Origin of the sequence: uncultured Parabacteroides sp. (genome assembly GCF_902493135.1) — a bacterium.
GTDB lineage: Bacteria > Bacteroidota > Bacteroidia > Bacteroidales > Tannerellaceae > Parabacteroides.
Map to the genome: position 1 here is coordinate 1 of NZ_CABUOD010000001.1, position 115,343 is coordinate 115,343.

91 protein-coding genes and 1 riboswitch (1 of these 92 running past the window's edge) are annotated in these 115,343 nt (G+C 49.3%); of the genes, 54 read left to right on the forward strand and 37 right to left on the reverse strand.

Annotated elements, in window-relative coordinates:
• Positions 1–190: 190 nt before the first annotated feature.
• The 12 genes from RDN79_RS00005 to RDN79_RS00060 all read left to right on the forward strand — a co-directional run bounded on the left by RDN79_RS00005 (position 191) and on the right by RDN79_RS00060 (position 11,990).
• Positions 191–655 (forward strand): hypothetical protein, encoded by a 465-nt coding sequence (locus tag RDN79_RS00005; protein ID WP_298548081.1) that lies wholly within the window; start codon positions 191–193, stop codon positions 653–655.
• Between the two features lie 151 nt (positions 656–806).
• Positions 807–1,253 (forward strand): HU family DNA-binding protein, encoded by a 447-nt coding sequence (locus RDN79_RS00010; protein ID WP_298548079.1) that lies wholly within the window; start codon positions 807–809, stop codon positions 1,251–1,253.
• A gap of 54 nt (positions 1,254–1,307) precedes the next feature.
• The gene (locus tag RDN79_RS00015; RefSeq protein ID WP_298548077.1) at positions 1,308–1,505 is read left to right on the forward strand and encodes a hypothetical protein; all 198 of its coding nucleotides are present in this window, start codon (positions 1,308–1,310) and stop codon (positions 1,503–1,505) included.
• 24 nt (positions 1,506–1,529) lie between these two features.
• The gene (locus RDN79_RS00020; RefSeq protein WP_298548074.1) at positions 1,530–2,366 is read left to right on the forward strand and encodes a D-Ala-D-Ala carboxypeptidase family metallohydrolase; all 837 of its coding nucleotides are present in this window, start codon (positions 1,530–1,532) and stop codon (positions 2,364–2,366) included.
• 68 nt (positions 2,367–2,434) lie between these two features.
• Complete coding sequence (locus tag RDN79_RS00025; RefSeq protein WP_308572712.1) at positions 2,435–3,790, forward strand: gliding motility-associated C-terminal domain-containing protein; 1,356 nt, start codon at positions 2,435–2,437, stop codon at positions 3,788–3,790.
• The gene (locus tag RDN79_RS00030; protein WP_298548069.1) at positions 3,768–4,745 is read left to right on the forward strand and encodes a lytic transglycosylase domain-containing protein; all 978 of its coding nucleotides are present in this window, start codon (positions 3,768–3,770) and stop codon (positions 4,743–4,745) included. Before RDN79_RS00025 ends, RDN79_RS00030 begins: the two co-directional genes overlap by 23 nt.
• Positions 4,746–4,756: 11 nt before the next feature.
• A complete protein-coding gene (gene uvrA / locus RDN79_RS00035) occupies positions 4,757–7,609 on the forward strand; it encodes an excinuclease ABC subunit UvrA (protein WP_298548067.1) in 2,853 nt (950 codons plus the stop codon).
• Positions 7,606–7,824, forward strand: a complete 219-nt coding sequence (locus tag RDN79_RS00040) for a hypothetical protein (protein ID WP_008148475.1) — start codon at positions 7,606–7,608, stop codon at positions 7,822–7,824. Before uvrA ends, RDN79_RS00040 begins: the two co-directional genes overlap by 4 nt.
• 3 nt (positions 7,825–7,827) lie before the next feature.
• Positions 7,828–8,436 carry a YigZ family protein gene (locus RDN79_RS00045; RefSeq protein ID WP_298548058.1) on the forward strand — a complete coding sequence of 203 codons (609 nt, stop codon included), beginning with the start codon at positions 7,828–7,830 and terminating at the stop codon, positions 8,434–8,436.
• Positions 8,437–8,484: 48 nt separating this feature from the next.
• A complete protein-coding gene (locus tag RDN79_RS00050; protein WP_298548056.1) occupies positions 8,485–9,678 on the forward strand; it encodes a sodium:proton antiporter in 1,194 nt (397 codons plus the stop codon).
• Between the two features lie 72 nt (positions 9,679–9,750).
• Positions 9,751–11,100, forward strand: coding sequence for a Na+/H+ antiporter NhaA (nhaA, locus tag RDN79_RS00055; RefSeq protein ID WP_298548055.1), 1,350 nt, complete (start codon positions 9,751–9,753; stop codon positions 11,098–11,100).
• Positions 11,101–11,102: 2 nt separating this feature from the next.
• Positions 11,103–11,990, forward strand: a complete 888-nt coding sequence (locus RDN79_RS00060) for an aldo/keto reductase (protein WP_298548053.1) — start codon at positions 11,103–11,105, stop codon at positions 11,988–11,990.
• A gap of 5 nt (positions 11,991–11,995) precedes the next feature.
• Here the strand turns inward: RDN79_RS00060 and RDN79_RS00065 are convergent, their stop codons facing one another.
• Positions 11,996–13,357: an MATE family efflux transporter gene (locus RDN79_RS00065; RefSeq protein WP_298548051.1), complete on the reverse strand. Its 1,362-nt coding sequence runs from the start codon at positions 13,355–13,357 to the stop codon at positions 11,996–11,998.
• Between the two features lie 158 nt (positions 13,358–13,515).
• Between RDN79_RS00065 and RDN79_RS00070 the strand changes: the two genes are divergently transcribed.
• Complete coding sequence (locus tag RDN79_RS00070; protein ID WP_298548050.1) at positions 13,516–19,050, forward strand: alpha-2-macroglobulin; 5,535 nt, start codon at positions 13,516–13,518, stop codon at positions 19,048–19,050.
• A gap of 11 nt (positions 19,051–19,061) precedes the next feature.
• Here RDN79_RS00070 and RDN79_RS00075 read toward each other — a convergent pair whose 3' ends face one another.
• Both RDN79_RS00075 and RDN79_RS00080 read right to left on the reverse strand, forming a co-directional pair.
• Positions 19,062–19,466: a HEPN domain-containing protein gene (locus tag RDN79_RS00075; RefSeq protein ID WP_298548049.1), complete on the reverse strand. Its 405-nt coding sequence runs from the start codon at positions 19,464–19,466 to the stop codon at positions 19,062–19,064.
• Complete coding sequence (locus RDN79_RS00080; protein WP_298548047.1) at positions 19,463–19,777, reverse strand: nucleotidyltransferase domain-containing protein; 315 nt, start codon at positions 19,775–19,777, stop codon at positions 19,463–19,465. Before RDN79_RS00080 ends, RDN79_RS00075 begins: the two co-directional genes overlap by 4 nt.
• Before the next feature lie 547 nt (positions 19,778–20,324).
• Here RDN79_RS00080 and RDN79_RS00085 point away from each other — a divergent pair.
• Complete coding sequence (locus RDN79_RS00085; RefSeq protein WP_298548045.1) at positions 20,325–21,134, forward strand: DUF6261 family protein; 810 nt, start codon at positions 20,325–20,327, stop codon at positions 21,132–21,134.
• 63 nt (positions 21,135–21,197) lie between these two features.
• Here RDN79_RS00085 and RDN79_RS00090 read toward each other — a convergent pair whose 3' ends face one another.
• Positions 21,198–21,671 (reverse strand): GAF domain-containing protein, encoded by a 474-nt coding sequence (locus RDN79_RS00090; protein ID WP_298548043.1) that lies wholly within the window; start codon positions 21,669–21,671, stop codon positions 21,198–21,200.
• 62 nt (positions 21,672–21,733) lie between these two features.
• On the opposite strand from RDN79_RS00090, the gene RDN79_RS00095 reads away from it, so the two are divergent.
• The 14 genes from RDN79_RS00095 to RDN79_RS00160 all read left to right on the forward strand — a co-directional run bounded on the left by RDN79_RS00095 (position 21,734) and on the right by RDN79_RS00160 (position 39,108).
• A complete protein-coding gene (locus tag RDN79_RS00095) occupies positions 21,734–23,080 on the forward strand; it encodes an MATE family efflux transporter (RefSeq protein WP_298548040.1) in 1,347 nt (448 codons plus the stop codon).
• 41 nt (positions 23,081–23,121) lie between these two features.
• The gene (locus RDN79_RS00100; protein WP_298548038.1) at positions 23,122–23,415 is read left to right on the forward strand and encodes a nucleotidyltransferase family protein; all 294 of its coding nucleotides are present in this window, start codon (positions 23,122–23,124) and stop codon (positions 23,413–23,415) included.
• Positions 23,408–23,797, forward strand: coding sequence for a DUF86 domain-containing protein (locus RDN79_RS00105; RefSeq protein WP_298548036.1), 390 nt, complete (start codon positions 23,408–23,410; stop codon positions 23,795–23,797). The genes RDN79_RS00100 and RDN79_RS00105 overlap by 8 nt, the downstream gene beginning before the upstream one ends.
• An 18-nt stretch (positions 23,798–23,815) precedes the next feature.
• Positions 23,816–24,457: an AAA family ATPase gene (locus tag RDN79_RS00110; RefSeq protein WP_298548034.1), complete on the forward strand. Its 642-nt coding sequence runs from the start codon at positions 23,816–23,818 to the stop codon at positions 24,455–24,457.
• An 18-nt stretch (positions 24,458–24,475) separates the two neighbouring features.
• Positions 24,476–24,569: riboswitch (TPP riboswitch) on the forward strand.
• Positions 24,570–24,628: 59 nt separating this feature from the next.
• Positions 24,629–25,399: a sulfide-dependent adenosine diphosphate thiazole synthase gene (locus RDN79_RS00115; protein WP_075964399.1), complete on the forward strand. Its 771-nt coding sequence runs from the start codon at positions 24,629–24,631 to the stop codon at positions 25,397–25,399.
• A gap of 282 nt (positions 25,400–25,681) precedes the next feature.
• Positions 25,682–26,086 carry a DUF6769 family protein gene (locus RDN79_RS00120; RefSeq protein ID WP_298548031.1) on the forward strand — a complete coding sequence of 135 codons (405 nt, stop codon included), beginning with the start codon at positions 25,682–25,684 and terminating at the stop codon, positions 26,084–26,086.
• Between the two features lie 105 nt (positions 26,087–26,191).
• Complete coding sequence (locus tag RDN79_RS00125) at positions 26,192–27,415, forward strand: efflux RND transporter periplasmic adaptor subunit (protein WP_298548029.1); 1,224 nt, start codon at positions 26,192–26,194, stop codon at positions 27,413–27,415.
• Between the two features lie 76 nt (positions 27,416–27,491).
• Positions 27,492–30,617 (forward strand): efflux RND transporter permease subunit, encoded by a 3,126-nt coding sequence (locus RDN79_RS00130; protein ID WP_298548027.1) that lies wholly within the window; start codon positions 27,492–27,494, stop codon positions 30,615–30,617.
• Complete coding sequence (locus tag RDN79_RS00135; RefSeq protein WP_298548025.1) at positions 30,614–31,795, forward strand: TolC family protein; 1,182 nt, start codon at positions 30,614–30,616, stop codon at positions 31,793–31,795. The genes RDN79_RS00130 and RDN79_RS00135 overlap by 4 nt, the downstream gene beginning before the upstream one ends.
• Before the next feature lie 225 nt (positions 31,796–32,020).
• The gene (locus RDN79_RS00140) at positions 32,021–32,566 is read left to right on the forward strand and encodes an RNA polymerase sigma factor (protein ID WP_298548086.1); all 546 of its coding nucleotides are present in this window, start codon (positions 32,021–32,023) and stop codon (positions 32,564–32,566) included.
• Positions 32,567–32,572: 6 nt separating this feature from the next.
• The gene (locus RDN79_RS00145) at positions 32,573–33,802 is read left to right on the forward strand and encodes an outer membrane beta-barrel protein (protein ID WP_298548023.1); all 1,230 of its coding nucleotides are present in this window, start codon (positions 32,573–32,575) and stop codon (positions 33,800–33,802) included.
• 134 nt (positions 33,803–33,936) lie between these two features.
• A complete protein-coding gene (locus RDN79_RS00150) occupies positions 33,937–36,246 on the forward strand; it encodes a GH92 family glycosyl hydrolase (RefSeq protein ID WP_298548020.1) in 2,310 nt (769 codons plus the stop codon).
• Positions 36,247–36,312: 66 nt separating this feature from the next.
• Positions 36,313–38,568: a GH92 family glycosyl hydrolase gene (locus RDN79_RS00155; protein WP_298548083.1), complete on the forward strand. Its 2,256-nt coding sequence runs from the start codon at positions 36,313–36,315 to the stop codon at positions 38,566–38,568.
• A 27-nt stretch (positions 38,569–38,595) separates the two neighbouring features.
• A complete protein-coding gene (locus tag RDN79_RS00160; protein ID WP_298548018.1) occupies positions 38,596–39,108 on the forward strand; it encodes a UpxY family transcription antiterminator in 513 nt (170 codons plus the stop codon).
• 20 nt (positions 39,109–39,128) lie between these two features.
• Here the strand turns inward: RDN79_RS00160 and RDN79_RS00165 are convergent, their stop codons facing one another.
• Both RDN79_RS00165 and RDN79_RS00170 read right to left on the reverse strand, forming a co-directional pair.
• Entirely contained in the window at positions 39,129–40,661 is a 1,533-nt protein-coding gene (locus RDN79_RS00165) for a cobyric acid synthase (RefSeq protein WP_298548016.1), read from the reverse strand.
• Complete coding sequence (locus RDN79_RS00170) at positions 40,658–41,161, reverse strand: GNAT family N-acetyltransferase (protein ID WP_298548013.1); 504 nt, start codon at positions 41,159–41,161, stop codon at positions 40,658–40,660. Before RDN79_RS00170 ends, RDN79_RS00165 begins: the two co-directional genes overlap by 4 nt.
• A 411-nt stretch (positions 41,162–41,572) precedes the next feature.
• On the opposite strand from RDN79_RS00170, the gene RDN79_RS00175 reads away from it, so the two are divergent.
• From RDN79_RS00175 to RDN79_RS00215, 9 genes are all read left to right on the forward strand, one after another.
• On the forward strand, positions 41,573–42,163 hold the full coding sequence (locus RDN79_RS00175; protein WP_298548011.1) for a hypothetical protein: 591 nt from the start codon (positions 41,573–41,575) through the stop codon (positions 42,161–42,163).
• Between the two features lies 1 nt (position 42,164).
• A complete protein-coding gene (locus RDN79_RS00180; RefSeq protein ID WP_298548009.1) occupies positions 42,165–43,046 on the forward strand; it encodes a DUF2764 domain-containing protein in 882 nt (293 codons plus the stop codon).
• A gap of 113 nt (positions 43,047–43,159) precedes the next feature.
• Positions 43,160–44,917 (forward strand): V-type ATP synthase subunit A, encoded by a 1,758-nt coding sequence (locus tag RDN79_RS00185; protein WP_298548007.1) that lies wholly within the window; start codon positions 43,160–43,162, stop codon positions 44,915–44,917.
• Positions 44,918–44,967: 50 nt separating this feature from the next.
• A complete protein-coding gene (locus RDN79_RS00190; protein WP_298548005.1) occupies positions 44,968–46,293 on the forward strand; it encodes a V-type ATP synthase subunit B in 1,326 nt (441 codons plus the stop codon).
• Between the two features lie 26 nt (positions 46,294–46,319).
• Positions 46,320–46,673 (forward strand): four helix bundle protein, encoded by a 354-nt coding sequence (locus RDN79_RS00195; protein WP_298548003.1) that lies wholly within the window; start codon positions 46,320–46,322, stop codon positions 46,671–46,673.
• Positions 46,674–46,701: 28 nt separating this feature from the next.
• Positions 46,702–47,322, forward strand: coding sequence for a V-type ATP synthase subunit D (locus RDN79_RS00200; protein WP_298548001.1), 621 nt, complete (start codon positions 46,702–46,704; stop codon positions 47,320–47,322).
• Positions 47,319–49,142 carry a V-type ATP synthase subunit I gene (locus RDN79_RS00205; protein WP_298547999.1) on the forward strand — a complete coding sequence of 608 codons (1,824 nt, stop codon included), beginning with the start codon at positions 47,319–47,321 and terminating at the stop codon, positions 49,140–49,142. The genes RDN79_RS00200 and RDN79_RS00205 overlap by 4 nt, the downstream gene beginning before the upstream one ends.
• Positions 49,143–49,218: 76 nt before the next feature.
• Entirely contained in the window at positions 49,219–49,671 is a 453-nt protein-coding gene (locus RDN79_RS00210; protein ID WP_005638767.1) for a hypothetical protein, read from the forward strand.
• Positions 49,672–49,867: 196 nt separating this feature from the next.
• Positions 49,868–52,306 carry a DPP IV N-terminal domain-containing protein gene (locus RDN79_RS00215; protein ID WP_298547991.1) on the forward strand — a complete coding sequence of 813 codons (2,439 nt, stop codon included), beginning with the start codon at positions 49,868–49,870 and terminating at the stop codon, positions 52,304–52,306.
• Positions 52,307–52,364: 58 nt separating this feature from the next.
• Here the strand turns inward: RDN79_RS00215 and RDN79_RS00220 are convergent, their stop codons facing one another.
• Positions 52,365–52,649, reverse strand: a complete 285-nt coding sequence (locus RDN79_RS00220; RefSeq protein WP_298547989.1) for an HU family DNA-binding protein — start codon at positions 52,647–52,649, stop codon at positions 52,365–52,367.
• 1,408 nt (positions 52,650–54,057) lie between these two features.
• Here RDN79_RS00220 and RDN79_RS00225 point away from each other — a divergent pair.
• From RDN79_RS00225 to RDN79_RS00240, 4 genes are all read left to right on the forward strand, one after another.
• Positions 54,058–54,471, forward strand: coding sequence for a BlaI/MecI/CopY family transcriptional regulator (locus tag RDN79_RS00225; protein ID WP_298547986.1), 414 nt, complete (start codon positions 54,058–54,060; stop codon positions 54,469–54,471).
• Between the two features lie 50 nt (positions 54,472–54,521).
• Entirely contained in the window at positions 54,522–55,895 is a 1,374-nt protein-coding gene (locus tag RDN79_RS00230) for a M56 family metallopeptidase (RefSeq protein ID WP_298547984.1), read from the forward strand.
• Between the two features lie 8 nt (positions 55,896–55,903).
• The gene (locus RDN79_RS00235; RefSeq protein WP_298547982.1) at positions 55,904–57,142 is read left to right on the forward strand and encodes a DUF4934 domain-containing protein; all 1,239 of its coding nucleotides are present in this window, start codon (positions 55,904–55,906) and stop codon (positions 57,140–57,142) included.
• A gap of 102 nt (positions 57,143–57,244) precedes the next feature.
• A complete protein-coding gene (locus RDN79_RS00240; protein WP_298547979.1) occupies positions 57,245–58,231 on the forward strand; it encodes a Gfo/Idh/MocA family protein in 987 nt (328 codons plus the stop codon).
• A gap of 74 nt (positions 58,232–58,305) precedes the next feature.
• On the opposite strand, the gene RDN79_RS00245 is transcribed toward RDN79_RS00240, so the two are convergent.
• From RDN79_RS00245 to RDN79_RS00285, 9 genes are all read right to left on the reverse strand, one after another.
• Positions 58,306–60,804, reverse strand: coding sequence for a beta-N-acetylglucosaminidase domain-containing protein (locus RDN79_RS00245; protein WP_298547976.1), 2,499 nt, complete (start codon positions 60,802–60,804; stop codon positions 58,306–58,308).
• Positions 60,805–60,949: 145 nt separating this feature from the next.
• Positions 60,950–62,647 (reverse strand): DUF3857 domain-containing protein, encoded by a 1,698-nt coding sequence (locus RDN79_RS00250; protein ID WP_298547973.1) that lies wholly within the window; start codon positions 62,645–62,647, stop codon positions 60,950–60,952.
• A gap of 159 nt (positions 62,648–62,806) precedes the next feature.
• A complete protein-coding gene (locus RDN79_RS00255; RefSeq protein ID WP_298547970.1) occupies positions 62,807–64,774 on the reverse strand; it encodes a DUF3857 and transglutaminase domain-containing protein in 1,968 nt (655 codons plus the stop codon).
• 47 nt (positions 64,775–64,821) lie between these two features.
• Positions 64,822–65,895: an AMP-binding protein gene (locus RDN79_RS00260; RefSeq protein WP_298547967.1), complete on the reverse strand. Its 1,074-nt coding sequence runs from the start codon at positions 65,893–65,895 to the stop codon at positions 64,822–64,824.
• Positions 65,896–65,914: 19 nt separating this feature from the next.
• On the reverse strand, positions 65,915–66,940 hold the full coding sequence (locus tag RDN79_RS00265; protein ID WP_298547964.1) for an o-succinylbenzoate synthase: 1,026 nt from the start codon (positions 66,938–66,940) through the stop codon (positions 65,915–65,917).
• Positions 66,941–66,956: 16 nt separating this feature from the next.
• Positions 66,957–67,781: a 1,4-dihydroxy-2-naphthoyl-CoA synthase gene (menB, locus tag RDN79_RS00270; RefSeq protein WP_298547961.1), complete on the reverse strand. Its 825-nt coding sequence runs from the start codon at positions 67,779–67,781 to the stop codon at positions 66,957–66,959.
• A gap of 37 nt (positions 67,782–67,818) precedes the next feature.
• Positions 67,819–69,483: a 2-succinyl-5-enolpyruvyl-6-hydroxy-3-cyclohexene-1-carboxylic-acid synthase gene (menD, locus tag RDN79_RS00275; RefSeq protein WP_298547958.1), complete on the reverse strand. Its 1,665-nt coding sequence runs from the start codon at positions 69,481–69,483 to the stop codon at positions 67,819–67,821.
• 33 nt (positions 69,484–69,516) lie between these two features.
• The gene (locus tag RDN79_RS00280) at positions 69,517–70,674 is read right to left on the reverse strand and encodes a 6-bladed beta-propeller (RefSeq protein WP_298547955.1); all 1,158 of its coding nucleotides are present in this window, start codon (positions 70,672–70,674) and stop codon (positions 69,517–69,519) included.
• Positions 70,675–70,853: 179 nt separating this feature from the next.
• Positions 70,854–74,720 carry a TIM-barrel domain-containing protein gene (locus RDN79_RS00285; protein ID WP_298547953.1) on the reverse strand — a complete coding sequence of 1,289 codons (3,867 nt, stop codon included), beginning with the start codon at positions 74,718–74,720 and terminating at the stop codon, positions 70,854–70,856.
• Positions 74,721–75,435: 715 nt separating this feature from the next.
• On the opposite strand from RDN79_RS00285, the gene RDN79_RS00290 reads away from it, so the two are divergent.
• From RDN79_RS00290 to RDN79_RS00310, 5 genes are all read left to right on the forward strand, one after another.
• Positions 75,436–76,980, forward strand: coding sequence for an acyl-CoA carboxylase subunit beta (locus tag RDN79_RS00290; protein ID WP_298547951.1), 1,545 nt, complete (start codon positions 75,436–75,438; stop codon positions 76,978–76,980).
• Positions 76,981–76,992: 12 nt separating this feature from the next.
• On the forward strand, positions 76,993–78,504 hold the full coding sequence (accC, locus tag RDN79_RS00295) for an acetyl-CoA carboxylase biotin carboxylase subunit (protein ID WP_298547948.1): 1,512 nt from the start codon (positions 76,993–76,995) through the stop codon (positions 78,502–78,504).
• Between the two features lie 12 nt (positions 78,505–78,516).
• The gene (locus tag RDN79_RS00300) at positions 78,517–79,044 is read left to right on the forward strand and encodes a biotin/lipoyl-containing protein (protein ID WP_298547945.1); all 528 of its coding nucleotides are present in this window, start codon (positions 78,517–78,519) and stop codon (positions 79,042–79,044) included.
• A 146-nt stretch (positions 79,045–79,190) separates the two neighbouring features.
• Entirely contained in the window at positions 79,191–80,249 is a 1,059-nt protein-coding gene (locus tag RDN79_RS00305) for a DUF4925 domain-containing protein (protein ID WP_298547943.1), read from the forward strand.
• A 160-nt stretch (positions 80,250–80,409) separates the two neighbouring features.
• Entirely contained in the window at positions 80,410–81,447 is a 1,038-nt protein-coding gene (locus tag RDN79_RS00310; RefSeq protein ID WP_298547942.1) for a DUF4925 domain-containing protein, read from the forward strand.
• Positions 81,448–82,124: 677 nt separating this feature from the next.
• On the opposite strand, the gene RDN79_RS00315 is transcribed toward RDN79_RS00310, so the two are convergent.
• The 4 genes from RDN79_RS00315 to RDN79_RS00330 all read right to left on the reverse strand — a co-directional run bounded on the left by RDN79_RS00315 (position 82,125) and on the right by RDN79_RS00330 (position 86,908).
• Positions 82,125–83,210: an LptF/LptG family permease gene (locus tag RDN79_RS00315; RefSeq protein WP_298547940.1), complete on the reverse strand. Its 1,086-nt coding sequence runs from the start codon at positions 83,208–83,210 to the stop codon at positions 82,125–82,127.
• Positions 83,211–83,222: 12 nt separating this feature from the next.
• Entirely contained in the window at positions 83,223–84,353 is a 1,131-nt protein-coding gene (gene tgt, locus RDN79_RS00320; protein WP_298547938.1) for a tRNA guanosine(34) transglycosylase Tgt, read from the reverse strand.
• A 72-nt stretch (positions 84,354–84,425) separates the two neighbouring features.
• The gene (locus tag RDN79_RS00325) at positions 84,426–85,976 is read right to left on the reverse strand and encodes a 4Fe-4S dicluster domain-containing protein (protein WP_298547936.1); all 1,551 of its coding nucleotides are present in this window, start codon (positions 85,974–85,976) and stop codon (positions 84,426–84,428) included.
• Positions 85,976–86,908, reverse strand: a complete 933-nt coding sequence (locus RDN79_RS00330) for a DUF362 domain-containing protein (RefSeq protein ID WP_298547934.1) — start codon at positions 86,906–86,908, stop codon at positions 85,976–85,978. The genes RDN79_RS00325 and RDN79_RS00330 overlap by 1 nt, the downstream gene beginning before the upstream one ends.
• A gap of 101 nt (positions 86,909–87,009) precedes the next feature.
• Between RDN79_RS00330 and RDN79_RS00335 the strand changes: the two genes are divergently transcribed.
• From RDN79_RS00335 to RDN79_RS00345, 3 genes are all read left to right on the forward strand, one after another.
• Positions 87,010–87,804, forward strand: a complete 795-nt coding sequence (locus tag RDN79_RS00335) for a hypothetical protein (RefSeq protein WP_298547932.1) — start codon at positions 87,010–87,012, stop codon at positions 87,802–87,804.
• 130 nt (positions 87,805–87,934) lie between these two features.
• Complete coding sequence (locus RDN79_RS00340) at positions 87,935–88,159, forward strand: winged helix-turn-helix domain-containing protein (protein ID WP_298547929.1); 225 nt, start codon at positions 87,935–87,937, stop codon at positions 88,157–88,159.
• A gap of 582 nt (positions 88,160–88,741) precedes the next feature.
• Complete coding sequence (locus tag RDN79_RS00345; protein WP_298547926.1) at positions 88,742–89,341, forward strand: recombinase family protein; 600 nt, start codon at positions 88,742–88,744, stop codon at positions 89,339–89,341.
• 98 nt (positions 89,342–89,439) lie between these two features.
• Here RDN79_RS00345 and RDN79_RS00350 read toward each other — a convergent pair whose 3' ends face one another.
• Both RDN79_RS00350 and RDN79_RS00355 read right to left on the reverse strand, forming a co-directional pair.
• On the reverse strand, positions 89,440–91,917 hold the full coding sequence (locus RDN79_RS00350) for an endonuclease MutS2 (RefSeq protein ID WP_298547924.1): 2,478 nt from the start codon (positions 91,915–91,917) through the stop codon (positions 89,440–89,442).
• Positions 91,918–91,932: 15 nt separating this feature from the next.
• Complete coding sequence (locus tag RDN79_RS00355) at positions 91,933–93,351, reverse strand: PDZ domain-containing protein (RefSeq protein ID WP_298547922.1); 1,419 nt, start codon at positions 93,349–93,351, stop codon at positions 91,933–91,935.
• A gap of 232 nt (positions 93,352–93,583) precedes the next feature.
• Here RDN79_RS00355 and RDN79_RS00360 point away from each other — a divergent pair, with 232 nt between their 5' ends.
• Together RDN79_RS00360 and dnaJ are read left to right on the forward strand one after the other, a co-directional pair.
• Positions 93,584–94,186: a nucleotide exchange factor GrpE gene (locus RDN79_RS00360; RefSeq protein WP_298547918.1), complete on the forward strand. Its 603-nt coding sequence runs from the start codon at positions 93,584–93,586 to the stop codon at positions 94,184–94,186.
• Positions 94,187–94,228: 42 nt separating this feature from the next.
• Positions 94,229–95,386 (forward strand): molecular chaperone DnaJ, encoded by a 1,158-nt coding sequence (dnaJ, locus tag RDN79_RS00365; RefSeq protein WP_298547916.1) that lies wholly within the window; start codon positions 94,229–94,231, stop codon positions 95,384–95,386.
• A 174-nt stretch (positions 95,387–95,560) separates the two neighbouring features.
• Here the strand turns inward: dnaJ and RDN79_RS00370 are convergent, their stop codons facing one another.
• From RDN79_RS00370 to RDN79_RS00440, 15 genes are all read right to left on the reverse strand, one after another.
• A complete protein-coding gene (locus tag RDN79_RS00370; RefSeq protein ID WP_298547913.1) occupies positions 95,561–96,100 on the reverse strand; it encodes a flavodoxin family protein in 540 nt (179 codons plus the stop codon).
• 142 nt (positions 96,101–96,242) lie between these two features.
• Positions 96,243–96,587 (reverse strand): TIGR04076 family protein, encoded by a 345-nt coding sequence (locus tag RDN79_RS00375; RefSeq protein WP_298547911.1) that lies wholly within the window; start codon positions 96,585–96,587, stop codon positions 96,243–96,245.
• A gap of 39 nt (positions 96,588–96,626) precedes the next feature.
• Positions 96,627–97,352 (reverse strand): porin family protein, encoded by a 726-nt coding sequence (locus RDN79_RS00380; RefSeq protein WP_298547909.1) that lies wholly within the window; start codon positions 97,350–97,352, stop codon positions 96,627–96,629.
• Between the two features lie 2 nt (positions 97,353–97,354).
• On the reverse strand, positions 97,355–97,921 hold the full coding sequence (locus RDN79_RS00385) for a flavin reductase family protein (RefSeq protein ID WP_298547907.1): 567 nt from the start codon (positions 97,919–97,921) through the stop codon (positions 97,355–97,357).
• Between the two features lie 6 nt (positions 97,922–97,927).
• Positions 97,928–98,392 carry an aspartate carbamoyltransferase regulatory subunit gene (gene pyrI, locus RDN79_RS00390; protein ID WP_217802875.1) on the reverse strand — a complete coding sequence of 155 codons (465 nt, stop codon included), beginning with the start codon at positions 98,390–98,392 and terminating at the stop codon, positions 97,928–97,930.
• A 56-nt stretch (positions 98,393–98,448) separates the two neighbouring features.
• On the reverse strand, positions 98,449–99,369 hold the full coding sequence (gene pyrB, locus RDN79_RS00395) for an aspartate carbamoyltransferase (RefSeq protein WP_298547899.1): 921 nt from the start codon (positions 99,367–99,369) through the stop codon (positions 98,449–98,451).
• A 197-nt stretch (positions 99,370–99,566) separates the two neighbouring features.
• Positions 99,567–100,928, reverse strand: a complete 1,362-nt coding sequence (locus tag RDN79_RS00400; protein WP_298547897.1) for an efflux transporter outer membrane subunit — start codon at positions 100,926–100,928, stop codon at positions 99,567–99,569.
• Positions 100,929–100,931: 3 nt separating this feature from the next.
• On the reverse strand, positions 100,932–104,126 hold the full coding sequence (locus RDN79_RS00405) for an efflux RND transporter permease subunit (RefSeq protein ID WP_298547894.1): 3,195 nt from the start codon (positions 104,124–104,126) through the stop codon (positions 100,932–100,934).
• Positions 104,127–104,137: 11 nt separating this feature from the next.
• Entirely contained in the window at positions 104,138–105,244 is a 1,107-nt protein-coding gene (locus RDN79_RS00410) for an efflux RND transporter periplasmic adaptor subunit (RefSeq protein ID WP_298547891.1), read from the reverse strand.
• Between the two features lie 273 nt (positions 105,245–105,517).
• A complete protein-coding gene (locus tag RDN79_RS00415; protein ID WP_298547889.1) occupies positions 105,518–107,212 on the reverse strand; it encodes an alkaline phosphatase in 1,695 nt (564 codons plus the stop codon).
• Between the two features lie 62 nt (positions 107,213–107,274).
• Positions 107,275–108,459, reverse strand: coding sequence for a Xaa-Pro peptidase family protein (locus RDN79_RS00420; protein WP_298554623.1), 1,185 nt, complete (start codon positions 108,457–108,459; stop codon positions 107,275–107,277).
• 86 nt (positions 108,460–108,545) lie between these two features.
• Positions 108,546–109,370 carry a M48 family metallopeptidase gene (locus tag RDN79_RS00425; RefSeq protein ID WP_374044456.1) on the reverse strand — a complete coding sequence of 275 codons (825 nt, stop codon included), beginning with the start codon at positions 109,368–109,370 and terminating at the stop codon, positions 108,546–108,548.
• A gap of 146 nt (positions 109,371–109,516) precedes the next feature.
• The gene (locus RDN79_RS00430) at positions 109,517–110,074 is read right to left on the reverse strand and encodes a LemA family protein (RefSeq protein ID WP_298554617.1); all 558 of its coding nucleotides are present in this window, start codon (positions 110,072–110,074) and stop codon (positions 109,517–109,519) included.
• Positions 110,075–110,143: 69 nt separating this feature from the next.
• Positions 110,144–110,419: a type II toxin-antitoxin system YafQ family toxin gene (locus tag RDN79_RS00435; RefSeq protein ID WP_298554614.1), complete on the reverse strand. Its 276-nt coding sequence runs from the start codon at positions 110,417–110,419 to the stop codon at positions 110,144–110,146.
• Positions 110,416–110,625: a hypothetical protein gene (locus RDN79_RS00440; RefSeq protein WP_298554611.1), complete on the reverse strand. Its 210-nt coding sequence runs from the start codon at positions 110,623–110,625 to the stop codon at positions 110,416–110,418. The genes RDN79_RS00435 and RDN79_RS00440 overlap by 4 nt, the downstream gene beginning before the upstream one ends.
• 164 nt (positions 110,626–110,789) lie before the next feature.
• On the opposite strand from RDN79_RS00440, the gene RDN79_RS00445 reads away from it, so the two are divergent.
• From RDN79_RS00445 to RDN79_RS00455, 3 genes are all read left to right on the forward strand, one after another.
• Positions 110,790–111,224, forward strand: a complete 435-nt coding sequence (locus RDN79_RS00445) for a DUF6078 family protein (protein ID WP_298554608.1) — start codon at positions 110,790–110,792, stop codon at positions 111,222–111,224.
• 404 nt (positions 111,225–111,628) lie between these two features.
• On the forward strand, positions 111,629–114,091 hold the full coding sequence (locus RDN79_RS00450; protein ID WP_298554605.1) for an outer membrane beta-barrel family protein: 2,463 nt from the start codon (positions 111,629–111,631) through the stop codon (positions 114,089–114,091).
• A 189-nt stretch (positions 114,092–114,280) separates the two neighbouring features.
• Positions 114,281–115,343 carry the 5' portion of an acyltransferase family protein gene (locus RDN79_RS00455; RefSeq protein ID WP_298554602.1) on the forward strand. 53 nt of this gene lie beyond the right edge of the window, so 1,063 of the gene's 1,116 nt are visible here — the first part of the coding sequence; its start codon is at positions 114,281–114,283; the stop codon falls past the right edge of the window.

The window sequence follows — 115,343 nt, forward strand, 5'->3', positions numbered from 1 at the left end:
GTCTTCCTGTGATGCAGGAAATGAAAGCCACGGCCGGAATCGTAACAGAAGAGCTTCGTCTGATAGAGCGTCTCTTCCAGCCACTGAGAAAGATCATGAAGGAAGGGCTTTGAGGCGTTTTGGGGTATAGCCGGTCTGTTCCGGTGGCTTTCCGGGTGCGAGGGATCAACTTTCCCCCTCCGGAAATGATATGAAAGAAGAATTGGTTGCGCTGTTTGGGGGCGCAAAACCTACCGTCCGCTTGTTTCACGAGTTGTTGAAGTGTATGCCTCTTGAAGAAAGGGGCATTTTTTTTGACCGTACGTTCGGGCTTGCCCTGTCGGGTTGGACGGATCTGTCAGTGCCTTACCGTTTGTTTTTGGTGCGTCTGATCAAGGCCAACCGCCAGCGTTTTGTGGATTATGTCCGGCAAAAGACGGTGTTCGGTGAGTTTTTGTATAGGATGGACGAGTTAAATTTGTTCTTGAAGGGCCTTAATTTGTTGGTAGATCCGTATAAAAATCCTAAATCTTCATATACGGAAATTTCTTTTTCTCTTTTGCTCGCTTTCGATATGGATGTGTCCGTCAAGTATTTGGCTGACAAAATCCGGTATGCGAGGATGGATTCGTATGATTTTGCCGACCTGATGGAGAAAAGCAGTGAGATGGAGTGATAAATCAATGCTTAACCGTCCGGCCTACTCTGGGCAAAGGTACCGCTGTCGCTTGCGAAGCGAGTTTCAGACCTTTTTTAACGGTTTGCCGCTACTCTATCTTTGCAATGTGATCAAAAACAAATTATTAATCATTTAAAAATTAAAGATTATGGCTCTGAAGTACAAATTAGTTCAGAAAAGGAACTTAGGCAAGGACCAGGAAGAAAATCCTGAAAAGGTGTATGCACAGATGGTCAGTGGTGACTTGGTGACATTTGAAGAACTGGTCGAAGAAGTCGGTGACAGCACCGTTGCCGGTAGTGCCGGGGTAAAGGCTGTATTGGATCGTCTGAATGTGGTTTTGGGACGTCATTTGCGTAACGGGCGTCGTGTGAATGTGGGCGAATTGGGTACTTTTCGTCTGAATTTCGGTTCGCAGGGTGTAGTGGGTTCCGATGATTTCAATACGGGGCTGATCCGTGAACCCCGTGTTCGTTTCCTTCCGGGTAAGGCGTTGCGCACCATGAAAAGCCGTACAAGTTTCGAACGAATCGTTCCGGCAACGGACGGATCGGCTCCCGGCGGGGGAGAGGAAGAGAGACCGGGAGAACTTTGAGAATTGAAAATGGAAAATTGAGAATTGAAAAATCATAATCTCAGACCATAAATCATGAAGAGGTTGACGGTTCAGTTGACAATGGCAGTCCTGCTCACAATGAGCGGGATTGTTCTTCTCTTCTGCGGATTCTGGATCGATCCGCAAGGGAAGGTGGATAACAGCGTGTTGGTGGCTTTCGGGGAGATCAGCACGTTTGCGGGGGCGCTTTTCGGGGTGGACTACTCTTATAAATTGAGAATTAAGAATTGAGAATTTAAAAATGAAGATTAAAAAATGAGAGATGGGAGGTTGAGTGAACATTTCGGGTTGGAAGAGATGTGTTATAGCAGGACCGGGATGGAAAATGGGATTGACAATATGCCGGGAAAGGAGGCTCTTGCTGCGTTGAAGTACTTGGTTACGGGGCTATTGGAGCCGTTGCGGAAGTTGTATGGCAAGCCGGTCGGGGTGACAAGCGGGTATCGTAGCGAAGAAGTCAACCGGCTGGTGGGAGGCGTGCCCGGCAGCCAGCATACAAAAGGGGAGGCTGCCGATTGTTATGTGCCTGACGCGGCTGGACTGTTGGCTGTCTTACGGCAGTCGGGGCTTGAGTTCGACCAAGCGATCCTTTACCGGAAGCGGAATTTCCTTCATTTGTCGCTAAAGGAAACCGGTAAAAACAGGATGCAGGTGCTTTTACGTCTTTTGGCACTGGTTTTCTTGTTGTCGGGATGCGGAGTGGGCAGGCGGAGCCATCGGCTGGAATCGGCAGTCTGTTTGGACAGTGTCCGTTTGTCTGTCGGGGAGATGGGGATGCAGAAAAAGGATATCCGCCTGATCGATACGGTTGCCTGGAATTTGCAGCAGGTCGTTTATTTCGCCCCTGACAGTACGGGTAAGCAATACCCGGAATCCGTTACAACGTTGCAAATGGATCGCAGCCGACAGTTTACCGATACAGGAAGGATTGTGACATGCCGGCAAACGGACTATACCGGCCGGCATACGGAGGAAAAACTGGGCCGGACGGAGACACGCCGGACCCCCCGTTCACCGGGTTGTTTTTTCTTTGGGATTGTCTTTTTATTTGTCTTGAGTTTCTTCCTTTATAAAAGATTGAAGCCTGGATAATGCAATAAAAAGGCCTTTCTCTCCGTATAAATCCGTATAAAATAGTAATTTTGTAAGCTAATTAGGTTATGTATATGCTAAGAACGGAAATTAGGAAACTGGGAGGATTGATCTCTTTCTTGTTTGTGGTGTTGGCCATTCAGGCACAGCAGTATACGGTGACAGGAGGAAACGGAACTCCTTATTTGTTGGAAAATCGAGGGAATCGCATATGGGTTTATCTGGTATATGGAATGGATAATGTGGAGATCCGCTATACCTCTTCGTCCGCCAACCATCAATGGTACCGGTATAAGCAAAAGGCATTGGACCGGGAGCCCGTTTCGTGTGAACAGAACGGGGCGACATCTGTTATTCGGAATATAGAGGATGGAACCGGGTACTATGTGGAGGATCCGGCTTCCGGCATGAATGGTTGGTATGTATGGATCATCGATTATAGCAAATATGTCTTTAATGTCGAGAGTATCACAGTCAAAGGAAATTGTGACGGCTTTCGGTTGGAAGGTTCTCCGGCTGTCCCGGTCATGTATTATTATACCCCGTCGGGAAGCCGGATGACGGTGAAGCGGGAGTTCGATGTCGCTTATCAGACATTGGAGTGGTCTGAAGACAACAAGTATTTTTCGCCGAAGAATGTGCAAAGGACACTGTCTGAAGGACCTTATTCGGTAAGGATAAACGATAACGAAACAATTCCGTTGTGCGATACGGAGGTCACGCTTTCCGGCGATCAGTTTGCGAAACATTTCGGAGTGGAGAAATCGATTACTTCGGATACCTATCAGGCGGTGGCTGTCGAAGTGCATGTCGATACGACATTCATGATGGATAATGCGGAGAATATGACAGCGGGAGACGGGGAATATCTTTCCGCTCCGGCAACGGTCACTTTCCGTGCGTATGCCAATGATCCGGTAGCGACGCTGTATACCTGGAAGATATATAGGAGCGATGTGGAGAACGGGGCTGAGAATCCGTTGGTGGAATACAGGGATGAGGAGATCGATTATACGTTTACGGAGAAAGGCGATTATACGGCGGTTGCGACTGTCAGTAACGCGACGGGAGAGTGTGAGGCGGTTTCCAATTCGATTGAAATCAAGATTGCCGAATCGGAGCTGCAAATCCCGAATGCTTTTTCGCCCGGTACGACGCCCGGCATCAATGATGAGTTTCGTGTCGCCTACAAATCGCTTGTGACCTATAAGTGCTGGATATTCAACCGGTGGGGGGTACAGATGTACCATTCCACTAATCCGGCGGAAGGGTGGGATGGCAAAAAAGGAGGAAAATATGTCGCTCCCGGCGTCTACTTTTATGTGATAGATGCAGTGGGATCGGATGGTATTAAGTATAATAAAAAAGGTTCTATAAATATTCTTAGACCCAAGAAAATTGATGATGAAATTATTGAGCAGTAACAGTATAGCCGGTTTTGTGGTGGGAAGTGCAGTGTGTCTGACCGCCTGCCTCTCCATCGGTTCGAGCGATTCGGAGAAAGTGAAAGAACAGCGTCCGGTCGTTTCATCGGTGACCATGTCGCCGGACATTCCCGTTTCCGCCTCTTTTTGCGGAAAGGAGATCGATTTGACACGTTACAATATGCATGAAGGTTTTGACCGGGAATTGAGTAGTTTTACCTATTTCCATTCTACCACCATGCTGCTGATCAAGCGGGCAAACCGCTATTTCCCGATAATCGAACCGATCCTGAAAGCCAACGGCATTCCGGACGACTTCAAGTATCTGGCGGTGATCGAGAGCCATCTCGACCCACGTGTCTCATCGCCTGCACGGGCGGTGGGAACCTGGCAGTTGTTGGAGGGGACGGCCCGTCAGTACGGGTTGACGATAACGCCTACGGTCGACGAGCGTTGCGACGTGGCGAAGGCGACCGAAGCGGCTTGCCGTTATCTGAAAGCGGCCTATGAAAAATATGGAGACTGGGCGCTGGTCGCGTCTTCCTATAATGCCGGTATGGGACGTATTTCGGGAGAGCTTGTCAAGCAGGAGGCAGACAGTTCGTTCGATCTCTGGCTGGTGGAAGAAACTACCCGCTATGTCTATCGTATCATGGCCATCAAGCAGATATTTGAAGCTCCCTATAAATATGGGTTCGTGTTGAGGGCGCAGGATTTGTATAAACCGATCGCATGCGAGAGCGTTGCCGTCTCGACGGATATTCTGGATTTGTCCGGTTTCGCCAGGAAGAAGGGCGTCACGTATGCCGATTTGAAACGTTTCAATCCCTGGTTGCGCGATCGTAAATTGCTGACGGCGGGAAAAACATATACGATCCGGATCCCGAAAGAATCTGACATGTATTATAAAACGCCCAACACCTATGTGCATAATCCGGCCTGGGTGGTGAAATAAGAAAACTGAAAATGATGAAGGATAAGAATGCATTGGAAGGCGGCCGCATTTCCGTTTTAGGCGCCCGCGTCCATAATTTGAAGAATATAGATGTCGATATACCTCGTAACAAGCTCTCCGTGATTACCGGTATGAGCGGTAGTGGTAAGTCGTCTTTGGCTTTCGATACGATTTTTGCGGAAGGACAACGCCGTTATGTGGAGACTTTCTCCGCTTATGCGCGTAACTTCTTAGGGAATATGGAACGGCCGGATGTGGATAAGATCACCGGCCTGAGTCCTGTTATCTCGATCGAGCAGAAGACAACGAACAAGAATCCGAGATCCACGGTGGGAACGACTACCGAGATTTATGACTTTTTCCGTCTGCTTTATGCAAGGGCGGGAGAGGCTTATTCGTACCTGAGCGGCGAGAAGATGGTGAAATACACCGAAGAACAGACGTTGGAACTGATTCTGAACCGGTATAAGGGAAAAAAGACCTATCTGCTTGCCCCGCTCGTACGTAACCGTAAAGGACATTATAAGGAACTTTTCGAACAGATGCGAAAGAAAGGGTATCTGAATGTCCGGGTGGACGGTGAGATGAAGGAGATATTTCATGGTATGAAGCTCGACCGGTATAAGATGCACAGCATCGAGGTCGTGATCGATAAGCTGGTCGTTTCGGAATCGGATGAACGCCGTTTGAAAGAAAGCCTGCGCGTCGCCATGAAGCAGGGCGACGGACTGGTACTCGTGCTGGATGCCGAGACTGACGAAGTGCGCCATTTCAGTCGCCGGTTGATGGATCCCGTGACGGGATTGTCTTACAGCGAACCGGCTCCCCATAATTTTTCGTTCAACTCTCCACAGGGCGCTTGTCCGAAATGTAAAGGATTGGGACAGGTCAACTTGTTGGACATGAATAAGATCGTACCCGATGCGTCGCTCAGCATCTACAGCGGCGGTATCGTGGCGTTGGGAAAATATAAGAATTCCTTGATATTCTGGCAGATCGAAGCTATTTGCGAGAAATATGGCGTAACGCTGAAAACTCCGATCAAAGATATTCCCGAAGAAGCGATCGATGAGATCATGAACGGGACGGACGAACGCCTGCAGATTAAAAACGATTCGCTGGGCGCTTCCAATTATTTCCTGTCGTATGAAGGGGTTGCCAAATATATCCTGATGCAGCAGGAGAGCGAGGCTTCCGCTTCCGCACAGAAATGGGCGGGACAGTTCATACGGATGGCTGCCTGTCCGGAATGTAACGGGCAGCGGTTGAACAAGGAGGCGCTGCACTATAAGATAGCCGGAAAGAATATCGCCGAGCTTTCGGCAATGGATATTTCCGAATTGTATGAGTGGCTGGACGGTGTCGAAGATCGGTTGAACCCCAAGCAGCGGCAGATCGCTGTCGAAATCTTGAAGGAGATCCGTTCACGCCTGAAATTCCTGTTGGATGTAGGGCTGGATTACCTCGCGTTGAACCGTGCTTCGGCGACGTTGTCGGGTGGCGAGAGCCAGCGCATCCGTTTGGCGACTCAGATCGGCAGCCAGCTGGTCAATGTGCTTTATATCCTGGATGAACCGAGCATCGGGTTGCACCAGCGGGATAATGTCCGTTTGATCAACTCGTTGAAGGAATTGCGCGATACGGGCAACTCTGTTGTCGTGGTCGAGCATGACAAGGACATGATGTTGAATGCGGACTATGTGGTCGATATGGGACCGAAGGCCGGCCGTCTGGGAGGAGAGGTGGTCTTTGCCGGAACTCCCGGTGAGATGTTGAAGGTCGACACGCTTACTTCGGCCTACCTGAACGGGAAGACGGAGATTGCCGTCCCGGAAGAGCGGCGGAAAGGAAACGGACAGTTCATCACGATAAAAGGGGCGAGCGGGAATAATCTGCGGAATGTGGATGTCACGTTCCCGTTGGGTACGCTGATCTGTGTCACGGGCGTGTCCGGCAGCGGAAAGTCTTCTTTGATCAACCGGACCTTGCAGCCGATTCTCAGCCAGCATTTCTATCGTTCCCTGGAAGATCCGTTGCCTTACAAATCAATCGAAGGGATAGACAATGTGGATAAGATAGTCAATGTGGACCAGTCACCGATCGGACGTTCGCCGAGAAGTAATCCGGCTACTTATACCGGCGTCTTTTCGGATATCCGCAATCTGTTTGTGGATCTGCCTGAATCGAAAGTGCGTGGCTACAAACCCGGACGTTTCTCGTTCAATGTCTCCGGCGGACGTTGCGAGACGTGCAAGGGGAACGGTTACAAGACGATCGAGATGAATTTCCTGCCGGATGTGCTGGTTCCCTGTGAAGAATGTCATGGCAAGCGATACAACCGGGAAACGTTGGAAGTCCGCTTTCGCGGGAAATCCATTGCGGACATTCTGGATATGACGATCAATATGGCGGTGGAGTTTTTCGAGAATATTCCCTCGATCTTGTCGAAAGTGAAGGTATTGCAGGATGTAGGCCTGGGCTATATCAAGTTGGGGCAACCTTCCACGACTCTTTCCGGCGGTGAGAGCCAGCGTGTCAAACTGGCGACCGAACTGGCCAAGAAAGATACGGGCAAGACGCTTTACGTATTGGACGAGCCGACGACCGGTCTTCATTTCGAAGATATACGGGTCTTGCTGGGCGTCCTGAACAAATTGGTGGATAAGGGTAATACGATCATCGTCATCGAGCATAACCTCGATGTCATCAAATGTGCCGACTATCTGATCGATATGGGTCCCGAAGGCGGACGTAACGGCGGGCAGGTCCTTTTCACCGGAACTCCCGAAGAAATGGTAAAAGCGAAAACGAAGAGCTATACGGCTCCATTTTTGAAAGACGAATTAAAAAGCGGTAAGAAATGAAGAATCCTATTCAGATGATTAAACAATGCGTGGAGAAGGAAGAACCTTACTTCCTGCTGCGCGGACAGGATTTATGTGCGTTGAAGGCCATCGAAACCTATTATGAGGAGGTGAAGAAGCACGTGAAAGATCCTTATTTTATTGAAGAGATAGAAGAGATAATGAAAGATTTCCGGGCATTCCGGGAAGAACAGGAAACCCATATACCGGATTAAAAGATGGCGGACGACAGTTACAAGACCATTAAGCAGGTAGCCGAAGGGTACTATACGGAGAAGCGCAGCCGCTTTATCTCGTATGCGATCCCGGTGCGTACGGTGGAGGAGGTGAAAGAGCAACTGGACAAATACCGTAAACAGTATTACGACGCCCGCCATGTCTGCTGGGCTTATATGTTAGGGCCCGAACGCCTTACTTTCCGTGCGAACGATGACGGCGAACCGTCTTCCACAGCGGGAAAACCGATCCTGGGACAAATCAACTCGAACGGGTTGACGGATATCCTGATCGTCGTGGTCCGCTATTTCGGCGGCATCGAATTGGGGACGAGCGGCTTGATTGTCGCTTACCGGACAGCGGCCGCCGAAGCGATAGCCGCTGCCGAGATAGAAGAGCGCACTGTTGATGAAGATATCACCATTGCATTCGAATACCCTTATCTGAACGGAATCATGCGCATTGTCAAGGAAGAGAATCCGGCGATCATCTCCCAAAAGTTTGAAATGGATTGCGAAATGACCCTTCGCATCCGCAAGGGAGAGGCCGGACGTTTGAAAGCGCGGTTGTTAAAGGTGGAAAGCGCCTATATTCCCAGAACCGAATTTTAAGCAGGTTGTTATATTACTATAATTCTAAACAAAAACAATTCGTAAATAATGAAGAAGATTCTATTGTTTTCTTTTTTTCTGATGTTGGGATTGGTGGTATCTCAATTTCTGCCGGCGATGGTAGGTGAGAGCTACTTGTCGGTGAAGACGGTCTCCAATACCCTGTTATATGTCTGCCTGGCCTTTATCATGATAAATGTGGGGCGGGAGTTTGAAATGGATAAAAGCCGTTGGCGGTCCTATACCGAAGATTATTTTATTGCAATGGCGACGGCCGCTTTCCCCTGGATCTTCGTGGCGTTATATTATATGTTCGTGTTGCTTCCCGATATCTACTGGAACAGTGGAGAGGCCTGGAAAGAAAACCTTTTGCTGAGCCGGTTTGCAGCCCCGACTTCGGCGGGCATCCTGTTTACGATGTTGGCGGCGGCAGGGTTGAAATCTTCCTGGGTGTACAAGAAGGTGCAGGTATTGGCAATCTTCGACGACCTTGATACGATTCTGTTGATGATTCCTTTGCAGATCATGATGGTAGGCTTGCGTTGGCAGTTGGGCGTCATCATTCTGATCGTGATGGTCCTGCTGGTCATCGGATGGAGGAAGATGGGCAGTTACAATATGCGGCAGGATTGGAAGGCGATTCTTTTCTATGCCATCCTTACCTGCGGGATCACGCAGGCGGTTTATCTGGTGTCCAAATACCTTTATGGCGAAGATGCCAGCATCCATATCGAGGTTCTGTTGCCTGCGTTTGTATTGGGGATGGTGATGAGGCATAAGCATATCGATACGAAGGTCGAGCACAATGTGGCAACGGCTGTCTCGTTCCTCTTCATGTTCCTGGTGGGGGTCAGCATGCCGGTCTTTTTCGGAGTGGACTTCGCCGCGCAGTCTGCAGAGGCGACAACGATAACCGGAGCGCAGCCGATGATGTCCTGGCCGATGATCATCCTGCATGTCGTGATTGTTTCGTTCCTGTCCAATATCGGGAAACTGTTCCCGCTGTTTTTTTATCGGGAAAGGCGGAAGCGCGAACGTCTGGCGCTGTCGATCGGCATGTTTACACGCGGTGAAGTAGGGGCCGGGATTATCTTTATCGCGCTTGGCTACAATTTAGGAGGCCCTGCGCTTATGATTTCTGTGCTCACCATAGTGTTTAATTTAATTTTAACTGGTATATTTGTCGTGTGGGTTGAAAAACTGACCCGCAGCGCTTACAAGCTGGAGCAAGCCGGCAAGTAGGCGGACAGTTGTTAGGAAAAACTCAAAGGGAAGCGGTTTGCAGGCCGCTTCCTGTAAATACTTAAATACCCTATGGATAGAACCATCAACGTTATCCTTAAACCGTTGCGTCGTTTCGCTATGCAGAAACCGAACGCGAGTATCTTATTGTTCATGGCTACGATCCTTGCCATGCTATTCGCCAATTCCCCCTGGGCAGAGTCTTACCACAACATCCTGTTGTATCCGATCGATTTGAAGATAGGCAATTTCACACCGTTTATGCATCATGGAGAAGCGATGTCGATGCTGGCCTTTGTGAATGACGCCTTGATGGCGGTCTTCTTTTTTGTGATCGGACTGGAGATCAAGCAGGAGATTCTGATCGGGGAACTGAGTTCGGTACGGAAAGCGTTGCTTCCGATTATTGCGGCCTGCGGCGGGATGATCGTTCCGGTATTGTTTTATTTCCTGGTATGTCATTCGGCTCCCGAAGTGCGGGGAGTGGCTATTCCGATGGCGACCGACATCGCCTTTGCGCTTGCTGTATTGGGACTGTTAGGGAAGCGGGTTCCGCTCAGCATGCGTATCTTCCTGACGGCATTGGCGGTGGTGGACGATATCGGCGGTATCATCATTATCGCCTTGTTTTATAGTGGCGAGATTGCGTTCGAGCCGCTTCTGGTCTCACTTGCCCTCCTGGCTTTGCTATATGTGGGAGGAAGGATGAGGGTGAATAACATCATCTTCTATTATATAATCGGTTTCTTCGTGTGGATGCTGTTTCTTGAGTCGGGTATTCATCCGACCATAGCGGGCGTGCTGGTCGCATTCACCGTTCCGGCCCGTCCGGTTGTCAAGCTGGATGATTTCACCTGCGAAATGACCGGCTATCTGAATATGTTGGATTACACCGAAGTGCGTCATTCGCGGCAGGCGGCGGTTCTTTCGCCGACACAGATACAGGTACTCAACAATATCCATTCGCTGGCTGATAAAACGATCAGTCCGTTGCAGAGCATTGCCGACAAACTCCATCCGTTAGTCAATTATCTGATCCTGCCGCTCTTCGCCTTTGTCAATGCAGGCGTTACTTTCGGGGATATCGGGATCGGTTCGTTACCGGGAATCCCGTTGGCGGTATTCTTCGGCCTGTTTGCCGGAAAGTCGCTGGGTATTTTCCTGTTCACCTATATTTTTGTCCGTTTGCGTCTTGCTACGATGCCGGAAGGGGTGAGCAAACGGAACCTATTCGGGGTGTCGATGTTGGGCGGTATCGGTTTTACGGTAGCTCTCTTTATCGCGAACCTCTCTTTCGCCGGTATGCCCGGTATCGGAGCGGATTTGTTGAACCAGGCGAAGTTGGGCGTATTTGCCGGTTCGTTCATTTCCGGCTTGTGCGGCTATTTGATATTGAAGAAAGTATTACCTAAAAAAGTATAGAGATGGACAGACGCAAATTTATTCAGACAGGGGTTGCCGGAGTAGCCGGTTTATCATTCGCCCGTACGGGGCTTGCCAACATACAGATGACCGTTCCTTCGGATGTATCGGTCGACAGGGTGAAACTGGGAAAGACCGGATTGAAAGTCTCCCGCATTGCCATGGGAACCGGGACGAAAGGCTGGAACTACCAGTCCAACCAGACCCGGCTCGGATTGGATAACTTTGTGAAGATGGCCCGTCACGGGTATGAACGCGGCATCCGCTTCTTCGACATGGCCGATATGTACGGTTCGCAGCCATTCGTCGGAAAAGCCCTGAAAGAGTTGCCCCGCGAGAAACTCACGCTGATGACGAAGATGTGGACCTACGACGAAGGATCGGAAAAACGCGAGCCGGTCAGCAAAACCCTCGACCGCTTCCGCCAGGAAGCCGGCACGGACTATTTCGATATCCTCCTGCTGCACTGCATGACGAAAGGCGACTGGGCGGAAACCCGTAAATTCTATATGGACGGCCTGGCGAAGGCCAAGCAGGACGGCATCGTGAAAGCGGTCGGCGTCTCCTGCCACAACTGGGATGCGATGGTCGAGGCTGTCGACAATCCGTGGTGCGACGTCATCCTCGCCCGCCTGAACCCGTTCCAGAGCCACATGGACGGTACGACCGAAGCGGTAAACGAACTCTTAGGCAAGGCCCGCAAGAAAGGAAAAGGACTTATCGGAATGAAGATTTTCGGTGAAGGCAAACACGTTTCCGATGCCGAACGCGAACGTTCCATCCGTTTTGCCGTCACCGAAAGCAATCTGCACTGCATGACGCTCGGCCTGGAGTCCATCGCCCAGATGGATGATGCGATAGAGCGGGTGATGCGGAATGCCAAAGGATAGCTGCCTTATTCCGCCGCCTTGCCTACCTTGTGCCGGTACTGATAATCTACCGTCAACGCGATGAAGATGATCAGTTCGGCACACGGAACAGCCAGCCATAACCCCTTCTCTCCCAGCAAGTGAGGAAGAACGAGGAAACACAGGCTCATCAGGATGATCCCTCTCAGCAGCATGAAAAGCATCGCTTTCCGTGCCCATTCGATACTCTGGTAGTACCCGATCCATGTAATATTCAAGGCAAAACAGATAAACCCGGAAGCGAAGTAGGGGATGCCCTCCGTCGCAATCCCGTAAGCCGGACAGCCGGGTTCCAGAAACATCGCTACGATATAAGGACAAAACGCATACATCACGGCAAAAGCCGTCAGTCCGCTGATAAAAGCCGTTTTCAAGGACAGCCGGAACGTCGTATGAACCCGTGCGGCATCTCCCGTACCATAATTATAGCTGATGATCGGTTGTGCCGACTGGGCGATCGCGTTTGCGATCATGAACACGATCGGCAGGCAGTAGCACGCCACGCTGTATGCCGCCACGCCATCCTCTTTCAGCATCCGGATGAAAGCATAGTTACCGACCAGCATCATGCAGGCGATCGCCAGTTCGCCCAGCATCGCCGAGGCTCCCAACCGGACCATATACCCCGTGTTCCGGCAGGTCAGGCGCAGGCTTTTCATACTCATCTTCAACTTGTATAAATGCAATGTCCTGGAGAAGCCGAAGAGATAGACCAACACCATCAATCCGCCTGCCACCTGTGCCAGCGCGGTTGCCAGCGCCGCTCCGGTCAGCCCCATCTGCATCGGGAAGACGAAAACGTAGTCGAGCACGACATTTATCAAAGCCGGTACGACGTTGCACAGCATCGCGAATTTCGGCGAGCCGTCCAACCGGATCATGAACATTCCGATATTGGCCAGCATACTGAAGAGGGAGAACGGCACGATCCAGTTCATATACTCCAGCACAAGCGGCAGCAACTGGTCGGAACTCCCCAGCATATAGGCCGTCTGTTTGCTGAATAGCATCACCAGGAATATCCCTATTGCCATCAGCAGGAGGGACACCAGCAGTGCCTGTGTGATATTGATGTTAGCCGCCTTGATCTTCCTCTGTGACAGGTGGACGGAGGCCACGACCGACGAACCTACCCCGAAGAGCAGCCCGATCCCTGTCGTTATCATAAAAATCGGGGCGACGATATTGACGGCGGCCAACGCATCGCTCCCCACGCCGCGCCCCACGAAGACACCGTCGGCGATCGTGATACACGCCATACAAACCATTCCCAGTAACGTCGGAAAAAAGATTTTGCGGAATAGAACCGGAATGTTCATACTGCCAAAATCAATACGATCTCTCTGCATACCTCAACTGATTTTTTATTTTGGGTTACAAAAATAGTCTTTTAAGCCCGATCGAAAAATTATCATTTGGTAAAAAATAAGAAGAACAATATACATAAAAATTCCTATATTCGCAGACAGTCTGTTTGTCGAAAGTATAACCGTTAAATTCAGGAAATATGGCGAAATATCTATATTATGTCTGCATCTGCTGTCTTTTGTTCTTATTCAGCGGATGTGAAGGAAAAAATAAAAGCGAGATTGAAGACCTCCTTTTCAGTCCCTATGTAGAGGCGTTCACCTCCGGTACGATTTCAAGATATACGCCGGTATATCTTATTCTCAATCAGGAAATAGCGGCCGACAGGATGAAGCCTGACCGGCTCCGCGACGTAATCAGGATCAAGCCCGAAACAGCCGGGGAGTTCGCATTCGAGAACAACCGGACGATCGTTTTCAAACCGGCCGAGAGCTTCGGGTGCAATACCCGTTACGAGGTAAAGGCAGACCTCTCGGAGTGGTTCGATACGGAACGGAAAGACCAATATTTCACCTTCAGATTCTCGACGCAACCCTTGCTGTTGCGTGCCAACTTGCAATCCGTCGATATCAACCGGAAGAACGAAAACGGCTACGACATCGTCTGCTCGGTGTTCACGCCGGATAAGGAAATGCCCGAAACCGTAGAGTCGCTTGTCCGTTTCTCCGAAAAGGCAGACGCCACCTGGCAGCATAGCCCCGACGGGAAGAGGCACGAAGTCTCCGTCGCGAACATACAGGCCGGGACGGATGCAACACGCGCCTTTACCCTGTCCGTCGCCCCGAACAAGTTGGAAGTACCGGAAGAAGAATTGCTATCCGTCGACATCCCTGAGTTGAACGATTTCGCCGTCTATAAAGTCGAATATGTTGCAAAACCGGAACGCTACGTCGAAGTCACCTTCACGAAACGGCTCGACGCGGCACAGAACATGCAAGGACTCGCCTGGATCGACGGCAATACATCGGAGACCGTGAACGTCGAGGGCAATAAGCTCCGCCTTTACCCCGATGCCGGCAGCAAAGGAGCCCTTAATGTCCATCTGAGCCGGAACATCAGGAGCAAAAACGGGCTGAACCTGAAAGAGAGCATCGTCCGCCAGATCATTGTCAGCGATGAAAAGCCCGAAGTCCGCTTTATCGGCAACGGCGTGATCATCCCGCAGTCCACACAACTGACCGTCCCCTTCCAAGCCGTCTACCTGCGCGGCGTGGTGGTACGTGTCATCAAGATATTCGAACAGAACATCGGGCAATTCCTCCAGACGAACGACCTCGAAGGGACGAGCGACCTGATGCGAGTCGGCCGTCTGATCGCACGCAAAACGATCTTCTTCGATGAAGACGCTTCCCAGGACCTCAGCCGTTGGAATACCTACGCGATCGACCTGAAAGAGCTGATCGACCCCGAACCCGGCGCCATCTACCGGGTGGAACTGTCGTTCAACCGCGATTTGTCGGCCTATCCCTGCGGAGACCTCGTGAAGAAAAGCAAGGAGCAACTGCTTGCCGATGATGCGATCAAGTTCAAGGAAGAGAGCAGCCGTTTCGACGATGGCGGCTACTACTACTATAACGGCGACCTCGACTGGTCCGACTACAACTACGAAAAACGCAACGATCCCTGTTCGAACAGCTATTATTTCAACCGGTCGACCGGCAAGAACGTCCTCGCCACCAATCTCGGCCTGTTGGCGATGGCCGGCGAAGACAACGAAATGACCGTCCTCGTGCATAACCTCCTCGATACCCATCCGGAGAAAGGCGTCAAAGTCACCGCCTGCAACTACCAGCGCCAGGAATTGGCCTCCGGTGTGACGGACGACAAAGGGCAGGTGCGCTTCTCCCTGAAAAACGGCCGCCCCTTCTACCTCACCGCCTCCCTCGGACAGCAACGCTCGTTCCTCCGCGTGGACGACGGTTCCGCCCTGTCGCTAAGCTCGTTCGATGTCTCCGGCGAAGTCGTGCAGAAAGGTATCAAAGGCTTCATCTACGGCGACCGCGGCGTGTGGCGTCCGGGCGACACGCTGCACCTCGGCTTCATGCTGAACGACCGCAGCCGGATGCTCCCGCCGAACCACCCGGTCATCATGGAACTCTGCAATCCGCTTGGCCAGCTCTACCTGCGCAAGACACAGACGAAAGGCGAGTCAGGACTCTACGCTTTCGACATGCCGACCGAACCCGACGCCCCGACAGGCGCCTGGAACGTCAATGTCAATGTCGGCGGCGTCACCTTCACCAAACGCCTCCGCATCGAAACGATCAAACCGAACCGCTTGAAGATCTCCCTTGCGATACCCGAAAAAAATTTGCTCCGGGGCGAACCGCTCGATGCCGCTATGCACGTCGAATGGTTGCAGGGAGCGACCGCCCGCAACCTGAAATATGACATCCAGGGAACCTTTATCCCGACCCCGACCACCTTTGCCGGCTATCAGAAATTCTATTTCGACGATCCCTCGAAAATCTTCAATAGCGAAGAAAGCAAAGTGATCTCGGGTACGACCGATGCCGCAGGCGACGCCACCATCAAGGCCCGTTTCGAGATCGGCGCCTCGGCCCCCGGCATGTTGTTGGCGAACTTCGTCACCCGCGTGTATGAAGAATCCGGCGATTTCAGCATCGACGCCAACCGGGCGTTCTATTCACCCTACCGCCGCTATGCCGGCATCAAGTCGCCCCGGCAAGACGAGAAACCGTTGGAGACCGGGACCGAATACAAATACGAGGTAGCCTCCGTCGACTACTTGGGAAAGGCGCAGGCCGACACCGAACTGGAAGTGAAGGTCTATAAAGTCCATTGGTACTGGTGGTGGAGTTCGGACAACGGCAGCCTGGCGAACTACGTCTCCGACTCGTACAACAAGCCGGTGAAAACCTTCACCGTCCGTACGGGTGCAGACGGCACGGCCTCCTTCAACCTGAAATACGCCGACGCCGATTGGGGAACCTATTTCATCTCGGTGAAAGACAAGGAAAGCAAACACTCCACCGGTGTGATGAGCTACTTCGACTGGCCTTACGGCGAGGGAAGACGCGACGCCGACGGTTCTTCGTCCGCCAATATGCTCACTTTCAAGACCGACAAGGAGACCTACGCCCCCGGCGAACAGATCGTCGCCACCTTCCCCTCCGTCAAGGGAAGCCGCGCGATCGTCAGCATCGAGAACGGCACGCATGTCCTCTCGACCACCGAGCACATGTGCGACGATGGGCAGACCACGGTCAAGCTCGCCGTCACCCCCGACATGCAGCCCAACGCGTACCTATATATAACGCTGCTCCAGCCGCACGGCGTCACGAAGAACGACCTTCCGATCCGCATGTACGGTGTCGTCCCCTTCACGGTTACCTCTCCCGAAAGCCATTTGGCCCCGGTCATCCGTATGGCGGACGAGATCAAGCCCGAAGCCCCTTACCACGTGACGGTCTCCGAGAAGAACGGCCGCGAGATGGCCTACACGCTGGCGATTGTCGATGAAGGCCTGCTCGACCTCACCCGCTTCCGCACGCCCGATCCCTGGCAGGCGTTTAACGCCCGCGAGGCATTGGGGGTCAATACCTGGGACTTATACAACCATGTGGTCGGCGCGTATGGCGGCCGCATCGAGCAACTGTTCAGCATCGGCGGCGACGACGCCCTGAACAAAGGCCCGAAAGCAATCGTGAACCGTTTCAAGCCGGTCGTGCAGTTTGCCGGCCCGTTCCTGCTGAAGAAAGGGGAAAAACGACAGCATACCTATCAGATGCCGAACTATAACGGCCGTGTCCGCGTCATGGTCGTCGCCGGAAACGGGGAGGCCTACGGCAACACGGAGAAGAGCGTGCTCGTGCGCAAGCCCGTCATGCTGCTCGGCACACTTCCGCGCGTCATCGGTATAGGAGAGGAGATGGCGGTTCCCGCTACCGTCTTTGCTACCGAAAAAGGAGTAGGAGACGTGCAGGTCACGATCGCTTGCTCCGGCAACATGGAAGTCGTCGGCGAGAAGAGCCGTATGCTGCACTTCGAAACGGTCGGCGACAAACTGGCGCAGTTCCGCATCCGCGTGAAAGACACCCCGGGAGCCGGGCACGTGAAGATCACGGCTACCGGCGGCGGTGAAAAGTCGGTATATGAAACCGATATCGAGATCCGCTCCGTGCGCCGTCCGCAAGTCAAGGTGACGCCCGTGACGCTCGAAGCCGGAAAGAGCTGGAAAGAGACGATCGGCCTTCCCGGCGTGGACGGCACGAACTCCCTTGTGCTCGAAATGTCGGATGTCCAGCCAGTCAACCTCTCCACGCGGTTGTCCTACCTCATCGGCTATCCGCATGGATGTGTCGAACAGATCACCTCGAAAGGGTTCCCGCAACTATACCTGAGCAGATTCGCCTCGTTGACCCGCGAGCAGGAGCAATCGACCGAAGCAGCCGTGAAAGAAGTGATCCGCCGCCTGCGTTCCTACCAGACGGTAAACGGCTCTTTCTCCTACTGGCCCGGCGAAACCTCCTCCAACGCCTGGGGCACTGTCTATGCTACCCACTTCCTGCTCGAAGCCGAGAAGAAAGGTTACCTTGTGCCCGAAGGCATGAAACGGAATGTGTTGAACGACTTGATCCGCATCGCCCGTAACTGGAAACCGCAAGCCTCCTATTCTGCCGAATCAGAAGAAATGACACAGGCATACCGCCTGTTTGTCCTCGCTTTGGGACAGACCGCCGAGGTAGGCGCCATGAACCGCTTGAAAGAGAGTAAGAAGCTCGCGCCTATGAGCCGCTATCTGTTGGCGGCCGGATATGCCTTGATCGGACGTCCGGATGTTTCGAAGGAGCTGATCGCAAAGACCACGGCCCTGACCACCGCCTATTCCGAATACGACCAGACGTTCGGCAGCGACCTGCGCGACACCTCCATCCGCCTGATGACGCTCTGCCTGCTCGACAACGGCAAGGAAGCGGCCCTCCTGGCGAATGGAATCTCCAAGACGCTTGCGTCCGACGAGTGGCTGAGCACGCAATCGACGGCATTCAGCCTGGTGGCCCTTTCCGACTATATGGAGAAATACAAAGTGTCCGGCTCGATGGACTTCTCCTATGCCGTAGGCGGCAAGACGGAGAAGGTTTCCACCACCCGGAACATCTGGACGGAGACGTTGCTCGACAAGGCCGCCTCGTCCGCCTCTCTGGAGTTGAGGAATACCGGGAAATCCACCTTGTTCGCCCGCCTCGTGACCGAGGGGGTCCCGGCCGAGGGCAAAGAGGAAGCCTATGCGAACGGCCTGACGCTCGCCGTCAGCTATATGGACGGGAACGGCCGTCCGGTGAATGCCTCCGCTTTGCAGCAAGGCACGAACTTCACGGCTGTGGTGACCATCGCGAACCCGTCTCCGCGTGGCTATAGCCGCTTGGTGCTGACCGAGATTTTCCCGGCCGGATGGGAGATCCTGAACACGCGCTTCCTTACGGGCGGCACGGCCGACAACCGCGTGGCAGGCGTCAACTACCAGGATATCCGCGACGATCGCGCCTACAGCTACATCGACTATCTGCCTGCCGGAAAACAAGTGACGGTCCGCATCCACCTCTGCGCCGTCTATCCCGGTCGTTTCTATTTGCCTCCGGTCTACTGTGAGGCGATGTACGACCCTACGGTTCGGGCGAATACGGAAGGGATGACGGTGAAGGTGGAGTGATCGGAGATGGCTTATTCTTTCAGCAAAGAACCTATCGCTTCTATGAAAGCCATAGCTTTAGGCAGCAATTCATCTATTTCCTCTTCACTCGAATAAGCGAAATCGTCATAGTCACTACTATGTCGGCGTTCAAAGAGCAAGGAAAAACAGCGTCCCGACTCACGGGATAAGCGATTGGTTGCTACAAAGTGCATTCCGATCATTTGCTTGACTCCGGCATGGGTACTTGGATTTATCCCATGTTTGATGAGCAAAGCTATTGCTGCATAATAGCAAGCATAGTATAAGCGGTTGACTGCCGTATTATAATATCCCTGTTGTTTTAGATAGGGTACTTCTTTTATTGTTTCATTGGCACGTTGATAACGATAAGTTACCAATGCATTCAGGTTTTCATGGCTTAATTGTTCTTTCATAATACAATTCCTTCATTCGTTACGTTTATATGAAAAGGAGTGCGGAATGGCCGCTTTTCCCAAATATCCTTTAACAGGACTCGTACGTTTATTTGCACACCTGTTTCTATTTCAATATCATATAGAGGGGCAATGATGCGCTCTTCCTCCTTTACGGTCAGTTTAGTGCCTTCAACCAATATCAACAAATCGATGTCACTGTCCGGACGAGCATCTCCGCGTGCTTCGCTACCATAAAGTATAGCTTTTGCATTGGGAGCTACCTGTAACAGGACTTTCTGTATTTGCTTTATGATTTGCGGACGTTTCATATTCTATTTCTTGTTTTTGGGCAAAGTTAGACAGAATATTTGGAAAATCATAATGAATATTTTTTATGTTAGGGTTACTGCATCAAAATATGGATTCACTTCTGCCTGTATTCGAAACACACAAATAAAGATTTATCTGTGAGCAAACAGCCACATTTGGAAAAATCGACCTAAGAGATTGAATTTCAAAATATTTTATTTTTCAAAAACGCTTGGTTTTCACAACTTATATTATACCTTTGCAAAAGACTGAAAAAAGATGCTTTAATCAGTCATTTTAGTCCGGTCGTACGGCTATTTTGCCGGTGCGGTTCGGACAAAAATAATCTCATAGGCATACGGAACAGCTTAAAAGCGGTTTAAAACGGCCTCGGACATATACGGGACGGAAAAGAAATGAAATGCAATCATCCCGAACATGTCCGAGACGGCAAAAAAACGGTTTCAAATGGACTCGTAGCTGTCGGAGACGGTATTAAAACAAAATGGAGCGCATCGAACTGCCTCCGTGTAATAATAATTAATAATTTACCTTAAAAACAAAATCATGGCAAGAGTCCAAACATTTCCTAAATCTAAGCTGAAGTTAGCAGAACTTCAAGCAGTCGGTCACGCTATCGAAAACCAAATCCTATCAGCCGATACCGATGTGACTGTGACAGATTTCCAATCACAATTTGACGAGTATCAATCCGCTCTTTCCGTCTTTGACAGCAGCCTCTTGAAGCTCAAAAAAAGCAACTGGACCAGCATAATGAAAGAACTCAAGGCGAAACGTACGAAATTGCGCAGCAATGCTTTCTCCAACATACGTTCTTTGGCCAACTGTACGGATGAAGAAATCAAAAAACCGGCTGTCATGCTGCTCCCTTTGATCGACCGTTATAAATACGTATATCAAAAGACCTTCGATGATCAGACAGGGCATACTTCGAAGTTGATATCGGAAGTCGAATCGGACACCTTCAAGTCGCATGTTGAAAAATTAAAACTGACGAAATGGTTTGCCGACATCAAGGCAGTCAACAACGAATGCGCCGAAGCCTCTTCCAAGCGCAAGGAAGAACAGAGCCTGCGCAACCAGCCGGTAAAGACGCCGGTAAGCCGTGCCGCTTTCAACAGATCCTATGAAGCCCTGGTCATACGCCTCAATTCCCTGGCCGAGATAAACGGGGATGATAGTTACATCGGATTATTCTCATGGTGGAATGAACTGATCGACAGCTACCGCGTCAGCATCAGCCTGCGCAGCGGCAAGGGCAAAGGCGGCAAGACCGACAATGGCAGCAGCAGCAAGCATGATCCCAACTCCGGCGGGAACATAAATGAAGAGCGTCCAGGAGAATTACAGAATTAACGTACTGACTACCTAAGAAACGATCCTATCGGACGGGACGGATAGCACGATGCAAAAAAGGAATCACATCGGCAAAAAAGCACAGAGCCGTTCCAGATACTTCGCATCTGTCCCGTCGAATGCATTCAAGTTGTCGCTATCGATATCCAAGACAGCGACAACTTTTCCTTTCCTGACCACCGGCACGACGATCTCCGATCGCGAATCCGAACTACAGGCGATATGCCCCGGAAACAGTTCCACGTCCGGGACAACGATTGTCCGCGCTTCCTTCCATGCCGTCCCGCATACGCCTTTCCCATACCGGATACGTGTGCAGGCGAGCGGACCCTGGAACGGGGCGAGCACGAGCATCTCTTCTTTCACCACATAAAAGCCTACCCAGAAGAAATCGAATATTTGTTTCAGGGCAGCGGCGACATTCGCCATATTGGCGACGACGTCCGTCTCTCCCGCTGTCAGCGATTGCAATTGAGGAAGCAGCGTCTCATACATTTCCTGCTTGTTCCTACCGTTAATGATTAAGTTTTCCGCCATTTTTTATAATTTATAAGATAACAAAAGTAACCTTTTTTTTGGATTCTCCGTACCTTTGTGATATGAGTAAACAGAATTCTCCTTTGGTGCTTGGAACTGAGCACATCAGCAAGTTATTGACACAATATGCCATACCGGCCATTATCGCCATGACTGCCTCTTCGCTCTACAATATGGCGGACAGTATATTTATCGGACACGGAGTAGGGCCGTTGGCTATCTCCGGCCTGGCGCTGACATTCCCGTTGATGAACCTCGCGGCCGCTTTCGGCTCGTTGGTCGGGGTAGGGGCTTCGACGTTGGTGTCCGTGAAGTTGGGACAGAAGGAATATGAAGGGGCGAACAAGGTGTTGGGAAACGTGCTGGTACTGAACGTGGTCTTGGGACTGGCCTTTACACTGGTCTTTATGACGCTGCTCGACCCGATCCTCTATTTCTTCGGGGCGAGCGAGAACACGATTTCGTATGCCCGCGATTATATGAATGTGATCCTGATGGGAAATGTGATCACTCACATGTATTTAGGGCTGAATGCCGTCCTGCGCTCTTCCGGCTTCCCGAGGTTGGCGATGTATGCGACGTTGGCCTCGGTCGTGATCAACTGTGTGCTGAATCCGCTCTTTATCTTCGGATTCGGCTGGGGGATCAAAGGATCGGCATGGGCTACCGTCATCTCGCAGGTCATTTCGCTGACCGGGCAGTTGATCCATTTCTCCCGGCCGAAGGAATTGTTGCATTTCAAGAAAGGCATTTACCGGCTGAAAAGCGAGATCGTGAAGGGGATTCTTTATATCGGGATGTCGCCCTTCCTGATGAACCTTTGCGCCTGCCTGATCGTGATCCTGATCAACCGGGGACTGAAAGAGCACGGTGGCGATATGGCGATCGGGGCATACGGGATCGTGAATCGGATTGTATTCCTCTTCATCATGATCATCATGGGGTTCAATCAGGGGATGCAACCGATTGCCGGCTATAACTTCGGCGCCCGCCAGTATTCGCGGGTGACGGAGGTGACGAAGCTGACGATGAAGTGGGCGATAGGTGTGGCGACGACGGGATTCCTGCTTTGCCAACTGTTCCCGTCGATGATCGTCCGCATGTTTACGACCGACCCGGAGCTGATCGAGGCGGCAGTGTATGGTTTGCATATCGTTTTCGCCGTCTTTCCGATTGTCGGTTTCCAGATGGTGGCGACCAACTTTTTCCTCTCCATCGGGATGTCTAAGAAGGCCATCTTCCTCTCGCTCACCCGCCAGATGCTGTTCCTCGTCCCCTGCCTGCTGATCCTTCCCCGGTGGCTCGGGACGCTTGGCGTATGGATCAGTATCCCGATTGCCGATACGACCGCCACAATTGTCACGGCCCTTGTCTTGATAAACCAGTTCAGAAAGTTTCATTCTAAATAAATTTTGTTTACCTTTGTCTTATAACATAATACGAATGAATAATGAGGACAAAAGCAGAATATCTCGAATTACTTCGTTGCTACAAACAACAAATGGCGGAACAATATGGCATTATCCGTTTAGGGATCTTCGGTTCCGTTTCCCGCAATGAGCATGAAACGGATAGTGATCTGGATGTTTGTGTGGAAATGAAGGAACCGGATGGTTTCATTCTTTTAAATATTAAGTATGAATTAGAAGAATTGCTGAATTGCAAAATAGATATTATTCGTCTGCGAGATAATATGAATGCTTTATTAAAAAGAAATATAGAAAGGGACGGGATTTATGTGTAAGGAAGAAGTCTTATTATTATTCGAGCAGATCCAAGATTCATTGGAAACGATTATTACTCGTGCTATTCCAGTAAATACGGCAGAAGATTTTACTCATTCTGCTGATGGTATGATGCGATTAGATAGTATTTGTATGCTATTAGTTACTATCGGTGAAGCCATAAAGAATATCGATAAATATACACATAAATCACTTCTTCCAAAATATCCGGAAATCAATTGGCGGAATGTTATGGGATTACGTGATATAATCGCTCATCAATATTTTAATGTAGACGCAGAAATAATCCTTCGTATTGTAAAGATTAATATTCCTCAGTTGCAAAATGTAATAAAGCAAATTATTATTGAATTAAGGAAAGAAGTATTAGAAGATATCTAAAACATAGAATTGATAGATATGGATAACAAGATCATATTGACCATCGGCCGGCAGTTCGGCAGCGGTGGTCGCGAGATAGGACAGAAGCTGGCAAAAGAGCTGGGCATCAGCTATTATGACAAGGAGCTGATGGCGCTTGCCGCGAAAGAAAGCGGGTTGAGCGAGGAGTTTTTCGAGAAGGCGGACGAGAGGGCTTCCAGCGGTTTGGCTTATGCCTTTACGATGGGCTATTCGTATATGGGCCTGTTCCCGCCCTATGCCGATGTGTTGTCTAACGACCGTTTGTTTCTGTATCAGAGCGATACGATCCGCAACCTGGCGGAAAAAGGCTCTTGCGTGATCGTCGGGCGGTGTGCCGACTATATCCTGCGTGACGATCCCGACTGCCTGAGCTTCTTTATCCATAACAACAAGGAGAACCGCATCCAGCGGATCATCGAAAGCCAGGGACTGACGGTCGAGCAGGCAGAGGAGCTGATGATGAAGACCGACAAATCGCGTGCCGCTTACTATAATTATTATACGAATAAGGAATGGGGAGTCGCTTCGACCTACAATTTCTCGATAGATGTCTCCGTATTGGGAGTCGACGAGACTGTCGCATTCATGAAAAGTTTCGTCGAACGGAAAATGAACAAACGTCCGCCGCATTTCGGATAATTTGTTATCTTTGCAACCGACTTATCATAGGGGTGCCTTACTATACAGGCTGAGATTATACCCATTGAACCTGCCGGATAACGCCGTGAAGGGAAAAGGTAGAATTACTAAATAAAGGGAAGCGTTACCTCTATGTGCTTCCTGATGTTTAAACTCTAATTATTATTTGTAATGGAACAGATTGTTTCAACAGGGATTATCGACTCTTACTTTGCGAAGTTAAAGAGCAATTTGTCTATTGATGTCGCGATTGTCGGTGGCGGTCCTTCAGGTATCGTGGCCGCTTATTATCTGGCCAAGGCCGGAAAGAAGGTGGCTTTGTTCGACCGTAAGTTAGCCCCAGGTGGAGGTATGTGGGGCGGCGCCATGATGTTCAACGATATCGTGGTCCAGGAAGAGGCTATGCCGATCGTGCGCGAGTTGGGCGTAAGTTATAAGGATGCGGGCAACGGCACGTATATCATGGATTCCGTACATACGACCTCGGCTTTGATCTATAATGCGACGAAGGCCGGTGCGACGATTTTCAATTGCTATTCCGTAGAAGACGTGGTGTTCCATAACGATGCCGTAGCCGGCGTGGTGGTGAACTGGGCTCCGGTGATCCGCGAAGGGATGCATGTGGACCCGTTGACGATCATGTCCAAGGCTGTCCTGGAGGGAACCGGCCATGACTGCGAAATCGCCCGCGTGGTGGCTCGAAAGAACGACATCAAGCTGAACACTCCGACCGGAGGCGTGATCGGCGAACGTTCGCTGAACGTCGAGTTAGGTGAGTCTACAACCGTAGAAAATACGAAGGAGATCTATCCGGGACTATTCGTTTCCGGTATGGCGGCCAATGGGGTAAGCGGCAGTTTCCGCATGGGGCCGATCTTTGGCGGTATGCTGATGAGCGGTAAGAAGGCGGCCGAACTGATTTGTGCGAAGCTGGACAAATAAGAATATCGGTTGGTTACATAAATCTTCATTAATCTGTATATTAGAACACAGATAACACGGATGAGACGGATTCACACAGATTGATTATTGTAAATCAATAAAATAAAAATCTGCGATTATCTGTTGAATCAGTGTCATCTGCGTTCTATTTTATATCTTGACACATCTTCCTTAAAAGAGTCGGAGGCAAAATCACTATAAACATATCGATACATCATTATTTAATATATAAATGACTGCTTGGTAATTAAAAACTTCTTATTTTTGTAGTCGATAAAAAAGATGAAAGCGAAAAAGAAAATATACCAGTATGTGATGCTGCTTGTTAGTGTCGTGGTGCTACTGTCGGTGGTCATACCGCATCATCACCATAGTAACGGGTTGCCGTGCTATAAATCGCTTTCTGCTGAAGCCGCTCATGGCGGGCACGGGAATCCCGAATCTCATGATTGCGGATGCAACGGGCATAATATCGCACTCTACACTTCCATTTTCACGCATGCGACGGATGGAGACGTGAACCAGTTCCTTTTCCCATTGCTTGTACTGTTTGATTATATAAATCCTCCTGTCCCGGTCTTTTACAAGCTCTTGTTCAAGAAGGACCGGACCTGCTACATCGAATCCTTGCATGATACGTGGATCATTTCTGCGTCAGGGCTTCGTGCGCCTCCGTTTCTTGTATGATTGATGATTGCGGAAGGTAGTATCGGGAATGTTAATTCCTGCCTTTGATACAACTTTCATCCCCATTTATTTATTATCGAATATACAGTAAACGAATTTACCAGAATGAAAAAAATATATTTGGTGTGGGTGGTTTTCGCCTACATCCTGACAGGTTGCAACAGCAATACTGCCGTACATGAAGAGCATCGGCACGAGGCTCACGAACACGAGGAAGGGCATGATCACGAACACGAAGGACACGATCATGAGCACGAAGGGCACGACCACGGACATGAACACGAAGAAGCCGGAGGAGGACATGCCGGTGAGATTTCTTTCAAGAAAGCATTGGCGGAAGCTGTCGGTTTGCAGACGCATAAAGTAGAGCCGGGCGCTTTTACCGATGTGATCAAGACAAGCGGACGCGTGATGGCTGCGCAGGGAGAGGAGTCGACCGTGGTGGCTACGGTTCCCGGCGTGGTGACATTCGGCAACCTGTCGTTTGTCGACGGAACGGCGGTTCGCAAGGGGCAGGCTATTTTGAGCCTTGCTTCGAGCGGTTTATCTGATGGCAATGTGGCGGCTAAAGCCAAATATGCATACGAGAATGCAAAGAAAGAATATGAACGTATGGAAGCCCTGATAGGGGATAAGATCGTTTCCGCCAAAGATTTCGAACAGGCACGCCTGAATTACGAGAATGCGAAAGTGGCTTGGGAAGCGGTGGCCGGGAAACAGACGGCTAACGGCGTATCGGTCGTTTCGCCCATGAACGGCTACCTGAAGAACCTGCAGGTGAAAGAGGGCGATTATGTGACGGTCGGCCAGCCGTTGGCTACGATCTCGCAGAATGGACGTCTGGTGTTGCGTGCGGAGGTTTCGGAGAAATATTACAACTATTTGCCTTCCGTCCGGTCCGCCAATTTCCGTACGCCGTACGATAACGTGACTTACAAGCTGTCCGACCTGCATGGGCGTCTGCTTTCTTATGGGAAGGCTTCCGATGCCAACTCGTTTTATGTTCCGGTGACATTCGAGTTTGACAACAAGGGGGCCATTATCCCCGGTTCGTTTGTCGAGATCTATTTGCTTACGGCTCCGATGCAGAATGTGATCAGTGTTCCTGTTTCCGCCCTTATCGAGGAGCAGGGCGTTTACTCTGTCTTTATCCGCGTGCATGAAGAAGCCTATAAGAAGGTGCCTGTGACGTTAGGCGCCGACAACGGTTCCGAAGTGCAGATCCTGAGCGGCCTGAAAGCCGGCGACGAAGTCGTGACGGCCGGCGCTTACCAGATCAAGCTGGCTTCTGCTTCCAATGCAATTCCTGCACATACACACAATCATTGATAGTTAAGAATTAAAAATTAATAATTAATAGTGAGCAATGGGTATTTCTATTTCTTATTATTAATTAACTGAGATCATGCTGAATAAGATAATATATTACTCGCTGCATAACAGGTTGGTTGTGTTGATCTGTTCCCTGCTGCTGATGATTGCCGGAACCTACACCGCTTTTCATACGGATGTGGATGTGTTTCCGGATTTGAACGCGCCGACCGTTGTCATTATGACGGAGGCGAACGGTATGGCACCCGAAGAGGTGGAACGCTTGGTGACTTTTCCGGTAGAAACGGCTGTGAACGGTGCGATGGATGTGCGCCGTGTCCGTTCGTCTTCTACGACGGGCTTTTCTGTCGTGTGGGTGGAGTTCGATTGGGGGACGGATATTTACCGGGCCCGGCAGATCGTTTCCGAAAAATTGGCGGTTGTAGGTGAGAGCTTGCCGGAAAATGTCGGGAAGCCGACGTTAGGCCCGCAATCTTCCATCTTGGGAGAAATGATGATTATCGGGCTGACGGTCGATGAAACAAGTGAAGGCAGGGGAGATGCGCGAACTGCTCCGACCACCCAAATGGACCTGCGCACGATTGCCGACTGGACCATCCGCCCGCGACTGCTTTCGACAGGCGGAGTAGCGCAGGTTGCCGTGATCGGTGGCGATATCAAGGAATACCAGATATTACTCGATCCCGCCCGCATGAAACATTATGGCGTCGGCCTGGGCGAAGTGCTGGCCGTTACCCGTAACATGAACCGGAATGCCAATGGCGGTGTCCTGTATGAATATGACAACGAATACATCATCCGGGGCGTCCTTTCTACCGCGGATGCCGAAGAGATCGGAAAAGGAGTCGTCAAGGTTGCCGGGGATTTCCCCGTCTTGTTGGAAAATATCGCAACGGTGAAGATCGGCGGCAAAAGCCCGAAGCTCGGAACGGCTTCCGAACGGACGAAGCCGGCCGTGCTGATCACGGTCACCAAGCAGCCCAACACCAGCACGATCGACTTGACGGAGAAGTTGGATGCGATCATGGCGGACTTGCAGAAGAACCTGCCTGCCGATGTGCATGTCTCGACCGACATATTCCGTCAGAGCCGTTTTATCGACAGCTCTATTAATAATGTAAAGAACAGTTTGTTCGAAGGCAGTTTCTTCGTGGTCATTGTCCTGTTCCTGTTCCTGATGAATATCCGCACGACGGTGATCTCGCTGGTTGCCTTGCCTCTTTCCTTGTTGGTGTCCATACTGGCGTTGCATTATATGGGATTGACCATCAATACTATGAGTTTGGGAGGGATGGCGATTGCGATCGGTTCGCTGGTCGATGATGCGATTGTCGATGTGGAGAATGTGTATAAACGCATACGGGAGAATCGTCTGTTGCCTCCCGACCGGCAACGTTCCATCCTGGAAGTCGTGTTCGATGCTTCCCGCGAAGTGCGTATGCCGATCCTGAATTCGACGCTGATTATCGTGGTCAGCTTCGTGCCCCTTTTCTTCCTGCACGGGATGGAAGGGCGTATGTTGGTGCCGTTAGGGATCGCCTTTATCGTGGCGTTGTTTGCTTCTACGGTCGTGGCGTTGACATTGACTCCGGTGTTGTGCAGCTATCTGCTGAACCGGAAGTCTACGGACAAGAAAGTGGAGAAGGAGGCTTGGGTGGCCCGCAAGCTGAAAGAATTGTATGGCAAAGCGTTGAATGGAGCATTGGTACATAAGAAAGTGGTGTTGGGATGCACGATCGGCCTGTTCCTCGTTGCCTTGGGAACGTTCTTTACGTTGGGGCGCAGCTTCCTGCCGCCGTTCAACGAAGGTTCGTTTACGATCAACGTAAGCTCTCTTCCGGGCATCTCCCTCGAAGAATCGGACAGGATGGGGCGACGGGCGGAAGAATTGCTGATGCAGGTCCCCGAAATCCAGACCGTTGCCCGCAAGACCGGGCGTGCCGAGCTTGACGAGCATGCCTTAGGGGTAAACGTGTCGGAAATCGAGGCTCCGTTTGTGTTGAAAGACCGTAGCCGCGATGCCGTTATGAATGACGTCCGTAAGAAATTGTCCACCATCAGCGGGGCCAACGTCGAGATCGGACAGCCGATCTCCCACCGTATCGATGCCATGCTCTCCGGTACGGAGGCGAATATCGCGATCAAGCTGTTCGGTACGGACCTGAACCTGATGTTCACGGTCGGCAATCAGATCAAGGAAGCCATCCAGGGAATCTCCGGCCTGGTGGACTTGAAAGTGGAACAGCAGATCGAGCGTCCGCAACTCACCATCACGCCGAAGCGCGAGTTGATGGCCCAGTATGGCATCTCGTTGCCTGAGTTTGAAGAGTATGTCAATGTCATGCTCGGAGGCGAAGCGGTCAGCCAGGTGTATGACGACGGCAAGACATTCGACCTGACGGTCAAGACTTCGGACGAGAGCCGCGCCACGATGGAGGATATCCGCAACCTGATGATCGATGCAGGCGGCAAGAAAGTCCCGTTGAGCTACGTCGCCGAAATCCGTTCCGTGACAGGCCCGAACACGATCAACCGCGAGAATGTGCAACGTAAGATCGTGATCAGCGGCAACGTTTCTGAGCGCGACCTCCGAAGCGTCGTCAATGAAATACAACAGAAGGTGGATAGTTCCATCCGGTTGCCCGAAGGCTATCATATCGAATATGGCGGACAGTTCGAGAGCGAACAGGCGGCCAGCCGTACGTTGTTGCTTACTTCGTTGATGTCTCTGTTGGTGATCTTCCTGTTGCTCTATAATGAGTTTAAGAATGCGAAGGAGAGCGGGGTTATTCTGTTGAACCTGCCGTTGGCGTTGATCGGGGGCGTGTTCATCCTGAAGCTGACTTCCGGCGAGGTGAGTATTCCGGCTATCATCGGTTTCATCTCCCTGTTCGGCATTGCCACCCGTAACGGCATGTTGCTGATCAGTCACTACACGCATCTGCGGACCGTAGAGAAGATGCCGCTTCGGCAAGCTGTCCTGCAAGGTTCTATGGATCGTCTGAATCCGATCCTGATGACGGCGCTCAGTTCGGCTCTCGCGTTGATCCCGCTCGCGCTGAACGGCGATTTGCCCGGCAACGAGATACAAAGCCCGATGGCTACCGTTATCCTGGGAGGTTTGCTGACATCCACTTTCCTGAACGGCTTCATCATCCCGATTGTTTATTTATTAATGAATAAAGAAGATAAAGAATGAAACGATTCATATTGACAATAGCATTGGTCTCTTCCGCATTGGCAGCCGGGGCGCAAACTTCCATCGAGGAAGTGCTCCGGAGTGTGGAAACCAACAACAAGGAATTGCAGGCAAACCGCCAGATGGTGACGGCGCAGAAGTTGGAAGCCAAACTGGACAACAACCTGCCCGACCCTACCGTTACCTATTCTCATCTGTATGGAAACAAAGAGGGGATGGGATTCACCGGTGAATTGGTCGCTTCGCAATCGTTCGACTTCCCGTCTTTATATATGCAGCGGAACAAGCTTTCCAGGCAGAAGGGCGAAAACTACGATCGGCAGGGCGAAGAAATACGCCAGCAGATTTTGTTGCAAGCCAAGGAAGCCTGCCTGGACTTGATCTTTCTGAACCAGCAAAAGAACCTGCTGGATATCCGCCGGAAAAGTGCCGAACAGCTTGCCGCACTCTATCTGCAACGCTTGGAACAGGGGGATGCCAATATTTTGGAAACGAACAAGATCGAACTCGAACTCTTGAACGTCCGCAACGAAGCACGCATGAACGAAGCGGCCCGTGTGAATAAGCAGCGGGAATTGGAAATGCTGAACGGAGGAATTGCCGTTCAACTGACCGATACGGCTTACGAGGCCGTGGAACTTCCGCTCTCATTTGCCGACCTGCGTCAGGAAATCTTGGGGAATGATCGGCGTCTGTTGTCTTTGCAAAGCGCGAAGGCCGTATCATCGAGACAAATCAGTGTCAATAAGACGATGGGATTGCCTTCGTTCGAGTTGGGTTACCGTATGAACCCGTCTTCGGGCGGCGAACGCTTCAATGGCTTTTTGGTCGGCATCAGCATTCCTCTTTTCTCTAATCGCAACAATGTGAAACAGGCGAAGGCGCAAAGCCTTTACACCGATTTGCAGTTGGAAAGCGCGACGACGGCGGTAGAGAACGAATTGCTCCAACTCTATAACCAGTCGGTAGCCTTGAAGACTTCCATCGACGAGTATGGCGAAGTGCTGAAAAGCCAGAACAACCTGGCGTTGTTGAACAAGGCGATCCAGGCGGGACAAATCTCGATGATCGAATATTTTGTAGATGTCACTACGCTCTATCAGAGCATGCAGAATCACATGCAGTTGCAGAACGAATACCAGAAGGTGATGGCGCAGTTGTATAAATTCAAGTTATAAAAGTGGAGGGGAGTCCTGTTCTATCGAACGGCTCCCCTTTTTGTTTCAGTTATTTTCCTGTACTGAAAATTTATTTTCATGCCTATGAAACTTTTGTTTCACCAGCAGGAAACTTTTGTTTCATCCCGGAGAAACTTTTTTCTCATCGGGATGAAATTTTCTTCTTCCCTGCATGCAAGGTTTTATATGTCCCTGCATTTACTATTAAAAGCACTATAAGAATTGATGACAGAAACGGAGTTGGCCGATAGATGCAAGACGGGGGATAATCTTGCCCGCAAGGAGCTGTATGAGCGCTTTGCGGAGAGGATGCTATGCCTGTGCTATCGTTATACCGGCGATGGAGAGACGGCCCACGATCTTCTGCATGACGGCTTCCTGAAAGTCTATTCGTCCATCTCTTCTTTTACTTATAGAGGCGAAGGAAGCCTTCGTGCCTGGCTGAGCCGGGTGTTTGCCAACGTTTCTCTGGAATATCTCCGCCATCGGGACTTGCTTCGTGACGGGATGCCGTTGGAGGAGGTGTCGGACTTGCCGGATGAGCCGGAGCCGGATGCAAGTGTGTTGTCGATGGAGGTGCTGATGAAGTTTGTGGCGGAACTGCCTCCCGGCTATCGTACCGTGTTCAACTTATATGTGTTTGAACGTTGGAGTCATAAAGAGATTGCACAAAGCCTGCATATCAATGAAGCGTCGTCGGCATCCCAATTGAACCGTGCCCGCCGCCTGCTGATTACCCGCATCAAGGAACAATTAAAGAAAACGGAATAAAGAGACATGAACGATAAGAACGACATCCTGCAAATGCTCCGAGACCGGGAAGATGAATTCCATCTCCCTCTCCGGAAGGACGGCTGGGAAAAGCTGGAAGCAGAACTTCCTATGCTCATGCCTGAACCGGGAATGCCCGGCTTGCAGACGAAAACGGTCCGCCACAAGTTGTACCGTTGGGTGTCTGTTGCCGCCATAGCCTTGTTGTGCCTGATGATATCGGTTGTCGTTTTCCGCCGTGAGGAGCCGGAGGAAGCAGTGGCGGAACATCCCGTAGCCCCGTCTCCCGAAAAGAAAGAATCCGTTGTACCGTCACAAGCACGCTTTTTCCCTTATATTCAGGTAATCGATAGCCTGATGCCGCAACTTGACCCCGTTGATTTGCCGGAAAAGGTGATGATCGCCGGAAACGACTCCGATGATGCCGGAGAGACGGAACCGGTCATGCCGAAACATCGGGATTCCGGGCCGCAACCGGATAAGCGGAACCGTCTGCCTTATCGCCCTGCTGAGGAAAAGAAGAAGATACTTGATTTTAACCGCTTTGCTTTCGGCATCCAGACCGGTAGCAACCAGATGACGAATATGGGAGGCGGTTTCGAGCATCGTGAAGAATGGGTTAGCCAACCGAATCATCCGAGACCGGAAGAGAAACCTGAAAGGCCGGATGACAATCCGTCGGAAGGGCCTCAGACGAAAGCCGCTACGGGTGGAGGCGGAGGAAGTTCGGAAAACTGGAAGACGGACTATTATTACCGCCATCATATTCCCATCTCTTTCGGATTGTCGGCCCGCCTGTTTGTCACACCCCGGATCGCTCTGGAGACGGGCCTGTCCTATACCTATTTGTATTCGGAAATCCTGAAGGAAGGGAAGACGCAGGACGGTTCGCAAAAGTTGCATTATATAGGCATCCCGCTAAAGTTGAGCTGGACGTTCTATAGATGGAAGAATCTTTCGCTCTATGCTTCGGGAGGCGGAATGATCGAATATTGCGTATCGGCCAAGAAGACAGGGATGAACTTGCGGATCAACCGTTGGCAACCATCCTGGAACGCGGCCGTCGGTATGCAGGCGGAACTTCGCCGGCCGCTCTCGTTGTTCGTCGAGCCGGGAGTGAACTATTATTATAATATGAACCCGCAATATCGCAATAGCGAGCTTCGTTTCGAGAGCATGAGGACTTCCCGCCCGTTCACTTTTACCTTCCAGGTCGGGATCCGGTTCACTTACTAAGTGCGGCGTCCTTGGTATAGGATCGGGAAAAATCTCCCTTTTTATTGATTTTTGAGAAAAATCCACATTACTTGCTTTTACTTGAGAGCTTGTTTGGCTTATCTTTGTAAGTAGAATAGTAATCGTATAAGAATATGAAGAAAAAAAGTATATGGGCCTTCGCCCTTATTGCTATGCTGACCAGCCTGGGTAGGCCCGCCGTTGCGGCGGAAGGTGCTTTTGATCCGGTAGAGTATGTTAATCCTTTAATGGGGACGCAATCGTCGTTCGAGCTATCGACCGGTAACACCTATCCGGCCATAGCGCGTCCTTGGGGTATGAATTTCTGGACACCGCAAACCGGCAAGATGGGTGACGGGTGGGGATATACCTATACCGCCAATAAGATACGCGGCTTTAAACAAACCCACCAGCCGAGCCCCTGGATCAATGACTACGGGCAGTTTGCAATCATGCCGGTTGTCGGCGCTCCTGAATTCGACCAGGACAAGCGTGCCAGCTGGTTCTCTCACAAGAGCGAGATCGCGAAACCTTATTACTACGAAGTGTATCTGGCGGAACATGACGTGAAGACCGAGCTGACGCCGACGGACCGTGCCGCCATGTTTCGTTTCACTTTCCCGGAAAACGAACATTCGTATGTCGTGGTGGATGCGTTTGACAAAGGTTCCTACATCAAGGTGATCCCCGAAGAAAACAAGATTATCGGCTATACGACCAAGAATAGCGGCGGCGTACCGGACAATTTCAAGAACTACTTCGTGATCGAATTCGACAAACCTTTCACCTACGAAGCTACTTTTGCCGATGCGACATTGAAGGAAGGTGCGCGTGAGCAGCAATCCGACCATGTCGGCGCCGTTATCGGTTTCAAGACGGCGAAAGGCGAGATTGTCCATGCGAAGGTCGCCTCTTCGTTTATCAGCTTCGAACAGGCAGCTCTCAATATGAAAGAGTTGGGTTCCGACAATTTCGACACATTGGTGCAAAAAGGCAAAGATGTATGGAATAAGGAGCTGGGCAAGATCGAAGTGGAAGGCGGCACGCTGGACCAGTACCGGACGTTCTATTCCTGCATGTACCGTTCGCTTCTGTTTCCCCGCAAGTTCTATGAAATAGACGCGGCCGGGAAAGTCGTGCATTATAGTCCTTACAATGGCGAGGTATTGCCGGGCTATATGTTTACGGATACCGGTTTCTGGGATACGTTCCGTAGCTTGTTCCCGTTCCTGAACCTGATGTACCCGACGATGTCGAAAGAAATGCAGGAAGGCCTGATCAACACTTATAAGGAAAGCGGCTTCTTCCCCGAATGGGCGAGCCCCGGACATCGGGGTTGCATGGTGGGCAACAACTCTGCTTCGGTTTTGGTGGATGCTTATGTCAAAGGCATAAAGGTGGACGATCTTGAAACTTTGTACAAAGGCTTGATCCACGGGACGGAAAATGTGCATCCGACGGTTTCGTCTACCGGCCGCCTCGGACACGAATATTACAACAAATTGGGCTATGTGCCTTATGATGTGAAGATCAACGAGAATGCCGCCCGTACGTTGGAATATGCCTATAACGACTGGTGCATCTACCAGATTGCAAAAGACTTGGGGCGTCCTAAAAAGGAGCTGGACTTGTATGCCAAACGGGCGATGAACTACAAGAATCTGTTTGACAAGGAGACTAAACTGATGCGTGGAAAGAATAAGGACGGCAAGTTCATGGCCCCTTTCTCGCCCTTGAAATGGGGAGATGCTTTCACGGAAGGGAATAGCTGGCATTATACATGGTCGGTTTTCCACGATCCGCAGGGATTGATCGACTTGATGGGAGGAAGAAAAGAATTCATCACCATGCTCGACTCCGTGTTTGCCGTTCCACCCGTGTTCGACGATAGCTATTACGGGCAGGTGATCCATGAGATCCGTGAAATGCAGATTATGAACATGGGGAACTATGCGCATGGCAACCAGCCGATCCAGCACATGATCTACCTGTATAACTATGCCGGTGAGCCTTGGAAAGCCCAATACTGGCTTCGCCAGGTGATGAACCGCATGTACACCCCGACACCGGACGGCTATTGCGGTGACGAAGATAACGGGCAGACTTCCGCCTGGTACGTGTTCTCCGCTCTCGGCTTCTATCCGGTTGCTCCCGGAACGACGCAATATGTATTGGGGGCGCCTTTGTTCAAGAAAGCCACCCTGCACTTCGAGAACGGGAAGAATCTGGTCATCAATGCGCCGGAGAACAGCGACAAGAACATCTATATCGAGTCGATGTCTTTCAACGGCAAGGAGTACACCAAAAACTACCTGGAGCATTTCGAATTATTGAAAGGCGGGATCCTGGACATCCGGATGGGAGATAAGCCGAACATGAACAGAGGCGTGAATCCGGAAGATTTGCCGTATTCATTTTCAGTTAATGAGAAACAAAAGAAATAAGCGATGGAGATACTAAAGAAAACAGGAAAATTTTTATTGGGCGTCGTGATCGGATTTGCCATCATGATGTTTGCCGACAGGTATTATGTAAAGGGAAAACGGCTGGTGGCCGATAACCTGCCGAAAGAGCCGGTCGAATATGTCAATCCCTATATGGGCAACATCAGCCATCTGTTGGTGCCGACCTATCCGACGGTCCATCTGCCTAACAGCATGTTGCGCGTCTATCCCGAACGGGGTGATTTCACGGGCGACCGGTTGAGAGGGTTGCCTCTCATCGTGACGAGCCATCGGGGCAGTTCGGCTTTCAACCTGAGTCCTTACCAGGGCGATGAGGCCGGTCTGAAACCGGTCATCCCGTATAGTTACGATCGGGAAAAGATCGTCCCGTACCGGTATCAGGTCTATTTGGACGATGTGGATATCGAGGTCGATTATGCTCCTTCCCACCAGAGTGCGGTTTATAGCTTTACATTCGGGAAAGACGAGCCGGCTTACTTAGTGTTCAATAGCCGGAATGGGGAATTGAAATGTGAAGGGAAAACGGTCAGCGGTTTCCAATACGTGGATAAGAAGACGAAGGTTTATCTATATGCCGAGATAGGAAAGGCCCCTGAGAAATCGGGCGCCTTGGTCGATGGAACCGTGAGATACGGCGAGACATCCGTAGAAGGGAAAGATGCCGCTCTGGCACTGGTTTTTGTCGGTCTGAAAGGGCTCAGCGTTCGCTATGGAATCTCCTTTATCAGCACGGAGCAAGCCCGGAAGAACCTGGAGCGCGAGATCAACTCCTACGATGTGGATGCGATCGCCCGGATCGGACGCAACGAATGGAACGATGCTTTAGGCAAGATCCAGGTAAGCGGGGGGAGCGAAAACGACAAGACCGTTTTCTATACCTCTTTGTATCGTTGTTATGAACGTCCGGTAAACCTGAGCGAAGACGGCAGATACTATAGTGCTTTCGATGGTAAGATACACGAAGACGGCGGTCATTCGTTCTATACCGACGACTGGATTTGGGACACTTACCGGGCCACTCACCCGCTTCGCATCCTGATCGACAACGAGCGCGAGAGCGATATTATCAATTCATACCTTTTGATGGCTCAACAGATGGGAACGAACTGGATGCCGACATTCCCTGAAGTGACCGGCGACTCCCGCCGCATGAACTCCAACCATGCCGTTGCCACCGTCATCGATGCATGGCGGAAAGGCGTTCGCGGTTTCGACCTTGAAAAGGCTTACGAAGCAGCCCGCAAGGGCATCGAGGAGAAAACGTTGATCCCCTGGTCGGCGGCTCCTTCCGGATGGCTGGATGAGTTCTATAAGGAACATGGCTATATCCCGGCTTTGAAACCGGGTGAAAAAGAAACCGTGGCTAACGTCTCTCCGTGGGAAAAACGCCAGCCCGTCGCCGTTACCTTAGGAACGGCTTATGACGAATGGTGTCTTTCCCAGATTGCGGCCGAACTGGGAAAGAAAGAGGATGCGGAATATTTCCTCGCCCGGTCTTACAACTACCGGAACCTCTTCAACCCGGAAACTCGTTTCTTCCATCCGAAGGATAAGGACGGCCGGTTTATCGAAGGAGTGGATTACCGGTATTCGGGCGGATTGGGCGCCCGGGATTATTATGACGAGAACAACGGCTATGTTTATCGTTGGGATGTGCAACACAACATCGGCGACCTGATTTCGCTCATCGGAGGGAACGAGGCTTTCACGGCTGCCCTCGATTCGATGTTCGACACTCCTTTGGGAATGTCCAAATGGCAATTCTATTCGTTCCTGCCCGACCATACCGGTAATGTCGGCATGTTCTCGATGGCAAACGAACCGAGCCTGCATATCCCGTATCTGTATAATTATGCCGGCCAACCCTGGAAGACGCAGAAACGTATCCGTGCCTTGCTCGACCAATGGTTCCGCAACGACCTGATGGGGGTTCCGGGTGATGAAGACGGCGGCGGCATGTCTGCCTTCGTGGTGTTTAGCATGATGGGATTTTATCCGGTGACACCTGGATCTCCGACCTACAACATCGGTAGTCCGGTCTTTTCGGATGTGAAGATCGACCTCGGCAATGGCAACGTGTTCGAGATCGTGGCGGAGGCAGAGGATGGCTCGCGAACCGCCTCTGAGCATGATAATAAATATGTGCAATCGGCCACTTTGAATGGCGAAGAGCTGAACCGACCTTGGTTCGATCATAGCCGGATTGCCGCCGGCGGTGTCCTGTCTCTCAAGATGGGTCCGAAAGCAAACAAGGAGTGGGGGATCGGAAACCCTCCGCCATCGGCCGGGCCGATGAAATAAGCGCGGTCGTATATTTTTGTGTACGTTATGGAGAAAAAAGAACTTAAGCTGAACGCCGATAAGACAAGTTGGTATGTACTGTACACCGCCCCCAGGGCGGAAAAACAGGTGAGGGATAGGATCGATGCGCTTGGGGTCGAGTGCTGGCTTCCGCTTCATCGTGCCCCCAGGGTCTGGTCTGACCGTGTCAAGATCGTGGAGTTGCCGTTATTCAACTCCTATCTGTTTGTGCGATGCACCGATCCGGAGTTGAGAAATCTGGTCCGGGTGTATGGCGTGGCCCGTATCGTCTATTACAATGGGAAACCGGCCGTTGTCCGTCAGAAAGAGATCGATGCCATCCAGGAGTTTCTCGACCAGGCGTCCGAACACGCCCTATGCCCCGGCGAAGAGGTCGAAATTCTTTGCGGCGCCATGAAACATGTATCCGGAAAGGTGAAGAAGATCAAAAAGAACCACCTGGTTCTTTACCTCGAACAATTGGGGGCTACCGTCTGTGTCAAGCTAAACGACGTCGCCAGGGTGGATCGGTTAAGGTAGTACGGGGAGTGTACGGGCGATTAACGGGTCGCCCGTAGTTGCCCGTAGATATAATCCATGTCGACATGTTCCCTGACCAACGCCGCCAACTTGTCGTATTGCTCTTCCTTGAATGCGGCATAGTCAAAAGGGACGTTTTCCGCTTCTTTATCAAATCCTTCGGCCAGGTTGTCCAAGACTTCCGGGTTGTCCAGTATTCCGTGCATATAGCTGCCCCAGCATGTGTTATCGAGATAATAACCATCCGTCCGTCCGTCGTCGAGGATGCAGGCGGGGCTTTCGGGAGTGTCGCCGAGCAGGGTCGTCCGCCCCATATGTATCTCGTAGCCCCGACAAGTAGGAGCGGTTCGCGAACCGCCTTCCTTATGCGCCGTGCTCCTACCGTCCGCGGGCAGGAAGGCGAAGGTGCTTTGGCGGGTTATTTTCTCCCGTTCGATGACCGTGCATTGCGGTAGCAGGCCCAACCCCGGAACGGCCGGCAGGTTGCCTTCGAGGGCATCCGGGTCTTCGAGGCGCACCCCCATCATCTGATAGCCTCCGCAGATGCCGATGACTTTTTTCCCGTTCTTGTGGGCGCGGATAATCGCTTCGGCTATACCGCCTGCCCGTAGGCTTTGCAGGTCTGAAAGCGTGTTCTTGGAGCCGGGGAGCAGGATGATGTCCGCTTTTTCTATCTCGTCGATGTTGTTCGTATAATAGGCATTGAAGCGGGGATCCATGTCCAGCACATCGAAGTCGGTGAAGTTGGACATCCGTTTCAGCAGGATGATCGCCACGTTGATCTTTCCGTCCCGATGAGTATTGTGTTTCATATCAAGGGTGACCGAGTCTTCTTCTTCGATCTTGATATCGCCGAACCAAGGGATCACGCCTACTACCGGCACGCCGGTCAGGTCCTCGATGATCTTCCTGCCGTCGTCGAAAAGCGAGGCGTCTCCTCTGAACTTATTGATGATGATCCCTTTCATCAAAGCTCTTTCTTCCGGTTTCAGGAGGGCGATCGTCCCGTAGACAGACCCGAAGACGCCGCCCCGGTCTATGTCGGCAACCAAGAAAGTCGCCGCCCCGGCCTGCCCGGCCATCCGCATGTTGGTGATGTCGCGGTCACGCAGGTTCAGTTCGGAAATGCTGCCCGCCCCTTCCAGGACGATCGGGCTATAGCGGTTTTCCAAGCGTCGGAAGGCCTCGATTGCTTTTTCGAACAATTCCTCTTTCTGGTTTTGCATGCCGAAATAATCCTGTGCCGACATGTTCCCGACCGGCCGGCCGTTCAAAACGACCTGCGAGCTCTTGTCATTCGTCGGTTTCAGCAACACCGGGTTCATGTCCGTGTGCGGAGCGATCCCGCAGGCTTCGGCCTGTACGACCTGTGCACGTCCCATTTCTCCGCCTTCGGGAGTAGAGTAGGAGTTGAGCGACATATTTTGTGCCTTGAACGGAGCCGGGTGATACCCGTCTTGTTTGAATATACGGCAGAAAGCCGCATTGATGACGCTTTTGCCTGCATCGGAACAAGTTCCGACAAACATGATCGGTTTCAGTCGCTTGTTCATCCCTTTACCTCCATTCTCATGATGTAATCGTTCATGTAGTAGCCGTTCCCGATATGGAAATCACGGGTTGCATGTTCGTGGAACCCCATATGCTTGTAGAAACCTACGGCCGGATTGTGGCGGTTCACGTTCAGCTCTATCGTGAAAGAACCCGGATGGATCGTCTTCAGGTAAGCGACTCCCTGTTCGATTATGAACCGCCCGATCCCCGAACCGTGGAGGGAAGGCAAAGAATAGATTTTCTGGAATTCATATAAATCCTTGCCTACGGTTTCGATGGACAGGTAGCCGGAAGGGACGCCCTCGGCATAGATGATGAAGAACCGGTGGCCGAGCTCGTTCATCTGCTTCGACAGGCTTTCGAGGCTGTACATCATCTCGAACATGTAGTCGAGCTGCTCGCGGGAGAGGATCGAACCGTAGGTCGGTTCCCAGATATGGGATGCCAGCGTCCGGATCAGCGGACAATCAGCGGGGGTTGCTTTTTCGATGGAAAACATATATTTTGAATTATGAATTTACTGTTTGGGGGCAAAGATACGGTGCATGCCGCCGTTTGCCAAAAAACAGAGGGGGCTAAGGTGTGAAAAAACTGTTAATGCAATGTGTAAAGGTGAGAAACTATGTTTTCCGGTGTGTAAACCATTGTTTCACGAGACGCAGAGCTGTGTGTTGTCATTTGTCACGATTTTTGTCAATCGAAACGTGTTAACATTTATATTCATTTTATTTTACGCCTTACGCCTATCTTTTTTTTGTGTTCGGAGGTTGGGGGCGTATCTTTGCGATATGAAAAAGAAAATGGCCGACCATTGTTGTTTATTCAAAGAAAAGAATAACTTTGTAGGCGTTAAGTACGGGCGGTTCCCGAACCGCCCTGACGGGGAACAACTTAAAAAAATTAGATAGAAATGAATACAAAGATTCAGGAACTGACCGACAAGATCTACAAGGAAGGCGTAGAGAAAGGCAACGAAGAAGCAGGGCGGATCATAGCCGATGCAAATGCCCGGAAAGAGGCTATTTTGACGGAAGCGGAAGCGGAAGCGAAGCGTATTGTGGCACAGGCTGAGAAGCAGGCCGCCGAGTTGAAAAAGAATACGGAAGCCGAGTTGAAACTCTTTGCCGCCCAGTCTGTAGAAGCGCTGAAGAGCGAAGTGGCAAATCTTATTACCGGAAAAATCACCTCCTCCAATGTGAAAGCGATCGTTTCTGATACTGCATTTATGCAGAAAGTGATTTTAGAAATGGCAAAGGAATGGGTGGCGAAGGAAGCGATCACGATCCGGACGGCCGATGCCGAAGCTCTCACCCGATATTTCGAAGCCAACGCCAAAAGCCTCTTGGATGGCGGTGTGAAGATTGAAAAAGTGAACGGCCATGACGCCGGTTTCACGATCGTCCCGGCCGACGGCTCGTATAAGGTGAGTTTCGGCGAAGACGAGTTTGTCGCTTTCTTCAAGGAATTCCTTCGTCCCGGTTTGGTAGAAATGCTGTTCTGATATGGGGAAGTATTATTGCTTAATCGCAGGACTCCCCAATATCGCGCTCGACGATAGTAAACTGACCTGTTCCATCAATGAATTCAGACGGGAACTGGACGGCATACTGACGAAAGCCGATAAGAAGCTGATCGATCTGTTCTTCCTCAAATTCGACAATAAGAACCTGATCGCCCATGCCCAACAACCGGATCGCGATCCGGACCCGCGGGGATGTATAACGTATGATGAGTTCGATGCCCTTTTCAAAGCATTGAAGGAAAAAGAAAAGCCGCCTAAGAATGACCGGATACCTCCTTATTTCAAGGTGTTTTTGGAAGCATGGATCGTAGAGGGAGGTTCGCGAAACACCCTTACGGCAACTGCTTCCACATGGGAAGACCGTTTGGCTGCCCTCTATTATGCGTATGCCATGAAAAATCCGAACAAGTTTGTTGCGGATTGGTTCGAGCTGAACCTGAACATCAACAACATGCTGACCGCTATCACCTGCCGCAAACATGGTCTCGATAAAGCCGGTTATATCGTTGGGGACAATGAAGTTGCCCAGGCTCTTCGCACATCTAACGCCCGCGATTTCGGGTTGGGAGATACGGTGGAGTATCTGCCGGACCTGCAACGTATAGCCGAAGAAAACGATCTGATGGTTCGCGAAAAAAAGGTAGACCTCTTGAAATGGAAATGGCTTGAAGAGCATACATTCTTTAAGCCTTTCGGCATAGAGAGTGTTTTTGCTTATCTGCTGAAACTGGAGATGATCGAACGTTGGACAACGTTGGATAAGGGGACAGGCGAGAAGACATTCCGCGAAATCGTGGGAGCAATGAAGAAAGGGAGCGAGAATGCCCTGGAAGAATTTAGGAAATTAGAAATGAAGAATTAAAAATTAAAAAATAAAGAGTTAAGAATGAAGGGGTAAGAAATCTAAAGATTGAGTTCGACGCACAATCTTGATTTTTTAATTTTTAATTCTTAATTCTTAATTAATTAAACGTTATGGCTACGAAAGGAATTGTAAAAGGGATCGTTTCCAACCTTGTTACCGTTGAGGTGGATGGACCGGTTTCCCAGAATGAGATCTGTTACATTTCCGTAGGAGGCGTGAAGCTGATGGCGGAAGTTATTAAGGTAATAGGCAAGAATGCTTTTGTACAGGTATTTGAGAGCACTCGCGGTATGCGGGTGGGCGACGAAGCCGAGTTTGAAGGGCATATGTTGGAGGTGACGTTGGGGCCGGGTATGTTGTCACGCAACTACGATGGTTTGCAGAACGACCTCGATAAGATGGAAGGCGTTTTCCTCAGACGTGGAGAATATACTTTCCCGTTGAACAATGATAAGTTGTGGGATTTTAAGCCGCTTGCCCGGGTGGGCGACAAGGTGGCCGCCGGTGACTGGCTGGGTGAAGTGGACGAAAACTTCCAACCTCACAAGATCATGGTCCCCTTTACCTTCAAAGGCGAATATACGGTGAAGAGCCTGAAAGAGGCGGGCGAATATACCATCAACGAAGTGATAGCCGTCTTGACGGACGAAGCCGGCAAAGATGTGGAGGTGACGATGATACAGCGCTGGCCTGTAAAACGCGCCATCACCTGTTATAAAGAGAAGCCACGTCCTTACAAGCTGCTCGAAACGGGTGTCCGCACGATCGACACGGTGAACCCGATCGTGGAAGGCGGTACGGGATTCATCCCCGGACCGTTCGGAACCGGAAAGACCGTGCTCCAGCATGCCATCTCCAAACAGGCGGAGGCCGATATCGTGATCATTGCCGCTTGTGGCGAACGTGCGAACGAGGTGGTGGAGATTTTTACCGAATTTCCCGAACTGATCGACCCGCATACGGGCCGCAAGCTGATGGAGCGTACCATCATTATCGCCAATACGTCCAACATGCCTGTGGCTGCCCGTGAGGCATCCGTCTACACGGCCATGACAATCGCCGAGTACTACAGGAGCATGGGATTGAAGGTGCTTTTGATGGCCGACTCGACTTCCCGTTGGGCACAGGCCTTGCGTGAGATGTCCAACCGTCTGGAAGAACTTCCCGGACCGGATGCGTTCCCGATGGACTTGTCCGCGATCGTGGCCAATTTCTATGCACGCGCCGGCTATGTGCATTTGAACAATGGTGAAACAGGCTCCGTGACCTTCATCGGTACGGTATCGCCTGCCGGGGGTAACCTGAAAGAACCTGTGACGGAAAACACGAAGAAGGTGGCCCGTTGTTTCTACGCATTGGAGCAGGAACGTGCCGACCGTAAACGCTATCCGGCCGTGAACCCGATCGATAGTTACTCCAAATATCTGGAATATCCCGAATTTCAGGAATATATTGCGGGGCATATCTCTCCGACTTGGATCGACAAGGTGAACGAGATCAAGACCCGTATGTTGCGTGGAAAGGAGATTTCCGAACAGATCAACATCCTTGGTGACGACGGTGTCCCTGTGGAATATCACGTGATTTTCTGGAAGTCGGAACTGATCGACTTCGTGATCTTGCAACAGGATGCGTTCGATGCGATCGACGCGGTGACCCCTCTCGCGCGTCAGGAGTTCATGTTGGACAAGGTGGTCAAGATTTGCCATACCGAGTTCAAGTTCGACACTTTCCTCGAAGTAATGGAATACTTTAAGAAGATGATCAACATCTTCAAGCAAATGAACTATTCCGAATATGAGAGTGAACAGTTCAAGAAGTTCGATGAGCAACTCGACGCATTGCTCAATGAGCAATTGGGTAAATGACCGTGACGTGTGACAATATGACAAATGACAATTAATAAAATCGATTTTTTATGAAGGCATTTCAAAAGATATATACAAAGATTACCCAGATCACAAAGGCGACCTGTTCGCTGAAAGCAACGGGGGTGGGGTATGACGAGCTGGCCTCTGTCGACGGTAAGCTGGCTCAGGTGGTAAAGATCATCGGCGACGAAGTGACCTTGCAGGTCTTTTCCGGAACGGAAGGCATCCGTACGAATGCCGAAGTCGTATTCATGGGAAAGGCTCCTTCCTTGAAGGTGGGCGACCAGCTGGCCGGCCGTTTCTTCAATGCGTATGGTGAGCCGATCGATGGCGGTCCCGTCCCCGAAGGCAAGGATGTCGAAATCGGAGGTCCGTCCGTGAACCCGGTTCGTCGCCAGCAACCTTCCGAGTTGATCGCTACGGGTATTGCCGGTATCGACCTCAACAATACGTTGGTGACCGGACAGAAGATCCCCTTCTTCGCCGACCCCGACCAGCCGTTCAACCAGGTAATGGCGATGGTTGCCTTGCGTGCCCAGTCCGATAAGATTATCCTGGGCGGTATGGGGATGACGAATGACGACTACCTGTTCTTCAAGAATACGTTTAGCAATGCCGGTGCGCTGGATCGGATCGTCAGCTTTATCAACACGACGGAAGACCCGTCCGTGGAGCGCATTCTGATTCCCGATATGGCTTTGTGCGCGGCCGAATATTTTGCCGTGCAGAAGAACGAAAAAGTGCTGGTGCTGCTTACCGATATGACCAACTATGCGGATGCTTTGGCGATCGTGTCCAATCGTATGGACCAGATCCCGTCGAAGGACTCCATGCCGGGTTCCCTGTATTCCGATTTGGCTAAGATCTATGAGAAAGCCGTCCAGTTCCCTGCCGGCGGTTCGATCACGATTATTGCCGTGACGACCCTCTCCGGTGGCGACATCACGCATGCCGTACCTGACAATACGGGTTACATCACCGAAGGCCAGTTGTACCTCCGCAAGGATAGCGATGTCGGCAAGGTAATCGTCGACCCGTTCCGAAGCCTGTCCCGTCTGAAACAATTGGTGACCGGGAAGAAGACGCGCGAGGACCATCCGCAGATGATGAATGCCGCCGTCCGTCTGTATGCCGATGCCGCCAATGCGAAGACGAAGATGGAGAACGGTTTCGACCTGACGGACTACGACAACCGTACGTTGGCTTTCGCAAAGGACTATTCCGAAAAGCTCTTGGCTATCGACGTCAACCTCGACACGACCGAAATGCTCGATGTGGCATGGGGCTTGTTCGGCGAATATTTCGATCCTGCCGAAGTGAATATCAAACAGGCGTTGGTCGATAAATACTGGAAGAGTGACGGGGCAAATTAAAAAATGAAAGAATTAAAGAATTAAAAATGAAAAGGGATAGTGCGATAAAGATTAAAAGCATGAATTTTGCAATACGGATTATTAAGTTGAGACGATTTTTGCAAAATGCGAAAGAATTTGATTTGTCAAGTCAAGTCGCACGTTCCGGCACTGCTATTGGTGCATTGATAAGAGAAGCTGAGTATGCAGAAAGTAAAGCTGATTTCGTTCATAAAATGAGAATCGCTTTGAAAGAAGCAAATGAAACATCTTATTGGCTTGAATTATTATATAAGACTGAAATTTTGGATAACAATATATATAATTCGGTAAAAGCCGATAATGAGGAATTAAAGAAAATGCTGGTTTGCATTATCAATACCTCAATAAAATCCCTTTAATTCTTTAATTATTAAATATTAATTTCGAATGATAAAGTTTCAATATAATAAAACCTCTCTTCAGCAATTGGAAAAGCAACTGAAGATGCGTGAGCGTTCCTTGCCGACGATCAAGAGTAAGGAAAGCGCCTTACGTCTCGAAGTGAAGCGGACCAAAGACGAAGTGACGAAATTGGAACTTCAGCTTGAACAGGAGATACAGAGTTATGAAAACATGGTGGCTTTGTGGAACGAGTTCAATCCCGAACTGATCGCAGTGCGGGATGTTTCTCTCTCTACCAAAAAGATAGCCGGCGTGGTGGTCCCTGTGTTGGACGAGATCGAATTCGAGATCGGCCGTTATAGCCTGTTCAATGCCCCTGCCTGGTTTACCGACGGTATCGAGCTATTGAAAAAATTGGCGCGTACCGGTATCGAAACCGAGTTTTCGGGTATGAAGCTGGAGTTGTTGGAGCATGCGCGGAAGAAAACCACTCAGAAAGTGAACCTTTTTGAGAAGGTGCAGATCCCGGGTTATAAAGATGCGATCCGTAAGGTGAAACGATTTATGGAAGACGAGGAAAGTCTCTCCAAGTCATCACAAAAGATCATGCGGGGGAATCAGGAAAAGCGTAAAGCGAAAGAAGAAAAAGAGGAGGCTGAAGTATGATAGTAAAGATGAGCAAATATGCCTTTATGGTATATCATAGAGAATATGATGCGTTCCTCACGACTCTCCGCGAATTGGGTGTTGTGCATGTGAAGGAAACGAACTCGATTCTGGATAATGCGGAACTACAGGCTTTGTTGGCCGAACGGAAACAGGTCAATGCGGCTATCCGTTATTGCAAGAGCCTGAACTCCCAGACGAAAGAAGGGGTGGCTCTCGCTCCGGCGCGTGAGTTGACGAAGGCCGAAGGGCTGAAGCTGGCGGGCAAGCTGGAAGAAATGCAAGAAGAGAAGGTCCGTTTGCAAGCAGTAAAAGCTTCGCTTGAGAAGGATATCGCGTATATGGATATCTGGGGAGAGTTCAGCTATGCAAATATCAGACGGTTGAAAGAGGCGGGCTTCGATGTGACGTTTTTTACTTGCCCGACTTCCAAATACGAACCTAAATGGGGAGAAGAGTATAACGCTTTCTTGGTTAATAATTTCCAGTCGGTCACCTATTTCGTGACGGTCACCAAGACGGGGACGCCGATCGATATCGATGCCGAGCGTCCGAAAATGCCTGACCGGGGCTTGGCGAAACTTCATCTCGCGATGGAGCAATTGCTGGACAATATCAAGGCATTGGACAACCGGTTGAAGGAATATGCGGCCGGGCAATACAATACATTGGTCGAGTTGGAAAAGAACATCCAAAACGAATTCAACCTTTCCAATACATTGGTGCAGACGGATCGTGAAGCCGGTGATAAGCTGATGTTGTTGGAAGGCTTCGTCCCCGCGGAAGAGGCTCCGGCTATGGAGGCCGCCCTTGAAAAAGAAGGTTACTATTTTCAGGAATTGGATATACAGGATGGGGACCGGGTCCCGATCAAGCTGAAAAATAACAAGTTCAGCCGGTTGTACGAACCGATCACCAAGATGTTCTCCTTGCCGAACTATGCCGAGTTCGACCCGACGCCTCTTTTTGCCCCTTTCTTCATGCTTTTCTTCGGGTTGTGTTTCGGAGACGGGGGATATGGTTTGTTGGTGTTATTGGTTTGCACGTTCCTCAAGCGGAAAGTCAATCCGGACTTCAAGCCTTATCTGACCTTGTTCCAATATTTGGGCTTGGCGGCGATAATCGTCGGCACCTGCACGGGGTCTTTCTTCGGGATCGCATTGGCCGATGTCCCGGCATTCTCGAAAGTGAAAGATTACTTTGTGAGTAGCGACAATCTGATGACATTCTCGATCGTTATCGGCTTGGTCCAGATTATCTTCGGAAAGACGGTTGCCGCTTTTAAGATGAAAGCGCAGAAGGGTGTCAAATATAGTATCGCTCCTTTTGCCTGGGTTTTTGTCATTACGGCTTTGGCGCTGGCATTCGGACTTCCGATGCTGAATTTGCAATTGCCAGAAAGCGTCAAGACGGTCTTTATCGGCATTGCGGTTGTCGGCTTGGTTGTCGCTTACCTGTATAATTCGCCGGGAAAGAATGTCTTCCTGAATTTCGGTACGGGACTTTGGAATACCTATAACATGGCTTCCGGGTTGCTGGGCGACACGTTGTCGTACATCCGGTTGTTTGCAATCGGCTTGACAGGCGCGATTTTGGGAGGTGTATTCAACCAGTTGGCCGTAGATATGACGGAGGGCATGAACATCGTGTTGCGTGCGGTATGCATGTTGCTGATCCTGCTGGTCGGCCATGCTATCAACATCGGGCTTTGTACGATCAGTTCGCTTGTCCATCCTCTACGTCTTATCTTTGTCGAATATTATAAAAATGCCGAATTTGAAGGAGGAGGTAAAGAGTACCGGCCTTTTAAGAAAGCATAGGCAAACGAGATATGTTTTCCATTATTAAAAAGTAAATTAAACAATAACAAAAAAATAAATTAAAACAATTATCATTATGGAACCAATTTTATTAGCTTATCTGGGTATTGCGTTGATGACAGGTCTGACTTTCATCGGTAGTAGTTATGGGGTGACGATAGCGGGTAACGCCGTTGTCGGGGCAATGAAGAAAAACCCCGATGCACTGGGTACTTATATTGCGTTAAGCGCATTGCCTTCTTCTCAGGGATTGTATGGATTCGTGGGCTATTTCATGATGCAGAAGTTTCTGGTCGATAGCATTACGATGTTGAATGCGACCGCTATCTTCGGTGCAGGTTTGGTGTTAGGTTTTGCCGGTTTGTTCTCTTCCATCCGACAGGCGGAAGTTTGTGCAAATGGTATCGCTGGTGTCGGGGCCGGTCACAATGTGTTCGGTGCTACTATGGTGATGGCCGTATTCCCCGAATTGTATGCCATCTTGGCTTTGTTGGTTGTTATCCTGATCGGTGGTACTCTTCCGGTATAATATCATAAAATAAACTAAGGAGGAGGTGTGTCAAAACTCCTTTATCACGATCTTTTAGGCACGGATTTCACGGATTTACACGGATAAATTTATTATCTTTCCGTGTAATCCGCGTAATCCGTGCCTAAATTATGTCTATTGTAAACAAGATTTTCTTTTGACACACCTTCTTTTATTTATATAAAAACAACGTCAAATGAAAAAACAACTACTATTAGCGATGCTTTGTGCCGGTATGTTCTGCGGTACGGAAGCTCAAGGGCAGGAGACGGAGCGGCTATCCGGATACGTTCAAGCGGAACGTTTCACGAAAGAGAAGCTAAACACGATGCTTTTCTCCACTTCTGTCGATCCACATTGGTTCCGGAAGGGCAATAGTTTCTGGTATGAATATAAGACCGGCAACGGCAATGCCTGGTATGTCGTCGATCCGGTGGCAAAGACGAAGCGTCCGCTTTTCGACCTCGACGATATCGCTGCGCAGATAACCGAGATCGTCAAAGACCCGTTCACCGCCCAGCAACTACCCATCCGGAAGCTCGAAGCAGGAGAGGACGGACGCACTTTCACTTTTCAGATCACTTCTTCGCAAGATGCCAAGAAAGACAGTACTGACAAGGATAAAGGGCCGAAGAAAGAGATCTTCTTTTTCTCCTACGACTATCCTACGCGCAAGCTGACTTGGCTCAAGGATAAGAAAAAAGAGACGGAATATCCCGACTGGGCCTCTTTCTCACCCGATGGCAGGACGGTCGTGTATGCAAAAGATCTGAACCTCTACCGGATGTCCCGTGAGGACTACGAGAAGTTGAAGAAAGACGATAAGGATAGTACGGTTACGGACATACAACTCACAACTTTCGGTGTGAAAGACTTCGGTTTCGGCCAACCTTATAGTTTACTAAACACCGACACGCTTTGCAATGGTAAACGGAAAGGGGTTTGGGGTATCGTCTGGTCACCCGATTCCCGCTATTTCGCCGTGACGGTTGAAGACGAACGTGCCGTGAAAGATCTCTGGGTAATCAACTCCATGGCTTCGCCCCGCCCGACATTGGAAACCTACAAATACCAGATGCCCGGCGAGAAGGAAGCGCCTGTCGAACACCTGTTCCTGTTCGATATGAACGACAATAGCTACAAGGAAATTCGTACGTCCGCATTCAAAGACCAGACGTTGCGTCTGGCACGTCGGCCGTGGCAACAGAAAGATCGCGACCGGAAAGAGGTGGCGAGTGTTTGGCTGGGCGATAACGACCGTTTCTTCGTCACCCGTTCGAGCCGTGACCTTCACCGCATCGACATTTGTTCGTATACGGTCGGCCAGGATTCTATTCGTCCGATTATCGAAGAACGGATGAACACGTATCAGGAAGTTCGCCCGTTGGCAACCGTCGGCAATGGCAAAGAACTGATCCAGTGGAGCGAACGCGACGGTTGGGCGCACCTGTACCTCTATGACGGCGAAGGCAACCTGAAGAACCGCATCACACGCGGCCCTTGGCATGTGGATCAGATCGTGAAGGTGGACGAAGCCAAACGTGTCGTTTATTTCCTGGCTAACGGGAAAGATAAAGATGAAAATCCCTACTACGAACATCTGTATCGTGTGGGTCTCGATGGAAATGGTTTGCAACAGGTCACTCCGGGCGACTATTTCCACATGGTCAGCATGGATGACAATGCGGCCTTCGTGGTTAATAACTATTCGCGTGTGAACACGATCCCGCGTACGGATTTGATGGATAGTAACGGCCGGAAACTGATGACGCTCGAAGAGAGCGACTTCTCTGGGTTGCTGGCGGCCGGTTACCGGTTTCCCGAACCTTTCAAGGTGAAGGCGGCAGATGGCGTAACCGATCTCTACGGTGTGATGTACAAACCGTTCAACTTCGATTCAACGGCCCTGTATCCGATCATCGATTATGTATATCCGGGCCCGCAGGTCGAAGCTACCGTTTATCCGTTCAGCCGCATGAGCGTGCGCACGGATCGTCTGGCACAGGCCGGCTTCGTCGTGATCACGGTCGGGAACCGGGGCGGACATCCGAGCCGTTCGAAATGGTATCATAACTTCGGCTATGGCAACTTGCGCGATTACGGGTTGGCGGATCAGAAGGCGGCTATCGAGCAATTGGCCAACCGCTATTCATTTATCGACATCAATCGCGTCGGCATTCATGGCCATTCGGGTGGCGGATTCATGTCTACGGCTGCTATCCTGCAATATCCCGACTTCTTCAAGGCTGCCGTTTCGTGTGCCGGAAACCATGACAACCGCATTTATAACCGTTGGTGGAGCGAAACGCATCATGGCGTGAAGGAAGTGGTCTGCGAAAAGGGTGACACGACTTTCGTCTACAACATCAAGACGAATGAAGAGATCGCTCCGCGCTTGAAGGGGCACCTGATGCTCGTACACGGTGATATCGACAATAATGTCCATCCGGGTAATACGCTACGTGTGGCAGATGCCCTGATCCGAGCCGGAAAACGCTTCGATATGTTGCTTTTGCCGCAACAACGACATGGCTTCGGTGACATGGACGAATATTTCTATTGGCGTATGGTCGACTATTTCTCCCGTAACTTGCTCGGCGAGCAGGAGACATCGGTAGATATCCCGAAACGATAACTGAAGTGCACCCCAAAGTTTTATGTCTGACTTTTGGGGTGCACTTCACCTTTTTTTGTTATTTCCCGGTATTCAATTTTTGAATCAGGATTTCACTGGCCTTGAATTTTACTGATGTGCGGGCACGTATTTTACATTCTTCCCCTGTACGAAGGTTACGTCCCGGACGTTCTGTCTGGTAGTGGGGAATCAGTTTGCCAAAATAATGAATGCTCACCCCTTCACCTTCTGAAAGTTTTTCGGTTATTAGATCGATGTATGAATTCAGAAATTTCTTCGCGGCAACGTCCGTACATTCCATCCGTTGTGCCAATTCCTTAATTAGAGCTCTTTTTGTAGTCATATAATAGTTTGTTTTATCGTTATTGTTTTTCTTTCCCTACCCTGTCCCTGGGCGGATTTGTTTAAGATGAAAAAGCGCGGGACCGTTGTTTTTAATACTATCGCTAATCCTGATTAGTATAAACATAGCCCACGCTTTACAAATACGATAAAACGTAAGGAGCTGATTGTTTAGCTACTTCTCCCGGATGGCTTGAAATTGTCTAGATTTCTACTTAGGGATAATACTAAAATCGCTTATTGTGGAAAAATTATTGTCTTATTAATTCATAGGCATTTTTGTTAAATTGTCCGGTAGTCCTCCGAAATCGGACGTATTATAAAATAAAAAAGCGTGAGGACTGTTGTTCGGACTTAAGTAGAGGTTCTAGACAACCCGCCATGAGTTCTATGCAACAGTTTGCTCACGCCCTTATGCTATATACATGAGTATATAATCGAAACATGAGCATTTTTGTTTATGACCCTTCTATGGCTTGAAATTGTCTAGATTTCTACTTAAGGATAAACCAAAACGCTTTTCATATAAATCATAAAATAATGTTTCCTTGACGCTTCAAGGTTCAATTATCACGACAAAGATAGGAAACATCTATGAAAAACCCGATTCATTTCATTAAAAAAGCTCTTATTTATTCACAGGTTTTGAGAATTTAATAAGGGCGTGAATTTATAATTTCCAATTCCCTATAGCAATAACAATGTCTAGATTCCTACTCCGATGAATTGGTTTTACCTCCATACCTGACCACTTTTTCAACGAGATGTTCGGGATTTGTGACTGAAAGATACGATTTTGCATTCAATAATCAAGTGCCGTTTTAATTTGTTTACGACTCTGGAAACAGGAAAGAAATACGGAACAATCCGCTTCTCGGATTAAAAAGCCCGGCTAATGAGGGAAGTTGTAGGACGGTGATTGTGACAGGAAGGAGCGAGAGCGTAATGGAAGCAAAATGTTTTTCTTTGTAAAAGTATTTCTTGATTATTATGGAGAATTACAATTTCACTTTTCGTGACTTTGGAACTGGAACTGGACGGAATGGACTGTTTTCCTATGTTATTCCGGAGGGATGGATGAGAGTGTCAAGAGGGGGCAAACAAATCAGAAAAAGAGGGATATGAGAGTGTTGTTAAAAAATGTTGTCATTGAATATTTTAATAATTCTTATCATGAAACAATTGTTCGGAGACCTGCAAAAAGGATGAAAATAAGTGCGGATCGTCTCATTCATCAATCACATCGCGTAACTCGGAGACGGTGTCGTCAAGATGAAGAAGTAACTGCACTTATGCTTCTTGATAATTTTATAATTCCTCTCTCACTAAAAAAAATAGTTCATAAACTAATCTAAATAGTTTGGAAACTATTTTTTTTAGTTACATTTGTCCCGAACAAACAAAATATCATGAAACGACTGACTATAAGAGAAGAAGAGATCATGGGCTATTTCTGGACGAAAGGCCCTTTGTTCGTCAAACAATTGCTTGAATTTTATGACGAGCCGAGACCGCATTTCAATACCCTTTCAACAATTGTACGCGGATTGGAGGATAAAGGCTTCCTAGCACATAACACGTTTGGCAATACTTACCAATATTATGCCGTGGTGACGGAAGCCGACTATAGCCGGGGTACCTTGAAAAACGTCATTGCCAAATATTTCAACAATTCCTACCTCGGCGTTATCTCTTCGCTGGTGAAGGAAGAGGAGATTTCGGTGGAGGAACTGAAGGAGCTGATCGAATCGATTGACAAGCATGGGCGATCTGAGAACGTCGAATGCGGGCGGCTCACGGATCGCCCCAATGGTGACAATTAAGGGGCTGTGTTTATTTTTCAATTTTTCAATTTCAATTTTAAATTTTCAAAATGGGAACATTTTTAGTCTTCATAATGAAATCCACCTGTTGTTTGGCGGTGTTTTATCTGTTTTATCGCCTGCTTTTGAGTCGGGACACGTTCCACCGTTTCAACCGGATGGCGCTTCTCAGCGTGATAGCCTTTTCAATTGCAATTCCTTTTATACGGCTTGTTACCGATGAACCGACCGGTGTGCAACGTACGGTATTGGACATCGAGCGGTTATTGCAGATGACCGGGACTCCAGTGGAAGAAGAGAGTCGCTTCCCGTTTTGGTTGGCGAGCCTGTTTATGGCCTATATCGGCGGATGCCTCTTTTTTGCAGGACGGTTCCTCTATTCCGTTTGCCAGATCGTACGTCTGGTTCGTTCGGGTGTGGCAACCGTATTGGAGGATGGGATGCAGCTTGTCGTGACCGACAGGACGATCCAGCCTTTCAGCTGGATGAAATATATTGTCATCTCTCGCATTGATATGGAAGAGAGCGGGGCCGAAATCCTGGCGCACGAACAGGCGCATATCAGGGCTTGCCATTCATTGGATATGTGGCTTGCCGGATGTTGTACCGTCCTGCATTGGTTCAATCCCGCCGCCTGGTTGCTGAAACAGGAGTTGCAGAACGTGCACGAGTATGAGGCGGACGAAAGTGTGATCGCACATGGCGTGGATGTAAAACATTATCAATTATTACTGATAAAGAAGGCGGTCGGCGCACAGCGTTTTACCTCTATGGCCAACAGCTTCAACCATAGTAAACTAAAAAAGCGTATTAACATGATGTTAAAACAAAAATCAAATCCCTGGGCTCGTCTGAAGTTCTTTTATGTGCTTCCGCTTGCAACCGTTGCCGTTGTTGCATTCGCCCGTCCTGAAATCTCCCGACCGTTGGAAAAAGTTTCCGATGTGGAGCTTACCGAAGTCCTCACGCCCCAACACGACAAAAAGATGTCGCAGGCAGAGAAACAAAAGGAAGTCCGTAACGAAGTTCGCCAGGAAAAAAAGCAGGCGCACAAAGATAAACCTCAAGTCGAGATGGCAGTCAGCCAGGAGCCTCGCGAGGAGGTAGTCGTCATCGGCTACGGATCGATGACGCATCAGGATGGAAAGGTCTTTGACATAATAAAAAAAGACAGGCCTCTCTTGCGTTCTCTGGAACTTAAATCGAATATGCGTCCTGCCAAAGGCGTTGGATATGCCAAGCCGGACCCGCTTGTCATAGTCGACGGTGTCGAATATACGGATGGACTGGATAAAATCGATTCTGACAAGATCGAATCGATATCAATAATGAAAGATAAGAACGCCATCGAAATGTACGGAAAAAAAGGGGCGGCAGGCGTGATTCTGATCACAACGAAAAAAGGATCTTCTAAAGTAAAATAAAAAATCGTATGAAAAATCATGTGTTTGCGGCAATGGCGTGTCTTTTTCTTGCCGCTTGTGGTAGCGGAGGCGAGACGAAGGTGGCAAAACTCGAAGTGATCCCTTTGGGAGCCGCTTTCGACAATCAGACGGAGTTGAAGGCTTCCGATTGTTTCAGGAAAATACGTTATGTCGCATTGGAAACAACGGATAGTTGCCTGGTGGGACAAGGGGCGTATACTGTCGTCCTGAATGATTGGATTGTGGTAACATCCGGGCGAGACCGTTGTCAGTTGTTCGACAAAAAGACGGGGCGTTTTATCCGTTCGATAGGGCATGTGGGCGAAGATCCCGAAGGCTATTCGAATGTTCACGGGGGTTGGCAGAATCCGTACACCGGCAAACTGAGTTTTCCTGGCTGGAAAAATAAAATCGTTGTTTATGGAGCGGACGGTAAATTCGACCATATCTGGACTCCTCCGATTCCTGCCGGACAGTTCCCGGCAATGTCTGCGTTCGATTACCTGGACGCGGATGTTATCGCCGGTTATTATTCGGCTACTGATAGCTTGCCTGCCCGTATTGCATTGTTCCGTGGAGATGAGACTGTCCGTGTGGAATCATTGCTGACGGAGCAGGAAGGAGACAGGGCGATCACTCCGAACGACATCGCTTCCATCTCGATTCTGAAAGATGGTGGAGATGGCATGATGATCCTAAAATACAAGGACAATAAATCTGCTGCCTATTCGCTTGGCAACAGTTGTTTCTGGCATGCAGGCAACGATCTTTATTTCCGTCGGTCTTACAATGACACGATCTATCAGGTGTCGGCAGAGAAAGGGTTGCAACCTGTGCGCGTGCTGGATTTAGGTACCCATGACTGGTCTTACAACGAGCGTTTTGAGGATAAGAAAGAGGCTATCTACCCGACAAAGTTCATGGAAAACGAAGACGTGATCCTATTCCGTTTTATGACAAATGTCTATAACGACAAACAGAAGACTTATAATGCCCTTTACCGGAAAGCGGACGGAACCGTTAGAGTCTGCCTTTTCGACGATAAGATTACCGACGATATGAACGGTTTCCTTCCTTTACAACCCGTATCAGTCTCCGCCTCCGGCGAATTTTCCGCCATTCTCCCTTCGGAAGAGGTCGTATCCTGGTTTGAGGATAACGCCGGTGAAACGGATATCCCTGCCGAGGTAGCTGCCTTGAAGAAGGTAGGTGAGGAAGATAATCCGGTAGTGGTGATTATGGAGTAGGAAAGTACTGCCTATCGCTTTTGAATTCCATGCTTGTGAAATAAAAGTTTCATAGGCATGGAATTTTTATTGTATATTTACCCAATAAATTAATGACAGCTAATGGAACGTTTTAAAGTCGGAATTATAGGAGCCGGGCACATCGCCCGCAAAATGGCGCATACGTTGCGCGATATGGAAGGGGTTGAACCGTATGCGGTCGCTTCCCGTAACTTGGAAAATGCCGAAGGGTTTGCCCGTGAATGGGGTTTTGCACGGGCTTACGGATCATACGAGGAATTGGCGGATGATCCCGCAATACAGTTGATTTATATCGCCACCCCTCATTCCCACCATTTTGAGCAGGCGCGGATGTGCCTCGAAAAAGGCAAGCCGGTCTTATGTGAGAAAGCATTTACCGCCAATGCAGAGCAGGCGGAAGCGTTGATACGCCTGTCGAAAGAGAAACAGGTTTTCCTGACCGAGGCGATCTGGACACGTTATATGCCTTTCTCCAAGACGCTTCGCGAACTGGTCGATGGCGGGACGATCGGTCGTGTGATGATGTTGACGGCCAATATCGGTTATCCGATTGCCGAGAAGGAGCGTATTGCCAAGCCGGAACTTTGTGGCGGAGCTTTGTTGGATATCGGCGTTTATCCGATCAATTTTGCAAGGATGCTTTTCGGTTCGGAGATTACAGGCATTACTTCTGCCTGCGTGAAAGGGGAGACGGGAGTGGATTTGCAGAGCAGTATTACGTTTGTGTATCGGAACCATCGGATGGCTGTTTTACAAATGACCGCTTTCTGTGCGAACGACCGGCAGGGAGTCATTTCGGGAGATAAAGGATACATAATCGTCGACAATATCAACAACCCGCAGCAGGCAATCGTCTATTCGATCAACCATGAGGAAGTGGTTCGTTATACCTGTCCGCCACAAATAACGGGTTTCGAATATCAGGTGCAAGCCTCCATCGACGCGATCCGTGAGGGAAAGATAGAAACGCCTTATATGCCGCATGCGGAAACCTTGCACATCATGCAGATGCTGGATGACCTCCGGTCCGAATGGGGCGTGCGGTTTCCGATGGACAGTGGAATTTGAAAATTAAAAATTAAAAATTGAGAATTGAAAATTAGTAGTAGAACATTTAATTTTCAATTCTCAATTTTTAATTTTCAATTTATTTCGTGGATGCGGATTTCTGTTTGTCCTGCGTTATGCAGTTTCAGAGTCTTTACATTTTCTAACGCTTCCTTTTTCAGCTTGATGTAATTTGCCGGGCCGGAATAAAGCACCTTTTTCGCTTTGCCTTTCAATGGTGCGCCTTCCACTACGACTTGGCTGCAAGGGGAACCGGACAGATACAGTTCGAGCGGGCCCTCTTTGTTATCCTTGTTGATCGCAATATGTGAACCGGCAGTCAACGTATTGACAGATTCCAGGTTCTTGTCATACATCAGGCGGGCAGGATCGATGGAGGTGTCTTCCTTCGTTGTCACGGTAAATTCGTACAGGTAGATTTGCATCTGTTTGTCCGTAGCATTCCGCATGCGGATATAACGTGCTTCGGGAACGATCTTTTCCAGCTTGAAGCGGGCCTGGTCGGTGGGAATATCGGCGATAGTCGTCCATTGTTTGCCGTCGGCGGACCATTCGAATACTCGTCCCTTGTTTTCGCTCTTCGGCAGGCTGAAGTTAAAAGAGGTAGCCTCTTTTTGTAATTCCCAAGTGAGGCCGAAGGATTGTCCCGGCTCTATGCGCAGTACTTCGTTCAGGCGGTTGTATCCGATTTGGTCCTTGCCTTCCTTCAACGGCTGATATTTCAATTGTTCGATATCCGTCAGGATAGAAGCTTTGCTCATCCGGGTGGAGGCATCTGCCCGGTTTGCGAACAGCAGGGTGCTTTCGACTCCTGAATGTATCTCTTGTACGAACGGAGTCAGGACGCGCGAGCCGACTTTCACACCTTTCTGATACGGATTCTGGTTGTAAGTCCGGTCGATCGTGCGCATGCTGTCGAGCAGTGATGTGAGCGACAGATACGATTGCCAGGTGGCGGCACGATCTTCGCCTTGTCCGGCTTCGGCAGTACGGATGGCCGCTTGTCCGGCCTTTCCTAACAGGTGGAATTGCATCAGCCACGGTTTGATTTCGTCTATCAGCGCCTTGTTGCGGCTTGTCTCGATAGCTGCCGGAGCGGCTGTGATTTCGGCGAACAATCGGTTCATCCGGTCGGCCGCATCTGCATTATAGTCGTGCTGGCGGAAGTCATTGAGGAATGCTTCGGCATAACCGGCATTACGGGCGGATTCGTCGCGGCGGTAACGGTGACCGTTTGGTCCCGGATCGCAGTTGTTCTCGCAGAACGTCCGGAATGCTTCCGGTGCTTCCGGCAAAACGTAACGGCAGGCTTCGTTGAAGTCGCTTTCGGGATTATAGGCTTTCATGTTCCAGGCATAATCGGCAACTCCGTAAAGGGCCACTTTGGAGGCTTCCGCCCGTTCCATCGGGTTGGCTACAAAACCGGACATGGCATGCGCCGCATTCGGATCGAGCCCGTAAGACGGACCCATCAGCAGATGGTCGCGGCAGTAGTCGCTTACAGGGAAATTCCACCAGACATATGACGGGCGTTGGATGCGCTTGTTTACCCATTCCTGTCCTTCGAGTGTGATGTCGTGGATCACGCTGTTGCCGGTCCACATCACATGGATAGCCGGGTCGAGCGTTCTGCCCAGCACATCCAGGTAGTCGCTTCCCGCCCAGGCCCGGTTATATTCGGTCGGACACATGATCAGGGGGCTGACGCCTTCTTTCTTTTCGATAAACTCCTTTTGCAGGAAATTAAGCAGGTCGGCTTGTTTGTCCGCCTTGGCTCCTTCACCGGAAATATCGTCGAAGAAGACCGCGAAAGAGCGGACTCCCAAATCGTACATCATTCCGAACTTGTTCAGCACATTCGTCCGGTCTTCATCTGTCCATTTGATGTCCAGGCCCGGATGAATCGCCCAGACGAAGTCCACCTTGTTGGCGGCGGCTTCCTTTACCAGATCCTTGATCTGTGCCGCTTCCTTTTCCGGATAAGGTTTGCGCCAGTTCGGGGAACTGTGGTAGGGATCGTCCTTTGGTCCGTAGATATAGGTGTTCATCTTCATCTTGCCATAAAAACGAAGCTGCTCGATGCGGTCGGCATGACTCCAGGGATCGCCGTAAAAACCTTCGACGGTTCCACGGTAGGCAACATCGGGATAGTCTTTGATAACACCGAGTGGCAGTGTCGTATTGCCTTGTCCGTCGGTTTGGGCTAATTGTTGCAGTGTCTGTGCTGCGTAGAAAAGACCGCGACTGTCGGAAACTGCTATGTTGATTTCTTTTGGTGTGATAACTAACAGATAGGCTCCTGAACGTTTCAGTTCGGGTGTCCGGTCTTCCATCGATGTGATTTTAAGCGGTAGCGCTTCGGGATTGTCAGTCATCGACAAGGTTTGCCTGATCAGTCGCATGGCATCTTCATCCGGATGCTGCATGCCGGAAAGGGTGAAACCATGAGGCGCTTTCAACCGGTTGGTCGACAGTGTGACTTCCTGCGGTTGCGGATGGATGCCCGGCAAGGGATTTTGTGCTTGCAGGACACCTCCTACAAGGAGGGCGACGGTTAGATTTAGTAGTTTCATATTTGAGTTATTTAGGTGATTAATGAATGGTCTGAATGATGGATCGCATTGGCATTCAATCGGGTAACATCTATCCCGTAGGGGCGGAGTTGAACCCCGTCCCTACGGGTTGCCATTGTGTATTATATACCGGATAAATCGTCCTTTACCGTACAGAAAACAACAACGTCTTTCCATTTACGTCGCTCCATTCAGTCAAAAGCTGGCGCAGTGCCTTGTATTCGGAAGATGTATAAAGTTGTTTGTTCAGTTCCAGGCTGCGGGTGACAGTTACCGTACGTCCGTTTTTCTTGACGGCGATGGTCAGGCTGCCGGCGGCATTGCGGATCGTCTTATCGGTTTCCGGTGTGCGCAGTTCCATGTTTTCAGGACATTCGATCGTGTATGTATAAACTTCATTGACAGGGCGCGGGATCAGCAGGTTCTCTTTCCGTTGGCTGTTCAGATGGCCATAAGGCAGATGGGAGAAGCCGGAAGCATCGTCTGGCAATGTGATCGTTGCATATCCGTTTTGTTTGTTTAAGGAAGCCGGGGTTCCCATGTTGCCGGTCTTGAAATAAGGCAATAGCTCTTTTCCTACGGATCCTTTGGTCATAGTTGTCAAATTACCATCTTTCTTGAATGTCAGCGTGATGTCATTCTTAATCTGGTAATCTTCGAGGGTAGGAACGGCAACGGCTACCGGTTTTCCTGTTTGCAGGCTGAAAAGCGGAGTCCGGTCGAGGTTCACCGTTTGCGGACGGCGGGTGGAAGAGGGAGAGAACAGATACAATTCACCGTTCACCATGCAGGAGACGAGTAGCTGGTCGACTGCTCTCAGTGCCAATCCTTTGTCTGCGTGAGCTTGGTAAGTTACCATTGGTTCGGCCTTGAAACCGGCTCCATCCAACAGGCCTGCGAGCAAGTTGGCTTTTTCGGCTTCAGTCCCGTAAGCAGTGCTCATGACTGCATCGGCAGGGCGGAGGCGATAGCCGGTCTGGTCCAGCGTCAGCCCGTTGTTGGCAATGTGGTTGGTCGTATATTCGAGGATCGCTTCCAGTTTGTCCTCGTCCTTGTCCTTTCCCTCGATCAGGCTTTCTGCCAGAGTTGTGAGTTGTGGATCGCCGGACGGATTGAACTGTTTGAGCAGGGTTGCCAATGCCTCCCCTTCGGATGCGTAAGTCGTGGCGGCGAGAAAAGGAACGTCGCCATTCCGGACGGAGACGAACGGAGCGCGGGAAGAAGCCGGCAGATTACGCAATGTCCAACTTGTCGTACGGGTTCCGCCGGATTGTTTGACGGACGCTTTTGCCGGATTGTTTGCCAACGTGTAGGCAAGCTCTTTGGCTTCGGGCGTCACGATCGTCAGGGTGTATTCCTTGACGGGAGAAGATTGGAGCAGCTCTTCGAAAATGTCTACTTCCGGCAGATAACCCGGTTTGGATGTGACCGTGTAGTCGAGATAGATCGTCGCTCCCAATTCCAGGCCCGTATGGACGACAACCATTTCTTTCAGGTGGTTGTAAGCCGGAGCATCGGCCGCATTGCGGGGAAGAACTTCCACGAAAGCGTTGTCCGGCGTCTTGATGATCGTGCCGTCTTTCTGTTTGGTGTAAGACGAGTTGATCTTCAGTTCCTGGTATTGCGGATTGTACACGATGAAGCTTTCCCCGTATGTGCCGTTCATGGCCGTGTGGGTGAAAAGTGTCAGTTCCATGTTATAGCGGAACTCCTGGCTGCCGTCGGTATTGAGCGTCCAGGTCTTTGCCAGTTTTTTATATTCGGCTTCCGATGCTCCGAAGGCTGTCGTAGCCATTAGCAGCAGGCAAAGGAGGAAGGCGAGTTTATGTTTGTTTCGTATCATTTGATTTATGATTTATAATTTGTGATTTTAGATAGGGTACCATCTGTTCTAATAGATAGGGTATCACCTATTCTAAGGATTGGGGTACCATTCATTCTAAGGATTGGGGTACCATTCATTCTAGGGAATGGGGTACCATCTATTAGGCGGGATGGGGTGTCATCTTTTTATGACGATATAATTCCCGAACGACTTATGTGCATTCACGGCACTCCGGAACCCGTCCCAGTCGCCTGCCTCGTACACGCGTTTCTTCAATGCCAACTTCTGGTGCAACATCACTTTGTTGCCGTCCTGGCGGAGGGAACCTTCGAAGTCGGCGGCAGAACTTTGCGTACTGTCTTCTTTTCCGTCACCCGTTAACTGATAACCTGCGGGAAGTTGGATCGTTTCGTCCAGTTCGACCAGACGAGAGCATGCATCCTTGAAACCATACCGGCGTTCTTCGAGGTCGGTGTTGATGCGCAGGTAGCTTTTTACCTGGTTGTAAAGATTATTCATCACCAGCGGCTTGAACAGCATTTCTCCTTCTCCGGGAAGGGCGTAACCGGGTATTTCATAACGGAATGTCATTTTGATCGGTGCAGCCTGGTAGTTTTTCGGGTCTTTGCCATAATCCACACTGATAAGGCGGGCTTTAGGCGAAACGGCAAGGAGCTGGCTTTCCAATGCGGACTGCCACTGAGACTGCCAGCCGGTGGTGAAGATACGGCGGATATTGCTGTCCGATTGCCCTTCGGCAGTGATCGTGAACTGTCCGGTCAGCGTACCTTTGGCATCCAGCCGGTTGTCGGCCTTGATGCGGACGTAATGGTTTTCCGGTGCGGAAACCGGCGTGAGGCAGAGGTCGGAACCTTCGGGGACTCCCGGCAAGTAGTTCTGTTGCTGTTCGGCGCTGCTCCATAATTCGCGGCAGAAAGGAACCCAGGTCGGATCGAGCGGCATATAGGTCCCGCTGGAAAGTTTCACGACGGCGACACAATGGTTGAAGTGGTCGGCCGGGATGCTTTCCACGCGGCTGCCCGCCATCGTCATAGCTGGATAGGCTTCGAAGCCTGCCATACGCAGGAAAGCGATCAAGGTACCGGCAATGTCCTTGCAGACACCGCAACGGTCTGTGTAATTCATTTTCAGGTTATGCAGCGTGTAACCTTCGCCTTTGCCCATCGATATGCCGGAGTAGCGGATATTGTCGGCAACCCAGTGGGTGAGGACGGCGATCTTTTCCATCTCCGTCTTTTTGCCTTTGATCAATTCATCCACTTTCTTCTGGGCTTCGGGAATGGCGTCGAAGCTGCCGTAGTCTTCGTTCACTTTGTTGAACCAAAGGGATTTGTCTTGCCAGCGCGGTGTTGACGACATCATCAGTTTCGATGCTGCATCGAACAAGTCGACCATGTTCGGTTCGCGTTGGGTCGGCATGATGTCCGTACTGACGAATGTATAGGCTTTCCGGCCGTCCTCGTAGCGCATGGACGAGGTGCATTCTCCCTGATAGAACTGGAATTGCATCTCTTTCTCCATCGGGATATTTACCTTATATACCTTGCGGACGGTCGGTTCGGTCGCCCAGAAAGGGACGATATCATAGAATTGTCCGCGCATGGGCGGGATGAAACGAGATTCATCGTCACCTGTACCGGCAGTCAGCAGGGCGTAGGTGAACCCTTTCTTGTCGATCTGGTAGTCGATGATATCGCCCGGATCGAGACGGCCTACTTCCATCATGATCTGCCGTGCTCCCCAGTAGATGGCACGGGCGGGAGCGGCATAATCCTGTTGCCGGGTGATGTCGAGGTTGACCACGTCGCCATTGGCTTTATAAATGGTGACGCGGTGGAACTCAGCATGTGCCGTCAGCGGATCATAATCGTATTTAAGGATGCGATTGGCAACTGCTCCGCGTGTGTTCATGACTTTGACGATCTTGCAGACAGTGAAAGAGCCGGAGCCGGTAGGCTGCACGGTCACTGCGGTACTGTCGAGCAGGTTTACGCAATCGTAACCTGCATATAATTCCGGCTTTTGCAGAGTCGGATCGGGTGCCGTCCGGCAACTTTCCCCACTTTGCCCGTAGGCGGACGCCGTGGTGAGAAGGGCGGAGACGAAGATGGATAAGTACTTCATAAAATATAGTGTTTTTGTATGTTTATTTATATTAATCCCGAAATAATTTAACTCGTATATCTTTCCGTTGCCAGTTTCCGGCATGCCGCCCGGTCGATCTTTCCGCTTCCGGTGAGGGGGATTGCTTCAATCCGCAGGATGTGTTTCGGACGCTGGTATTTGGGTAATCGTTCAAATATCTTTTCTTCCAATTCGGAAAGGAGGCTGTTCTCCGGTAAGGAAAGAGACTGTTTTCCAATAAGGGAAGCGGCTGTTCCCTTACCAGGGGAGCGGTCGTTCCCTGCGGTGACCAATAAAACCATCGCCTCTCCGAACTTCGGGTCCGGAACGGATGTTATGGCAAAGTTAGCAGAAATAAGGGGACGCAAGGCTTCCTCTACAATCTCCGTTTGTATTTTTATGCCTCCGCTGTTGATGATATTGTCTTTCCTTCCCAAGATGCGGAAACGGCCGTCCGGGAGCAGCTCGGCTACATCGTTCGTGACGAGTGTCTCGTCGGCGACAAGCGGAGCATTTATCACCAATGTACCTTCTGTCGAGAGTGATAGCTTGACAGAAGGGAAAGGCGTGTAATAAGGAGATGCATCCGGTCCGTTCAACCGCCGGAGGGCGATATGCGAAAGTGTTTCCGTCATTCCGTAGGTGGAATAGACGCGGATAGGCAATCCTTGTATCCGGGCTTCCAGCTCACTGTCGATGGAGCCGCCGCCGATGATCAGGATATCGGTTTGGCAGAGCCGCTCCCGTTCTTCCGGTACTTGAAGTGTATTGTACACTTGCAACGGGATCATGGCGGCGAACCGGAGGGGCATGTCGATGTCTGCCATCGGATGCCCGGAAGGTTCACGCACGACCAAATCCAATCCTGCCACGAGTGACCTGACGACCATCATCTTCCCGGCAATGTACCGGAGCGGCATGCAAAGGAGGGCTTTATCCCCTTGCCGTAACCCTAAATAATCGCAGGTGAGGCGGGCGCTGTTCATCATTTGCTCCTTGCGGACCGTGATTCGTTTGGGTGTACCGGTCGAACCGGAAGTCTGTACCTCCAAGTAAGGAGAGGCAGACTTCCAATCGTCCAGGAAAGTTTGTAAATCTTCTGATATCTTTGGTATTGCCATAAATCTAAAAGTCTGTAAGCTATTTGGGGTTCGACCAAAGGCGATCCCCCTTTACCACCAACGGCATGTCGATGTTGTTGGTGAAGAGGTCGCCGGTCCCCAACCCTTGCGGAAGCGGATTGTCGAAAGTCGCGCACCACTGGGCGATGGCGTTCAGGCCGACATTCGATTCCAAAGCCGAAGTGATCCACCAGCCGATCTGCCGTTCCTGGGCTTCCTTGATCCATTCGCTACAGCCGTACAGACCTCCGTGAAGGGACGGTTTCAAGATTATATATTGCGGATGGATGAAGGAAAGCAATTCTTTCTTCTTCTCCGGCGTGTTGCAACCGATCAGTTCTTCGTCGAGGGCGATGGGAACCGGGGAGGAAGCTGCTAACAGGGCCATATCTTCCCATTGTCCGGCCCGGATCGGCTGTTCGATCGAGTGCAGGTTCAGTTCTGCCAGGCGGTTCAGCTTCGTCATGGCTTCGTTCGGTGAGAAAGCGCCGTTGGCATCGACACGCAGTTCGATTTCATCGGAAGAAAATTGTTCGCGGATGATGCGAAGGATTTCCAATTCCTTATCGAAGTCAATCGCCCCGATTTTCAGCTTGATGCAACGGAAACCGGATTCGATCTTGTTAGCCACCTGCTTCGTCATCTCCTTATAACTTCCCATCCAGATCAGTCCGTTGATCGGAATGCCCGCTTCACCACGTGAGAAAGGCGTGTCCCACAAGGCAAAACTATTGGCCTCGTAATGTAAGAGGGCAGTCTCCAAGCCGAATAAGATGGAAGGATAGTCACGCAGTCCGTCTATATCGATCTTGCCTGTGTTGGTGAAGTTTTGGCAGGCCTTAGCCAGTACTTCCTCATATCCGGGAACGTCGTCGCAACTCAGATTAGGCAGTGGAGCGCATTCTCCGACTCCCCAGCGATCGGGATCATCTTTTGAAGAAAGAACCAGAAACCAGCTTTTCCGTTCTGTATACGTCCCGCGTGAAGTGCCTGCCGGTTTCTTGAAATGCAGATCTCTGGGATAAACTTCGATTTTGTAGTGCATAAATTATGTGTTTTATTTAAGGAAATTTCGGATAATCTTCGAAACGAGGCCGGCGTTTTTCGAGGAAAGCTTTGCCGCCTTCCTGGGCTTCGTCGGTCATATAGTAGAGCATGGTGGCATCGCCCGCCAGTTCCTGGATTCCGGCCTGGCCGTCCAGCTCGGCGTTGAGGCCTGCCTTGATCATGCGGAGGGCGAGCGGGCTGAGCAGCATCATTTCTTCGGCCCATCCGACATATTCGTCTTCCAGTTTATCCAAAGGTACGACCTTGTTCACGAGGCCCATGTCGAGTGCCTCCTGTGCATTGTATTTGCGGCAAAGAAACCAAATCTCACGCGCTTTCTTCTGGCCGACAATGCGGGCTAAATAGGATGAACCGAACCCGGCGTCGAAACTTCCCACGCGAGGACCCGTCTGTCCGAATATCGCGTTTTCAGAAGCAATCGTCAGGTCGCAGACCACATGCAGCACATGTCCGCCACCGATCGCAAACCCGTTTACGGCAGCGATCACCGGTTTCGGAATCGAGCGGATCTGCTTTTGTACATCGAGCACATTCAATCTTGCCACGCCGTCTTTACCGATGTAACCGCCGTGACCTTTCACATGCATGTCGCCTCCGGCACAGAAAGCCGTGTCTCCGGCTCCGGTCAGGACGATGACATTGATATCCGGCCGTTCGCGGCAGATATAGAGGGCATCGCTCATTTCCGTCGTCGTAGTCGGAGTAAAAGCGTTGCGATAGCGTTCGCGGTTGATGGTGATGCGGGCAATCCCGTTGTAGAAATCGAAGAGGATTTCTTCATATTCTTTGATGGTTGTCCATTCTCTTTTTGTATCCATAAGGTGAATTTAGTATTATAAATTATGAGATATGTTCTTATTTCTTTAGTTGGTGGTAATATTCTTTGAGCAGCCGTACATCTTCAGCCGCATCCGTGAATACTTCCATCAGCATCGGTCGGCTGTGGGGCGCGGACTGGGTGAAAATTGCCATCGCATCCGTCAGCTCCCCGTCGTTATGGACGGGAAGGTAGTCGAATCCCCGTTCTTCGGCCCATCCTTTGGCGGAAGTTTTGTGCGTGGCGGTCACGAAGCGGTGTGTCTTATCTTCCATTTTCAGTCCGGGGAGCGCCTGGAATATTTCGCCGCCTCCGTTGTTGAGCAGCAGGATGCGCAGGTTACAGCCGAAGTTGGTGTTCCAAAGTGCGTTCATATCGTAAAAGAAACTCAGGTCTCCGATCACCACGAAGTTCAGCTTGTCCGAACAAACGGAGTAGCCGATGGCGGTCGAAAGCGACCCTTCAATCCCGCTCGTTCCCCGGTTGCAGCAGACTTCGATCCCTTCGGGAAGTGTGTATAACTGGGCATAACGTACGGTCGAACTGTTGCCTAAATGCAAGGCCGCAGGTGCTGGGAGCGATTGGATCAATGCTCCGATGGCAGCCATTTCCGAATAGCCGAATTCCGGTTGCGGCAGGTCACGGGTGTTGTTCTCCCATACGCGTGGGAACTCCGTTGTCCGGTTTTCCAGCAGGTAAGCGATCTTTTCGAGGAATTCGAACGGGTCCATCTCGATAACAGTTGTCAGGGAGCCATAAAGATCCGCCACTTCTCCGTCGAGCGAAACATGCCAATGTTCGCGGGGCGGATGCTTGCGGAGGAATTGTTTGAGACGTTTCGACACGATATGTCCGCCGTACGTGATCAACAGATCGGGAACCATCTTTTCCAACTTTTCTTCCGGCAGGGCATAGAGTGCGGCATCAAAATTCTTTACCGGGATGCCGGGAACGGTCTTGTTTCCCGTATGCTCGGTAAGCCAGGCGAAATGTTTGTATAGCAGTTTGGAATATTTCTTTTCAAAAAGATAAATCAGGTTCATCTGTCCGGCAACGATCATGCGGCGGTTGTAGTTGTTCAGCCGCTCGATCAGTCCGGTATATTCACGGTCGTAGACATTTAATCCCTGATAGCGGGTGATGACGCGCACTTTCGGCAATTCCTCTGTGGTGAAGCGGAATAATGGTTCCGAGATCGGCACGTTGATATGCACCGGCCCTTTCCCATGATGGTTCAGTTCGAGCAAGGCTTCGTTGACAAGGCGGTTGCAATGCCACTCGTCTTCGTCGGTATGTATCTCCGGCAGGTTGACGGATTTCTTGACAAGCGAACCGAAGACACCGGGTTGCGGAAGTGTCTGCCCGTCCATCTGCCCGATCCAGGCTCCGGGACGGTCTGCCGAAATCACGACCAACGGCACTTGTTGATAAAAGGCTTCCGATACGGCAGGATGAATATTAAGTAATGCACTGCCCGATGTGCAGCAGACGGCAGCCGGACTGCCGCCATGCAATGCCAGCCCGATTGCGAAGAAAGCCGCGCTCCGTTCGTCCGTCACCGAATAACAGGAGAAGAACGGATGGTTGGCAATCGTATGTACGATAGGGGAGTTGCGACTACCGGGACACAAAACGATTTTCTTGACGTTATGCTCGATGAGCAAAGCTACGAGCTGCAGGATGTTTTTCTTATCTGAGTACATAATGTATTTGTTTATGATGCAAAAGCTCGAATCCTAACTTTTTTGCTTTACCAACATAATTACCGGATTGTCATCTTCATCCAGTTTTGAGGCGATTTCTTTCAATTTGCCATCTTTCAGTTGGCCTTTTTTGTAAATCTCAACAAGCCGGGATGCGTTAAGACTCGTGGCGCCCTCGATTTCGCGGTTGATCGATTTAGCTGTCATAGCTACGGGTCTTTTTTCCACATAGTCACCATTCTGTACAGTAACTTGAAACATGGCTTTTTCTTCTTTGTCATACATCAGTTCATCCGTATAGAATCCGTTACCCTTTTCAAAGTTAAATACATTTTTAACGGTTTGCATAAAAAAATAACGGTCGGTATGAATACCCATATATAGGAAAACTTCCGGTACCATGCTCTGGACGGAAGGGACCCTTACTACAAATGGACTTAATGTCCCATCCGGTTTATAGTTGTACAATGTATCGGTTGATGTGTCTATAAGTGTACATTTACCGTCGCTCAGGCGTATTTGGTAAGAATAATTCGCCACAAAGTTATCTCCATCCCTCACGATCGGTGTGTTAATCGTTTTAAAAGGAATAAGAATTTTACGAGTGATATTTCCATCCTGTTTTGATATAATCAGATGGTATGATTTGCTTCTATCCTTTCCTTTATTATAATAATCCGACATATCATAGCAAATCAAATTATTTTTGTCATAATCAAAAACAGATGAAACTTCGCGATCAAGATTCAAACACCGTTTGAAACTTCCGGAAAGATCGTACACTACGATTTTATTTCCCGGAGACATTACGAATATTTCACTGTTGCTTTCATCAAGAATAATTCCATTAATCCTTGCGTATTCTTCCGCCCCTTGTCCTTGCCGGTTTATTTTCCTTACTCCTTTACCGCTTTTTCTGTTAAAAATAAAAATATCTCCGTCGTTATTCCTGTTTTTTACCAACAAGTACTCTTTCCCTACATCTTGTATCGAACCTTGCGTAAGAAACTCGTCACTGGTTTCCAGCGCGATATATTCCACGTCCATGAGATCCTGGAGGATCAGTTCTTTTTTAGGGTAGCTTTTCGAAACGTCAACGATGAGCAAATCATCTTTTGATTGTATATTTTCTCCACACCCGGCCAACACCATCAACAGAATGATTGCTAAAATTGTATTCGTTTGTTTCATATCAGTTGTTTTTGTGATAAACTTACATAAAGAATCTTCGTACACGAAGGTAATGCTTTTGCTTGTATATTGAAAACGAATGGTGAAAAAATGATCTCGGATAAAAGAAAAGGCTTCGCTAACCGGATATACCAAGAACGAAGCCTTTATACATGCTATTCTTTCGGATGTTCTTTATGTCAGAACTTCTGCATATTCAGATTCTTGTCCACCAGGATTCCGTCGATCGCTTTCAGGTTGAATTTGACTTTACGTTTCGCTTTCAGCTTGATGGTGAAGAGAACTTCAGAACCTTCGAGCGCCTTTTTGTCGCCAAGATTGACGAAAGTAGGATAGAGCGCCTTTTGGCCGCTGGTGTGCAGACGGTCGTATGTCAGGTTCTCCATCGCACCGAGGTTTGCCGGTTCGATACCGACAAAATCATAGTCCTGCTGGTCGTAAGGCAATGCGAAACTCAAAGCGTTGACAGCTTTGATACTGTCGCCTTTGACGGTGATTTCGACTGTTTCGCCGGCATTGTACGTCTGCTTCGGAGTGGAGAGGGAGATCGTTCCGGTTACGCGGTCCGTGCCCGGATTTTCGATACCGTCTTCCAATTGGGTGGCCACAACCGATATGTCGTAAGCATCGATCAGGCCGTTCCGGTTGATATCGCCTGCGCTGACATAATCGAAATCGCTGTCGCCGCGACGCAGCCCCGTGTAGTTCATATACGAAGTCAGGTCGTTCGAATCGATCTTCTTGTCGTTGTTGATGTCGCCCGGCAGGTAACTTTCCGTGCCCGGAACCTTGAATACATATAATTCGCGGCCGGAAGCATAGTTGCCGACACCTTCCCTGATATGCAACTTGATGTAACGGGCTTTCGGCTGATCCTTGAAAGTGAATACTTTCACGTCACCGTTACGTTCCCAGCGGAATGAGTCGACCGCCGTCCAGTTTTCCTTATCCATGCTGTAGGCCACGTCGCCGGCAAGGATCGTACCGTTGCCTCCATCCTGGCGGCACAGATAATGGAACTTATCCAGCTGGTTGATGGTGCGCAGGTCGATGATCATGTCGAACGGCATCGCATTCTTGCGGTACTTCGTGTGGAACATATCGCCCAACTCGGCAAAATCGAACAGGCGGAAAATTTCGAAGCCTTCCTGTTCTTCGGCTGTCACTTCGCCGCGGATGCCTTTGATGGCAAACTCCAGCGGGTTGGATTTTGTCTTGACAGAGAAGCCGGACCAGTCGGAATGGCCGTCCTTGTTGACGGAACGGATCTTGAACGAATAGTCTGTTTCGGCAGAAAGGTTGTCGAACAGCAGTTCGGTATTCTTGATCTGTGTATAGAGCATGCCGTTAAAGTCTATTTCGTAGAAGTCGGCGCCGGAAACTTTCTCCCAAGTCGGTTTCAGCGTGTAGGCTTCCGTGTTCCCGTCCGTCACCTGAGCGGCCGGAGCGGTCAGCGAGCCGGTAGAGACGCGGTGGGTGTCGGGCATGTCGAATTGGTAGCCGTCGAGGGTGACGACCGTTTCGTTCAGAACGATGTCTGTCGGAGCCAGTTTGACCAACAACTGCGGATTCTTGGTGATCGTCACCTTTTCGAATTCGCTTCCTTTAGTGGCGAACTTGTTCAGGTTCGGGGCGGCATCGTAGAAATATACGTTCGTGCCGTTCAGGTATTCGTCCATCGAACGGGCGGCAGCCAGTTTCACTTTGGAGGAACCGATTTGGGCGGTGATCTTCTTCGGCATTTTTGAGAGATTGATGCGCAATTCGGTAGCTTTGTCTTTCACGAAGCCGTCAAAATCGCCTGTTGCCGGATGGATGGTCACTGAAACTTTTGACGGGTCGAGGTTCTTGATTTCGATCCGTGTGGTGGTCCCTTTGCCGTTCAGGTAAGCCTGCGTCTTGCCGTCATCGTCATATTCGACGAACTCGCTGTCTCCGGACGGGTAAAGTTCGTAGATGCGCAGATTCTTGTCGATCTCCTTTACATTATTATTAGGGTTCGTCATCGGGATGATCGCACCCGCTTTCACGAATACCGGAAGTTTCCAGAGCGGAGAAGCGAAGTTGTTGACTACGCAGCCACCTGTGTATTTTTCACCGGTGAAATAGTCGAACCATTCGCCTTCAGGCAGATAGATGCCGTCGCGGATGTCGTTCCCCTTGTCATCCATTTGTGTCTCCTGGTAGATCGGGGCGACGAGGAAGTTCGGACCGTACATGAACTGGTATTGCGTAGCCTTGCCGTATGTGTATGGGTTCGGATCTTCGAGGAACATGGCGCGGATCATCGGTTTGCCGTCTACTGCTTCGCGTGCGATACTATAAGCATAAGGCATCAACTCCGATTTCATCTTCAGATACCAGCGGTTGATGGATGTTGCCGGCTCGCCTAAGGCATGCGGATATTTTTCGTTTGATCCCCAGCCGTCCATGTTCAGCTCCATCGGTGTCCAGGTCTTCCATTGGAAATCGCGGGTATTCATCGCCAGGTTCTTTCCTCCGAAGATGCCGTCCATGTCGGAAGTGATATTCGGTTGTCCGGAAAGTCCCGAACCGATATAAGTCGGGATGTGGAAACGGATATATTCCCATTGTCCACCCGTCTGGTCACCCGACCAGATACCGGCGTAACGTTGCGTGCCGGCCCAGCCGTCGAGAGAGATAATGAACGGACGTGCGTCGTTTCCGTAGTACGGCATGATATGTCCGACATCGGCGACACCGTTCAGACCGAACGAATAACCCCAGCCGACCCATGCCACGTCTGTTTTCAGAACCCGTACACCGGCATCGCGCACCTCTTTTACGATGTCGCGTTGCAACAAGGCGCTGATGCTGTCTTTCGGGTGAAGGTCGGATTGTGTCCAAAGGCCGATCTCGACACCGTTCTTATGGGCGTAGTCGGCGAGGCTCTTTAAGTTTTGGATGTTACCGTCCAATGTTTCGGTCTGTCCGTAGCCGGCTCCGTAGCCGTCGTTCGGCAACAACCAACCTAACGGCATATCATGATTTTTATAACGGTCGATCACGGCGCGGGCGGAGAACTGATAGTTGTTCTTTTCTCCGTTCAGCGATTCCTTGATGCCGCCGTTGTCTTTCTGGCTTTCCTTGTAGCGTTTGCCGTCTTCGAACAGGATACCCTTTTCGTCTTCCACCCAATAGTCGCGGTTGTAAGCGTTCAGATGTCCCTGATAGAATCCGAACTTGGGCAGCAACACCGGGTTACCGGTCAGTTGGTAGAAGTCGTTCAACAGGGCGACCGGTCCGTCGCTGACCATATAGAAAGCATCCAGATAGTCTGTATCGTGGGATAGTTTTACCGCACCTTTTTCGGCAGCGCCGAAATCATATTTTCCCTGTTTGAAGGTGTACCACATGAAGCCGTAGCCGTTCGTGGACCAATAGTAAGGAGTAGGAGAGGCCACGCCGCCGTCTGTCCAACTGTTCTGGTTTTCAATAGCAATGGCTTTGCCCTTATGCGAGAAGCGTCCGTTCTGCACGCCGCCGCCGTAGAAATATTCATCCGGATTTTCTTTCAGCGTCAGGATTGTTTTTCCTTTTTCGTAAGCCACCGGCTTGATCTCTTCAAAAACGATTTTGTTTGTGATGAGGTTGGTGACTTTCAGTAGGGCGGTTGACTTGTCCAGTTGGAGTCTGACTTTTGCGGTCGTGATGGTCACTTGGCCGTTTTCGTCCCGGATGTCCAGTTTGGATACCGGACGACGGGGATTGTCCACGAGAATCCGGGCTTCCGGTTTAGCCTCCGGATCACGAAGGATGCCGCCGTTGTTGTCCTGGAACATACGGAAAATATTGTCTCCGTAGAAATCGAATGTCATCCGCTGATTGTTGGAGAATACGACATCGACCGTAGTCGGGTTGATCCGTTGCACACTGACGATCGTTTGCGCCTGCTGGGCGATAGTGGCTACAGGTTCGGAAGTCCCGGTCGCAGCCATTAATGGAGCAGGGGAAAACATCAATGGCGCAGCAAGAGCGATCAGGATCGCTTGTTTCTGTTTACGATTAGCCATTAAGCGTTTCATGTTTGAATTAATTGATTTATTAGGTTTCTATATTCTGAGACAAAAGTACATAAAATTTCTATTACTTTTCCCTGGATGGAAAAGTAATCAAAAGATCACGGCTTAACCTGCCTCGCTACTCCGTTCCCTTCGTTCGCTGTCGCCTGCGAAACTCGCTTCGCTCAGACAGCGCAGGCTCCGGGCGCTCGCTTTGGTCACTTCGCTTTACGCTCGCCAGCTTAGGCCGGAGATAGAGCCGTTCCGGCTCTTTTGGAATGGCCGATACCGGCAGTTCTCCAGTAGGGGCAGGGCTTTGCTCTGCCCTTTTGTCTTCAACGGAGATGACATCGTTTCCATTGGGCGGAGTAGAACCCTGCCCCTACGAGTCACCATTATTCATTACACCTTCATAAAGAAACAGGCTGTATCGGCAATCCTAAGAGAAAGCGGAGCTTTCTTGGGAAGGCCTAAGCGGATGGGCGTAAAGCGGAGGGTAAAGGCGGAGCGTCCGGAGCCTGCGCTGTTTGAGCGAAGCGAGTTTCGCAGGCGACAGCGTAGTCTTTGCCCGGAGTAGCCCAGCCGGTTCTGCCTTGATCTTTTTATTACTTTTCCATCCAGGGAAAAGTAATGTAATAAATATTACCTATCAATTGATCGATAAACCTTATCCTTGCATCCGGTGTTAGTATATAATAAATGCTTACATTGCACAAAACTCATTTAAACCGGATATTCCATGAAAGAGAAAATCGATCAGTTAGCGGCTCTTAACCACCAAGCAGAATTGGGTGGTGGAGAAGACCGGATCGCCAAGCAACATGCGGCAGGAAAATTGACTGCCCGTGAACGTATTGAACTGCTCCTTGAAAAGGGAAGTTTTGTCGAAGTAGACAAGTTTGTCACCCACCGTTGCACCGAGTTCGGACTGGAAAAACAGCGTCCGTTGGGCGACGGGGTGGTTACCGGCTACGGGATGATAGGTAAACGCACGGTTTTTGTCTTCGCCCAAGACTTCACGGTCTTTGGCGGCGCCCTCTCCGAAACGTATGCGCGTAAGATTTGCAAGATTATGGATATGGCGATGCAGTTAGGTGCTCCGGTGATCGGCCTGAACGATTCGGGCGGGGCGCGTATCCAGGAAGGCGTCCGTTCGCTTGCCGGGTATGCGGAGATATTCCTGCGCAACTCGCTGGCTTCGGGCGTGATCCCGCAGATCAGCGCCATCATGGGCCCGTGTGCCGGAGGAGCCGTCTATTCGCCTGCGCTGACCGACTTTATCTTTATGGTGAAAGATTCCAGCTACATGTTTATCACAGGTCCCGAAGTGGTCAAGAGCGTGACGCAGGAAGAGGTGACCATGAACGAACTGGGCGGATCGGAAGTGCACAGCACGAAATCGGGCGTCGCCCATTTCACCGCCGACAACGACATGGAATGCATCCTGAAGATACGCGAACTGATGTCCTTCCTGCCGAACAACAACATGGAAGAGCCCCCGTTCGTCCCGACTACCGACAGTGCGAACCGCATCGACGAAAACCTGAACAACCTGGTCCCGACCAATCCGAACCAGCCCTACGACATGCGCGAACTGATCCTTTCGGTGGCGGACGACAACAATTTCTTCGAAGTACAGGAAGAATACGCCCGCAACATCCTGATCGGCTATATCCGCCTGAACGGGAAGACGGTCGGCGTCGTTGCCAACCAACCGGCCGCTCTCGCCGGGACGCTCGATATCAATGCGTCGGTCAAGGCCGCCCGCTTCGTCCGTTTCTGCGACGCGTTCAACATTCCGTTGCTGACATTCGTGGACGTGCCGGGATTCCTTCCGGGCGTGAACCAGGAATATGAAGGCATTATCCGCCACGGAGCCAAGCTGCTCTACGCCTATTGCGAGGCGACCGTCCCGAAAGTGACGGTGATCACGCGCAAGGCCTACGGAGGCGCCTACGACGTGATGAGTTCCAAACATATCCGCGGCGATATCAATTTCGCCTATCCGACGGCCGAGATCGCCGTGATGGGGCCGGACGGCGCCGTCAACATCCTTTTCCGCAAAGAGCTGAAGAAAGCCGAGGATGTGGACAAGAAACGCAAGGAATTGCAGGACGATTACCGCGAGAAATTCGCCAACCCTTACCGCGCCGCCGAGTTGGGATATGTCGACGAGATCATCGAACCGTCCGTAACCCGTCCGCGCCTGATCCGCAGCTTCGAGCTGCTGGCCAACAAGCGGCAGTCCAACCCGCCGAAGAAACATTCCAATATTCCACTTTAAAACGCAGCCGTTATGATTAAGAAAGTATTAGTAGCCAACCGCGGCGAGATCGCCATGCGTATCTTTCGTACCTGCCGCGTGATGAATATCCCCACCGTCGCCATCTATACCCATGTCGACCGTGGCGCCCTGCATGTCCGGTATGCCGAAGAAGCCTACTGCATCTCCGAGGATGCGGCCGACACTTCCTACCTCAAACCCGAACTGATCCTCTCGATCGCCAAGAAAACGGGAGCCGCCATCCATCCCGGATACGGTTTCCTGTCGGAGAATGCCGATTTCGCCCGCCGTTGCGAGGAAGAAGGTGTGATCTTTATCGGTCCGAGCGCCGACGTGATCGCCCGCATGGGAGTCAAGACCGAAGCGCGTAAGATCATGGCGGACGCCGGTGTCCCGATCGTCCCCGGAACCAAGGAACCCGTTGCCGGCCTCGAAGAGGTCCGCCGCGTGGCAGCCGAAATCGGTTATCCCATCATGCTGAAAGCCCTTGCCGGAGGCGGTGGGAAAGGAATGCGCCTGGTGCGCGACGAGGCCGGGCTGGACGAAGCCTTCCGCCTTTCCCGTTCGGAAGCCGCCAACTCGTTCGGCGACGATGCCATCTATATCGAGAAATACATCGAACATCCGCACCATATCGAGGTGCAGGTCTTGGGCGACAAATACGGCAATGTGATCCATCTCTACGACCGCGAATGCTCCATCCAGCGCCGTAACCAGAAAGTGATCGAAGAGGCCCCGTCGCCCTTCGTCAAGGAGGAGACGCGCCGGAAGATGTTGGAGGTTGCCGTCGAAGCCTGCAAGAAGATCGGCTACTACAGTGCCGGGACGCTCGAATTCATGATGGACAAGGACCAGAATTTCTACTTCCTCGAAATGAATACCCGCTTGCAGGTCGAGCATTCCGTGACCGAAGAGTGTACCGGTGTCGACCTCGTGCGCGACATGATCCTCGTGGCCGCCGGAAATCCGCTTCCCTATAAGCAGGAAGACATCGAGTTCCGCGGCGCCGCCATCGAATGCCGCATCTATGCCGAGGATCCGGAGAACAACTTCATGCCGTCGCCCGGCGTCATCAAGGTGCGCGAAGCTCCCGAAGGACGTAACGTGCGTCTGGACAGCGCCGCCTACGCCGGTTTTGAAGTCTCCCTCCACTACGACCCGATGATCGCCAAGCTCTGCGCCTGGGGACGTAACCGCGAGTCGGCCATCTCCAACATGGTGCGCGCCCTCCGCGAATACAAGATCCTGGGGATCAAGACGACGATCCCGTTCCACCAGCGTGTGCTGCACAACGCGACCTTCCTCTCCGGCAACTACGACACGACCTTCATCGACACCAAGTTCGACAAGGAAGACCTGAAACGCCGCCAGAGCAATGATCCGCTTGTAGCCGTGATCGCTGCCGCCATCAAACATTTCGAGCAGGAGAAGGAAGCAGCCGCGCGGGCGACGACCGTCCCGCTCGTCGGAGAATCCCTGTGGAAGTATTACGGCAAGTTACAGATGACTGCCAATAATTATTAGGAGGAACTTATTATGTCAGCAAAAGCATTAGCGACCTATTTCGCAACAGTAAACGATATCCCCGATACCGAATTCAAAGTGGAAATTCTCGAAGACGGCCCCGTAAAGAAGGTCTCCGTCAACGGCAAGATCTACGAAGTGGACTACAACATGGGAGGAGATACGATCCATTCCATCATCCTGAACCACAAATCGCACGGTGTCCAGATTTCAAACGTAGGCAACGACATTTACGAGGTGAAGAACAAAGGTGATTATTTCCAGGTCCAGGTGATCGACGAACTGAAGAAGATGCGCCAATCCCGCATCCGTTCCGCCGCCGCCGGCCGCCAGGTGATCACCGCACAGATGCCGGGCGTGATACTCAAGGTTCACGTCAAGCCCGGCGAAGAAGTCCAAGCCGGAACCCCGCTCTGTGTCCTCGTCGCCATGAAAATGGAAAACGAGATCCGCAGCCCGATCGACGGCGTTGTAAAAGAGGTGTATATCGGCGATGGCGACAAAGTTTCCGTTGGCGATAAAATGTTGGTTGTAGAATAGTTTTTTGTTCTTTTTGTGGTTTTCATGATGGTGAAAGGGAGGGTCTGAAAAGATTCTCCCTTTTGTTCGTTTTATTTTGTTTTGATCATTTTAAATCATTAACTTGCGCGCAGTTTGATATAGTTTAATAATTTAAAATGTGTATTATGAAAAAGAGTTTATTCTATTTAATGGCCCTATTTTGTGCCTTAAATCTTTTTTCATCTTGTGGAGACGACGATAATAAAGATGAACCAACACCAGAGGACACAACTTGGAAAGCTGTTGCTGGTTCGTATACCGCAGACAAACTTAAGTTGACTTATAATGGTCAAGAACTTAGTAATCAATCGGTCACGGTAGAAGCCGTTTCAGCAGAGAAAGCAACTGCTATTTTGAAAGGAATGGTTGCAGGTGTAGACGAAGTGAAAGTTGATCTTATTATGTCGAAAGCTACAAAAGCGGAAGAAGTAATTGCCAATTATAATCTGGAAGGAACTGCAACAGTGGAAGGTAGCCGTACAGTGTCTGTTACTGGAAATGTGAATGCAGGCGTCCTGACATTAGCCGTTGCCATCAAAGTTGATTCTCCCCTTGTTGGTACGTGGATATTCCCGTCTTATGTTCCGTCTGATGTAAATGGAGATGGTAAAATTGATGCAAATGATTATAATGTAATGGGAGGTAGTTTCTTCATGAACCTGGCTACCGAATCAGGAGAGATAGCGTTTGGGGGACAAACTATTCCGGACTATCAATTCTGTGCGTTTGTCGATCAAAAAGCTGAGGCGGCTATTGCCGAAGTCGCACCGGAGATTACATTCGTTGAAAACGGCAATATAACAATTTCTTTTACGAAAGATGGAAAAGCAACTAAGTTAGAAGGTCTTATGGGGTATTACGTAAAAGATAAAATGTTATATGTAACCCTTGACATTACTGCATTGATGGGAATGCTTAAATCAGAAAACAATACATTGGCAGAGCTTATAGCGATGGCTCAAAATGGTATTCCTTTAGTTCTTGAAGAAGAGGATGGCGAATATAGTATTTTGATTAATAATACGCTCGCAACATCTTTGGGTACGCAACTGGCTCCTGTAATGGAATTAATAGCCGGCTTTATGCCTGACAAAGCAGAGATGATCGGTCAAATCGGAGCTTTACTTCCTGTTATTATGGCTGACAAAGATTTTATGGTAGGAATCAATTTGTCTAAAAAATAATCATACTATAATTGATCCAATATTATAGATTGAATTGTCTATTTTTATGATAACGCCGGTTATTGTTTCGGAATAACCGGCGTTAACTTTTTTGTGTTGTTTGTCTCATTCGGATTACTTACCTTCGCTCCGTTTTTATGTATAATTTAAAAAGAAGATTATGAAGAAAAATCTATTTTTTGTGTTTACGATGCTTTGTGCATTGAGTTTTTTCACTGCTTGTAGTGATGATGATGACAATAAGACTGATGACAGTTGGAAGACTATTTCTGCGACTTATACAGCGGAAACGTTGAATTTAAAGTTGGGTGATGCCGAAGTGACAGGCCAATCTGTAAAAGTAAATGCAAGTTCGGCTGAGCAAGCGGTTATTACATTAGCAAATCTTATTCCGGGTGAAGCAGAGGTGACGATTGATACAAAGATGGTGAAAACAGGTGAAAACTATACATTGGAAGGTAACAATGCGAATGATTTGCGTACTGTATCTGCTAAAGGTACTGTTGAAGCGGGAGTTCTGACTTTGGATGTGACTTTTAAAATCACAGCTCCTATTGCGGGAACTTGGAAATTAGCTGAAGTCGTTAAAGATGAAAACGAAACTTTTGTGTCGGGCCCTGTGTCTATGGTTTGGGAAGCTGCTGAAGGAACTATGCTTGGATTCTTGCCTGTGACTTCTATTCCTGCAATGGTTGAGGGCTTTGGGAGTGTAGCTTTGGTACAGGTTCTTCAGAGTATTACGTTTCAAGAAGATGGACAGATTGTAGCTTCTATTTCTAAAACAGGAATGGATTTGACTAAACCGGTCACACCTGTTTGGGAAACGTCGGAAGCCGGATATGCTTCGTATAATGTGACAGATAAGCAAATCCTTGTCTTTTTGGATATAACGAAGATCATGGGAGGCCTAAAGAGCAAGGCTGGTATAGAAGATCTTCCGTTAGAACAAATTATGACTTTATTACAAAATGGTATTCCTGTTAATTATGAAATTGTTTCTGATGGTAAATCTGCTCGTGTGTATATTGATAAAGCGTTAGTAAGTCAGATTGCTCCTTTATTGCCTATATTGGCAGAACTTATCGGTGATGATGCTTTAGGAGGAATGGGACAATTAGTTAAGACAATGCTGAAAGCTTTTCCCGAAGCGATGGAAAAGACAACAAAATTTGAAGTTGGATTGAAATTGGTAAAATAATTCATTAGTTTATAATGGGGGGGTGTCATTAATCTGTATATTAGAACACAGATAACACAGATGAGACGGATTCACACAGATTGATTATAGTAAATCAATAAAATAAAAATCTGCGGTTATCTGTTGAATCTGTGTCATCTGCGTTCTATTTTATATTTTGACACACCTTCATTTGTAATACGTCTTTTATTGGGTTTAAAGGAATAAGCAGGGAGAACCAAACCAATAGGCACTCTTTTGTTTTGCGATAAGCAGCGGATTACCGAGCAGTCGGCATTCTTCTCTCCATACGGTATTTGAAGCCGGATTCCAGAAAAGCTATATAAACTGTAATAATTATTCCCGCTCCAATTTGAAGTGGGTTTCTGTAAGATAAATATATATTATGGGGGTAAATATTTGATTTATAGTGATTTGATTTTTGTATTTGCAATTTGCTTTTATCTGACTTCCCTTTATCATGAATGTTTCACGGACAAAATATTTTTATTAACTATAAATTCAACATAAATGGGAGAATTTTGTCCATGAATAAGGAGAAAAAGTTTTAATAATTAGTTGTTCTTTGTTTGTAATTGTTTGTTTATCAGTTTGTTGAATGCGTGTTCCATAAGGTGCGCACTCAAATTAAAGCGGTGGAAGATTTGGAGGTTTTTACAACTTTCAGTTCCGGTCTCTTATCTCGGTGCCTTCCGGTACAAATAAATCGCGATAAACGTGTACAGTATATTCGGGATCCAGGCGGCCATGGCGGGGCTGAGGCTGCCGTTGATGGCGAAGGTCGATGTGACGGTGGTGAAGAGGATGTAAGAGAAACTCAGGGCCAGTCCGATACCGATGTTCAATCCCATGCCGCCTTTGATCTTGCGGGAAGAGAGCGAGGCTCCGATGGAGGTCAGGATGAAGGCGGCCATGATGGCGGCAAAACGTTTGTGGTATTCGATCTGGAACGTCTGGATATTGCCGATCCCCCGTTTCTTCTGGCGGTCGATATAGGTGGACAGTTCGGGAGAAGTCATCGTCTCGCAGTCATTGACGGAGATCAGGAAGTCCGAAGGGACGATCGTCAGAGTGGTGTCCTTGCGGCTCCCCTCGGTGATATGCTCGCGCATCCCGTCGAAATCACGGATCATGTAGTCGATCAGGGTCCAGTTGTAGAGCGAATCATATTTGATGGAGTTTGCCGTGAGGCGTGAGATCATCTTCTTGTCCTCGAAGTGTTCCAAAGAGAAACGGTATCCCATTCCGGAACGCGCATCGTAGCGGTCGAAATAGGCGATTACGCCCGGCTCGATCTCCAGTTGGGCGGAACGGACATAGTCTACCTTCTTATTCTTGATATATTTGTTTTGAAAGTCGATACGCGTGGCGTTGGCAGGCGGAATGATATAAGCGTTCAGCGCAAACGTACTGAGCGCAATGATCCCTGCCGAAATCGCGTAGGGCAGCATCAGCCGCCGGAAACTCATCCCGCTTGCCAGCATTGCGATCACTTCCGAATTGTCTGCCAACTTCGAGGTGAAGAAGATAACGGCAATGAAAGTAAACAACGGACTGAACAGATTCGCGAAATACGGGATGAAGTTCATGTAATAGTCGAAGACGATCGCTTTCAACGGCACGTCCGGACTCAGGAACTTGTCGATCTTCTCATTTATATCGAAGACAACCGAGATGGCGATGATCAGGGCAATCGCAAAGATGTAAGTGCCTAAGAACTGTTTGATGATGTACCAGTCTATCCGTTTCAGTTTGAATTTCATGTGACAGTTTGCTTATAACCGGTTTGATAACTGACGGACCATCTCACTCTTCCAGGTCGTGAAATCGCCGGCAATGATATGTTTGCGTGCCTCTTTTACGAGCCACAGGTAAAACGCGAGGTTATGGATCGATGCCAGTTGAAGTCCCAACATCTCGTTCACTTTGATCAGATGGTGCAGATACGCCTTGCTGTAGCGCGTGTCGATAGCCGAATGGGCGTCCGGATCGATAGGGGAGAAGTCGTTCTCCCATTTCTTATTGCGCATATTGATCGTGCCGAAACGGGTAAACAACTGTCCGTTGCGCCCGTTGCGCGTCGGCATGATGCAGTCGAACATGTCGACGCCCCGTTCGATCGCCTCCAAGATGTTGATCGGCGTGCCGACTCCCATCAGGTAGCGGGGCTTGTCTTTCGGCAGGATTTCGTTGACTATTTCGATCATCTCGTACATCTTCTCGGTCGGTTCGCCTACAGCCAGGCCGCCGATCGCATTGCCGTCCGCACCTTTTTCGGCTACATTCTCGGCTGCTTTCCGGCGCAGTTCCGGATAGACACAACCTTGTACGATCGGGAAAAGGCTTTGCCGGTAACCGTATTTCGGTTCTGTGGCGTTGAAACGTTCGAAACAACGGTCCAGCCAACGTTCCGTCAGGCCGAGGGATTTTTTCGCATATTCGTAATCGGCATCGCCCGGACAACATTCATCGAAGGCCATGATGATATCCGCTCCGATGATCCGCTGGATATCCATCACCTTCTCCGGGGTGAACAGATGCTTGGAGCCGTCGATGTGCGAACGGAACATGGCGCCTTCCTCATGCAACTTGCGGTTTTCGGAAAGGGAGAAAACCTGGAAACCGCCGCTATCCGTCAGGATCGGACGGTTCCATGTATTGAATTTGTGCAGTCCGCCTGCCTGTTCCAATATTTCCAGTCCGGGACGGAGGTACAGATGGTAGGTGTTTCCTAAAATGATTTGTGCGTTGATATCTTCCTCCAACTCGGTCATGTGGACACCTTTAACCGTGCCTTGCGTGCCGACCGGCATAAAAATAGGCGTTTCGATTGCTCCATGATCAGTGGTAATCAGACCCGCCCTTGCATTTGATTTTGTGTCGTTATGTTGTAATTCGAATTTCATGGCTGCAAAGATAAAGAAAAGGCCTTACTTTCACAAATAAGGCCTCATAATATAGTCGGTTACAATCGTTAATCAGAAACCGAAATCATCGACCTCGACTTCTTTGACTTCCTCTTCTTTAGGCTTCTCGACGAATTTGTGTTCGACGTTCGGTTTGACGATAATGGCACGCATCGGACGTACCGGGCAGATCGATTCGCATCCGCCGCATCCGATACAGAGGTCGGGATTGATCTGCGGGATTGTCAGTGTCCCTTTGTAGGGAACCATGTGCACGGCCTGTGTCGGGCAATGCTCTGCACAGGCACCGCAGTCTTTCTCTTCCGTATTAACGACACAACGGCCTTTGAAGAAAGTGGCAATGCCGACCTGTGTCGTCGTCTTCTCTTCGACAGTCAGAGGCTTGATCGCACCGGTGGGACATACGTCGGAACAAACCGTGCACTCGTAATTACAATAACTGCTGATATAGGCCAGACGCGGTTTCAACATATAATCCAATCCGTATTCCAGTCCTGTAGGGCGCAAAACCTGGCTCGGACAGCGGACGACGCATATCTGGCATCCCGTACATTTATCTTTGAAACGTTCCAGGCTGATAGAACCCGGAGGCGTGAGGGGAGGCCATTTTTTCCTGCCTTTTCTGTTCATTTTCCCTTTTCCGCCTCCGGCAATCGCGGATGCGACCGGCAGCGAGGCGGCAACGGTTGCGCTTGTGGCCAGGAATGTACGGCGGCTCTTGGCGACCGTCGGCTGGTCGGAACGCGATGCGCCCGGAAGTTGCAGGCGATATTGCAAGCCGCCCTTGGCGCAGGAAGAGACACAATTGAAACAATCTACGCAACGGGACGTATCGACCGTCAGGTTCTTGCTGTCGATCGCTTCCGCCTTGCAGGTATGTTCGCAGTTCCCGCAATGCGTACAGGCTTCCTTGTCGAAAGTTATGCGGAAGAACGAGTAGCGCGAGAAGAGGCTCAACAAGGCTCCGACGGGGCAGATCGTATTACAGAACAGGCGTCCGCGGAAAACAGTCATGACAATGAAAACAAGCAATGCGATGGCTGCCGCGGTCAGACCGGAAACCGTCACGGTGCTGATCGTCACATGGAACAACGAATAGTTGTCTGCTTTCATCAGCAGGTCGGCGAGCATGTTATTCCCCCACATCACGACCGGACGGAACAGGCTTGCCGCAATACGTCCGAAGTTGCTGTACGGGTCCAGAAGCAGGCACAACCCGCTGAAACCGAAGACTGCCATGACCGCCGTGATCGCCAATAGCACGTAGCGAAGCCGGTTCATCGGCTTGTGGTAGGTAAAACGGCGGCTTCCTTTCTTCTTTTTCTTGCCGATGCAAAACAGGCGGTTGATGATATCCTGGAATACGCCTGCCGGACATATTGTGGAACAATAAATACGTCCGAATACCAGTGCCAGCAAGAGCTGGAACACGATCAGGCCGACCATCCCGCCCAACAAAGCCGGCATCAGTTGCAGGTGCAGCAAGCGGTGTACGCTATCCGGTAAAACTCCCGAAAAGTCTACGAAAAACAAAAGTATGGGTACAAAAAAGAGGATTGCGAGCAAAACTCTCAATCCCTTTAGGTAATTTCGTTTCTTCATCAGATCTTAATGCGTTTGATGTTTATTTTTTTCAGATCGGTAGAACCTAATTTAAGCGCTTCCCCTTTGCCCAGATGCCCGACGGCGGCCAGATCCAACTTCTTTACCTGGTTGAACAAAGCGAGGGCGGCCGTGTCGACGGCGACGATATTCGGAGAAACGATCATCGACTTCAACGTGGCCACGTCGGCTGCGCTTTTTCCCTGCGGACCGTTCTGGTGCATCATACGGTAGGCGTCTACGATGTTCAGTACCGGCTTCTTCTGCCAGGTACAGATATCGGCGATACATTGCTGCAAGTCGTTCTGGTGGAAGAAGCGACGGTCCCAGACGATCCCCATCATGTTCTTCATCGCACATGACAGCTTGGCTCCCCCGTGGTTTTTCAGGATGGGAACGTTGATCCAGGCATCCGCTTCGATCAGCGACTCGTGTATCTTGGCCTTTTTCAGTGTCACGCCGCCGGGAATGTCTACTTCCTTGAAGTATTTCTCGTCGTTACCCGGCATGATGATACCGCCCGCTTCCTTTACGGCGGCGGCGATACCGCTTGTCTCGTAGCATTTCTGCCAGTTGTCGCACGTGTGGTCGAATACCGTCACCTTTTCGGCTCCAGCTTCGAAACATTTCTTTACAAGGGCCTTTATCAATCCCGGATTCGTATTGCCGGCCAGTTCCGGTGTACGGTCCCATCCGATATTCGGCTTGATAACGACTTTTTGTCCTTTCTTGATATATTTGCCGATGCCGCCAAGCGCTTCTAACGCCTTGTCGAGCATAACTTCCGGTTCGCCACCCATTACTGCTACCAGATCGGGCGCTTGTTCTACTGCAACTGTATTTGAAGAGAGGGCTGCCTGTAGTCCTTCAAAATTCAGAGATAAGGCTGCACCTGCTACAACACTGGTCTTAAGGAAATCACGACGTTTCATTTTGTTCTATTGGTTTTATGTAGTTTATAAAAGTTTTAACAAAGGTAGAGATTCTCTAATATAAAATGTATATTTGACCTCCAAAAAAATCATAATAAAGTATGGATTTATATTCCTATGTTTCAATAGAATCCTTTGTCCGCGGATGCAAAGAGACAAAGACGCCGGGAACTTTCACCTTGCGTGTCCCTAATTTACTGTATATCAGGCCGGACGAAGTGACCGGATATGGTTTGTCCCTGCTTCGCCGTTCGATCGTGTTGCATGAAGAGCAAAATGGCATCGGGCAGGAGTTTAGTAAACAAAATATTCCTTTTTTCCGGGAGAACCGCCGGATGCTTATCGGGCCGGAGATGGAGATGTACGCCCTTTCCCTTTACCAGAACCCGGAAATCCCTTCCGGCGTGGAGGAAGGGAAGGCTTCCTGTTTGCGGCTGGCTTTCGATTACGGGGCGTTGGGTGAATATAGTTTGTCGGGAGATAAATATTTGCTTCGCTGCAAATATGATGAGGAGGAGAACCTGAACGCGTTTGTCTCGCAGATGAGGCGGGAATATGACAAATTCTTTTATGATGAAGAGCATACCGGGTTCAAGCGGGATTCACGTTTCTTCTCGATGCTTTGCAATGCTTGCCTGGAAGTGCGGGAACCTCGTTGGGCCTCCGAACAGGAATGGCGGCTTGTGCAATTTTGTGGTCCGGCAGAGGCGGGGTATGATTTCATAGGGGGTAGCCTGGTTCCTTACGTGGATTATGCGATCCCGTTCGAGTGTCTCCACCGCATCGCCTTGACGGATCTGACGGAGAATCGTTTGACGTATAGCGCCCTGGCAGGATTCCTCCAGAGCATCGGGCTGGCTCCCGACCGTTATTTGGAAGGGATGTTGGAGGATTAATTAATGTTGATTAACGCTATTTCGCTAAACTATTCGGGGGATGGTAGTGTTCACAATTCGAAGCGAAAGAATCATTTGGCTTTCTGAAAAAGTGGTGAGGAATAATATTATATCAAATAAGTGAGGTGCTATGACTAAGAATGATGTTGTTTCAGAGGCCGGTCAGATCTGGTCTTTGTTATCAGAAAGAAAAATTTTGTCAGTGAAGAGGATTGGGGAAATGACTCACTATCATGAGTCCTTTGTCTGTTTGGCTTTAGGATGGTTAGTAAAGGAAAATAAAGTCCGTCTGTTTGAAAAAAGCGGTGTACTGCATGCGGAGCTGAATACTTCGATTCCTGAAATGTATTATTAGACAGGTGAAAATCCCAAGGCAAGTCTATGTTTTCCTTGGAATCGTAAAAACCCTCCGGTTATTTAAGTCAGCCGGAGGGTTTTTACTAATGCTTTATTTGATATGTAAGAAAGTTTCAACTTTTTTCTTTGGGTGAAAATTTATTTTCACGCCGAAGAAAATTTATTTTCCCGCGGGAGAAAATTTATTTTCATGCCTGGGGAACTTTTTTTCCCCGGTGAGGGATCTTCTGCTGCGTCGCGAACCTTTCCCTCTTTCTTCAGCAGCCCTTCCCGCCACCGGCATTGGAATACGGGGGGACGATAAACAGGTGCAAAATACTTATATCGGGGAAGGGCTGCCGGTTACGGGTGAAAAACGGAAAAGATCATAAATCCCCGGTTTGGATAATTCGTTAGCTATTTCATTCTTAGTCCGATAGCCTTCTGCATACGATGTAATTTTTTGTATTAAAGAGCGGAATACTAACATTTTCTTTAAATAAAATGGAAAGTTTAGCTATTGTGCTATAATTACTTTTCGTATCTTCACCGAAAAATAAATTTGCTTCTACGTTTTTTTAATTATTAAGTTGCTGAAAATATGGTAATAGCTTATTTAAGAGTAGGAACTTCAAACAAAGAGCTTCTGGAAGAACAGAAAAATGAGATTAAACGCTATGCTTCGGATCATGATATAAATGTCGATAAGTGGGTAACGGATATCACTGTCGACAAAGGGAAGGAAGATGAACGTAATCTTACTATGGTACTGGATCGTATGGAAAAAGGCGATAGCCTGATCTTGTCAGATATTTCCCGTTTGGGACGAACTTTGTCGGAAGTCATGGAGATTATGGGGCGCTGCATGGAAAAAGGCGTTCAAATCTATAGTATAAAGGATCGGTATATCCTGGACCGGACATTGAATCTCCCGGTTATGGGTAATGTGTTCAAGTTGGTAACGGAGATCGAACACAGTTTGATGTCCACCCGTACCAAAGAGGCCTTGAATCATAAGAAGAGCACGGGAGGTCCGTTAGGCCGTCCGAAAGGATCGGCTGCCAAACAGTCTTTCCTTGATGCGAATAAAGAAGAGGTGATCAGCATGCTTGAACGCGGCGACACCGTTATGGAGATTTGTAAACGTTTTAATGTTTCCAGAAATACCTATTATATGTTCAAACGGAACTACGGACTCTAAAAACCGGTCCTTCTTCCGCATGTATAGCCCGGTCGGGATTGCTGTCAGCAATATAAGTGACCGGGCTATACATGCGGGTAACGGTGTCTTGTTTGTTTTTATTCGAGTTCCACTACCGTAATGCCGGCGCCTCCGAACTGGACATGCTCGTCGTGATACTGGCGGACGCCCGGGACGGTGTGCAGATAATCGCGTATCAGTTGGCGGAGTATGCCTGTCCCCGTCCCGTGCAGGATGCGGATACGTGCGGCACCTACCTGGATGGCATCGTCCACAAAGTAGGTGACGGCTTGTAAGGCTTCGTCTCCTCTCATGCCTCTGACATCTATCTCTTGCTTGAAGTTCAATCTCTTTTCATGCATGTCGTCTGCTGTCTGGACGCTGACGAAAGTACTTTTCTGGATCTCTTTTTTGATCTGGCCTTTGCTGACCTTTTCCAGTTGTTCCAACTTGACGGTGCTTTTGATCATGCCGAATGCGACGATTGCTTGCTTCCCTTGAACTTCCATGACGGTTCCGGCTGAAACCTGCCCTTTGAGACGGACATTGTCGCCTACTTCTATGACATCGCGGTTGAAGATCTGTTTGGAGGCCGGCGCGTTTTGTTTCTGTTTTTTACGTTCTTTGCGCTCCTGCAACTTCGCCATTTTGCGGGCGATCTTGTCGTCTTCTTCTTCGGCTGCTATCACAGAGGCCTTGAATTCTTCCAGGGCTTTACGGGCGAGCTTGGTCTGTTCCTTTTCTGCCTGCGCCTCTTTGATTTCGCGGATCGTGTTTTCGATCTTTGCGTTGGCTTCGGAAAGGATGCGTTGTGCCTCTTCCTTGGCGTTGCGCATGATCTCTTTCCGTTGTTTGTTCACGGCTTCCAGATCCTGCTCGTAGCGGGCGGTAATATCTTCCAGCTTCTTTTCCTGCTGGCGGATGTTCTGGCGTTTGCTTTCCCAATAGCGTTTGTCCCGAACGATATCCTGAAGATATTTATCCATATTGATATAATCGGAGCCGACATTGGCAGAGGCATCGGCAATAACGTCTTCCGGCAGGCCGATCTTGCGGGCAATCTCGACGGCGAAGGAACTTCCCGGATTACCGATCGACAGTTTAAAGAGCGGTTGCATCAGGTGGCGATCGTAAAGCATGGCTCCATTGACGATCCCTTCCGTGTCTTCTGCAAAATGCTTCAGGTTCTGGTAGTGGGTCGTGATAACGCCGTAGCTGTGATTCCGGTTGAAACGGTCCAACAGGGCTTCGGCGATCGCTCCTCCGATCTGGGGTTCCGTACCGCTACCGAACTCATCGATCAGGATTAAAGTCTTGTTGTTGCAGTTCTTGACGAAAAACTTCATGTTCGTCAGGTGTGAACTGTAGGTACTCAGGTCGTTTTCGATGCTTTGTTCATCTCCGATGTCGATAAACAGGTTCTCGAACAATCCGGTTTTCGAACTTTCATATACCGGGATCAACAGGCCGCATTGCAACATATATTGCAGCAAGCCGACCGTTTTCAGGCAAACGGATTTACCACCTGCGTTCGGCCCGGAGATGATCAGCAGACGCTTTTTTTCTTCCAGGAGAATATCCAGCGGGACGATCTGTTTGTTTTGTTTCTTCAACGAGAGGAAGAGCAGGGGATGTGCGGCGCGTATCCAGTCGATCTGCTGTTTGTTTTCGACTACCGGTCTGATCCCGTTTACCTGTTCGGCAAACAAGGCTTTGGCACGGATAAAGTCGATCTCGGCCAGGAATTCGTATGATTGCAGGATGTCGGGGACTAACGGGCGGACGAAATTTGTAAATTCCGTCAGTATCTTCATGATCTCCCGGCGTTCGTCACCTTCCAGTTCGCGGATCCGGTTGTTTGCCTCCACAACGACTTCCGGCTCGATGAAGACGGTTTTGCCGCTGGCCGATTCATCGTGCACGATCCCTTTGATCTTTCGCTTGAAAGCCGGAGCTACCGGGATCATCAGGCGTCCGTCACGCATGGTAGGCGTGATATCTTTGTCCACGACTCCTTCCGATTGTGCGGCACGCAGTATGGATTGCAAACTGCGGGAGATGCCGCTCATGGTGGCCGTGATCTCTTTTCGTATCTGCGCCAGGGCAGGAGAGGCATTGTCTTTCACATGTCCGAACTTGTCGAGTATGGAGTCGATCTTTCCGATCAGTTGCGGGAATACCAGAATATCGCCGGCAAGGGCGGTCAAGGCCGGGTATTTGATCTCTTCTCCTTCTTCCGAGGAAGGGCGGAAGAAACGGATAATATCGTTGATTGTCTGGAGTGAACGTTTCAGGTCGAACAGTTCTTTTTCATCCAACCAAGTCCCTTCGGGGCGTATCCGCTTCAACGAATAACGTACATCGAAAAAATAACTGGCGGGAAACTCGTCTTCTCCATGCAGGATTCGGACAAACTCGTCTGTCTGTTCCAGACGTTGGGTTACGGTTTGATAATCGGCAGAGAACCCCATCTCTGCTACCCGCTCTTCTCCGAGCGGGCTTAAACATTTTTCTGAAATTAAACGGCGGACTTTATCGAAGCCCGTTTTCTGTTCGAAATTTTGCGGGTATATCACGTTCTTGTAAATGCTTTATTTTACTTCGACCGTCACGGACCGGCGAATGGTCGGACGGACGATGATTTCCATTTTGTTTTTCCCCCTTTTGATATCGAACGTACAGGCATTGTTGCCGGACGGGTTGATATAGGGAGCGTAGTAATATAAATAAGAATAGGCTGCTTTATTTCCGGATTTCTGGATCGCATCGGCTACCTGCGGGTATCTGAATGTGTCCCAGAACATACACCGTTTGAAACCGTTGGCATCCGTAAATTGGGTTTTCGGATCGCGGTATTTCATCGTGTTGGTAATAAATCCTTTGTAAGCGGCGGAGAACTCTTCAGCCGTATGATCCATCTTTTGATTGTTGATTTTCTCTACAATATCGCGGGGGCGTAAGCCGGCAGCGTATGCAGGCGAGTTCTTGTCGACATCGGCAATCTGTTCCATACGGTCGATGTCGTAGCTCACCCCCGTATAGTTGTAGGTTTTCTGATTGACTTTGAACGGCACGTTGCGCTGGTATTTGACGTATGGATATTGCATGCACATCAACGGGGCATGTATACGGGCATATTCGTCGAGGCGGTATGAATCTTCCAACAGTTCGTTAGCTTCGCATTCCCACAGGATGCGGCCCGGCACGTCACGCTGGTCGATCAGGCGGAAACCGAACTGGAGCAGGTATTGCGCTTCCGCTTCCGCAGACATTGAGTTCAGAAACGGGAATGTCTCCATCTTGCTGTGATTGAAGTTGTAACGATAGATCGGCTCTTTTTCGACCAGTATCTTGTTTGCCCCTTTATAGTTCGGATTCTTGTCGAAGAAATAGAAGGTCTGTACTATGATGTCGGGACGGTCTGTATCGACTGTCATCCCTTTCTTGGTCAATTCCTTTTCGATGCTTTCGTTGATGGCCGTTTCCAGTTTGCTGTTATTCTCGTCTATGGCAGAGAACGCAAAGGTTTTGAACTTGCCGAAATCTACGGGATCGGCTGTCACGGTTGTCTTGAACGGACAGACAAATTCCCGTTCGCTGGTCGTTTCGAGGCTGTACATCGAAAAAGCGGTGGCCAGTTGTTCTTCGGTAATGGCGTTCCCTTTTTTGCATTCTTTTTTGACAAGGATCTGTTTAGCCGGGTTTGCCAGATTGCCGATCGTCAGCAACACTTCGTTTTTACCGGCGGGATTCAGCATTTCTTTGATCTCTTCCGGTGAAATATCTGTCGTTTGCACACCATCGATGGCAATAATGATATCGTTGGTTTTCACGCCTGCAAGCTCTGCCGGCGAGTAAGGAATGACACTGGTAATAACCGGCTTGTTTTTCCCCCAATGGTCGCTTTGACTGATATCATATGTAATTCCTAATCGGCAGATATTCCGGTTTTGGGCAAAACCGGTAAGAAATGCAAATAGCAGTAAAACTGACAAAATCGCTCTCTTCATAATTAATTTTTTATTGTTTTATTAATCTTATATTTTGTACTATGACAATAAATCATCTTTATACTACACAAAGGTAAAGATATTTTCGTTCTATAAGAACAGTTGGCAGTATATTTGATGTTATATTGATAATTGATATCGACAAGAATAGTGCCGACAGATAGGTCGTATGACTGATATTTGGATGATATCTTATTGACAATTAGATAGTAATGAAAATATATAATTGATTATGAACAAGATGAATTTTAATAGCAAGAAGGAAACTGCTGACAAAAAAGAACGCCAGGGTGCTGATGAAGCGACAAAATTGCAGGAAGAACAGGTAAATGCGGCAGAAGAAAATGCCGCATCTGACAATGTGACGGATGAAGGCCAGGAACAGAAGGAACTGGAGGAGCTGAAGAAGAAGTATGACGAACTGAATGATTCTCACCTGCGCTTGATGGCCGAGTTCGACAACTACCGTAAACGTACGTTGCGCGAAAAGTCAGAGCTGATCAAGAACGGTGGCGAAAGTGCTTTGACTCATTTGCTTCCTGTCGTCGATGATTTCGAACGCGCTTTGCAGAACATCCGTTCGGCTGAAGATATAAAGGCCGTTACGGAGGGTGTGGAACTTATCTATTCGAAATTCATGTCTTACCTGTCTCATCAAAATGTAAAACCGATCGAAACTGTTGGCGAACCGTTTGATGCTGAAACGTCTGAAGCCGTTGCCATGATTCCTGCTCCTGAACCCGATATGAAGGGTAAGGTTCTGGATTGTGTACAGACCGGTTATACTTTGAACGATAAGGTGATTCGCCACGCTAAAGTAGTGGTAGGCGAATAATACGACAGGATAATGAGCAAATAACAACAGACAGATACGAAGATGGCTAAAAGAGATTATTACGAAGTGCTGGGCGTCGAGAAGACTGCTTCGGCAGAAGAAATAAAGAAAGCTTATCGTAAAAAGGCGATTCAGTTCCACCCTGACAAGAATCCGGGTGACAAGCAGGCTGAAGAAAACTTTAAGGAGGCTGCTGAAGCATACGATGTGCTGAGCGATCCTCAGAAGCGCCAGCGTTATGATCAGTTCGGTCATGCTGGAGTAGGAGGTGCTTCGCAGGGCGGTGGTTTTGGCGGAGGAATGTCTATGGACGATATTTTCTCTCAGTTTGGAGACATCTTTGGCGGACATTTCGGTGGCTTTGGCGGGTTCAGCGGTTTTGGAGGCGGTTCACGTGGCGGTCGCAGGGTGAATCGAGGTTCGGATTTACGTGTGAAAGTAAAGTTGAACCTGAAAGAGATTGCTACCGGAGTCGAGAAGAAGATCAAGGTTAAGAAATATGTGACGTGTTCCAAATGCCACGGTAGCGGGGCGGAGGACGATCACAGTTCCAAGACTTGTGAAACCTGTCACGGTAGCGGTGTAGTTACCCGTATCGCCAATACGATCTTGGGACAGATGCAGACACAGACAACCTGTCCGACCTGTGGAGGCGAAGGAAAGATTATCACCAAGAAATGTAGCGAGTGTAACGGTGATGGAATCGTGCGCGACGACGAGGTGATCACGATCAATATTCCGGCCGGTGTGGCAGAAGGCATGCAGCTTTCCATGAACGGAAAGGGGAATGCTGCCCGTCATGGGGGGATTAACGGTGATTTGTTAATCTTGATCGAAGAAGAACCGCATCCGGAACTGATACGTGACGAGAACGACATTCTGTATAACCTGTTGCTGAGTGTGCCTCAGGCGGCTCTGGGCGGCACGGTTGAAGTTCCGACTATCGACGGTAAGGCTAAAGTCAAGATCGAACCGGGAACTCAGCCGGGTAAAGTGCTTCGTTTGCGTAACAAAGGGTTACCGTCTATCAATAGCTATGGAACGGGAGACCTGCTTGTGAACGTAAGCGTTTATATTCCGGAAACGTTGTCCGCATCAGAGAAGGATATCATGAACGGTCTGGAGAACTCTCCTAATTTCCAACCGAAGAAATCTGTCAAGGAGAAGATTTTCGATAAGTTCAGACATATGTTCGATTGACATTCTGTGGATTTTGGTAATAAAAGGGCTGTGTCAAGGATTTGCGACACAGCCCTTTTTATTTCTGCCATATGGATTAGCTTCCGGTCGTAAGTGGAAAAGGCCTTGCTTCAAAACACCGGTGTTTTGAAAACGAAACAGATATGCTTTGAAAAGGACTGTCACTGCAATCGCTTAAACTTGCTTTCCCATTTGATAGGCTTCTTCCATGGCGGGGTTTCCGTTGATCTCTCCTTTATGCCAAACGCCTAATCCGAACACGGTTCCTTTTATTACGGGATTTTCCAGACAGTCCAGGAATCCCTGGAAAGTGTCGATCGTACGGAGCATTTTCTTACGGTCGTCTTCGGCTGCCGTTACGATGAAATAAAATTCCTTGTCGTTCATCTCCGTGTATCTTCCGCAGCAGCGGTCTATCAGTGTTTTCATCTGTGCGCTCATCGTGTAGAAATAGACAGGGGTAGCCATTACGATCACATCGGCATTCACCATTTTCTCGATGATTTCTGCTGCGTCGTCTTTTTGAGGGCACGGCTTCTGGTATAGGCTGCATGTGCTGCATCCCGTACAGTAATGGATTGTTTTGTCTCTCAGGAAAATCTTTTCCACTTCATGGTCGCTTTCTGTCGCACCACGCATAAATTCGTCACAAAGTGTGTCTGAGTTGCCGCCACGCCGGGGACTTGATGATAAGATCAATACTTTTTTTGCCATACTTGTATATTAGTTTAAATCGCTATTAAAAATGTTCCGGAGGAACGGATACAAAGTTACTGTGACGGGCAGATTAGGACTGTATATGAATTACAGGGATAAATACCATTTTTACAGGATTCATATACATATCGGTACTTGGTCAACGGACAGGTGTGTAGTCTATCCCGGACTCTTCATCCGTCGCTTCGAGCTTGAATATGACAGGGCGTAATCCGTCATTGCAACTGCAGATGGCAACTCCCGGTTTCCTGATCCAGTCTCCATAATAGAATACTTCTTTTCCGGCACCATGTGACAACGCGAAGGCATATTGGTAAATCGCTTTCCAAGCCTCGTCGCAAAAGCCTTCCGGCTTGGCATAATCAGCATAGAAAACCTGTCCTTCTTTCAGCATGGGGCAGGCGGTCAGTCCTTCGGCACCGTATTCGCGGGCCAGTTGTTCATCTAAAGTAGTCTTTAACACCGTAATCTTGACTTTTTTCATCTGATATGTTTTTTATTAAATGCTTTGACAATGAAAGAATCAGAATAGGAAACCGAGTGAGAAACTCATTATGTTTGTCCGTTTTTCAATGTTGAGAGTTCCCTTTGGGTTGGCCTCGTTCTTGCCTATCTCACGGAAATCGGATGCAACCTCGTTCAAGCCGAATTCATAGCTGAAGTCAAGAAACAGACGCCAGATGCTGACTCCCAGCCCGGCGGCTATACCGATCCCGAAAGGCGTGTTGTCATCTTCGAATTCGCGGGGGCTGTCCGTCATATCCGTGCTGTAGCGCGTCTTGTAGTTGTATTTGATGTTGGGACCGAACATCATGCTTAATGCGTACGGACCCTCTTTTACCAGATAATAACCGACCATCACCGGTACTTCGAGTGTAGCGGACTTATAGGTAATCCGGTTTCTGCTGATCGGGGATTGCGCTATTGTCCCGTCAAAGCTGCTTTCTTCCTGTGGTATGTTGAAACGTATGTCACCTTCCGTATATTGCCATGCCAAGCTGGGCTGGATATAGAAACGGTCGATATTGACCCGTGCAAACACGGCTGCCTGATAACCTACCTTATATTGCAGGCGTATGTCTTCCATCTCCTGGTTGTCTATCGTCAACGATTTGACAATCGGGAATGCGGCATTGACTCCGATTTTTCCTCCCCAATTGAATGTCTTGTCTTCGATCTTGATAAACTTCTGGGCAACCACCGGGAAACAGAATGGAAGTATCAGTAATATAAGGCAAATTTTCTTCATGACTATTTTTTCTTTCTGACCGACCAGCCGAACTTACCGACGAAGTCGCCCAATCCGTAATATTTGCCATGCGAATAAGCCAGCAGGTCGGCACGCTGCATATCGAAAGCTCCTGTTTCCGGGTCCAGATATTTGTCATCGGCCTGCACGTTTACCACATCGGCGATAAACATGTCATGGCTACCCAAAGCCATAACCTCTTTTACCCGGCATTCAATGCAAAGCGGGCACTCTTCGATGATCGGGGCGTTTACGACCGAGGCTTTTCCCGGCGTTAACTTCATCTCCTCGAACTTGGCATGGTCTTTCCCTGAGTTGACACCGCACCAGTCGGTAGCATATGCCAGCTCGCGGGTTGTCAGGTTAATCACAAATTCCATGTTCTTTTTCAGGATCGGATAGGAGTGGCGTTCCGGACGGACGGATATATAACACATCGGTGGATTGGTACAGAGCGTACCCATCCACGCGACAGTTATAATATTGTATTCTGAAGGCTCAGAGCCGCAACTAACCATTACCGCAGGCAGCGGATAGATCATCGTGCCGGGCTTCCAGTCGTGTTTCATATCGGATTATTTAACGATGATGTCTTCCTTGTTGATCTTGCGTTCGCAATAATGGCATCTGATCGTACCCTTCTCTTTGTCGATTACATCGAAACGGGTCGGCATCGGTTCATTATTGGTGATACATTTCGGATTGTTACATTTTACGAGTCCTACCAGTTCGTCCGGTAAGGTAACGGTCTTTTTCTCCACCACTTCGTAATCGCGGATAATGTTCAGGATCACGTTCGGTGCGATCAGGGCGATACGGTTGATCTCTTCGTCACAGAAGAACTTGTCGGAGATCTTGATCACGCCTTTGCAACCCATTTTATTGCTGTGGAAATTGTTGCCGATCGTAATCGTATTGTTCATGTTTTCCAGTCCCAGTAATTTGGCTACTTTGAACAACTGGCTGGGGGGAATATGATCGATGGCAGTACCGTTTTCTAAAGCGGCGACCTGCAATTCTTTTTTCTTTTCTGCTGACATAACTTTTGATAATTGAAAATTGATAATTGAAAGTTGAAAATCAGGAAACGGGATTCTTAATCTTCAACGGAAATGCCCAACACTTCGCAGATGATGGCCTGACGGGCGAACAGTCCGTTGCATGCCTGCTGGATATAGTAAGCTTTCGGATTATCGTCCACATCATAAGCTATTTCGTTCACACGAGGCAGCGGATGCAGGATGCGCAGGTTCTCGCGGCTGTTTTTCAGCATGTCATTCTTCAGGATATACACATTCTTCACACGTTCGTACTCTTCCAGGTCGGTGAAACGTTCGCGTTGCACACGGGTCATGTACAGAATATCCGTCTGGTTGATGATGTCTTCCGTAAATTCGGTATATTCGTTGTATTTGATGCCATGTTTGTCGCAGAAGTTCTTCTGTTCGTCCGGCATGTGGAGTTCGTTCGGTGCGATAAAGTTGAATGTCGGGTTGAAATGAGACATACCCACTATCAGCGAGTGCACGGTACGTCCGTATTTCAGGTCGCCGACCATTGTGATGTTGAGGTCGGTCAGTTTGCCTTGCGTCTTTTGGATGGAATAGAGGTCCAGCATGGTTTGGGAAGGATGCTGGTTCGCTCCGTCGCCGGCATTGATGATAGGCACGTCTGTTACTTCCGAAGCATAACGGGCGGCGCCTTCCAGATGGTGGCGCATAATGATAAGATCGACGTAGTTGCTTACCATCAGGATGGTATCTTTCAGTGTTTCGCCTTTAGAGGAACTGGTTGTGGAAGCGTCGGAGAAACCGATCACACGGCCGCCCAACCGATTCACCGCAGTCTCGAAACTCAAGCGGGTACGGGTGGAAGGTTCGAAGAACAGGGTCGCTGCAACTTTGCCTTCCAGCACTTTACGGTTCGGATTTGCTTCAAACTTCCTGGCGTTATCCAGAATACGAAGAATGTCCTCTTTGGAACATTGATCGATAGAAACTAAACTTTTACTTTTCATTGTTGTGTATATTCTGTCTTATGCCCACAAAAGTATAAAAAAATGCATAGACAATGTCATGGCTCCGCTTATTTTTCACTCGATAAAAAAGGACCTGTTTCGTCGAAGTTTGAATACTTTTCTGAAACAGGTCCTATGGAATAGGTCAAAGGTCCGGTTTAAAAGGTTTTTGGCTTTTATGGATAAAAAATGTTTTCTTATTCTCTACCGCCGCCTAAAGCTTGATAAAGGTTGATCACGCTTTGTATCTCGGTGAACCGGTTAGCCGTTTGCGACAGTTGTGCGCTCAACAAAGACTGGCGGGCGGTCAGCACTTCCAGGTAGGTAGTCGTACCGTGCTCCATCAGCAACGCTGTGCTTTCCAATGCCTTTTCCAAGGATTGGATCTGCTTTTCGAACAAGACGGTCTTTGCCTTGCTTGTCTGGCAGGCGACCAAAGCATCGTTGACTTCGCTGCCGGCATTCAGCAAAGCTTGCTGGAAAGCCAGGCTTGTTTCTTCCTGCTGCGCTTTGGCGATGCGGTATTGAGCCATGATCTGTCCTTTGTTGAACAACGGCTGTGTGAGCGAGCCGACTGCCGAAGCCAGGAATTTGCCCGGATTGACGATCATGCTCCCTGCCGAGTTGGTCCATCCGGCACTTCCGCTCAGTACGATGGAAGGATAGAAAGCAGCGCGAGCCTGGTTGGTTGCGTAAAAAGCCTGTTCCAGCGAACGTTCGGCAGCACGCACATCGGGACGGTTCGACAACATTTGCATCGGTACGCCGACTGCCACGTCTTCCGGGAACTGCTGGTCGGCCAGTTTTCCACGTTCGTAGCGGTGCGGGGTTTCTGCGAGCAACAGGGCGAGACTGTTTTCGACTTGGTTGATCTGCTCTTTCAGGTCGAGAATGGAAGTCTGTACACTGTAATAAGCCGCTTCCATTTGGGAGGTAGCCGCCTCGTTGGCTAATCCGGCATCCATCAATGCACGGGTAGAAACCACCGTCTCTTTCCAGGCTTCTTCCGTCTGTTGCGAGATGGCTAACTGTTCATCCAGCATCAATAAGGTGTAGTACACGTTGGCGATCCCGGCTATCAACTGGGTACGCACAGCCTGCTGGTAGTCCTTGCTTTGGGCATACAGCGCTTTGGCCTGTTGCTTGGCATTGCGCAGACGTCCGAAGATGTCCAATTCCCAACTGGCTGTGACAGGCAGCGTGTATGTCTTTGTCGCTTTTCCTCCGTCGAAACTGCTGATCGTTCCTTGCGGGGAAAGTGCGAACGAAGGTAGGAAAGCGAGCTTCGCCGACATTAGCGCTGCTTCCGCTTCCTCGATCTGCAATTGGGCGGACCGGAGGTCGGTGTTGTTTTGTAGCCCTTGTTCGATAAGAGCCTGCAACTGCGAGTCCGTAAAAAGTTCCCGCCAGTTCACATTACCGAAATTGGTCGTATCATCGACAGCCACCTCTTCTCCGTACAGGTGGTCCGGAGTCGTTTCGGCCGGTTGATATTTGGTGTATATGCCGCAACTGCTCAACAGGGCGGTTGCGGTTGTCAATACGATTATTTTCTTCATACCTTATTTATTTTCATTGTTTAAACCGTCACGTTCAATTTGGCTCTTTTGCTTTTCCAACGCAACTTGCATATCGGTTTCCACTTCCATCGGCGGACGGATTTTTTCTTGCATGTATTCGAAAATGATGTAGAATACCGGCACGACGAACAGCAAAGCCAATGTTCCGACTGCCATACCGCCGACAACACCTGTTCCTAATGAACTGTTACCGTTGGCTCCGGCTCCGGATGCGAACATAAGCGGAAGCATACCGAAGATCATCGTAAGTACGGTCATCAAAATCGGACGCAAACGGGCTTGTGCGGCCGAATAAGCCGATTCGACGATCCCCATCCCTTTACGGCGGCGTTCGATGGCGAATTCGGTGATCAAAATCGCCGTTTTGGCCAAAAGTCCGATCAACATGATGACACCGGTCTGCAAGTAAATGTTATTTTCCAATCCGAACAGTTTGGCGAACAGGAACGAACCCATCAAACCGAACGGAACGGACAGGATAACGGCCCAGGGAACAAGGAAACTTTCGTACAGACAAGCCAAAATCAAGTAGATAAGCAAGATGCAGACCGCATAGATAAAGAGTGTTTGCGAACCTCCGGTATTGGCCTCTTCACGTGCCATACCGCCATACTCGTACCCGTATCCTGTCGGCAGCATCCGGGCGGCCACTTCCTCGATGGCCTGTTGTACTTCTCCTGTGGAATATCCCGGTGCCGGGTTCACGTTGACCGTGATACAGCTAAAGAGGTTGAAACGGTTGGCCACTTCAGGTCCGAGTACCCGTTTCAGGGTTACGAACTGACTGATCGGAGCCATTTCCGTCCCGTTACGGACAAACATATTGTTCAAGGCTTGTTCGTCAAGGCGGTATTCCGGTGAGGCTTGCGACATCACGCGGTATACTTTTCCGAATTGGTTATAGTTGGAAACGTATGCGCCACCACAATAACTGCCCAGTACGTCGAGAACCGTCGAAGGTGATATTCCGGCCCGTTTACATTTGGCTGCGTCCACATCGACCGATATCTGCGGGAAGTTCATGGCATAAGAAGTATAGGCCATCGCCACTTCGGGACGCTGGTTCAAAGCTCCGATATATTGCATGGCGTTGCCGTAGAAGGTACCCATATCTCCGCCGGTACGATCCTGCAAGTTCAACTCGATGGAGTTACCCAGACCGTAGCCCGGAATCATACCCGGCTGGAAGCAGAATATCTGCGCCTCTTTGATTTGGGCGAATTGTGCGTTCAGACGGTTGACCACTGCATCGGAAATATGTTCGGCCCCTTTTCTTTCATCCCAGTTTTTCAAACGGATGATCGCCATTCCGTAGGAAGTACCCTGGCCTGCCAGGAAGCCGTAACCGGCTACACGGGAGTAATGTTCTACTTCCGGCGTGTTCTTCAGGATGTTTTCTACCTTGTCCAGTACTTTGCCTGTCTCTTCCAGCGTACTACCCGGGGCAATGGCCACATTCGCCATAATGACCCCCTGGTCTTCTTGCGGAACAAGACCTGTTTTAGTATTGCTGATAAGCCAGCCCAGCAGAATAACGGATGCGATCAGTCCGGCCCATACCATCCAACGATGATGGATAAAGAACATGACGCCTTTCTTGTATTTGCCCAACACGGCGTTGAAAGAGGCATTATAGGCGGCACGCACACGGCCGTTAATGCTTTTGGCACTCTTGTTCCCATCGCTCGGACGCATCATCATGGCACATAGGGCGGGGCAGAGCGTCAATGCACAAATCATGGAAAGACCAACTGAGGTCGCCATCGTCACACCGAATTGCGTGTAAAAGATACCGGAAGTCCCTCCCATGAAAGTTACCGGTATGAACACGGCCATGAACACGCAGGTACAGGAGATAACGGCCATCGTCACGTCGCCCATCGCATCTTTCGTTGCCTGGTAGGACGAGGTGTAGCCCGCATCGAATTTTGCCTGTACGGCTTCCACCACCACGATCGCGTCGTCCACCACCGTACCGATGGCAAGCACCAAGGCAAACAGGGTCAGGATGTTAATCGTGAATCCGGCGGCTGTCAGGCAGGCAAATGTACCGATCAGCGAAACGATGATCGAAATAGACGGGATCAGCGTACTCTTTAAGTCCTGAAGGAAGAAATACACCACAAGGATTACGAGGATGATCGCCACGATCAGCGTTTCAACCACATTATATATAGAGGCGAAGAGGAAGTCGTTGGAGCTCATCATCGTGATAAATTCCGTTCCGGTAGGCAATTCCTCTTTCATCTTCTCCAATTCGGCGGCAATACGTTCGTTTACTTCCGTTGCGTTGGAGCCGGCTACCTGGTAGATCATGAAGGTCACAGCCGGCTTACCGTCCATCTGGCTGTCGAAACCGTAGCTCAATGTTCCTAACTCGACCTTGGCGACATCTTTCAGGCGTAATACGGAACCGTCTTCCTGGGCCCGGACAACGATGTTCTGGAATTCTTCCACGCTCTTCAAACGTCCGCGGTATTTCATTGTGTATTGGAAAACGTTTTTCGAGTTTTCACCCAGCGAACCGGTCGGCGCCTCGATGTTCTGTTCTCCTAATATGGAAGTCACGTCCGAAGGAACCAATCCATATTGGGCCATTCGTTCGGGGTTCAGCCAGATACGCATACTATAGGTATCGCCCAACTCCATCACGTCGCCTACGCCTTCGATACGTTTGATACGCGGGATGACGTTGATGTCGAGGTAATTTCCGAGAAATGTCTTGTCATAACGTCCATCGGTACAGACAAGTGCGTCGATTTGCAAGAAACTGGTCTGACGTTTCTGGGTGCTGACACCGATACGGGTTACTTCGGCAGGCAATAGACCCTGCGCTTTCGTTACACGGTTCTGCACGTTGACAGCCGCCATGTCAGGGTCCGTCCCTTGTTTGAAATATATTTCGATACTTGCCGAACCTGCATTGGTGGAAGTGGAAGTCATGTACATCATGTTTTCCACACCGTTGATACTTTCTTCCAGCGGCATGATGACACTGTTCATCACCGCGTCGGCATCCGCTCCGGTATAAGTGGCCGATACGTGGACCGTAGGCGGCGCAATGTCAGGGTATTGCTCGACCGGCAAGGTAAAGAGCGAAATCAATCCGATCGCCAAAATAAGAATGGAGATGGAGATGGCCATAACGGGCCGTTTGATAAAAATATTTCCTTTCATACTTCGAACCTTTATTTAACTTGCGTTCCTTCACGTACTAATCCGGCTCCTTCGGATACGATTTCTTCGCCCACCTTCAATCCGTCGAGTACGATGTATTCACGGCCGTCGCTGATTTCTGCCACGGTAATCAATGTGGAAACAGCTTTGCCGTCCACTACTTTGTAGACAATCGTCTTGTCCTGCAAACGGACCGTTGCGCCTTGAGGAATAATGATACAGTCTTTATAGGCCTGTGGTATGAGCACGTTGCCGGAAGCTCCGCTATGAAGCAGGCGGGATTCGTTGGGGAATACGGCACGCACGCCGACTGTCCCGGTCTTCCGGTCGATCACTCCGCTGATCGATTCGATCTTTCCTTTCCGGTCGTAAATAGACTGGTCATTCAGTTTTAACGACACTTCCGGCATGTTTTCCAACGCTTCGTCCATGCTTTTGTACTGGCGGCTCATGGCCAATAATTGATTTTCGGTCATGGAGAAGTAAACATACATGTCCGAATTGTCGGAAACCGTTGTCAACGGTTGGGGAATACTGGCGCTGACCAATGCCCCGGCGCGGTAAGGCAACATGCCGACAACTCCGTCGGACGGACTCTTGACTTCCGTATAAGACAGGTTGTTGCGGGCGTTCAGCTCCTGGGCTTCTGCCTGTGCCAGCTGCGCTTTGGCGGTCAGATAATTATTTTCACTTGTTTTCAGGTTAAAAGCCGAGACAACCTTTTTTTCAAACAGTTCCTTCGTGCTGCTATAGTTCAGTTCGGCTGTAGCCAAAGCCGCTTTTGCCACTTCCACGTTTGCCTGGGCCGTCTTCAAAGCCGCCTTGTAAGGAACCTGGTCTATGACGAAAAGTAATTGCCCTTTCCGTACGACCTGTCCTTCTGTCACACAAAGCCGCTCGATAGTTCCTGATACTTGCGGATAAATGTCGATATCCTGGCGACCGCGGATCGTGGCCGAATAAGGTGTTGTCAGCTCTTTGTCTGCCGTAGAAACTTTCATTGTCGCGTAAGATGCTTTCATCTGCGCATCCGGTGCATGTTTGCAGGATGCCATCCACATAGTCGTACAGCCGATAACTGCCATCAGCCGTATCCATTTTGCATTTGCTCTTGTCATATTCGTTTATTATTTAAAAATGACGCAAATGTATTTCAAAAAGATCGGTCTTATTTGTCTGAAAGTCTATATAAGTCTTCCATATTGATACTGTATAGATATTTTAAGAAAAGAATGATTGAAAAAAAACAAATAACTATAACTGTTGCTGTGTGGTTTGTAAATCGGGCGTTTAGACAGAGGAAGCCGGTTCATAAAGTTTCATAGTCCTGTCTTGCGGCCCGAAACCGCAATGACAGGACTATGAAGGCTGATATACCGTCGTCTTTATTTTTATTGCAGATATTCTACCAGTTTGGCCGGCAGATAGAATGTGTCGTTTTTGTCAACATATACGATTACCGAATTCAGGCGGATTTCTTCCCGGCCTTTCTTTCCGACCGTCACGATGTTGCTGAACGGCGTGATATTGATTTGCTTCTTTTTGTTCTTTACAACCAATGAAGGAGAACCTTTTTCGTCTTTAGCCGGAACGATTTCACATTTGAAATCTTTGAATACTTCCGTGTGAGGAGCGAAGTTTTCGGCTGTCAGTTCTTCCAGCGTGTCGTGCGTCATGCCGAACAGGGCGCAAAGATAATGGTTCAGTTCGATATTCGTGTGCATACCGACAGGCAGGCTTGCACGGTCAGGATGGTAAGCAGCGAGGAACACCTCTTCGCCCGTGTGGCCGCCGGTTGTGAAACCGAAGCAAGTGTGTGAACTCAGCAATTGAGACATGAAAGAAGTCAGGGAACCGCTGTATAACGAACCTTTGCCTTTGGTCGAACGTTCGTTTTCCGGTATCGGACTGTTCTTATAGTCTTTGCAATGGTTCAAGGCATCCAGTTCTTCCGGTGTCAGTTCGAAACCGGCATATGTGCGGAATACGTTCTGTACTTCGGAGGCCGGAACGCTGTTCACCTTCTTGGCGAAACCTTCGGCAGTCAGCTTATACAGAGAGAACTGGTGGAACAGCTGTTCCTTGCTCAGTTTGTCGTAACCTTTGCAGTCGCGACGGCCGATGCTGATACCGCTGTTGCCGTGGTCGGGAACCATGATGACGGCAGTTTCGCCATTCTGGCGGGCAAATTCCAAAGCCGCACCGCAAGCACGGTCATAAGCCAGGAAGTCTGTAGCCATGCCGACCGGGTCGTTTGCATGGGCAGCCCAGTCAACCTTGCTGCCTTCCACCATCAGGAAGAAGCCGTTCGGGTTCTGGGACAATTTTTCGATCGCTTTGCGTGTCATCTCTTCTAAGGAAGGCTGTTGGGCCGGGTCGCGGTCGATGTCGTAAGCCATTTCCCTGTCGCCGAACAAAGCCCACATATTATTGCCTTTGTAATTGCGCATACCGTCGATGTCATTCTTGAAGACACCGTATCCATTCCCTTTCAGATAGGCTTCACTCTCGTCGGGAAGCAGGCTGACGCCACCGCCGATCACCACGTTCAGGTCGTTGTGGGCCATCTGCGGGGCAATCCACTCATATTTGCCACGGTTGTAGCTGTGGGCGGAGCAGTCGGCCGGTGTCGCATGTGGAAATTCGCAGGTGAAAACCAGTCCTGTTGATTTGCCTTGTTTTATTTTGGCGGCTTCCAAGACAGTTGTCAACGGTTGGAAAGCGCGTGCCGGATCGGTCGGGTAGATATCGTTGTCGCCGTCGTTCTCCGGGTAAGTGGAAACATAGCCTGTACGGCTGGGCTGTCCCGTCATGTAGCAGGAAGTAGTAGGAGCCGAGTCGCCGATCGGGGCATTCGAAGAATGTGTGCGGACCGTTCCGCAGAGATACGGGTCGAGGTTCAATTTCGGCTTGTCGGGATTGGTGTACCATTGCAGCCAACGCGCCATGGAAACTGTAGCCAGTGATGTCCCGTCCGGGATCAGGAGGATGACATTCTTCACCGGCTTTACGTTTTCTACGTCTTGAGCCTTTACCGGCACGAAGATGACTGCCAGTAACAGGAGAAGTGAGATTGTTCTTTTCATTATGATTTATGATTTATGATTTATGATTTATGATTTATGATTTATGATTTATGATTTATGATTTATGATTTTTTGTCTAATTGTATGATGTCTTCTGTGAAGTGCGTGATCTTCTCCAGTCCGGTTTCCGTAACCAGGAAGCTGTTTTCGATGCCGACGGCTCCGACACCCGGTATCACGTATTTCGGTTCGAGCGCAAATACCATATTCGGCTCCAGCAGTTCTTTCGAGCGGGGCGTAAGTACCGGAAGCTCGTTTATCTGGATGCCGATGCCGTGCCCTACGAATTTGGCTTGTTGCTTGGTCCCCATGAAATAAGTGCCGAGTCCCTGGTTTTCGGTGATCTTGGCGGCTATCTCGTACAGTTCGGCACAAGATGTTCCCGGCCGGGCGATATTCTCGATCTCGCTTTCGATAAGGAGGGCTGTCTGATGCGCCCGGTAAGCGAGTTCGGTCAGGCGGCCGACGGAGAACACACGCGTCATATCCGTCATATAAGCCGTATAGTTTCCCGCCATGTCCACCATGATGGCCGTCCCTTCTCTCAGGACCGTTCCGTTTGCACCTAACGGGCAGGACGCATCGATACCGCCGCCGCCCAGGGCAAAGTCGAAAGGCGAGGGGATTTCAGCGTTTTCTCCCGCCAGGATACTTCCCATAAAAATATCCATATTGGCACCGAAAGCACGAAACAGCCCGATGGAACCGTTCTTGCGCATCCGTTTTTCTATTTCGTACTGGAATTCGAGATCTGTCATTCCGGGACGGAAACATTCGGGAATTTCAGCGTATGTCTTGGCATGGCGTTCGGCCGAGATACGGAACATGGCGATCTCGTGCGGAGTCTTTATCCGGCGCAGGTTGCGCATCATCGCAGTTGCATTGGCCGTTTCCTTCGGATTGAAGATTGCTTGCAGGCGAATGTAGTCGTTGTAGGTCAGTTCGTCTGCTTCGAGCAACAGTTTTTCGGGCATTTTCAAGCCGTGGGACGCAAAGAACTCAGCCATTTGTTCCGGTTTGCGGATGTATTCCACATGATCGCCGGCCAGCCCGTTCGGCCGTTTCACGAAGAACCAGGGAGCACCTTCCGCCGGAAGATAGAAATAGCCGCTATAGATACGTCCGGTTGTATAATACAGATTCACGTCCACGGTGAGCAGGCATCCGTCGGCATTAATCTTCTGCATCGCCTGCTGCATGCGATCCCATTTCAGCTTGAGATCGCCAATCAATTCTTTTTGTATCATTTCCAACACTTATTTTTATCCGGCACCAAAGATATTAAATTAATGCCGTGGTTGGAATGATTTTGGAGATTAATTCTTGATTAAATTTAGAATTGTTCGAGCACTTGTATCCGCTTTTCGATGGGCGGATGGGTGGCGAAAAGCCCGCTTAAACCGCTCAGTGCGCTTTTGGCTTGTTTGCCCGGATGCTGGATGAAAAGCTGGGCTACGTCTTCGCGCTTGACGGCTTCGATGTCGGGATCGGCCGATATTTTCCGCAGTGCGCTGGCGAGGGCGAGCGGATTCTTGGTCATCTCGGCGGCCCCGGCGTCGGCCAGGTATTCCCGTTTGCGCGAGATGGCGAAACGCATCAGCATGGAAAAGAAATAACCGATGGCTGCAACGATCATGACTAAGACGATGATGATTGCTGTGTTGTTTTTCTCGTCTCTCCTGCGGCTCATCGACGAGTAGTAGACGGAGCGCATGGCCATCTGTGCGAGCATGGCGAAGATGCCGACAAAGACAATCGATACGATCATCAGGCGCACGTCCTTGTTGCGGATATGCGACAGTTCGTGTGCAATGACCGCTTCGAGTTCTTGGTCATCCAACTTGTCGATGATCCCCCGCGAGAGGCTGACGGTGTAGGTCCTTTCGTTGATGCCGCTTGCAAAAGCGTTCAGCGAATCGTCGTTGATGATATTGATCTTGGGCATTTTCATTCCCTGGCTCATGCACAGGTTTTCCACCAAGTTATATACCCTTTTGTTTTCCATTCTCGACAAAGGTTCGGAGCCGGTTGCCGCGTTGATGATGCTCGTATTGGCAAAGTAGGCGATGATGAACCAGATGAGTACGCCGCCCAACACGTATGGCGCCAGATGGATGAACATCCCGGTGGAATATCTTAATATCTCGGCCCCCGTCATGCCGTCGTCGTTCATCGCCAACAGGTGGAACAGGTAGCAAAATGCGAAAAGCAGTCCCATTACCAGGCAGGGAAACAAGCAAAGCAGGAGCAGGGATCGGAAATTATTCCTGCTCTGTTGGGTCTGTATACCGACGTATTGCATCCTTAGAACTTGATTTTAGGTGCTTCTTCGAGGGTGGCGCGTTGTTCGCCCAGGTCGAACATCACTTCCTTCTTGAAACCGAACATGCCGGCGATCAGGTTGGACGGGAATGTCTCGACCGCGTTGTTCAACTCTTTCGTAGCCGAATTGAAATAGCGGCGTACGGCAGCCAGTTTGTTTTCCAGGTCGGAGATTTCTTCCTGCAACTGCAAGAAGTTCCGGTTGGCTTTCAGATCGGGATAGGCTTCGAGCGTGATCTTCAATCCGGCCAGTGCGGAAGTCAGTGCATTTTCAGCCACGATCTTGTCGTCGATCGTCTTGGCGCTGATCGCCCCGTTGCGGGCGTTGATGACGCGTTCCAGTGTCTCTTTTTCGTGCGAGGCATAACCTTTGACCGTTTCGACCAACTGCGGGATAAGGTCATGGCGTTGCTTGAGCTGTACGTCGATGTCGGCAAATGCGTTCTCGCGGTTGTTACGTAATTTCACTAACGAATTATACAAGGAAGCGATCCAGATGGCCAGGATCACGATCACTGCTATTAAAATGATTGCTGTCATTGTCTATATTATTTTTAGGTTATGCCTGCAAACATACGAATAAATTTACAATATTGTTTCTCCTGAATCCTAAAACAGGTCACTATGTGATCCATTCCGAACCAAAGCTAATATGAGTCGTCCTTCATCTCGTTTGTAAATCAATAGCCAATCCGGGGTTATATGGCATTCACGGCATCCTTTGTAGTTTCCTTTTAATGCATGATCTTTATTTTTCGCCGGTAGTTCTTTATCATTCATCAATAAGAGAATGATATCATTAAGTTTTGATTCATCTAACTGTCGCCGACGGGCCTGTTTAAGATCTTTTAAATATTGATGGGTAAATTCGAGTGTGTATTTCATTCTTTTACTTTATCAAGATAATCTTCAAATGAACTACATTTTATCGTGTCTCCACTTTCAATTTCATGAATGGCTTGGCGCGTTTGAACATTAGGAATTGTATTTTTTTTTACATGTACTTTTGAAACTCCGCGTAACATACTGATGGCTTTCTTTATATTGGCCACTACAGATGGGTCTTCTATTTCAACAATCAGTTGTGTCATAATTTTGATCTGTTCTTGTTTATATCCATGACAAAGATAACTTATTCCTTTTTGTTTTCCAAAAAAGGAACTTATTTGTTGCGAAAAGGTCTCTTTTGGGCATAAATGTTTGCTTTCCGCCGGATCTGTGTGTACTTTTGTATAATATCAAATAAAACAATACCATGTTAAAAAAATTAGATTATTCTTTAGTTCCGGACGATTTTGCTCTCTGCCTTGAAAAGAACTGCCTGCATGCTTCCACCTGCCTGCGTTTCCAGGCGTCGCTGTATATCCCGAAAGAACGCTGGGTGGTGAAGGTGGTCAACCCTGAGCGCGTTGTTCCCGATGGCGATTGTCCCGGATTCATGGACGACAGCCCGTTGAAAAACGCCTATGGGATGGAACATTTGCTGGATAATATCCCTTATCGCCAGGCAAAAGAGATACGGCGGGAGATGAGGGAATATTTCGGGACCACTCATTTTTACCGCTTGAAACGCAAAGAGCGTTGTTTTACTCCCGAAGACCTGCAATACGTACGCGACCTGCTCCGTAGGTACGGCATCGAAGAGGAACCTGTCTTCGACCGGTATGAAGAGAATTTCGGTTGGGAATAATATCCTGATACCCTTGCATGAAAAATAAGTTTCCATCGCACGAAAATAAATTTTCCATAGCGGGAAAATAAATTTTCATGCGGTGGAAAATTTATTTTCACTGTTTGGGGAAAGGTGAAACATTTTCACATATCCGGAAAGATCCGGTCTTTCTTCTAAGTTGCTGATGCGGAAAAAGGATCTATATTTATAAATTTAATCGATAAGGTTCATTCGATTTTGTCCTTTCGTTTACAATAGTTCTAATCGTTGAATAGTTGCAATATTTGTTTTTTGTTAAATATTATTATTGGAATAATATTGGGGGATTTTCTTTTGAGTGTATGGTTATTTTGCATACCTTGCTGGCATTAGTCCGTAAGCATCGATGATGCTTTTGTATTAATGATATAAAATACTGTTACATGAAAAAGCATATATTGACATTCTGTCTATTGGTTTATTCAGTCACTATGGCAATAGCGAATGTTATTCCCATGCATTCATCCCTCTTCAGTTTGGAATGGAAAGAGACAAAGACTTCGGAAATATCCGTCCCGGAAAAGCTCAAAGGCAGAATTATGACCAAAGAGGGTTCTCCGATTCCATATGCCATTATTGCTGAATTAATAGACATACATTGCGACAATATGATCCAATGTGACAGCATGGGTTGTTTTGAAATAACCGTGAGCAATCATTCAACTGCCTTAGTCGCGTCAGCTATTGGCTATCTTCCCCGCGAATTGCAATCCTCTGAATTTATGGGCAAAGCAAATGTGGACATTCAATTGGAGGAGAACCCGGATTACACCCTGAAAGAAGTGGAAATTTCAGCCAAAAGACGAACTATCGTTACAACTCCTACCGGACTTGTCTACAACATGAACGACAATCCCTTAAAGAATAATGATGCCTTCGAAGCCTTGAAAATGGTCCCGATGTTAACTGTGCAAAATGAGATGATCACGGTTGTGGGGCGTAGTTCTCCTGTCGTTTATGTAAATGACAGGAAGCTGAATCTTTCAGGAGAAGCATTAGCTGTCTATTTAAAGGCTTTGCCTGCCGATAATATAGAAACGATAAATGTCATCCGTACTCCTGACGCCAAGTATAAAGGAGCAAATAGCGTTCTGTCTATTAAATTGAAGCAAAGAGAAGATGAAGGTCTGAAAGGATTCCTCAATGGACAAGTATGGAAGACCCATGACTTCAAGGAAACGGGAAGTCTTACATTGGATTATGCGAAAAGCAAATGGAGCAATGTGTTCAGTGTTTCCGCAGGAAATTACAGGAATTACAAAGAAGTGGAAGACGAAACTTACTACTTGAAAGAAGGGTATGCCATCAACCGTGCAGGATTGGAAAAATCGAAAGCGCATACTTATCAGATGAACTTCATGGGAGTTTACCAATTCTCAGAGACAAAGAGTTTAGGTGTCAATATTTTCGGATCCCTGAAAGACGATGATGGCGGAATGAACGACTTGACGCACTATCGGCATACAGACCAATTCATTACCACCCTTTCTGATCATATCCGGAAAGGGAAGAATATCACAGCTAACATTAATTACCAATACCGTCCGAAAGATCGGGATAATTATCTGACGGCTGATGTGGATTATTTGTATGACGCGAACAAACAAAACGTGATCAATGAAATGAATCATGTAGACCAACAAAGGAATATCCTCTCGCTCTATTTGAAAGAATGGCAAATCGTACCTCAAAACTCTACTATTTATTCGGCAAGAATTGAATATGGAGGAAAATTCGGGAAAGACTTTGCCTACGATTTCGGAGCAGATGCTTATTATTCGGCCATTCGGACCAGTAATGAGTATTTGGGATGGGATAATGACCGCTTTACGTTAGACCCCGAACAAAGCTGCGATTTTGATGTCGACGAGTTTACTCCGACTCTCTTCTTCGACTTATCGAAAAACTGGGGCAAACTTTACACCTCTTTTGGTACACGTTTTGAGTACACAAGATATGAGGGGAAAGAACATCGGCAAAACTTCTCTTTCAAAACGAACTTTTTCAGAGTGTTGCCACAGATGAACCTGAATTATCAGATCGCACGAAAACATTCCATCGGATATTCGGCATCCTATTCATTGGATCGCCCTTCTTTCGATCTTCTAAACCCATTCATCGTACGCATCTCTCCGACGGAATATTCCAAAGGAAATCCCTATTTGCAACCGACGAAGTTTTTTTACGAAAACATCAATTATAGTTTCAACAACCGACACTTTTTCAGTCTGCAACACGAATTTACAAACGATATGCAAAATGTGATTCAGCATTCTGTCGATGGAGGAGTTATAGAAAACAAACCTGAAAATGTAGGCAAATTCCATTACATAGGAGTCGGATATAACACCAACCTCAATTACTTAAACGGAAGAGGATCAGCCAATATTTCAGCCAATTATGCTTGGAACTCCATGAAGGGGAAATCGGAGGTGGGGTTATTGAGCTATCACTATCATTCGGCAAATGTAAATCTTTATAACAGCTTTCTGCTATTTCCAAAGCAAAACATCCGTTTTAATTTAATGGGAAGCTATTACTCCAAGCAGCGTACAGCCTATGCAACCTATCCGCACAATTTATCATTCAGAACAGAATTGAGTGTCAATATAAATGATTTTTCTGTTGCGCTTTATTATGGAGGAATGGCTTTTCTGAATGATGGAAAAATTGAAACTTCAAGAAAGATAGTTATCACCAATGACTATTTGTCAACCAGTAAATACACGGGTGGAGAAGCCTTTCAAGTCGGCCTGCGCTGTTCCTATAACTTCGGCAATAGCAAGGTGAAACACTTGCAGGAAAGGAGTACTTCCAATTCTGAGGTGAAGAGAAGGGTTAAGTGAAATTTGCCTATCTTGCCACGTCCCGTTCGGACATTTTTTGAGTTAAGTCATTGTAACCATTGTTCCGGAAAAAATAGAACAGCCAGACTCTTTTATTCCCGAATATTTGTTTTCGGTTAATTCTGTATGTACTTTTGTGGAAGTGTAATAAAAACAATACCATGTTGAACAATTGAAAGCATTAGTCTGATGGAAAAACAAAAACAGTCCCGGCGGCTGCTATCGCTGGATGCCCTGAGGGGTTTTGATATGTTCTTTATTATGGGAGGAGCTTCTCTTTTCGTTGCGCTGGCGACGTTGTTCCCGAATCCTTTTTTTCAGGCGATAGGCGACCAGATGCACCATGTGAAGTGGGACGGGCTGACGCATCACGACACGATCTTCCCGTTGTTTCTGTTTATTGCCGGTATCTCGTTTCCGTTCTCATTGGAGAAGCAGCGGGAGCAGGGAAAGACGGATGCCGATATCTATAAGAAGATTATCCGCCGCGGGCTGACGTTGGTGGTTCTGGGCTTTGTCTACAATGGATTGCTGAATTTCGATTTTGAACATCAGCGCTATGCCAGCGTGCTGGGGCGCATCGGTCTGGCATGGATGTTCGGGGCGTTGATCTTTGTCAATACGCGGACGATCACGCGCGTTTGGATCACGGCGGCTATCCTGGTCGGATACTGGTTGTTGTTGGCTTTTGTCCCGGCGCCGGACGGCAACGGGATGGGGGTGTTTACGATGGAAGGCTCGCTGGTCGGCTATGTGGACCGTTTGCTGTTGCCCGGACGCCTGCACTTGACGGTACATGATCCCGAAGGGATTCTGTCGACTGTGCCTGCGATTGCGACTGCACTGTTAGGTATGTTTACGGGTGAGTTCATCAAGATGAGGCGGGAAGGGCTGACGGATAAGAAGAAAGTGGGCGGACTGGTTGTTGCCGGGGCTGTCCTGTTGGTTGTCGGTTTGCTTTGGAACCTTTTATTTCCGATCAATAAGAACCTGTGGACGAGTTCGTTTGTCTGTGTTGTCGGGGCTTACTCCGTGTGGATGTTTGCTCTGTTCTTTTATGTTGTCGACGTGTTGGAGTTTCGTAAATGGACGCTGTTCTTTAAGGTGATCGGCGTGAACTCTATCACGATCTATCTGGCCCAGGAGTTCGTCAATTTCTCTTTCACTTCCGACGCTTTGTTCGGTGGGCTTGCCGGGCTGATGCCGGAGACCGTTCAACCGTTGGTCGTATCGATCGGTTACATTGCCGTTT

Excerpts from the sequence above, each read along its gene's own strand:
- RDN79_RS00355 (WP_298547922.1), bottom strand. The coding sequence starts at position 93,351 with ATGAAGAGAGCGATTTTGTCAGTTTTACTGCTATTTGCATTTCTTACC.
- RDN79_RS00245 (WP_298547976.1), bottom strand. The coding sequence starts at position 60,804 with ATGAAACTACTAAATCTAACCGTCGCCCTCCTTGTAGGAGGTGTCCTG.
- RDN79_RS00180 (WP_298548009.1), top strand. The coding sequence starts at position 42,165 with ATGGGGAAGTATTATTGCTTAATCGCAGGACTCCCCAATATCGCGCTC.
- menD (WP_298547958.1), bottom strand. The coding sequence starts at position 69,483 with ATGTACTCAGATAAGAAAAACATCCTGCAGCTCGTAGCTTTGCTCATC.
- RDN79_RS00195 (WP_298548003.1), top strand. The coding sequence starts at position 46,320 with ATGAAAAGGGATAGTGCGATAAAGATTAAAAGCATGAATTTTGCAATA.
- RDN79_RS00335 (WP_298547932.1), top strand. The coding sequence starts at position 87,010 with ATGGATTTATATTCCTATGTTTCAATAGAATCCTTTGTCCGCGGATGC.
- RDN79_RS00140 (WP_298548086.1), top strand. The coding sequence starts at position 32,021 with ATGACAGAAACGGAGTTGGCCGATAGATGCAAGACGGGGGATAATCTT.
- RDN79_RS00045 (WP_298548058.1), top strand. The coding sequence starts at position 7,828 with ATGGCGGACGACAGTTACAAGACCATTAAGCAGGTAGCCGAAGGGTAC.
- RDN79_RS00250 (WP_298547973.1), bottom strand. The coding sequence starts at position 62,647 with ATGATACGAAACAAACATAAACTCGCCTTCCTCCTTTGCCTGCTGCTA.
- RDN79_RS00220 (WP_298547989.1), bottom strand. The coding sequence starts at position 52,649 with ATGACTACAAAAAGAGCTCTAATTAAGGAATTGGCACAACGGATGGAA.
- RDN79_RS00070 (WP_298548050.1), top strand. The coding sequence starts at position 13,516 with ATGGCGAAATATCTATATTATGTCTGCATCTGCTGTCTTTTGTTCTTA.
- accC (WP_298547948.1), top strand. The coding sequence starts at position 76,993 with ATGATTAAGAAAGTATTAGTAGCCAACCGCGGCGAGATCGCCATGCGT.
- RDN79_RS00130 (WP_298548027.1), top strand. The coding sequence starts at position 27,492 with ATGCTGAATAAGATAATATATTACTCGCTGCATAACAGGTTGGTTGTG.
- RDN79_RS00235 (WP_298547982.1), top strand. The coding sequence starts at position 55,904 with ATGAAAAATCATGTGTTTGCGGCAATGGCGTGTCTTTTTCTTGCCGCT.
- RDN79_RS00385 (WP_298547907.1), bottom strand. The coding sequence starts at position 97,921 with ATGAAACACGACTGGAAGCCCGGCACGATGATCTATCCGCTGCCTGCG.
- RDN79_RS00435 (WP_298554614.1), bottom strand. The coding sequence starts at position 110,419 with ATGAAATACACACTCGAATTTACCCATCAATATTTAAAAGATCTTAAA.
- RDN79_RS00155 (WP_298548083.1), top strand. The coding sequence starts at position 36,313 with ATGTTTGCCGACAGGTATTATGTAAAGGGAAAACGGCTGGTGGCCGAT.
- RDN79_RS00430 (WP_298554617.1), bottom strand. The coding sequence starts at position 110,074 with ATGACAGCAATCATTTTAATAGCAGTGATCGTGATCCTGGCCATCTGG.
- RDN79_RS00125 (WP_298548029.1), top strand. The coding sequence starts at position 26,192 with ATGAAAAAAATATATTTGGTGTGGGTGGTTTTCGCCTACATCCTGACA.
- RDN79_RS00260 (WP_298547967.1), bottom strand. The coding sequence starts at position 65,895 with ATGGCAATACCAAAGATATCAGAAGATTTACAAACTTTCCTGGACGAT.
- RDN79_RS00080 (WP_298548047.1), bottom strand. The coding sequence starts at position 19,777 with ATGAAACGTCCGCAAATCATAAAGCAAATACAGAAAGTCCTGTTACAG.
- RDN79_RS00065 (WP_298548051.1), bottom strand. The coding sequence starts at position 13,357 with ATGCAGAGAGATCGTATTGATTTTGGCAGTATGAACATTCCGGTTCTA.
- RDN79_RS00330 (WP_298547934.1), bottom strand. The coding sequence starts at position 86,908 with ATGAAACGTCGTGATTTCCTTAAGACCAGTGTTGTAGCAGGTGCAGCC.
- RDN79_RS00015 (WP_298548077.1), top strand. The coding sequence starts at position 1,308 with ATGAAGAGGTTGACGGTTCAGTTGACAATGGCAGTCCTGCTCACAATG.
- RDN79_RS00400 (WP_298547897.1), bottom strand. The coding sequence starts at position 100,928 with ATGAAGAAAATAATCGTATTGACAACCGCAACCGCCCTGTTGAGCAGT.
- RDN79_RS00380 (WP_298547909.1), bottom strand. The coding sequence starts at position 97,352 with ATGAAGAAAATTTGCCTTATATTACTGATACTTCCATTCTGTTTCCCG.
- RDN79_RS00280 (WP_298547955.1), bottom strand. The coding sequence starts at position 70,674 with ATGAAACAAACGAATACAATTTTAGCAATCATTCTGTTGATGGTGTTG.
- pyrB (WP_298547899.1), bottom strand. The coding sequence starts at position 99,369 with ATGAAAAGTAAAAGTTTAGTTTCTATCGATCAATGTTCCAAAGAGGAC.
- RDN79_RS00145 (WP_298548023.1), top strand. The coding sequence starts at position 32,573 with ATGAACGATAAGAACGACATCCTGCAAATGCTCCGAGACCGGGAAGAT.
- RDN79_RS00005 (WP_298548081.1), top strand. The coding sequence starts at position 191 with ATGAAAGAAGAATTGGTTGCGCTGTTTGGGGGCGCAAAACCTACCGTC.
- RDN79_RS00090 (WP_298548043.1), bottom strand. The coding sequence starts at position 21,671 with ATGGCGGAAAACTTAATCATTAACGGTAGGAACAAGCAGGAAATGTAT.
- RDN79_RS00050 (WP_298548056.1), top strand. The coding sequence starts at position 8,485 with ATGAAGAAGATTCTATTGTTTTCTTTTTTTCTGATGTTGGGATTGGTG.
- RDN79_RS00375 (WP_298547911.1), bottom strand. The coding sequence starts at position 96,587 with ATGAAAAAAGTCAAGATTACGGTGTTAAAGACTACTTTAGATGAACAA.
- RDN79_RS00410 (WP_298547891.1), bottom strand. The coding sequence starts at position 105,244 with ATGACAAGAGCAAATGCAAAATGGATACGGCTGATGGCAGTTATCGGC.
- RDN79_RS00445 (WP_298554608.1), top strand. The coding sequence starts at position 110,790 with ATGTTAAAAAAATTAGATTATTCTTTAGTTCCGGACGATTTTGCTCTC.
- RDN79_RS00095 (WP_298548040.1), top strand. The coding sequence starts at position 21,734 with ATGAGTAAACAGAATTCTCCTTTGGTGCTTGGAACTGAGCACATCAGC.
- RDN79_RS00165 (WP_298548016.1), bottom strand. The coding sequence starts at position 40,661 with ATGAACAAGCGACTGAAACCGATCATGTTTGTCGGAACTTGTTCCGAT.
- RDN79_RS00360 (WP_298547918.1), top strand. The coding sequence starts at position 93,584 with ATGAACAAGATGAATTTTAATAGCAAGAAGGAAACTGCTGACAAAAAA.
- RDN79_RS00285 (WP_298547953.1), bottom strand. The coding sequence starts at position 74,720 with ATGAAACGCTTAATGGCTAATCGTAAACAGAAACAAGCGATCCTGATC.
- RDN79_RS00150 (WP_298548020.1), top strand. The coding sequence starts at position 33,937 with ATGAAGAAAAAAAGTATATGGGCCTTCGCCCTTATTGCTATGCTGACC.
- RDN79_RS00370 (WP_298547913.1), bottom strand. The coding sequence starts at position 96,100 with ATGGCAAAAAAAGTATTGATCTTATCATCAAGTCCCCGGCGTGGCGGC.
- RDN79_RS00215 (WP_298547991.1), top strand. The coding sequence starts at position 49,868 with ATGAAAAAACAACTACTATTAGCGATGCTTTGTGCCGGTATGTTCTGC.
- RDN79_RS00420 (WP_298554623.1), bottom strand. The coding sequence starts at position 108,459 with ATGATACAAAAAGAATTGATTGGCGATCTCAAGCTGAAATGGGATCGC.
- RDN79_RS00110 (WP_298548034.1), top strand. The coding sequence starts at position 23,816 with ATGGATAACAAGATCATATTGACCATCGGCCGGCAGTTCGGCAGCGGT.
- RDN79_RS00020 (WP_298548074.1), top strand. The coding sequence starts at position 1,530 with ATGAGAGATGGGAGGTTGAGTGAACATTTCGGGTTGGAAGAGATGTGT.
- RDN79_RS00210 (WP_005638767.1), top strand. The coding sequence starts at position 49,219 with ATGGAACCAATTTTATTAGCTTATCTGGGTATTGCGTTGATGACAGGT.
- RDN79_RS00415 (WP_298547889.1), bottom strand. The coding sequence starts at position 107,212 with ATGAAAAGAACAATCTCACTTCTCCTGTTACTGGCAGTCATCTTCGTG.
- RDN79_RS00325 (WP_298547936.1), bottom strand. The coding sequence starts at position 85,976 with ATGAAGAAACGAAATTACCTAAAGGGATTGAGAGTTTTGCTCGCAATC.
- RDN79_RS00010 (WP_298548079.1), top strand. The coding sequence starts at position 807 with ATGGCTCTGAAGTACAAATTAGTTCAGAAAAGGAACTTAGGCAAGGAC.
- RDN79_RS00345 (WP_298547926.1), top strand. The coding sequence starts at position 88,742 with ATGGTAATAGCTTATTTAAGAGTAGGAACTTCAAACAAAGAGCTTCTG.
- nhaA (WP_298548055.1), top strand. The coding sequence starts at position 9,751 with ATGGATAGAACCATCAACGTTATCCTTAAACCGTTGCGTCGTTTCGCT.
- RDN79_RS00075 (WP_298548049.1), bottom strand. The coding sequence starts at position 19,466 with ATGAAAGAACAATTAAGCCATGAAAACCTGAATGCATTGGTAACTTAT.
- RDN79_RS00230 (WP_298547984.1), top strand. The coding sequence starts at position 54,522 with ATGGGAACATTTTTAGTCTTCATAATGAAATCCACCTGTTGTTTGGCG.
- RDN79_RS00175 (WP_298548011.1), top strand. The coding sequence starts at position 41,573 with ATGAATACAAAGATTCAGGAACTGACCGACAAGATCTACAAGGAAGGC.
- RDN79_RS00305 (WP_298547943.1), top strand. The coding sequence starts at position 79,191 with ATGAAAAAGAGTTTATTCTATTTAATGGCCCTATTTTGTGCCTTAAAT.
- RDN79_RS00170 (WP_298548013.1), bottom strand. The coding sequence starts at position 41,161 with ATGTTTTCCATCGAAAAAGCAACCCCCGCTGATTGTCCGCTGATCCGG.
- RDN79_RS00205 (WP_298547999.1), top strand. The coding sequence starts at position 47,319 with ATGATAGTAAAGATGAGCAAATATGCCTTTATGGTATATCATAGAGAA.
- RDN79_RS00120 (WP_298548031.1), top strand. The coding sequence starts at position 25,682 with ATGAAAGCGAAAAAGAAAATATACCAGTATGTGATGCTGCTTGTTAGT.
- RDN79_RS00025 (WP_308572712.1), top strand. The coding sequence starts at position 2,435 with ATGTATATGCTAAGAACGGAAATTAGGAAACTGGGAGGATTGATCTCT.
- RDN79_RS00310 (WP_298547942.1), top strand. The coding sequence starts at position 80,410 with ATGAAGAAAAATCTATTTTTTGTGTTTACGATGCTTTGTGCATTGAGT.
- RDN79_RS00105 (WP_298548036.1), top strand. The coding sequence starts at position 23,408 with ATGTGTAAGGAAGAAGTCTTATTATTATTCGAGCAGATCCAAGATTCA.
- RDN79_RS00340 (WP_298547929.1), top strand. The coding sequence starts at position 87,935 with ATGACTAAGAATGATGTTGTTTCAGAGGCCGGTCAGATCTGGTCTTTG.
- RDN79_RS00030 (WP_298548069.1), top strand. The coding sequence starts at position 3,768 with ATGATGAAATTATTGAGCAGTAACAGTATAGCCGGTTTTGTGGTGGGA.
- RDN79_RS00255 (WP_298547970.1), bottom strand. The coding sequence starts at position 64,774 with ATGAAGTACTTATCCATCTTCGTCTCCGCCCTTCTCACCACGGCGTCC.
- RDN79_RS00060 (WP_298548053.1), top strand. The coding sequence starts at position 11,103 with ATGGACAGACGCAAATTTATTCAGACAGGGGTTGCCGGAGTAGCCGGT.
- uvrA (WP_298548067.1), top strand. The coding sequence starts at position 4,757 with ATGATGAAGGATAAGAATGCATTGGAAGGCGGCCGCATTTCCGTTTTA.
- RDN79_RS00405 (WP_298547894.1), bottom strand. The coding sequence starts at position 104,126 with ATGAAAGGAAATATTTTTATCAAACGGCCCGTTATGGCCATCTCCATC.
- tgt (WP_298547938.1), bottom strand. The coding sequence starts at position 84,353 with ATGAAATTCGAATTACAACATAACGACACAAAATCAAATGCAAGGGCG.
- menB (WP_298547961.1), bottom strand. The coding sequence starts at position 67,781 with ATGGATACAAAAAGAGAATGGACAACCATCAAAGAATATGAAGAAATC.
- RDN79_RS00185 (WP_298548007.1), top strand. The coding sequence starts at position 43,160 with ATGGCTACGAAAGGAATTGTAAAAGGGATCGTTTCCAACCTTGTTACC.
- RDN79_RS00085 (WP_298548045.1), top strand. The coding sequence starts at position 20,325 with ATGGCAAGAGTCCAAACATTTCCTAAATCTAAGCTGAAGTTAGCAGAA.
- RDN79_RS00225 (WP_298547986.1), top strand. The coding sequence starts at position 54,058 with ATGAAACGACTGACTATAAGAGAAGAAGAGATCATGGGCTATTTCTGG.
- RDN79_RS00135 (WP_298548025.1), top strand. The coding sequence starts at position 30,614 with ATGAAACGATTCATATTGACAATAGCATTGGTCTCTTCCGCATTGGCA.
- RDN79_RS00300 (WP_298547945.1), top strand. The coding sequence starts at position 78,517 with ATGTCAGCAAAAGCATTAGCGACCTATTTCGCAACAGTAAACGATATC.
- RDN79_RS00115 (WP_075964399.1), top strand. The coding sequence starts at position 24,629 with ATGGAACAGATTGTTTCAACAGGGATTATCGACTCTTACTTTGCGAAG.
- RDN79_RS00440 (WP_298554611.1), bottom strand. The coding sequence starts at position 110,625 with ATGACACAACTGATTGTTGAAATAGAAGACCCATCTGTAGTGGCCAAT.
- RDN79_RS00100 (WP_298548038.1), top strand. The coding sequence starts at position 23,122 with ATGAGGACAAAAGCAGAATATCTCGAATTACTTCGTTGCTACAAACAA.
- RDN79_RS00450 (WP_298554605.1), top strand. The coding sequence starts at position 111,629 with ATGAAAAAGCATATATTGACATTCTGTCTATTGGTTTATTCAGTCACT.
- RDN79_RS00315 (WP_298547940.1), bottom strand. The coding sequence starts at position 83,210 with ATGAAATTCAAACTGAAACGGATAGACTGGTACATCATCAAACAGTTC.
- RDN79_RS00190 (WP_298548005.1), top strand. The coding sequence starts at position 44,968 with ATGAAGGCATTTCAAAAGATATATACAAAGATTACCCAGATCACAAAG.
- RDN79_RS00160 (WP_298548018.1), top strand. The coding sequence starts at position 38,596 with ATGGAGAAAAAAGAACTTAAGCTGAACGCCGATAAGACAAGTTGGTAT.
- RDN79_RS00040 (WP_008148475.1), top strand. The coding sequence starts at position 7,606 with ATGAAGAATCCTATTCAGATGATTAAACAATGCGTGGAGAAGGAAGAA.
- RDN79_RS00265 (WP_298547964.1), bottom strand. The coding sequence starts at position 66,940 with ATGCACTACAAAATCGAAGTTTATCCCAGAGATCTGCATTTCAAGAAA.
- pyrI (WP_217802875.1), bottom strand. The coding sequence starts at position 98,392 with ATGTCAGCAGAAAAGAAAAAAGAATTGCAGGTCGCCGCTTTAGAAAAC.
- RDN79_RS00290 (WP_298547951.1), top strand. The coding sequence starts at position 75,436 with ATGAAAGAGAAAATCGATCAGTTAGCGGCTCTTAACCACCAAGCAGAA.
- RDN79_RS00240 (WP_298547979.1), top strand. The coding sequence starts at position 57,245 with ATGGAACGTTTTAAAGTCGGAATTATAGGAGCCGGGCACATCGCCCGC.
- dnaJ (WP_298547916.1), top strand. The coding sequence starts at position 94,229 with ATGGCTAAAAGAGATTATTACGAAGTGCTGGGCGTCGAGAAGACTGCT.
- RDN79_RS00425 (WP_374044456.1), bottom strand. The coding sequence starts at position 109,370 with ATGACGGGGGCCGAGATATTAAGATATTCCACCGGGATGTTCATCCAT.
- RDN79_RS00200 (WP_298548001.1), top strand. The coding sequence starts at position 46,702 with ATGATAAAGTTTCAATATAATAAAACCTCTCTTCAGCAATTGGAAAAG.